We start from the raw sequence: 115,343 nt of genomic DNA, 5'->3' as shown, positions 1-115,343 counted from the left end.
ATACAAAGATTTTGAGAAGAAAAGTCTCCTGAAAGCTGATGATCAGTTTGAGATTATGTCTAATTCTAAACAAATCACAGCCGTGTTGGTTTTACAGGCTGCTGAAAAAGGAAATCTTGACCTTCAGGTTCCCATCAAAAAATATTTACCGGAACTGAAACAATCCTGGGCAGACTCGGTAACTATCCACCACCTTCTGAACCATACCCATGGTATTGTTGATACAGACAAGCCATTGGCTTTCAAACCGGGATCACAATTCAAATATGGAAACTTATCCTACAACCTCTTGGGGAAAATTCTTCAGAATACCACTAAAAAAAGCTTTTCAGAATTGGCCAATATGCTTTTCAGAAAACTGAAAATGGAAAAAACATTTTGCTATGATCCGCAACACAATCAGGCGTTAGTTTCCGGATTTATGAATAAGGAAAACCAATTTCAAAAGGTTGAAAACTCATTTTTAAATAAGGACTTACTAGCTGCAGCAGGAATTGTGTCTACCGTTGAAGATCTTGCAAAATGGGATCAGGCTCTCTATAAAGGCAAGCTACTCTCTCCTGAATACCAGAAGATGATGATGACTGCTTCTACAAAATCTCAACATAATGCCTTCGGGAAAGAAAGTATGGGATTTGGCTACAGCGTTAGAATTATCACGGAAAAAGGACTGAATTATTTCGGAATTACTGGACTTGGAGATGGTTTCACCTGCATGAATGTTTATTTTCCCTCCACTGACACAAGTTTGGTTATTCTTGAAAACCAAATGCCCCATGACAGCCAGTACTGGAGCTATAAGGAAGCTTCAATTAAAAATATAGTTCTGGAAAATATCGTGGGAAAATAATGGTCAGATAAAGAATACTCTTACACAGAAAAATATGGTAAGCCTCATTATTTTATGATGAGGCATTTTTATGTAATGCCTCAACCTTTAGATTCTTTTCGAAATAAAGCTTTTTTTATGACTGCTGTTAGTTTTGAAGGACTTACTTTGGTCAGTATCAAGGATTCACAGCCGTTAAATGCAGCAAAACGCTTCACCTCTTCTATAAAAGGTTCTAGCCATACTTCAGTGCTTATATCGGTGTTTTCAATAAATAAATGGATCAGTTCAAATTTTTTATCTTTCCTGTGAGTTTTACAGTCTACCCTTCCGATAAATTGGTCCCCGAATAAGATAGGCAAACAGAAATAGCCATACTGCCTCTTCTCTTTTGGAGTATAACATTCAAGGCGGAAGTCAAAATTGAAAATCTGCTTAATACGGTCACGATGAATAATGGAATTATCAAACGGAGACAGCAACCTGACATGGGAAGGTGTAGAATTGAATGTTTTTTCAAGCAAATTGTTTTGTATAAAAACCGGAGGCAAACCTTCGACATCTACTTTACTGAGTGTTCCCTCTTCCATCATGGACTGCAAGGCCTTATTTACATTCGCTTTTAGTACATTTCCGGTTCTCAGATGCGTTATTTGTTTTACTGTAGTAAATCCATAGGCCCTGAGATAGGTTTTTATTAAATACTCAGCAAATTCAATGGGAGCAGGTTCTGCTGTACTGATGTTTTTGGGTAATACCCTTTCTGTGAGATCATACATTTTCTGCATACCCCTGCGTCCACAGATCATTAAATCTCCCTGCATAAAAAGTCTCTCAAGGGCTAATTTTGCGGGTTTCCAATTCCACCAGCTACCCGTTTTGCTGCTTTGGGTTTCAAAATCTCTGGCTCTTTTAGGACCTTCTGCACGAATGGTATCTATTACAGCCTGCATTACATTCTTGTCTGCATTATAGTAATGAGAGGCATCCTGTTTAACGTGAAGCATTTGGGGTAAAGCATAACGGAAATCCTGCATAGGCAGATAAGAAGCTGCATGAAACCAATATTCAAATATCTTACGTTCCTCTACCAATTCTTCCAGGTAATCTGTTTGAAAATCCGGAATTCTCGTCCAAAGTGTATGGTGGTGGGCCCGTTCGATAATGGAGAGGGTATCTATCTGTACATATCCAAGATGCTCCACGGCATTAAGTACAGCATTTTTTCCCGTTCCGAACGGAGAATTTTTTGTCAGTCCTTGGCTTTCCAAGGTTAAAAGCTGGAGTTGCTGCAACGTCAGTTTATTTTTCATCTTTCTTTTTCGACTAATTTTTTTCTTCCGGATTTCAGATCAGCCCCAACAAATGTATTGATTTTTCACCGTTAGCAGACAAGCTATTTAAGATGTAAAAATCAACAGAAAAATTATCTCTTTTTTTGCGACTAATTAGTTTTAATTAAAACTAATTTTGAGTATATTTGTTAGGAAAGTCATGAGAAGTTCTTTTTCATACTTATCATAATTATTTATAAAAATTATGCCTGCAAAATCAACCCATATTTCAGAACTGGCCTTAGAACTAGGGCTGGCTATGAGTGAGATGAAAAGTCGGTTACGACAAAAGATTCAGTCCAAGATTAATGAATATGATTCTGATCTTTCTTTTGAGCTGATTGAGATTTTGGGTCTTCTTTCCCGCAATAACGGTATCAACCAGCAGGAAATTGGAACTCAGGTGAGCAAGGACAAGTCCAGCATCACCTACCTCATCAACAATCTTGTAAAGCGGGAATTAGTAGAACGAATTGAAAATGAGAATGACCGAAGAAATAAACAGATTTTTCTTACGTCCAAAGGACAGCAGACCATAGAAGCTATCTACCCATTGGCCCTGGAGCTTTATGAAAAAGCAGCTGGAGATCTTCATAAAGATGAGATCAACAAAGCCCTTATTCTGGTCAGAAAAATGACGGCCAACCTTGAATAATCAGGATCTAAAATAATAAAATATGAGAACAATCCTTGTACCCATTGATTTTACATCAACAACAGAAAATGCAGTAAAACTGGCTGCAGAATGGGCAAAACATTACGAGTATGAGCATATTATTCTGTTAAAAACCGCGGGAGAATCTGAATTTGATTTTCTTCATATAGCGGAAGGACATTCATTCGTTAATGAAGAAAACATCAATAATTTACTCGAAAGAACAGAGACACTGCTGAATCAGCTAAGCAGTATGATTACAAAAAAGGCACCTGATATAAAAGTTTCAAAAGTGCTAAGCGACTGGGCTGTTACAAGAAGTATCAATGAGATTTTAAATAATCAGCCATCCGTGGAGCTGATTATCCTGGGAAGTGATGATTCTACTTCTACTACCACCAGCTATGTTTCAGACAATATTATAAGCATTGCAAGAACAAGCCCTGTCAAAACTTTAATTGTTCCCAATAGCTACAGCTATGCTCCCATTAAAAATATATTTATTCCCTGCGATGTCAAAGGCATTAAAAAATTAGAGAGATTATTTCATCACAAGTCTCTTATTCAAAAGCAGGATGTCCGTTTACAGTTTTTAAATATAAATACCCATGAAGGTGAGGATACCAGTACTGACAAGAAGAAAGAACTGGAAGAGTATATCCGCCTGCATCTTACTGAGATCCCAAGCAGCATTCATTATTCATACGATGAAAACATTATCAATGGAATCCTGAATTTTGCCTCTTCCCATGAAACTGATCTTATCATTGCATTACCGGGCAGGCATAGTTTCCTGTATTATTTGGCAAGCAGAAGTATTTCCGAAGGAATTTACCAGAATACCCATCAGCCTGTTTTGATATTAAAATAATGTTCAGTTTACAGAGCCGGAGCAATACTTCTTTAAGGGATACCTCAACTTTTCTTTTCAATGAGCTTTAGAAAATTAATAGTAAATCTTGGTGTTATCGAGTTTAACAAGGTTTTGCTCCTGCATTTTTTTGACATTCCGAATCACAGTTTCTACCCTTAGGCCTGTTAAAGTGGCTATCTGCTGCCTGGTATAAGGAATCAGAAAAGAATAGGCCTCTTCAAATCCGAAATAATTTTTAAGATGATCAAAAAGCTTCTCAAGCTTGACCATAGGGTCAGAAATAGCTAAAAAGCTCGAGATCATATATCTGAAATGCAGTCTGTCTGCTGTATACCTGCTCAATTCCAACATTAACGTTGGAGTTTCCAGTAAAATGCTTACAATCTTATTTTTGGAAATCTTTATGATCTCACAGTTGGTAACGGCAATGGCATTGACAGCATAATGATGGGTGGTAAATAAATAACTTTCTCCAATACAATGCCCATCAAAAGGCAGTCCATGCACAAACTCTTTTCCATCTTCCAAAAAAGTATTCAGCTTTACCGTACCTGTCTTTATCTGCAAATAATATTTAGCACCTGTTCCTTCCTCAAAAATATAGTCCCCTACATTGTATTTTTCCAGTCGTGCTCCATGAGAAAATAGTAGGTCTTCACATATAACCATCTTATTTTAGATATTTAGATGAATTATTTTGGACAATTCATTCCTTTGTCCAAAAATATAAAATCTATTTTAACTTAACACTATTAAAAATAAAAAGGACAGATGATGCTTGTTAAGCAAAACGGCCATACCATTGATTTAGATATGGAATGTCTTTGCACAAGTAAAAGAGATGACCGTACTACAGAATTGAAAAGCAGCCACAACCCAATGCTATCGAAAGCAGAAAATATTTTAAAAGTCATCAGAAAAGCTCAGAGATATTCCGGAAAAAAAGAAATCATAAGGAATAATAAGAGGTAATCTAAAATGGAGCTAGAAAATATGAAAAGTATTTTGATGCAGAAGTTTGCATGATAAAGAATACAATAGAAAAAGTCATCAATTCAAAACTTTATGAGTAGGATTTGAAACATTGAATATCACTACCTGGACTAATCAATGTCTGACTTTTTCTATTATATTCCTCAGGAAATAAAGTGTAAACAAGTCTCCTTCGTTTAACCGAAATCAGATAATACTAAGTTGTTAAACATAGATGGTTGTACATCTTGTTCTTTTGTTTTTATTATTGTATTCTCTGAAAATAGAAATTATTTTAAAAAATCAGGATCCATATATCTTGGATTGGGATATTTATAAAAACCTTCACCGGTTGCTATTCCCAATTTATTTTTATCAATAAAATTATCTTTAAGCACCTGAACAGCTATGGCTGCTTTTTCATCCCCTGACTCTGCCCGTAATTTAGTTACATTATATAAAGTGGTCAACCCTATAATATCAATTGAAGCAAATGGTCCTTTTACTGCGTTCAGACCGATCATCCATGTCTTATCTATGGTTTCAGGATCGGCTACCCCTCCGGCATATAAGTCTATAGCTGCATTTAAGAATGGCACCTGTAAAGAATTTACTATATAGCCAGGCTGCTCTTTATGAATAGCAATAGGTACCATACGAATAGATTTTGCAAAATCGAGTACGGCATTAAAGATTTTAGGATCGGTACCAGCATGCCCCATTACTTCACCAATATTTTGCTTCCAGATATTGTTGGCAAAGTGAAGCGCAAGAAATCTTTCCGGCTTCTCTACACTCCCGGCCATTTTACTTGGTAATAACGTAGACGAGTTGGTGGTAAAAATAGCATCAGGTTTTGCTACTTTCGACAATTGTGTATAGAAATCTTTTTTGATATCCAACGATTCAGGAATAGATTCCGAGGTAAGGTCAGCATCTTTTACCGCTTCTGCAAGGTCCAACGAATAAGAAATATTAGATATGGCAAAATCTACCTGCTCGTTTGTAGCAGCTATGTCTTTCTTATAGATTTCTCCTAATTCCTTAAACCTTACCTTAGCATTATCTAAATTTTTTTGGGTCACATCATAAACAGTTACTTTATACCCACAGAAAGCAATTTGATAGGCAATCTGAGTTCCTAATACACCTGTTCCAATGACGGTTACATTTTTAATATTCATAATATTTGTTTTATAATTAATAAAGGCAAATAGAAATGACATTGTTAATTAATTACAGAAAAAACAATACTTCAAATTAAAATTTTGAACTATACTTAATTAACAATGTCAACAATACTCTTTTATTTTGGTCTGTTTATCTGTTTTTTATTCCTGATCTAAAATCCATTTTAAACCATTGATACCTGGAATAAATAAATACTCCCCACCCACTAGAGTATTAAAGGTCTTAACACCATGAATACGAACGCGTCCTCCTTCTTCTTTTGGAAGTGTAAATACACCATCTTCGTCTTCTTTTACTACACCAATAACAGGATCCTTCTCGTCGCCATGATTAATAAAGTTTCCGGTATTTCCCCATTCACTTTGTAAAAACTCCATGGTTTGCATCGCCTTGGCAGATATTCCCAGGAAGTAAAGGCCTCTTTCTTTTCCATCATCTTCTAAAAAATCGTCTCCAGGAACTCCCCCATAAGCTACACCACGTCGGATAATACGATGCATATTCAGATCAGACATCACTGCCATCTTGGTATCCCTTGGGTACATCCTGCGCATGTGGCAGGATAAGGGTGTTTTACGACCGTAATCATCATCTTTAAAGTCAAAATTATTAATCTTCGTTCGGTCGGTAGCCAATTCAGGGTCATCGGCTTTTGGGCTTAAAGCTAAAGGCACACCAGATCTCCAGCGACCAAATAATTTTGCAGCCAGAAGCTCTCGTTCTTCAGGCGTTTTTCCATTTTTATGCAAAAACTGATTAAAAAGATGCACATTGCTTCGATATTTGCGTAGCGCAACGAAACTGCCATTTTTTGAAAAAGCCAATGGCTTAATACTCTCATCAATATTTCCGGCTTCACCCGGATAGCCAATAATAAACTCACCTGCTTTTACTGCTCTGCCATAACCTGGCGGGATATCAACCCCTGAACCATCCACTTCAGGTTGAGAAAGTCCATCTCTAAAACCAAAAGCATTTGTTACCTTTTCAGTGGCAGAAAAATCTCCCATAGCAATAATAGTATACCCAGAAATATCCTCAAATTTATCCCGTACACTCTTTAGCTTATTTTTCCACTTTTCTTCGGAATCTGCAATAATATTGACAAGGATGTGAATATTATTATCTTTGTAAGGGTACTGCCAGTTGTCAGGATGATTTTCACCATAGTCAGTCAATTTTTCATGACGCCCAGCCATTCCTGCTTTAAATTCATTGGGAAAACTATCTAACGTCTCTTTGGGTAATCCCAACGCAATAAAACCTTTATAGCTGATAGCAATAGTTGCAGCACCATTGTTTGAATTATGCCAGTTTACAGAGGTCGTCAATTCTGGAAGTAAGTTTTTTATTAATGTTTTTCCTGCCTCTTTATCTTTAATTTCTACTAAAACCACCGTTCCAAAATATGGAATAGGTCTTGATCTTAAAATAATACTTTGTATTTGATCCAATTCCAAGGTTACCTTGGACTCATCAAATCTGCTGCTATTGTGATCCATATATTTTTAAATTAAATAAGCTTCATCCATTATTTTGTCGATTCCCTTTGCTATTTTTTCATGTCTTGTAATATCATTAATAGTTAAATTAGGGTGTGAAACATACCATGAAGAACATGTTACCTGTATGCCTTTGATAAAGTCCATTATCGTTGGATCTTTAATACCCGGCCAGCCTTCTACGCAGTCAAAGATCAAATCCATAACTTCGGGAATTTTGGTGGCAAAATCACTGATATAGCCATTCCAGCTTCCATCAAATGTTGATGCAAATAAAAGCCTTGTTCTATTGTCTATCACTGCAAATCGTAAATCATGTACTGTACCTACACATGATACCGGAGAGCTGCCATCAGCTCCTCCATTCAAATGCTGTGTCACTTTTTCCAAATAATCAGCACCGCCTGGTTTTAATTTGCATACCACAGTCAGCTCGCTGACTTTTCCTGAGGTCAAACCAGCATCCTCGTCATGGAAGTGACTGTGATCTCTTCCATCCATTGGAGGATAGTGTTTTAATGCTTCAACAACTCTAGCTAATTTTTCTTCTAATTCTGTATCTGTAAACATATTCTAAATTTTAAATTGTTTGTTAATAGTAAATAGTAATAAAGTTCCTGAATTTCAGGTGGATCTTTAGCCATGACCAAACGGACAGCCACCTGTTGTACCTTTCCATCCTCCTGTACGTTTTGCTACAGATGCTTCATATACACCACGGCGAGCATGTAATACGGGATCATCTGTAGTTTCAATTCCCTCTGTAAGTTGGGTTGGATCATGGTTCATGATTGGATCTGTAAAAGCTTTTTCATCTGCTCGTTCAGAGATTGTCAACCTTCCAATGACCACCGTTTTTCTATCTGCAGGCCATGGCGCTGAAGGGTCATCTATGGGATCATTTGGTTCAGCCAATTCGAGAACCAAGTCAAACATTATTTTTTCGTGTGCTAATCTTTCTTCAAGCTCAATATAGAGTACATCAATAGATTCTGCGGCCAGTTCTACCGCAGGTCTTCCTAATACACCTGAAACAGGAATCCAGCTACTTCGTGCAGGTACAACTTTATTGTCCTCATTTCTGTACAGAAAAGTATGATGTGCCCAAAACGCAGTATTTGCAAAACTTACAGGTCCTTCCCGCTCTGAAACCAGGTTCAGCGCATATCCAACATTAGCATTTTCGGACGCAAACTTCTTAATACCTTCTAAATTAGGGCCTGTACCTTCCCCGAGTGGCATACCAGCCTCAAGAAGTTTCAGCAGCTGCTCAGGACTATTGGCAAAAAAGAGTTTCATATTGAGCATTACTGTATTCATTGACACGCCATTAGGCAGGTAAAACCGTGTTGCCATACCAAGGGTTGGTCCAAAAAAACTATCGGGATCTGTACCTCCTTTTGAAAAACGGACTGTTACAGGAATTTCATCACCTTGTAAATGGATTGCTTTTGAATATGTTTTTGCAATATCAGTTGCCTTAAAAACACCATGGTAAAAGCGTCCTCCGGCATGAATAGCGCGAAATCCAGGAGCATAACCAAGAACATTTTCCATTGCTTCAATTAGTTCAACAGACTTGTTATATTGATTGTTTTGTTTCATTTTTATAGTGTTTGTAATTAAATATTATGGTGTTATTATATATTTACATATAAGTAGAAAGTATCCAACATATGACTACGTAAAGCCGCCGAATCATTTACATTTCTCATAGGATCAGCAAACCTCTTCTTTCAATATTTCTGTTGCTAAAAAATCACTTAATCATCATCTAACTCTTCTTAAGTTTCAATAATATTTAGCATGATGTCCAAGTGAAGTTCCACATTAGGTTTTCTCTGAAACATTTTACAGAGAAGGATAATTTATATCTGAAAATTCAATCAATGACGTTGCAAACAGATGGATCAACGGAGAAAAAAATGTTGTAACTATTGAAACCTTCGAGACTACTATCAAAACATGGAACTCTTGATGATTTATTGGCAGAATCGATATCTGCTATACCTCCTGTGATACCATTTTTCTTCATATCTTATGTGTTAATTTATAATTAGAGTATAATAATTCGGATTGGGTACTTATATATATTTTTGTTGAGTACCCAATTATTATTTCTAATAATCTCAAAATTAGTGATGAAGCTTTTATAGTAGGTTGCCTTAAATTCTCTTTTAATGGTTTAGAACTCTCTAAAAATAATTTATTACGCAGATTTCATCGTTATTGAGACTCTTCAGGACAAATGCTACATTGAAATCCTGACTTGGTCACAGCGTCAGAGCAGGTCTTACTTTTCGATAGGATAAAAAAGGACCTGAGAGATTGATCAAAAACAAGATTACGATTTCGTAATTCTTTATCTTGAAAAAGCACTTGACTTTATGGGAATGACAGATATTTCAGTTGTGCGGACTGAAGGTTTATCCGTTTCTGTTATTCAGGAAACAGCTCTGCAAAAAGGTATTGATGAAGAACGGAAATAAAAAAATGCGGCTCTCAAGGAGGGCCGCATTTTTTGTTTTATGGGATACGTTTGTACTAGTAAGGATTGAATATTACAGTTTTTCGTAGGTTTGCTCTACCAGAAAAGAGACTGCTTTTTTGATTTTATCACGCCCTTCAGTGGTATTGACGTCTATACCACAAAAAATACTGCCATTCAGGGAAGAATAAAGATTCAAGTAATACAGTCCTGAAACCATAATAGCCATAATAGCACGAAAATCTTGAGAATGTTCTTTGAAATAGGGGTCTCCAATAAGTGTAAACAGATTTTCTCCACTTTCTTCCTGTCTTTCGGTCAGTTTTGCTAATGACTTTCTGGGTTCTGATAAACGCCACAGTAATAATTTTTGAAACTCTTTGTTGCTGAATACATAATCAAATTGTGTGAGTAACAAATGCTCCGTAAGTAACTTTCCTCCGTCTGATAAATCAGGCAATGTCTGTTCGGTTGATACATTACTCCAGTAATCCTGCGAACGTATATATTCATCCATCAGGCCATCCATTCCTCCAAAATAGGTATAGATCATTTTCTTGTCTACTCCCGCTGTAGCAGCAATATCATTGATTTTTAAGGCTGCATATCCTTTTGTTTTCAGAATTTTTCCAACCGCATCCAAAAATTTCTTTTTACTGCGTTCCTTGTTTCGGATACTGCCTGCTGCTGATTTTCTCTCCATGATAAACATTCAATATACAAGTTTATGAAAAATTTTTATCATTTTAGACACTTCGTAGTGTCTTATTGTGTATATTTGTACAAACTAATACCATTTTATATATTAAAAAACACTTAATTGAAGTTGTAAAACGATATTCCAAACTTTCGTGAAGGGTCAGTCAGTATCACCTTTTGCCACAGCAGTCATCCTAAAAGCTGTAGAAAAAGGCAGATAAACACTGAATGATCCTCACGTTACAAGGTTTTCCGGATTTATTCCTTCAGACTAAGTTTGTTTTTACGAAGTAATGCAAATGATGATGGAACACAAATATGATTAAGCAGATTATTTCGAACACCATTTTACCAAGGTAAAAATGTGAACTGTGTACAGCACCATTAGAAAACTAATGATGCTGTTTTGTTTTATAGCATCTTGATAGTGAGATACTATGGAATTAACGACTCTTTTTTCCGGCTCGAAATAAATTAATAATGAATAACTTACGTTTTTTTGAATTAATTTCCTTAATTTTGCACCCCGAAAATAAGGATTCAAAATATGAAAAGAATTGGTGAGCACAGAAAGCTTCTTGGAGTTGACAAAACTGTTACTTTAAAAGAATTAAAGACTATTTACAGGAATACGATGAAAGATTCTCATCCTGATAAGTTTATTAATGATGAAGCTGGAAAACTGGAAGCAGAAGAAAAGAGCAAATCTGTGATTGAGGCTTACCACTTTTTGGTAAGTATTAATCCCGAAACACAGGAAAAATATAAGGAAGAATATACGGAAACGACAACAAAATCAAATATTCAGGATTTCTATCTTGAAAAGCAGATTTTAAAAGTTCAGCATTTAAACGGAAAAATGTATGAATATATTGGTGTTCCAAGAAATACCTATATCAAAATGGTTAATGCCGATTCACCAAGCCGTTTTGCAAGAAGACATATTTATGGGAACTTCATCTACAGAAAGTCCGGTGAGGCTATGGAAGATTAATTTTTCATTTCAAATAAATAAAAAGGCTTTCAGTTGTTCTGAAAGCCTTTTTTATAGTCTAAAAGTGGGTTCAACTGGTTTTAGTTTTTCATAAAGGCAATGGCTTCCACTTCTATCTGCATATCATCCAAAGCCAGTGTAGGAACCGGAATTAATGTACTTGCCGGAAATTCATCGCTTTTCCATGTATTATGCATTTCTTCTGTCCAGATTTTAAGCTTTTCCTGATCATGATTTACAATGAGGATGGTAATTTTAAGAACATCCCTGGTTTGCAGTCCATAATCTGCAAGTACCGTTTCCAGATTTTTCAGAGCAAATCTCACCTGGGTTCTGAAATCTTTTGAAAGATTGTGTTTCAAGCCTTCTCCTCCGCTTTGTCCGGATATAAATACATATTTCCCCTCCCCTTCATGAGTTGTAGAATGAGAAAATGCAAACGGTGTAGGGTCAAAAAGAGTTTTTGGATTTTTGTGAGTAATAGTATTCATAGTATTGGATCTTATTGGTTTAAGATTATTAGTATTTTGTGAAAAGGCCAGAAACCCTATGCAAAGAGCAGATAGATTAAATAGTATACGTTTCATAATATTTTTTGTTTTGAATTATTGAAAACAAATGTATCGATGAAGAGCATCAAAAAACTCTACATATGTTGACGTTTCTTATTTTTATAGGCAGTACATTGTCCGTTTTATATTCGGATGACAAATACTCAATCACACTGCTAAGAAATAAAAACAGTACCATTAGAAATCCAATGGTACTGTTTTATGGTGTCAGGAGCAGTAAGCTTTTCTTCTCCAAACCTGAATCTAAGATCTATCTATAATAGACTATCCTTTTGCTTTTTCATCAGTGAAAAACTGAAAGCCTTCTTTTTTATGAATAAGCTGTAGTGGATATAATTTTGGATTATATTCTCCCTGTAATACTTCATTCAATGCATGTTTTTTAGATTCTCCGAAGGCTACAACCAATATATTTTCAGCTTTATTGATCAACGGTGCAGTCAATGTGATCCTAAACATTTCCTGAGGTTTCAGATAATAAGCAGAAACCCATTTTTCATTTTCATCCAGAACTTCTTCACCTGGAAATAAAGAGGCAGTATGGCCATCATCTCCCATCCCTAAAAGGATAAAATCAAAAATGCCTTCCTTACCAAGAACACTTTTAATCTGTTGCTCATATTCTTTGGCATAATCTTCCGGAAGTATTCCTTCCTGATACATAGGGAAAATATGGTCTTTAGTCACAGGAACCTGATTAAGCAGTTCCTCAAATGTCATACGTGCATTACTTTTCTCATCGTCCAAAGGAACCCATCGCTCATCCACCCAAAAAAAATATAGTTTATTCCATTCAATTTTTCCTGCATATTCCTCTGTTGCCAGCAATTTAAAAATCGCTTTGGGAGAAGAACCTCCGCTTAAAGCTACTGTAAAACGGTTATTTTTACGGATAGCTTCTTTTGAAAGATCAACAAATGTATCTGCCGCCTTTCTGTACAGTTTTTCTAAATCATTAAATACTGTAATATTCATTTTCGTCTGTTTAAATTGATTGTATTATACCCAGCTGTGGCCCTGTCTTTCTACCAATGCAAAACTCTCTTCCGGTCCCCAGCTTCCTGCACTATAGTTTGGAAAAGATGAGTCTTTATTATTTTCCCAGGCTTCCTGAATTGTTTTGACAACATCCCAGGCTTCTTCTACCTGATCGGAACGCATAAATAAAGTTAGATCCCCCAAAAGAGCATCTAATAATAAGGTTTCATAAGCTTCCGGATTATCTTCCTGACATACAAAATTATCAAAGATCATTTCTACCGGCTGTAAAACCAGCGATAGTCCTGGCTTTTTGGTCATAAACTGCAGTCTGATATCCATCATAGGCTGAATATTTATAATAAGTCTGTTGGCCGATAAAAGATGAGGACTTCCCGAAAAAGTAGAATGAGGAAGAGGCTTAAACTGAATGGTAATATAAGAATGTTTCTCTTTCATTTTTTTTCCGGTACGAACATAAAAAGGAACATCTTGCCATCTTTCGTTGTCCAGATAGAATTTTATCGCGGCAAAAGTCTCTGTATTAGAATCCGCGGCAATTCCATCTTCCTGGCGATAGCCTTTTGCTTCCACTCCGTTGATCGTACTTTTTGCATACTGACCTCTGACTGCATAATGGTCTACCTGATCCGGAGAAATTCTACGAATAGATTTCAACACATCTACTTTCCGGTCTCTAATCTCACCTGACTGTATAGAAGCCGGCGGTTCCATAGCAACCATACAAAGAATCTGCAATAAGTGATTCTGAATCATATCCTTCAGCGCTCCGGTCTGTTCGTAGAAAGCACCTCTTGTTTCCACCCCTACTTCTTCAGCTACCGTAATCTGTATTGATTCTATGTATTTATGATTCCATAAAGGTTCAAAAATAGAATTTCCAAATCTGAATGCCAATATATTTTGTACGGTTTCTTTCCCCAGATAATGGTCGATACGGTAAATCTGCTCTTCCTCGAATGTTTGCGACAGAAGGCTGTTGAGCTCAATCGCAGATTGTTTATCATGCCCAAAGGGTTTTTCAATAATAATACGGTCTTTTTTAGCATCAGAAGCTAATGATGTATTTTTGATATGATTGGAAATCGTAGCAATGAAATTAGGACCTATAGATAAGTAAAACAGTCTGTTGGCTCTCATTCCGTAAACGGTATCAAAATCTTTTAATTTCTGGTGAAGATCCTGATATGAGCTTTCCTGATCCAGCTGATGCTGAAAGTAGGTAATATGAGCCTGAAAACCTGCCCAATCTTCGGAAGTGATTTTTTTTCTGGAGAATTTTTCCAGATTTTCTTTGATATAATTTCTAAAATATTCGTCGGTATTATCGGCCCTTCCTAGTGCAATAATATTAAAGCCTTTGGGCATTCTGCCGTCGATATATAAATTATAAAACGCCGGAAAAAGTTTTCTTTTAGCAAGATCTCCTGTAGCACCAAAAATAATGATTGTAGTTGGCTGCAAGATTTTATTTTCATTCATTTTTCCGAATTTTAATTGTTTTCACTATTCCATACCGTATGAAAAACACCTTCTCTGTCAATTCGCTGATAGGTGTGTGCCCCAAAGTAATCACGTTGGGCCTGGATAAGATTTACCGGTAAAGATTCTGTAGTATAGGCATCGAAATATCCTAAAGCCGTTTGAATTCCTAAGCTTGAAATTCCATTTTCGGCAGCATATCCTGCTGTTTTTCTTAATGCTTTAATTTTTGATTTAACCAGAACAGCGATATTCGGGTCAAGTAAAATATTAGAAAGGTTAGGATCTTTGGTATATGCGGCATAGAATTTTTCCAGCAATACCGAACGGATAATACAGCCTCCTCTCCATATTTTCACAACATCCTTCAGCGGAATCTGGAAGCTATACTCTTCGGATGCTTTCACCAGCAAAGCCAAACCTTGTGCATAGCTGATTAATGTGGCCAGAAAAAGAGCATCTCCCACTTCCTGAATGAATAGCTTGATATCTTCCGGACTTGTAATTTCTTTTTCAGAATACAGTTGGGAAGCCAGAATTCGCTCTTCTTTATATGCTGATAAAATTCGGGATGTTACTGCGATATCAATTGTCGGGATAGAAACACCAATTTCCATAGCTTGCTCAGAAGTCCATTTTCCGGTTCCTTTGGCTCCGGCTTTATCTAAAATCTGATCTACAAGAAAACTGTCGGTTAATGAATCTTTCTGCTGAAAAATATCTCTTGTGATTTCGATCAAAAAAGAATTCATTTCTCCGTTATTCCATTCTTTGAAAACTTCGTAGAGCTGATCGTTATTTAATCCTGCTCCTCTTTTGAGAAGATCATATGCTTCGCTGATAAGCTGCATAATGGCATATTCAATTCCATTGTGTACCATTTTCACATAGTTTCCGGCAGAGCCTTTTCCCATATATGCGGTACAGGCTTCATTATCTACTTTTGCGGCAATGGCTTCAAGCATCGGCTGAAGAAGGGTAAATGCTTCCAAATCTCCTCCCGGCATAATGCTGGGACCTGTTCTGGCTCCCTTTTCTCCACCTGAAACTCCCATTCCCATGAAGTGCAGATTTTTTGAAGCTAAATCTTCAACACGTCTATTGGTGTCTTTAAAATATGAATTCCCTGCATCAATAACAATATCTCCCTTGCTTAAAAGGGGTGTAATATTTTCCAAGACTGCATCTACGGGCTTACCTGCAGGAACCATAAGAATAATCTTTCGGGGTGTTTCCAGTGCAGCTACAAAATCTTCCAGAGTTCCTGTACCCTTTACCTTCATTTGTGAAGAAGCCCCTTCTTGTAATTCTTTTATTTTCACTTCATCAAGATCGAATCCTGCGATTGAAAAACCATTATCTGCAATATTATAAAGAAGATTACGACCCATTACTCCAAGGCCAATCATTCCATAATTATATCTCTCCATTGTATTGATATTAGTATATTTTCTGTTTACAGAGAATAAATTTACGTAAATGCCTATCAGGAAAAAAATAAAGAATAGAAAAAATCCGCTGCTTTTTTACTTATCACTCATTTATAAGCTGATAATTTTATAGGATTGTGATGTAACACCTCTAATTATTCTTCTCAGGATACTACTTAAAATCAGCTTATTCTATGCTATTTGCAGTATAAAATATCCACACATCGTGAACAAAAACTCCATTTTTTAATGTTCTCTTTTTTATAGAATTAATAAAATTCAATCATTATAATGGGAACGATCTATTAAATTGGTACTGGTTTTTGGCATAATTAACCTTATATTTACCAAAATTTAAATTAATGAATTATAAGCTTGAGCTTAATACGCAGAAGCCTAACTCTAAAATTGTTTTTAACACGATCATATTTGATTCGTTCAAAGTTAATATTGTAGAAAGATATATTGGATCTATGCAATCCCGTCCAACGTTATGTGAAGCTTTATTTAAAGTGAGAACGTTAGATGATGATCTGATTAAAAGAAGAGATGGTAACGTAAGAATAAAAATTAAAGGTGATCAGTTTGAAGCTTATCAGGAATTGATAGGAAAGCTGAGCTCTTACGAATATAAAAATAAACTGATCAACAGAAAAGATGTTGAACAGGATTATGTACATTTTATTTTGAGCTTAGTGATATCTAATTACCAGCTTAATTAAATTTCGCATCTCTGGCGCGGGCTTCTCGCTCGTGCCGCTCATACACTACCTTATTCTTATACTACTCTACGAGCAGTACTCATTTATATGCTAATCCTGAAATTATACAGAAGGAGGATAGCCTGTGTCTTTATTTCGTATGGTGTTGATCATAGCTCCATATAAATTTCTGCCGAAAAAACAGGTTGCATATCTATCAGGAACACACTAACTTCATCCTTTTGAAAATTATACGGGCTTTCGTTTTTCGAAAGCTTTTCTCACTTACACTATAAAATATAGAATAAGATTAATAAATTAGGGTTATGAAAAAAACGATTAGTTGTATGAATATTGATGAAAATATTCTTCATTCATTTGGTGGTGAAAGTATAAGATATAAAGCAAAAGAGTTTATTTTCAGAGAAGGAGAACATTCATTGTATTATTTCCAGGTGATAAGCGGTAAGGTAAAGCTGAATACATTTAATGATGATGGAAAAGAATTTATCCAGAATATTCTGGGTAAAAATCAAAGTTTTGGAGATCCACTTCTGTTTATAGACAGGCTCTATCCTACCAATGCGGTAAGCTTAGAGGCCGTAGAGATTATTAGAATGCCAAAGTCTAATTTCATAGACATGCTACAAAAACATCCTGATCTTTCTTTAGAAATGAATGCGTGCCTGTCACAAAGATTATATTATAACAGCTTAATGGTTCGGAATATGGCTTCCCAAAATCCTATTCACCGTTTACAGGGCTTAATGGAGTATCTGAAGAGTTACTATGATGGAGACTGCCAACATTGTTTTCCGGTGGAGCTTACCCGCCAGCAGATTGCCGATCTGACCGGTCTGCGGGTGGAAACAGTAATAAGAATCGTAAAAAAAATGGTCAATGAGGAAATTATAAAGCTTGACGGACGTAGAATTCTTTATTAGAATGTACCAAGGTTTATTTTAATTGAATTTCCCTATTATAAAAAACAACACCAAAAAACTATTGGTGTTGTTTTGTATTTTAATTGTATTTGGTGAAATAACAGCACTATTTGCTGATTGAATTATGATAATACCGAATATTCTTTTTTATTTGAAAAAACTTCTACCATTACTTTTGCAATTCTCTTTTTATCATCTTCTGATAAATTAGATCCTGATGGCAGACATAAACTCTTTCCGAACAGATCCTCGGCTACTTTTCCACCATAGTAAGGTGCATCTTCAAATATAGGCTGTAAATGCATTGGTTTCCAGATAGGACGGGACTCTATATTTTCGCTCAGAAATGCCAGACGCAGGTCTTCATAGCTCTTTGATGTCTTTGTTTCGTCAATGGTAATAACAGATAGCCAGTGATTGCTATAAAAATCGGAATTCGGTTCTGAAAACACTTTTACTCCTTCTATATTTTTACAAATTTCGCAATAAAAATCATGCATTTTTCTACGGCTTTCTATCCTGTCATTTAACACTTCCATTTGCCCTCTTCCAACTCCTGCACTAATATTACTCATTCTGTAATTATATCCAATTTCAGAGTGTTGATAATGCGGAGCATTATCTCTGGCCTGTGTGGAAAGAAAGACTGTTTTTTCCTTATCTTCATCAGTATGACATACTAGGGCACCTCCTCCGGAAGTTGTAATAATTTTATTACCATTAAATGAAAGAATACCAAAGCGTCCAAAAGTACCACATGCTTTCCCTTTATATTTGGAGCCTAATGATTCGGCACCGTCTTCAATTAAAGGAATATCGTACTTATTAGCTATTGATAATATTTCATCCATTTTTGCCGGCATTCCATACAGATTAACGACAATAATAGCCTTAGGTTTTTTACCTTTTGCCATTCTATCTTCTATGGCTTCCTGTAAAGCTACGGGACACATGTTCCAGGTATCTTTTTCAGAATCTATAAAAACGGGATTTGCTCCCAGGTAGACAATTGGATTGGCAGAGGCAGAAAATGTCATAGACTGACATATCACTTCATCTCCATGGCTAACATTACATTCTATCAATGCCAAATGTAGGGCAGCTGTTCCTGCAGAAAGTGCAGCTATTTTCACATCTTCACTCAAGAATATTTCCAAATCTTGTTCAAAACCGTCAACATTTGGTCCTAAGGGGGCTACCCAGTTTGAATCAAATGCTTCCTTGACGTATTTTAATTCGTTTCCACCCATATGGGGAGATGATAACCATATTTTTGATTTCATATTTTTACTGTTCTGGATTTTTAAATTTCTACTTTTTATAATTTTACCGGGGTTGCCTACCACTGTAGATCCGGCTGGGACATCGTTAATAATAACAGCGCCGGCTCCAATGGTACACCATTCCCCAATTTTTATTCCTTGTATGACACTAGCACCTGTTCCTATATGGGTTCCTTCCCCTACTATTACATTTCCTGCAAGTGCCGCATTAGGTGAAATGTGAACAAAATCTTCGATAATACAATCGTGATCAACGGAAGCATTGGTGTTGATAATACAGTGTTTTCCTATATCAGTTGCCGCATTTATAGTAACACCGGGCATTACAATAGTTCCTTCCCCTATCTGTAATCTTTTAGAGATTATTGCTTTTGGGTGAAGGAGTGTAGCGTAATTGAACTGTTCATTTTGACTGACTATTTTCTTCCGCAGTTTATTATTGCCTATAGAAATAAATACATCTATATCAAAAGGCGGAATCTCATGAATAACAGGGTAATTTAGTATTTTATGCTTAGACAGATTTTCATCAATGTAAGCTTTTATATTATAACCACATTCTTCAGCGACCTCAGCCACTACTTTGCCATGACCACTTGCTCCATATAAATACATACTATCTACTTTTTAAAATTAATTACTGCCATTAAAGGCTTCTATTGTTGCTTGTCCTACCTGATTTATCCCTTCTTTTTTTAGTACTTTTTTTAAGGTAAGGATAACCACTTTGCAATCTGTTGCAAATGACAAATGATCGATATACCAAATGTCTAATTCAAATTTTTTGGTCCAGGAAATGGCATTTCTCCCATTCACCTGTGCCCATCCTGTAATCCCCGGACGGATATTGTGTCTGCGCTTCTGAGATTCATTATACAAAGACAAATATTGTGGCAACAAAGGTCTTGGACCTATCAATGCCATATCTCCTTTTAATACATTGATCAGCTGTGGAAGCTCATCTAAGGAAGTCTGGCGTATAAAACTTCCCACGGGTGTTAAACGTTCCGAATCAGGCAGATAATTACCTTTTTCATCTTTTTTGTCATTCATTGTCTTAAACTTAATGATGTTGAACATCTTTTCATTCAGACCTGGTCTTGTTTGCACAAAAAAGGGTTTACCCTGATTTGCGAAATACAGTAAGACCATAACAATAATAAAAACAGGAGCCAGCAAAATAAGCCCTATCAATGCAATCAGAAAATCTATAGCCCTTTTTAAAAAAAATTGATACATGATATTATTTTTTTTCAATTAGAGTTTTATATTCATTTAATAGTGCATTCCAAACCACTGATTGTTCGTAGCGGGACTGAATCATGGACCGTGCATTCTTTTTTAAGTGCTGGTAATAATTTTTGTCCGATATCATTTTCTCCATTGCCTCCTTCAGTTGACCATCATTTTTCACAGGAACTATGACTCCATTCTGGTTTTCAATAATAATTTCGTTACATCCATTGATGTTAGAAACAATACTTGGCAATTCCATTGCTCCTGCCTGCATCACTACATTAGGAAACCCCTCACGATAACTTGGAAATGTCAATACATCGGCGATCGCAAAATAAGGACGAACATCCTTCTGAAAACCTACAGATATGATATCCTGATTATTTTCAATTTCTTTTAAAGTATCCGGATGCAGTGGATCGAGCTCCTGCTCCAGTGGACCCACCAATAATAATTTAGAACGGTGTGGTGATTCTGCATTTTTACTTATCTGAGAAAAAGCAGTGATCAGTTCGTTTATTCCCTTGTCTCCTACCAAACGTCCTACAAATACAAATACAAAATCTGTATCCTCTATATTTAATTCCTTTTTTAAAAGCTCTTTCTGCGTATCACTAATTTGTTCGGGCGAAAAGAATGTGGTATCAATTCCGTTCGAAGAACCATTCCCTATTACTTTTAATTTGTCTTGATCTGTATAATTATTTTGTAAGATAAATTCATATAATCCTTTTGAATTGGGATAAACCATTGTTGCAGAGGAATAAGTCAATCTTTCTACAAAGTCCAGTACTTTACGTTTCGTACCTGTTGCTTCCATCAGGGGCAAACCAGCCACAGTATGTAGACGGTGGGGAACTCCCGCCAATTTTGCCGCCAACATTCCTACTATACCGGCTTTAGGTGTATGGGTGTGAACAATGTTTGGTTTTTCCTTTTTTAAAAGTTTATAAGTACTCCATAAAGACTTCATATCCTTAATGGGAGTGATCTGACGGGACATATCAATTGCTATGACTTCAATTCCTTCATCATTTTTCACTTCATCCAGTTCCTTTCCGGACGACGAAACTCCTTTTACGTCAAAATATTCTGACATAAATCGATGTTGTCCCTTCAATAAAACCTTTAAAGAAATCGGTACCGTTGTTATGCGTATCAGTTTAGTTTTCAAATTCAGTCAGTATTTTGTTTATATTATGTTCCCTATTATATTTGGACTCAATCAGTACTCTTCCTTTCTTTCCTTGAGTGATTGTTTTATCTTTATGCTCTATGTATTTTTTAATACCGGAATACCAGTCCTTATCTTTCACCAGTTCCCCATTATACCCAGGAATAACAATATCGGTATTCATCCCTACCGGAGAAGCCAACACGGCAATACTACATCCCATATACTGGATCAGTTTATATGAACATTTACCCAGTTCCCAAGGAGTCTCATGAAGAGGCATAATACCTAAATCAAATTTATTAATCTCCTCTACTTCAGATTCTTCTGTCCATGGAATAAAGTGTATAAAATCTTTTGTTTCTTCCGTTTGTTTTGCTCCAATGATATTGACCCGAAAATTGGGAAACTCTTTTTTCAACTCATAAAACACCGGAAATAGCTCCTCAATATATTTATAAGTAGATGGAGAACCTATCCATCCCAGTGTAAAATATTGATCATCTTTATTATTGATCTTATAATATTTCTTAGCATCAATAACAGTAGGCAGTACTATTATTCTGGGTGCTTTTGCCATTTCTGCTCTCTTTGCCAGGTAAGAATTACCGGCAAATACACATTTACTGTTCTTCATTACCAGATCTATTTTATCAGACAAATGCTTCTTTATAAATCGGTTACCACTCAGGTCGTAATTATGAAATATAGCATCATCATAATCTACAAAATAGTCAACCCCTGCTTTTTTCAATCTTGTTTCAGCCCACGCAGGTAAATAGGGAAACAATTCTTTTTCTATAACAACTATGTCATATTTCTTCACAGACAAAAGAGTGTACAACCGCTTTAGATATCCAAGAAACAGATACAGAAATTTGGTTTTTTCATTCCTGTACAGTGCTCCTAAATATTTATCTCCCAACAGAGAAGAATGATGCACGACGTATTTCTTTTCCTCCAAAGAGGGGAAAAATTGAAAACTTCTCAGTCTGCTGCTCGCTCCCATAGGGGAATATTTAGTAAAAAACAATATTTTTTTCATTGAAAATCTTTATCTCTTTTTACAAAATAAATGAAGGGTAAAACATAAAATATATTAAACTCGAAAGACTCCAGATAAGGGTTTGTAAAAGTTGCTATCAACATAGAAACAATACCCGCCAACATGTAGTGATCGTATGGATTTCTTATTTTTATGGATACATATTTATATACTGAGTATAAAAAAGGAATAGAATAAATTAAAAATCCAAATATGCTCACCCGGTATATAATAGCTACCGGTACATTTTCGTAACGCCAAGGAAATTTTTTACTCCTTATGTAATCTACTCCTACGCCATGACCTGCCCCAAAAATATTATTATTGACTCCTTTTATCAGTGCTATAGTCTGTTCTGACCTGGCCTTATCTCCGCCTTCAAAAATTTTGACATAAAATCCTTCCAGGACATTAAATACATTCACTCCATAATTGTTCAGGATAAAAATCAGCACAACTGTAAGCAGTAAACCGATAATAAAATACTTAACCAGCTTTACGGAAGAATTGGTAATCACATAAAAAAACAGTCCTACAAACACACTCAGTAGCAATGCTGATCTTCCGGATACTATAGCAGCGATTACGACCGTAAGGATGATAACAAAATAAATGGACTTCTTTTTAAATACTTTTTCTAATTGTAAAAAAGCAGGAATGAAAAATATAAGAGATCCGTATACGAAAAGCTTCATTTCAACAATCCCTTTTTTGGTAAATGTCATGTTGGGATCCTCAATAATCAGTTCAAGAATCTTTCTCTTTCCATTCATAAATAACCAAATTGCCAGAAATACAGAAACCGCTCCCAGCACCATATAGATATTGAGGTACTTTACTATGGTTTCTACCTTAAATTTTTCAAAGCAATAATTTAGGATAACGACCCATAAAATAGGGGTGAAAATATATACAATTAAGACCTGGCTAAGTGCTTCCGAAGGATTCAAAGATTGATGAATACCAACTATCAGATAAATAATCGTGACAATGATACTTAAGACTACCGAGAAAATAACTGCTCTTTCAATGGTCTGCACCTTCGTTAGTCCTACCAGAAAAATCAACAGCAACAAAACAAGCTTAACAGGTCTAAACGAATTGGGAAACACGAAAAGCAGGAATGCCGTGACAACCATCAATACGCTTAGAGCATTAAAATGTATTTGTTTTTTATAAATCTGCATTAATTACTTAGATTTCAGTTGTTTAAATTGTATTCTATTGTCTTTCTTATAACTTTGAACACTACTTTCCAGTTTATCATAGCTTTTAGAGTCTACCGACAGATTATTGACAGATAGGTTAATGGTATTGTCATTTGTATCATAATATTTGATAGGCTCCGCAGTATTATTATAAAGACTGATATTATTCAGAACAATATTTCCGCTGATATTTTTCGAATAATTGTTTTTTCTGTTTAACCAGAAAGACATTCCGTATTTTGATTTACTATCCGAAAAATTATTAATCGTTATTGAAATATCCTTATTCAGGGAGTTATCTTTTCTGAGATTAACAAGGTTAAGCAGCAATCCCCAGTTTTCATTGCCTCCTGTAAAAACATTTTCCAAAACAATTCCTTTCAGCTCATCCTTAGAGCTATTGGGCTCTATATCTATTCCACTGGAAGGTCCTTTACCTGAGGAATTCAGAAACTTACTGTTGGAAATTTTAATATTGGTTCCTGATGTTATAGAGAGACCGTTTCTTCTGCTGTTTGATACCAATGAATTTAAAATCACAATTTGATCTGAAATTTTATTATTCAGCTGTCCAATGTAGATCCCATCACCAAAGCAATCATAAATCTTAGCATTCTCTACCCTTATATTTTTAGAACCGCGTATACTGATTCCGAAGCCCCATTCTCCTTTTGTACCCACATGTGTTTTTTTATCTCCCACCAATACGGGATTAAGGATGGTAATATTTTCCTTGCTGTTACAATCCAACAGGCTATATCCGGGTTTTACTGATGTTTTCAGAATCAGTTTAGAATTGGCCTGAAATTTATAGGTACAGTTGCTTTTTAATTTAAGCCCATTATCATTAATCAGTACGGGAAAGTCAGGAAATAAGACGTCTCCGTTGTCATTGATCGCTTTCTGCAGAACCAGTGTGTAATCTACAGTTGCATTTGTCACATATCCTTTAGGCAAAACCGTTGTTAAGTCCAGATATTTAGTCTGTCCAAAAATAAATAAGGTACATGTAAAAATCAGCGATACTATTAAAAGCTTCTTCATTTCATTTTCTTTTTTATTATATTAAATAGATAACCAAATGCACCAAATAATCTTCCAAAATACATTTTGGCAATAAATAAAACCTGTTTATACGCCTTTTGACCGAAATAATCAACCAGAATTAAGGCTACCAACTTATCCAGGTATTTCTTTTCTGAGGCTGTTTTATTTTTATAATCAAACAGATGAAATCTTTTATTCAATGGCATCACATAGTGTGCACTCCTGTTTTCTGCCCCTACAAAGTAGATGGTTGTAATAGTTTTGTTATAGATTAATGCATAATCAGAAAACAGTCTATACCAAAATTCCACATCCTCACCATAGCTAAGATTTTCATCAAACAGACCTGTCTTCAGAACTTTCGTCTTTTTAACTAATAATGTTGATGAGTTAAAACGAGAAACAGGGGAAGACATAAAATCAAAATAATCTTTTATTATTTCAGGCTTTTCCTCTTTAAATTTTGACTCATCAAATTCTTTAATATTTGATTTGTAAAAAGAAGTTCCAACACCTCCTACCGTCTCGTTATCCAGCTGAGAAAGAGAAGCCGATAAAATCTTCAGATGTTCGGGATGCCATATATCATCTCCGTCCAAAAAAGCTAAATATTCATTCTTAGCATTCAATATCCCTGCATTCCTCGCAGATGAAACCCCACCATTAGGTTTGTCTATGATCGCTACTCTGGGATCTGATATGCCTTGCACCACCTTCAAGCTGTTATCTTTTGAGCCATCGTTGATGATAAGCAGTTCAAAATCCTTATAGGTCTGATTCAAAACTGAATACACCGTATCCAGAATACTTTTCTCCTTGTTATATAATGGTATTATTACAGTAATCATGTTAATAAGTTGCCGTAAAATTTAAACGGGCTCTTTGTATTGTTTCTTTAATATTACCCGGTACAAGGATCTGTTTTTTAAATATAATATTCTCAATTTCGGTAACAATCAATTCCGCATCCACATTTCCATCCAATAGCCTATAGTTTTGCGCCTGGCCTACATCATTCAAGAAATCGGTACACTTGCGGTGATATTCCAATAAAAAGAAAGGTGTATTGCTATAGCACGCAAAAATACTTGCATGTAGTCTTGTTGAAATAACTACACTGCACTCAGCGATTCGATCAAAAGTGTCCTGAACTTTTGGCTGATAAGGAACGATCTCATATTTCAGTTTTCCATCTTTATTAAGATTCCCTATCATTTCCAGGGTGAGCTTTTCGTCACCCATTACAGAGTTTCCATTAAAAACGAAAAAGCGGAACATAATATTGTTATGTTTCCTTAATTGTTGAATTAAATTTAATATAAATTCATTTCTATTTAATTCTTTACTAATATCTCCATTAATGTATGATTCGTAATTACAAACACTTATTCCCACAATAGGTAAGTCTTCGGAAATTTCCCTGGTATGCTGGTCGAAATTATAAATCTCAGGAAGAAGTGCCGCTAAATCAAAAGCTCTTACAGGCTGATAAGGTAAATTATAACTCAGCGCCTGCTCATACGATTTATCATCTCTTAATGCCAGAAAATCCAGGGTCTTTAAATATTCTTTAGTATCTTCTTCTGCCCCTTTATTTACAAATGGGCCTAAAGAGATTCCTATAGCACCTGTTTTTCCTTTACATCCCAGGCTTTTTTTCAATTTTGCATAGGTTCTCAGATCTGTTTTTTTCAATGCCGAATGAAAGGTTGATCCTCCAGCTGAAACAAAAACATCACTTAACACAATATCTTTTACTGCTTTGCCGAAGCTTAAGTAATTCTTGTGGGCAAAATAATGCTCCGCCGGCGTTGAAATCTGTGGCAGTTCTCCTGCAAAAAACAACTGTTCTGTAGATTGCCAGTATTTCCTGCTTCCCCACGCTGAAACTTCTACAAAAGCATCATCTCCTGAATTTTTTGCTCCGTAATATCCACTAAATATTGCTTTCATAATTCTTAACCACCATCTTTAAATTCGTTTTCATTTTTTCTCTCAGATAAATCTTATCCTGCTTTTTCAGCATATCGTATTTTTCCAAATCTCTATACTTCAAAATCTTCCCCGGGTTACCTCCTACGATTGCACCCTTCGGAACATCTTTTGTAACGACCGTAGAGGCTCCAATAATGGCTCCTTCTTCTATGGTGATTCCCGGTAAAATTGTAACATCACCACCAATCCACACATTTTCTTTTATAACAACATTCTTTGCAATTGTAACTTCATCATAAGGTAGTAGTGTATCACTATCATAGTTATGATTCCCTGTATAGATCTTTAATCTTGGCCCTATGATGGTACCATCCATTATAGTTACTTTACCATAGGTCGATATCCATGCATCAGGACCGATATACACATTGTTTCCCAAGTGCAGTTTCTCCGGTTTTGTGATGATAATAGGATAAGAAACAACGGCATTCTCCCCTCTTTCCTTTATTCCCTTTACCGTTTTGGCACAGGTTAACCGCCAGTATAATTTTATAATTTTCGCAAACATTCTTTATAAAGTTTAAAAATTGAGAATAAGATGGATACTACTAATAAGACAGAAACAATTACTCTGATCAGTAATAAACTATACAACTGAACATTTATAAATACCAGGCCTAACAGCAATAGCCATAAAAGGATATTCCATTTGCTGTAGAATATGACCGGTGGAGATAATTTTTTGTAGATAAAAAAGGGTACAAAAATGATATAATTAATGATATAAGAAATCATATAGGAAAAAGCAAAGCCCATTGCCCCATATTGTCTCAGGAAATAGAAAATAATAAGGTTTGTAACAGCCCACTGCCCCATACTGAATACACTAAGCCACATTTTATTCTTAATGATAAGGTCTCTTGAAACACCCGCTCTGTTTGTAATAATAAGTGTGGTAATAATAGACATTCCCAAAATCGGGACAATCTGATGGATATCAAATTTTTTACCCAAAATAGCCGAAGCGATCTCTGGAAATAATATAAACGGAATGGAGATTATAATCGAAATAATCCATGATCCGAAATAATTAAAAAATTCTTTTTTAGGGGTCTTTGATTCCGATTTTGATAAAAACATGGGCAGCAAGACATTGCTTATCGCCCCGTTGAACATCTGAATGGCTGTAGAGAAAATAATTACAGCACTATACAGCCCTAATTCTTTATATCCATTGGGCTGGTTAACCAGCAGGGTATTTAAAAACCAAATGGTAGGTGCCACAATAATTGTGCTGAGAGAAGCTGGAATAGCAAATTTGTATATTTTCTTAACACTTTTCTTCCAGTTTTTGAAACTCACTGTGACCTGCTGATTCTTACTCTCATCCCCCAATAGTTTCTGTAATACTGCAGATACCAGAAAGATCCCGATCAGGTTACCCAGTAAAGCTCCCGTAACTCCTCCAAAATACCCTCCAATAACTAAGCCCAGAAACAGGAACAGTCCCTGAAGTATATTAGCCGTGGAATTTTTCTTATAAGCCTGAAAGCCTAATAAGGCTCCCATTTGTGTTCCGTTTAGAGAAATAAAAATCAAAGTAAAACCACCAATCATCAAAGGAACCTGCAAATGCTGGTTGTTCAGAAAATGAGTTGCTATAAATCCAGAGAGCAATACAATGATCAATGCGACAATACTACTCAATGCTACAACCAATGATAAAGATGCCCCCAGCATGGAAGATGCTTCACTTTTATCTTCATCTTTAAGCTCAGAAATATATTTAGTAGCCGTTAAGCCTATTCCTAAGGAAGCAAAAATCAGAAAATTATCTATTGTTGATTTTATCATTCCAAACTCACCATATTCTGAAACGGTTAAAATCCTGGCCAATACAATGGAAGCCAAGGAAAATAATCCCCGTGACATCAGTGATCCGAAGGTCATCCAAAAAGTACCGAAAACCAACTTCTTCAGGAAGTCTGATTTGGATAATTTAGATTTTATGGAAGCTACCAACATATTATTTTTATTTTTCCTAAATTCAACTTCATAGTTTCATTTACAATTGTTCTATTATCAAAACGGTTTTCCTAAAATGCCCAAGGCATTCAATGATGTTATTTTTTTAAATGACAGTGGTAAACCGTCCTTTACAAAAACTGCAGGCTAGCTACAGTTTTGTACTTAGTATTCTATAGTCTTGAATCACATTCCTCCAGGATTCCTTTCACATCAAAGATCACCCCGTCCTCTTTTAAGTAATTTTTCAAATTCAGGCCTTTGAACTGCTCATGTGCTACGGTAAGAATAATTCCATCGTATTTTTCCTGTGGAATTTCGTTTACAATGCTCAAACCATATTCGTGCTCCACTTCAGCAGGGCTAGCCCATGGGTCGTAAGTTGTTACCTGTAAAGCATAATCTTCAAGCCCTTGAATAACATCTACCGCCTTGGTATTACGTACATCCGGACAGTTTTCTTTAAATGTAATTCCCAGGTTTAAAATTCTGGCACCATTAATATTAAGCTTCTTTTTGATCATGGTTTTCACCAACTGAGAAGCTACATACTGACCCATAGAATCATTAAGACGACGTCCTGCCAGTATAATTTCAGGGTGATATCCATTTTCCTGTGCTTTCTGCGCCAGGTAATAAGGATCAACTCCAATGCAGTGACCGCCTACCAATCCCGGTTTGAAAGGTAAAAAGTTCCATTTGGTACCTGCTGCTTCTAATACAGCGTGAGTATCAATCTCTAAAAGGTTGAAAATTTTTGCCAGTTCATTCACAAACGCGATATTAATATCTCTCTGTGAGTTTTCTATGACTTTGGCGGCTTCGGCAATCTTAATGGTAGGAGCCAGATGGGTACCTGCAACGATCACAGATTTATATAAAGAATCTACGACCTTTCCTATTTCCGGTGTTGAACCTGAAGTAACTTTTAATATTTTTTCTACAGTATGCTCTTTATCTCCAGGATTAATACGCTCAGGAGAATATCCTGCAAAGAAATCCTGATTAAACTTCAGTCCTGAAACCTTTTCAAGAACAGGAATACATTCTTCTTCAGTAGCACCTGGATAAACAGTAGATTCATAGATTACAATATCTCCTTTCGACAATACCTTTGCTACAGTTTCTGAAGACTTATATAGCGGTGTAAGGTCAGGACGATTATGTTTATCTACCGGTGTTGGTACCGTCACAATATAGATGTTGGCATCCTGAATATCCTTGATGTCAGCAGAACAGTACAATCCTGTTCCAGCAGTCTGATCAAAAGGGTTTTCTTTTTTTAATATAGCTTTTAATACTTCATTTTCTACTTCTAAAGTACTGTCTACCCCTGTATTTAATTCCTCAATCCTTTTCTGATTGATATCGAAACCTACAACCGGATATTGGGTTGCAAATAAGCGTGCTAAAGGTAAACCTACGTATCCTAATCCGATAACGGCAATTTTATATTGTTTTTCCACAAAGACTCGATTTAAAGTTGTTTATTTTAAATTTTCCCAATACCAGCTAATAGCTTCTTTTAATCCCTTATCTATTGTATGGGTAGGCTGGTATCCTAATAGTTTTTCTGCTTTTTCAACTGATGCTAATGAGTGTGGGATATCTCCTACACGGTTCGGACCATAGTTCACTTCCACTTCAGCAATTTTCTCATCGAATTCACTTAGATATTTTTTAAGGTATCCAATTAAATCATTCAAGGTGGTGCGGTCTCCTACGGCTGTATTATAAACCGTATTCACTGCTTCCGGATTATCTGTAAGCATCGCCCGTTCATTCATCTGAATCACATTATCGATATAAGTAAAATCACGTGAATAATCTCCTGTACCATTAATTGTAGGGGATTCATGGTTGATCAGCTGTTTTACAAATAATGGTATCACTGCGGCATAAGCTCCGTTCGGGTCTTGTCTTCTTCCAAATACATTGAAATACCTTAACCCTATACACTGCATTCCATAAGTTTTTCCAAATACATCAGCATACAATTCATTTACATATTTAGTAATGGCGTATGGTGATAATGGTCTTCCGATTACATCTTCCACTTTGGGTAATGATGCAGAATCACCATATGTGGATGATGAAGCAGCATATACAAAACGTTTCACATTGGCATCACGCGCTGCAACCAGCATATTTAAAAAACCTGAAACATTAACATCGTTACTTGTAATAGGATCTTTAATTGATCTTGGCACAGAACCTAATGCTGCCTGGTGTAATATATAGTCTACATTTTCTACTGCCTTCCGGCAAACTTCCAAATCACGTATATCTCCTTCAATGAGCTTATAGTTTGGGTTTTTAAGAAAAGGCTCAACATTATGACGGTGTCCTGTTGCAAAATTATCCAAGCAGACCACATCATATCCTTTATTTAAAAAATACTCTGTCAAGTTAGAACCAATAAAACCAGCTCCCCCTGTAATTAAAATTTTATACATTTCTATGATTTAAAAATTTTTTTGAACCAACTTTTTTTATCCTTGGTCTGGCTGTAGCCATACCCATAACTATAATTATATCCATATCCTCCTGCACGTTTAGAAACATCATTCACTACAAAAGATACATTAGTCAATTTTGAGTCTCTTACCAGATCATTAGCAAAATCTATCAGGATATTTTTGGATACCGCAGATCTCACTACATAAAGTGTGGCATCGGCTGTATCCGCAATACTAAGGGTATCTGAAACCAACATAAGTGGTGCAGAATCTATAACTATATATGCATACTGAGAAGCCATCTGCTCAATAAGTTTTTGGTATCTTCCATTGGAAAGCAGTTCCTGTGGATTCGGAGGAATAGCTCCTGCGTAAATGACATCACAGAAAGGATTGGTCGTGGACGTATGGATAAGCTCATCTACATTCACTGAATCATCATACAGATACTCTGTAAGACCTTTTCTTTTAGTAGGTTCGCTGTCATAACGCTGGATCTGAGGGTTACGGATATCCGAACCAATCAGAAGACCTCTTCCGTTTTTGTTGGCTAGCGTAAGAGCAAGATTTACAGACACCAGTGTTTTTCCTTCCCCTTTTACCGAAGAGGTTACCATAATTATTTTGGCTGAGTCTTTTACCGGTAAAACAAATTTAAGATTGGAAACAAGTACCCTGAAGGCTTCTGCCAACTCTGTAAAGTCGTTCTTCTGCACCAAGTGGTTTTCGTTATCTTTAAGTGAAGGTATATCAACCAATACCCCTAATCCGGAACGTTCTTTAATGTCATCTCTTGAATAAATCTTATCATCCAAACTAAACAGTAAATAGAAAATGGCAAAAGGAATTAATAATCCCAGAAAAAATGCCCCTAACAGGATAATATTTTTCTTAGGAAAAACTGGAATTTCCTCAGTAAATGCAGGATTCACTATTTTGGCTTTCGGTACATTCACTGATAGGTTGATTGCATTTTCCTCTCTCTTTTGCAGAAGGAATAAAAACAACTGTTCTTTAAGATTCTGCTGACGCTCTATCCCTCTATAAATTTTAGATTGGCCCGGAACCTTTTCTATCGTACTCTTGCTTGTCGCAATCTGATTCTGTAATTGGGAAATCCCCGCCTGTACACTTACTTTCTGCTCACGAATATTATCCCGGATTATATCTTTTAAAGCTGCAATCTCTCTGTTCATTTCTATTACCGCAGGGTTTTCATTGGTTGCCTGTTTAAGGGTTTTATTTCTGCTGATAAGAAGAGAATTATACTGAGCAATCGATTGCTCCAATGAAGGGCTTAATCCTAAATTGGATGGCATAAGCTGACTGTTACCTTTCGAAGCCTCTGCTGTAAGAGAATTCAGAAGATCAAGCTGTGTCTGCTGAAGAAGAAGAGCTTTGGTATTATCACTTGTGTTTTGAAGTGCCAATTCGGCCTGAGCCTGTATATCAACAATATTATTACGGTTTTGGAAATCTTCTTTCTGATTTTCTACTCCCGAAAGATCCTTCGTAATAACCTCAAGTCTTTTGTCAATAAACTCCTGAGTATTCTGAGCCTGCAGGTTTTTATCTCTCTGACCGTCCAGATTATACTGTTTCGTCACTTCATTAAGAATAGCCTCTGACTTTTCAGGAAGAGATCCGATTAGGCTGATTTCCATCAGCATGGCCTTTTCTTCCGGTAGACTTACGCGTACTGTTTTTTCAAGTTTTTTTACTTTTTCAATAGGGTTCCAAAAAATAATTTTATATTCTGACTTAATGGCTACAGAAGAATTTCTTTGAAATATTGCTGTTCCAAAATCCAATTGTACAGGAATATTGAATTTCCCCACAATTTCTTTTTTCTTTTGGTCATGAAGTGTAAACTGGTCTCCCTTTATATCAGTTAAGGTATAAGCGGAGGACACAAACTTCTCTTTAGTATAAGTTAATATTTTTGCTGTTATAGGAGCTTTGGTAAACAGCTGCGAATCTTTAAATTCTCCGGCATTGAAATATTCAACATTGAGATTAAGATTTTCAACTACCTGCACGAGTATCGGTCGTGAATTCACTACTGCAGCCTCACTTTTCAGTTCATCCGCATTTCCCAGACCAATTCCGAGATTATTAAGATCAGACAAAGCTGAGGAAAGGTCATTTTGTTTTTTATCAAATTTGAGAGTCGTTTTCGACTGATATTGAGGTACACTATATCTAAGGTAAATATAAGCACCTATTACAAATAACAAAACAGAGGCAATAAACCACGGCCATTTGTAAAGGTATTTAGAAATAGTCTTTTTAATATTAAATTTTTCTTCTTTTGGCTGAAATTCCATCTGCTGCATATCTATCGTGTTAAAGCAATAATAAGCGTACCTGCCGTTAATAATGCACCAATAATCTGGAAGGTAAGAGCTCTGTTCGGGTTAGTATTGGCCTGAACCTGTTTGTTTTTATCCGGCTGTACATATAATATGTCGTTTTGCTTCATATAGTAGTACGGTGAATTTACAATATCAGATCTGCTAAGATCAACGTTCACGATCTGGTCTACTCCATCATCTCCGGTACGGATAAGCTTCACATTCGTACGATCTCCATAATCGGTCATATCTCCCGCAAGACCCAATGCCTGAAAGACATTAATCTTTTGTGAAACACTTTCTTTCTGTCCGGGATTTTTCACTTCCCCCAAAACGCTTACATTAAAATTTTTCAGAGTAATAGATACCATTGGATCTGTAAGATATCTCTTCAGACGTGATTCCAACTCCTGTTTTAGTTGTATCTGAGTCATTCCTTTAGTATATACATTTCCTAATACCGGAAAAGATATATATCCTTCCTCATTTACTAGATATTCACTAGGCTGTACATATTGATTGATTCCGGTATTTCCTTCACTACCTACTTTATTTATCGTATTAAGGTTGAAGGGCTTTACAGCTGTTTCATCAAGTGCAGCTACAAGAATCAGAAGAACATCTCCTTCCTGGATGTGTAATCCCTGGAATTTTGCTTTGGTAACTTCTTCTTCCATATTATGCCTTGACATGTATACCATATTTTGTTTCGGCTTACATGATAACAAAGTAACCGACAACAGTACCAGATACGTAATAATAGTTCTCTTCATATATTTTTTTAGTCTATTGGTGTTAACGCTCAATTTTATTTAGAATCTATGTTTATACTATAATTGGAGCGTGATACGTATTTCAATACATGATTATTAGTTTCACTTTTTTGTGAAAATTTTTAATGTATTATGTTGTTTTTAGATTAATTCTTCTCGATGCAATTTTCGTTCCGATTAAGATAATTTAGCAAAAATAATTACTTATTTTTTTGTTATTTATATATTTTTTACACTATGTTACTGATAGACTTCATATTCCGGTGTTTTATCTAAAATTTCAAATTCTGAATTGTTACTTATAAATTCCGGCACAATGATCTTCAAAATCTTGACAACCTGTAACCCATCTTTTTTTATCGCCGACCTCATAATCTGTTTACATAAAATTTCTATGTCTTCAAACTCCATCACCGGATCTTTTGATATCATGATTTTCTCATGATGGGTAGGAATAGTAGTAGAGTTATCTGTTAAGAGCTCTTCATATAGTTTTTCACCGGGTCTTAAACCAATAAAATCAATCTTAATATCAACATCCGGAGTGTATCCTGACAATTTGATCATCCTTTTTGCCAGATCCAGAATTTTAATAGGTTTCCCCATATCAAAAACATAAATTTCTCCTCCATTCCCCATTGTTCCTGCTTGAAGCACCAATTCACAAGCCTCAGGAATGGTCATAAAATAGCGAATAATATCCGGATGGGTAATGGTAACCGGGCCTCCCTTTTCAATTTGCTTTCTGAAATGCGGGATGACAGAACCATTAGAACCCAGTACATTTCCAAAACGCGTGGTAATAAATTTGGTTGTATTATCCGAAGAATCTTGCAAAGACTGCACAAAAAGCTCAGCAGCTCTTTTAGAAGCCCCCATTACATTGGTAGGGTTCACAGCCTTATCTGTAGATACCATCACAAAACGATCAACATTATATTGTCTGGATAACAACGCTAAGTTTTTAGTTCCTCCAATATTTACAAAAATAGCTTCGTGCGGATTATCTTCTATCAAAGGAACATGCTTGTATGCTGCAGCGTGATAAACTATTGAAAAACTGTAATCTTCAAATAGCTTTTCCAGTCTGTAAAGGTTGGAAATATCTGCCAGCACAAACTTGAATTTTTGATTGGGAAACCTTTCCAACAATTCAAGCTTCAGTTCATGCAAAGGTGATTCTGCCTGATCCACAACGACAATAAGTGATGAATCCAGCTGAGCAACCTGTCTTACAATTTCACTTCCAATAGACCCGGCTCCACCGGTAACCAAAATACTTTTATTATAATGACGGCTTTTCACCTCTTCACTTTCTATTTTTATCGGTGCACGGTCTAATAAATCTTCAATCTGAAGAGGACGAATTCCCCCAATAATACCTTCCTCTTTCGTGTGATTGACATTTGGGGCCTTTAATATTTTCAATCCTTTATCTAATGCTAAAGCCGTCCAATCTTCCATCTTGGGTCTGGGCATTGTTTCATTGATTAAAATCGCATCAAACTGACTTACCCAATGATCATTCCTAAGAAGGTTCTGCTTATTATAAATCTTGTGTCCAAGTAACATTGCTTTTTTAGAGTCTGGTCTGGCACTAAGAAATCCCGCTAACTGATACGCATGACCCGGATTATGAATAATAGCATTCGCTAATGATACAGATTCACCTTCTACACCTATAACAGCAATTCTTATTTTACATGGATCTTTCTTAGAATCCCTAAACATTCTAAAAAGCTGCTTGGTTACCATTCTGAAAAAGAACATCAGAAAAGTAGAAATAAAGAAAAACAAAAAAAGAACAGGATACAGGTACACTGGTTTACCCAGTATAAGTTCTGATATAAAATTTAATCCAAGCAGAACGATAAGAGTACTACCTGAAGCCCATACAATTTTAAAGAAGTCAAAAAAAGTTGAGTATCTTATAATTCCCGCATATGTTTTGAACAAAAACATAAAGAAAATATTGATCCCAATAATCACAAAAATCTTTTCATTGAAATATTCAATAAAATTAATCTTTACCTGAAGGCTTTTTAAGAACAGATATGAAATTAAAATTGAAAAAGAAAAAATCGAAATATCAATAAAAAAAACCAGCCATCTAGGTAAATACCTTAACTCTTTGATCCTGAAAACATTCCCCATATTAAAAAAATAGAACTAAAAAGCATTAAAACTTTATTTAATTCAACATTTGGTGTCTTTTTTTTTCAAAGCAAATGTAACAAATTATTATTTACATATTCAATACCATAGATCAATTTTTGTTCATAAAAAAATAAAAAAACAACTATATACTTTAAACTGAATCATATATGCTTTTAGTATTTTAAAAAATTAACAAATTTTCGGAAACTCTAAAAAAAATGTTAAAAAAAGTAGACATATCTTGTCTTTAAAATCACGAAAACAACCTAAAACACTAGAAAAACACCACTTCTAAATTTTTATTCTATGAAAACTTTTTTTAAGATTCACACAAGTTTGAAAACTTAATTATTCACAATTCGTAGGAGAAATTATAATTTAATAATGAATAAAATTTGCCATTTATTAAAAACGACCTAATCAATTTACTTATTTAACAATAAAAATTAAACGAAGCTTAAATAAAGCTTAAAAAAAAATTAAAAAAACAAATTTGATATTTTCTCGGGTCTATTTGTATGAATTTTGGCACACAAAAAAAATTTTATACAATCAATTTTGTTCAGGAAATTATAATGTAAGATCTGTTAAACTATTTTTTGCCACTCAATTCTCCGTCCAGAGATATTATTTAAGTTTTTCCAATAATGCTTTTCTTAAAAATCACATCATGCTTTAGTTTTTTCAAACCAATAAATACACTTGTAGTAGAAGGCGATTAAGGTAAGTGTAGTATATAAGTAGTATGGGTTAAAACTTAAATTTATAAAAAAAATAAAGGGTGTGAATATATTTTTATTCTACATTTGATCGTCACCAAAATTGACATTAATACATTAATTTAACAAAAACCATATCACAAACAAATATATTTTATCTTTTTAGCAATCTAAAAAATAACAATTAACTCAAAACACTGAAAATTATGAAATTACACAAGAAAATTTTGCTTGGATCATTTATTTCGATGGCAATGGTATCATGTAATACTACCAACGACAATATAGAGGAAAAAAGCCCGGAAGCACAAACTGCATTAAACGCAGGTACGTCGGCAGATTTTGCAAATACACAAATGTGTAAAGATGTTTATCTTCCCGGAGAAGGTTATATTCCAGGAACCGCCTCAAAGGGAGCGGTTGTTTCCAGTAAAAAATGGCCAAATGGAAGTGTGATCACCGTAAAGCTTACCGGAGGTACTACTAAAGTTCGCAACAAAGTAATGCAATATGCACAACAATGGTCCCAATATGCCAACATCACCTTTCAGTTTGTTACCAGCGGTACCGCACAGATTCGTGTTTCCTTTATCTCTGGTGCAGGATCTTATTCATATATAGGAAAAGACGCACTTAGTATAGCCTCTAATCAGGAAACGATGAACTTTGGTTGGTTTAATGATTCAACAACTGATACGGAGTTCAGCAGAACAACCATTCATGAATTTGGACATGCACTTGGCATGATTCATGAACACCAACATCCTTTGGCTGCTATCCCGTGGGATAAACCTAAGGTATATGCCTATTATGCAGGTGCTCCCAATTATTGGACTCAAGCTCAGGTAGATAATAATCTGTTTGCAAAATATTCAACCACTCAGACACAATATAGTGCTTATGATAAATTGTCAATTATGCACTATAGCATCAGTTCAAATTTGACTACAAACGGATTTAGTGTTGGTAATAACACAGTTTTATCAGCTACAGATAAGCAATTTATTGCAACAGTATATCCAAAAAGCTAAAGATTTGTACACCTCTGATTATACAAGGTATATTTATCTTATACATCATTCAAAATAACAAGAAAAGCACTATTACCTAATAGTGCTTTTCTTTATTATATATAGGATACAGACTATAAACTTTACTGTTATTATTTTTTATGTATTCAACTTTTTTCTCAACACAAAGATTAATTCAATAGCATTAAAATAAGTTTCACTAAAATAAAAATCGCCCTATGAGTAGGGCGATTTGTGACTGCAAAGTGTAATTTCCGAACATTTTGATAGGAGATTTAAACAAACCTACTGAATTTCATGATCCATAAATAGTTTTTAAATCCAACACAATAGCTTTGCTCTTTCAGAGATCACGGTTTATTTTACCGGAGAATACAGCTTTTTCCTTTTCAGAAAATCAATCAGTTCTTTGGGGCGGTCGGTTTGAATACTGTTGATATTATTTTTTACAAACCATTCGTAAGCATCCGGGTTTTCAAGCACTAGATCATCGTGATGTCCTGCACTTTGTTGTGGCCATAGAGAATTCACCCAAACCCTGGCTCCGCTTTTCTGAATCTCTTTAAAATTGATCATGTGACTTTCATCTGAACCTAAAGTCAATTCAAAACCATAGACTTTGTAATGGTTCATGTAGTCATTTATTTTGGCCCAGCCTTCATGATTGGCCAACCGAACAATAGGCATATAATGGATGTCATTTTTAATAGCTCTATATTTTCTATTGAATTCTTCGTAAGTTGCAGTACCTTTAAAAAGAACTTCATCAAAAAGATTTCTTTTCTTTAAAACAGGATAAACAAGATCAAAATAATCAAACGCCTTATCGAGATTGATGAATATTTCCCCTTGTGTTGTATCCAATATTTCGTCAAGAGTAGGAATCCTCATTTGTGTAGGAACGCCCAGTCCATCTTTCAGATAAAATTTTTTAATTTCTTCCAACGTATAATCGGAAGGCTTTCCTTTTCCTGTAGTCGTCCTGTCTATGGTATTATCATGCATCAAAACGAGTACACTATCTTTGGTAAGAGCCAAATCTATTTCCACCATATTAACGCCTTTTTCAATCGCCCTTTTCACAGCCATGACAGAGTTTTCCGGAGCCTCTCTCCAATCTGCCCGGTGGGCAATCACCATTATTTTATCATGAGGAAATTTTGAAAGAGAAATATGATTTTGCCCCAGAACCATTCCTGAGACGAATAACAGTGCATAAATGAATTTCTTAGTTTTCATACTTCAAGTTTTTTGATTTCAAATACCGGATCAGCTCCTCTGGTCTGTCGGTTTGAATAATATTAGCCCCTTTTCTGATTATCCAGCCCCAGTTTTCATCAGGATTATCCATCGCTTTATCATCATCATGCCCCGCACATAATTCCGGCCATAAGGCATTGATCCAGATCATCGCATGAGCATCGCGGATCAGTTTTAATAATTCATCAGCTTTCGGGCTATCATCTTTAATAATCACTTCATACGCTACAGGACTTAACATTTTAGAAAAATCCCGGATATATTCTGTAGGATTAATCACCTCATCTCTTTTATAAATACTGTAATCTTCCGGCCAAACCATAGGCATATAGATGATATGATCCAGTTTTTGTCCAACTTCTTTTTTTAATTCCGAGGCTTTTTTATTTCCCTTCAGAATAATCTGTTCTGTGGTTCCCGTTTTTTCAGTAAGTAGCCTTACCTGTTCGATAAAGTCCCAGCCTTTATCCAGATTCAGCATGATTCTTTTACCTTTAACGAAATTCAATACTTCTTCGAGCGTAGGCACTTTTTCTCTTGTAGGCATCCCTGCGCCGTTTTTAAGAAATAAAGGCTTTATCTCAGCAAGCGAAGCTTCTGAAACTTCTCCTTTCCCAGTCGTTGTACGATCTAATTTTTTATCGTGCATTACAATCAGTTGGCCGTCTTTTGTTTTCTGCAGATCTATTTCTACAATATCAACACCCAATTTCATAGCTCCTTCTATGGCTTTTACTGAATTTTCAGGATAATTCCTCCAGTCTCCTCTATGGGCAACGACCAGGATTTTATTTTCCGGAATTCTCTGTTTGAAATAATTGGTCTGTGAAAGAGCCATTTGGGCGATCAACAACCCCAGCAAAAAGCTTATTTTTTTTATATTTTGTAATGTATAATGATTCATTTTTTATTGTATTTGAAATTAATATCCCGGATTTTGTTTAATGGCCGGATCTGTATTAATCTGACTCTGAGGAACGGGCATCAGAAGATTATAGCTTTTAATTACCGCCGTATTATATCCGGGAGTATTCTGAAAATGAGCGGTCATTATAGAAATAGCTTTTCCGGTCCGAACAAGATCAAACCACCGATGACCTTCTCCTACCAGCTCCTTTCTTCTTTCCAGCGCAATCTCATCCAGCAACTGTTGTTCCCCGGACAAGTTTACAGGGGTTAATCCCGCTCTGGTTTTAATCTTATTTAAATAGAGATTGGAACTGGTGAAATTATTTGTTTTTGCATAACATTCCGCCATTAAAAGAAAGACATCTGCCAGACGAAGTACAACCGTATTACTTCCGCCATCAACGATAGCATCGGATGTTTTAACTAATTTTTTGCTGTATGGCACTCCACTCGGAGTCAGTCCTACAAAAGCATTCCTCCTCAAGTCTCCCGACGAAAAAACAGCATACACTTCTTTTGTTGGCAGATTATGTCCCTTTGCTCCCGATATAAACCCTGAAGGACTGAACATCTGATACGCCTGGCTTCCCTCCGTATTTCCGTTTAAACCTGAAGTAAACTGAACATCAAAAATGATTTCAGCATTGTTTTTATTGGAGGGATCAAATATTTTGGTCACATCCATAAGCAGACTGTATCCCAATGGCTCTATCTTTTGTAAATAAGGCAGAGCTTCCGAATATCTGTTTCTCGTCATCAGCACTTTCCCCAATATCCCAAGTGCCGCTCCTTGGGTTACCCTTCCCTTTTGAGAAGCAGTGGCGGGTAACAGATCAATGGATGCTTTAAGTTCTGTTTCAATAAAATCATAGACGGTTTCTACCGGAGTTCTTCCCTGCCCAAAATATTCATTTACATCTGTCGTTTCTTTGGTAACCAGAGGAACATCGCCGAAAATTCTTACCAAATTGAAATACATTAAGGCTCTAAGAAATTTCATTTCTCCGGTTCTGGTATTTTTCAGGGTCTGATCCATAGCTATCCCTCCTATCCTGTTTAAGACAATATTAGCTTGCTGTATTCCAACATAATGATCTTTCCAGGTACTTCCGAGCAGGGAATTATTAGGCTGAATGGTGAAAAAATCAAACTCTCCGTATGTAAAGCTATCATTGGCAGGAACCTCATCAAACGTATTATCGGATGGTATTTCCCCAATAGCCGGCATAGCCAGTTGATACTGACCGTTGTATTGCAGCGATGCATATACTGCATTCACTCCCTGTTCAAGCTGCGCTTCATCTTTATAAAAATTAGCAGTTACTTTTGTGCTTTCCGGAGATGTATTCAACAGATCTGAAGAGCAGGACTGCAATAAAAACAATCCTAATAACGGTATATATATTCTTTTCATTTTTTTAAATTTATTCATTGAAATAGGGATTAAAATTTCATATTCATCCCAAAAGAATAGACTTTTGCAATCGGATAATATCCGCTGTCATAGCCCTGGGTAAGGATGCTGTCCGAATTGGCATCCAGATTCTGCCCCCGGTAGGATGTAAATGTTAAAAGGTTATTACCTACAAAATACAGCTGTATAGACTTCACTTTCAACTTGGATACCAGCTGGTCCGGAAGATTATAAGCCAGCTTTACTGAGCGCAGCCGCACATAATCTCCGTTTTTAAAGAAAATATTGGATGTTCTCGCTTCCTTTCTGTTATTGGAAAAGTTCATATTCGGCATAGCGTAGATTCCATTGGGATTGGTTACAGGATTATATCTGTTATCAAAATAATACTGTGACGGAACTCCAAATCCTTCTCCGGATTCTGAAATACTCACCATATCTCCGTTATATATTTTCCGGCCTAATTCACTGTATAAAGTAAAATTCAGTTCAAAATTTTCATACCTGAAAGAATTGGTTAATCCTAAGACATATTTGGGAATTCCGGAACCAAAGCTTTTTTTGTCGTTCGTATCAATCTTCCCATCTTTATTCAGATCTTCCATGATGTAATCTCCTACCATAGTTCCGGAAATATGAGGCGAGTTATCAATTTCAGTCTGGGATTTATACACTCCCAAAATATTATAGCCGTACATTTCAGCAATGGACTCACCTACTTTGGTAATGGCAAAATTATTGGCTCCTGCTACAATCTGAGTTTGTCCACCAGCCAGGGCCAATACTTTATTTTTATTCATTGAAAAGCTCAGATTATTTGAATACTCAAAGCTTTCGCCTATATGAAGAGGTTTTAAGGACACCTGTATTTCCAGTCCATTATTTCTCAGCTTTCCAATATTCTGTAACGATGTGCTGTATCCTGACTGCTGCGGAACCGGCACATCCAACAATAATCCATCCCTGTTCAGCACATAATAATCTGCCGACACATTGAGATATTTATTAAAAAGTCCGAAATCAATTCCAACATTTTTAGATTCAGATTTTTCCCATGAAATATTAGGATTGGGGGCTGTGGAAGAACGGTAACCCGGTGCCAGAATTCCACCGAATACATAGTTTTCCTGAGCCATGAGTGAAAGGGCTCCAAAATTTGGGATCTGATTGTTTCCATTGCTTCCGACGCTGAATCTGAATTTCAGAGGATCCAGAATATTGTTTTTAGGAAAGAAATTTTCTTTACTTACCGTCCAACCCAATGAGACAGCATAGAAATCTCCCCATTTTGTATTAACTCCGAAACGCGAAGAACCATCTCTTCTGTAAGATGCCATAAAGCTGTATTTTCCCTGATAGGAATAGTTGAACCTTGAAAAATAAGAAATAAGAGTCCATTTATACTGATCTGCATCTACTTTAAAAGAAGTTCCACCCCCAATATTAGTGATGCTGTTATCAGGAAATCCAGCAGCCAGAGTAGTCACCTTATTAGATTCCTCCTGCTGATAAGACTGCCCTGCAATCACATTGAACGAATGGTCACCTACCTTCTTATCATAGGTCAGCAGGTTTTCGATCAGATAATTTTTCGTAATATATTCTGTCCTGCTTGCTGTGGTTACATCCGGAGCCGCCGTTCTGTAGCTTCCAACCGTTGAAGGATCAAAGAAATTGTATTCATAGCTGGTATAATCTCCACCTGCGGAAACTTTATATTTAAAGTCTTTCAGAAAATTCCATTCTCCGAATATATTCCCGAATGTTTTGAATAATGAATATCTTCTTTTCGTCATTTCTGCTATAGCTACAGGGTTTTCCACCAAAGCACCGTCAGTAGGTGTATTGGCTTTTATCTGTTGTGAAATAAGGAGGTTTCCGTTGGCATCCCGGGGAGCAAAGAAAGGATACATCGTTGTTGCCATCTGAAGAAGGTTGTAGGTACGTCCTCCATTCACCATATCAAAAAGACTTCCCTGAGCAAAAGATGGGGTCATGGAAACACCGAATTTCAGCTGATCCGACATTTGGGTCACGAGATTGATATTCCCGGAATATTTTTCGTAGTCTGTTCCGATCAGTATTCCTTTTTGATTCAGGTAACTTCCGGTAAAGGAGTATTTCGTTTTATCATTTCCGCCCAGCACATTTAATGAGATATTACTCATCGGTGCAGGCTTCAGAACCGTTGAGTACCAATCGGTGTCTGTAAGACCTTTTTCTTTGTTTAAATATGGGGTAAGATAACCGGGGATCAGCTCTCTTAAAGTAGCTCCTTTGGAAACCCTTGTGGCATTGTCATCAGCAGCACTTCTGTTGGCCCCTTTCGAAAGATAGTTGTTATCTCTGGCTTCTTTCATAAAAGTTGCCATGTCATAGGCATTAACAAACTTTTCGTTATCACTTCTGGTTTGAATTCCGTAGTAAGAGTCCAGTGTATATTCCAGCTTTCCTTTTTTTCCTTCTTTCGTTTGAATGAGAACCACACCATTTGCACCCCTGGAACCATAAATGGCCGTAGATGCAGCGTCCTTCAGAATATCAATAGTGGCAATGGAGTTGGGATCAATAGAATTCAGATTCGTACCTTCTGTTAATGGAAATCCATCCACAACGATTAAGGGATTAGCACCCGCCGTCAGAGTCCCGATTCCCCGAATTCTGATATTCGGTGATGCTCCGGGATTGGCATTGGACTGGGTGATCTGAATTCCTGTCGCTTTTCCCGCAATCATATCGCCAAAGTTGCCGGAAGCCACTCCTTTCAGGTCCTTTTCTCCTATAGAAGCAATAGATCCGGAAATATCCTTTTTATTTTGCTTTCCATATCCAATCAATACGACCTCTTCAATCTTTTTTTCCTGGTCAGGAATCGTATCATTTTTTGAAATACGGATTTTATCCGTTTTGTTTTGTGTCACAGGTTTAGCAGAAGTTCTTCTGACCGTAACGACCCTGTTCTGAATGCTGAACTCTACCGGATAGTTTTTCTGTAAATAATCCAGTGTTGTCTGTAAGGAAGTGTAATCGATCTTCCGGTCATCTACCAAAATATCCTCCAGATCGGAAACGGAATAGAATACCTGTGTTTTTGTTGTTTTGCTGAGCTTTTCCAAGACTTTCGTAATGGGCAGTTCTGCAGCAGCACAGGAAGAATGTAAGAAAGGAGGTATTCCGTGGGCATAAGATAATTGTGATGTGCACAAAAATCCCAGCACGGCAATACTAATTGCTGTTTTTTTCATAAATTCGCAAATGTTAATTTTTAAACTTTTACCGGTTTTTAAATTGAATAATCAGCATCGATACGCCAATATCGGTGCTTTTCTATTTTAATATAATCTCTTTGTCATTGATTTTTTCAGGTTTAAGATTGAACGGGAAGCTGATGACAGAAAGTACTTCATTTAAGTTTCCTGTGAATGCTCCGCTTACTTTTTTATTTCTAAACTGAGAAGGATATGATATACTGATATTATAGGTATTCTCCAGCTGATCCACCGCCTCAGAATAGGCTGAATGGTCAAAAGTAAAGTGCTTTTGTTTTTCAGGATGGTAATAGTGATAATCCTTTTTCTGTGCATCATTGATCCAGATTTCTTCAGGCAACAGATAAGTGATAGTGCTTCCGTGCGCTATTTTTACTTTTCCCTCAAATAATTCCACCTTTTTTTGTGCTGATTTCTGATCCAAAAAGAACTGAGTTCCCAAAACCTGAACATCAAACTCACCGGCATTAATTCTGAAAGGTCTCTTCTTATCCTTAGCTACATTGAACCTTCCCCGTCCCATAAAAACCATTTTCCGGTCTTTTTTACCAAAATCTTTATCTAAAACAAGTCTGCTGTAAGGGTTCAGTTCTACTTTACTTCCATCGGGCAGTTCAAATGATTTTCTACTTGCTGATGTTTCATAGACATACTTCCTCTCCGCTCCATTTGCTGAAGTCTGGCTGGCTGTTTTAAAAACGATAAAAAAAGCAAAAAAAGGAACCAGCACAGCAGCGGCCCAATAGAATTTTTTAACAGAGTTTTTCTTTTTAATCTTCGCTTCAATTCCTGTCCAGATCTTACGGTCTGTAAGATCATCCATTGTATCCTGCGTTTCGGAAGCTGATTTCCAGGTTTTTTCAAATTCTTCTTCTACACTCATGGGATATCTATTCTCGTTTGTAAAGGGTATTTACCAATAAATACGCAGGAATAGAAAATCGTAAACCCTATTTTTTAAGATTTAACAAATAGTTCATATTAGAAGGCGAAAAAGATTAGTGAAGATTAATTTTTAAAAAGCTGATCGCTTTATTGATGTGTTTTCCAATGGCGACTTTGGAAATTTTATTTTCTTTGGCTAAATGGGAATAGCTGAGTTTTTCAATTTTGTGCTGAATAAACAGTTCTTTGGTTTTCTCAGGCAGTTTATCCAGCAGAATTTCAATTTTGGATATCTGTTCTTCCATAAAGGCTTCCTCCAAAATCTCATCTTCAGTTTCCGGAATCTCATTTTGATCGGAAGAAATCAATATCATTTTATTTTTACGGTAAAAATTGGCAACTTCCTGTTTACTTGTTTTGAAAATAATAGCTTCTATTGCTGAAGAATCTGTCGTTTTGTGCGTATGTTTCCAGACATGCACAAATATATCCTGCATAATATCTTCTACATCCTCATCTCTCTGGACGTATTTTCTTACGAAGAAATAAACTTTATGTTTATATTCAGAATATATTTTTTTGAATTGCGCCATTGTGCGTCCTATAAAAATAGCACCCCAAAAGTATCCATAATAAATTCATCCTGGATTAATACTATATTAATTTTCAAAAGCTTTATGAAATACCTGCACGTTCAGTACTCCACATTTTTCACTTTTGCTTCTTTAATTTGCTTATGCTTTTGATTTTAATATTATGACCGCAGAAGGTATATTTTTCGAACACCTTGTCGAAGATTTGACCAAACCTTCAGCCAATACCACTAAACGAAATGAATTGAAGGATTTTCGTAAAAAATAGGATGTTTGATCATCTGTTGATTTTTGATGTACATACTAAGAATCCTTAAATGTATATTCATCATACACTGTATTGATCAGCTGATCAGAATTGATATTTCGTGAAAAAATAGGATAATGAAAGCGATCCAGTTTATTTAAAATACGTATAAGCTCCATCTTTTCATGATAATTGAGATTTCCAGCTACGATATGGGTGGCCTGACGAATCTTTTCCATTTGATTTTCCAGGATCAACAATCCTCTTTCAGTAATACGGATTAACTTACTGCGTTTATCCAAATCAGAATCTGTCTGTTCAATAAGCCCCTGACGTAACAGCCTGGCAATAATTAGCATACCCACAGGCTTATCATGAATATTTTTCTTAATAAGCGCCATCTTACTCATCTCACCAAAAGCCTTTAGATTAATCAGATAAATAAAGTCTTCCTGGGTAGAGAATTCCGAATCCGAGATTGCAGATTTTGAGTAGGTTTTCGCATATCGGTTAAGATGAACAAGCAATGTACTTATGGCACTTTCCGGCGTTCTTCCATTTTCCTTCCCTTCCCAATAAGGTTCTTCGGAATGGTCTTGTTGCTTATTATTATCCTTATCAGAAATCCATGCTTTAAAACCTTGAATAGTTCCCGGATACAAATCAGGACAAGCCTGGACTTCGGTTTCAAACTCCTGCAGTAAGTCTATAAAATCTTTAATAAGTGTATAATTCATATCCGTTAAATAGTTTACAAAAATACCTAATTCCTTAAAGAGTTTTGCAATATATGATCAAAACTATATTAAATAGAATTGATTAAGCTGCTCTTCACATAATACACGGATGACTTCAATCCAGCGGTCCTCATCATTCAGACAAGGTATATAGGTGAATTTTTCACCACCCGCTTCCAGAAACTGCTCTTTTCCTTCAACGGAAATTTCTTCCAGAGTTTCCAGGCAGTCTGAAACAAATGCAGGACAAACAATGGCAAGATTTTTAATTCCTTTTTGTGGAATAGTTTCTAATGTATGATCCGTATAAGGCTCTATCCATTTGTCTTTTCCTAATCTGGACTGAAAAGAAACAATAACCTTATCTTTTGATAATTCAAGCTTTCTGATCACCCGATCGGTGGTATTAAAACACTGGTGACGATAACAAAATGAATGACTGGGATTTGTATCTTTATAACAGCAATCATTCATATTACAGGTCTTTGTGGGATCTGTTTTATATATATGCCGTTCGGGAACACCATGGTAAGAAAATAATAAAGCATCAAAATCTTCCGGAAGTTTCTCCCTGATGCTTTCCGCCAAACAGTCTGTATATAAATCCCGGTTATAAAAAGGTTGTACGTAGTTGATTCTTACACCTGGAAATTTTTTCTTTCTGATCTCTTCTGCTTTTTCAATAACAGTTTCAGTGGTACTCATTGCATATTGTGGATAAAGGGGAAACAGTACAATTTCCGTGATTCCTTTTTCAACAAGATTCCTGATACCTGTCTCAATACTTGGTTCAGCATATCTCATTCCTATTTCCACAGGGATGTCTATCCGTTTTTGAAGCTTTTTCCTAATCTTTTCTGTAATAACGATCAATGGTGAACCTTCATCTGTCCACACCGTTTTATAGGCTTCGGCAGATTTTGCAGGTCTTGTTTTCAGGATAATTCCCTGAACAAGAAGTGCACGAAAGATCCAGCGGTAGTCAATTACCTTTTCATCCATTAAAAATTCATCCAGATATTCCTTTACATCTTCTACCGCAGTAGATCTCGGAGAGCCAAGATTGATTAATAAAATTCCTTTTTTAGCCAATGTTATTTATTTATTAGTGAATAGTTATATTACCGATTATTCTGCCAATGCTTCTTTGTAAGCCTTTAATGCTCTTTCTCTGGCTTTTGTATGTTCCACGATGGGTTCTTCCCTATAGTCTTCCGGAAGCCACTTTCTGATATACTGAGTATCTTTATCAAACTTTTTTGTTTGTTCATAGGGATTGAATATCCTGAAATAAGGCGCTGCATCACAACCACAGCCCGCGGCCCACTGCCAGTTTCCATTATTGGCAGCCAGGTCATAGTCCAGCAATTTTCCAGCAAAATACGCCTCTCCCCACCGCCAATCAATAAGCAGATGTTTAGTAAGGAAACTTGCCGTGATCATTCTTACCCTGTTATGCATGAATCCGGTTTCATTGAGCTGCCTCATTCCGGCATCTACAATCGGATATCCAGTTTTACCTTCACACCATGCCTTAAATTCTTTTTCATCATTCCTCCAAACAATATTCTCATATTTCTTTTTAAAACAGTGATGGACAACACTTGGGAAATGATACAGGATCTGCATGAAAAATTCTCTCCAGATCAGTTCGTTAAGCCAGACTTCATTATGTTTAACAGCATATTGTACACATTCCCGGATCGAAATGGTCCCAAAACGAAGTGCAATACCAAGATGGCTAGTACGATCCATTGCAGGAAAATCCCGGTACTCACCGTAAAAGTTTATTATATCCCTGTACAGTTTGGGTTCAGCATAATCAAGATCCGTTTTCTCAAATCCAATATCTTTCAATGAAATGATTTCTGAAGGTCCTTCATAATTTGCAAAACCATCCCTGTTAACCGGAACAATTTCTATATTTTTCAGATTCTCCTTCCACTTCTTTGAGTAGGGAGTGAAAACAGTATATGGAGAAAGGTCATTTTTCAGAATATTATTTTTCTCAAAAATGACTTGATCTTTAAAATTCCGGAATTGGATATGATGTTTTAACAATAAATCAGCTATCTGCCGGTCTCTTTGTATAGCTTCCGGCTCATAATCCCTGTTGCTAAAGACAGTGTCAATATTGAAATCCTGGATTATTTTTTTAAAGACCTCTATGGGAGTACCATAATAAACATAAAGTCCACTGTTATATTTTTTCAGATCTTTATGAATCCCCTGTAAAGCCTGATGGATATAATCTACCCTTTTGTCCCTTCTATCCTCAAGTTGATTCAGTATATCAGTATCAAAAATAAATACCGGAATAACCTTTAATCCTGAATTAAGCACATGGTAAAGCCCTATATTATCTTCCAGTCTGAGATCTCTTCTGAACCAAAAAACATTCACTTTATTCATGGTTTTATCTGTTTAAAAAATATAGATATTTGTTTTCTGTAATTGAAGCACAAATATACTAATAAATAAACTAAAAAGAATATTAATAAACTAAATTATACAATATTAAATTGACTGAATAAGTATGAGTAAAAAAAAGAATGAATATAGAGGGAAGAAAATTATGAATAGAAATGTATAATCAATAGGTCTTATCGAATTCAGATATAAATAAACTAAATATCATCCTAAAACAATAAATGCCCGGAACTTCTAGTCCCGGGCATTATTAAACTAACTTTAATTTGTTTTCTTTCTCCATTCTGCTTTCACATCTTCCGCAGCATCTTTGGTCCTTTCCCAAGCGTCATCGGCTTTATCTTTTATATCTTCCCATGCATCTGAAAAATTCGATTTTACTCTTTCCAGCCAATCTTCCTGAGTTGCTTCCTGATCATTAGCTCGTTTTTCATTGATATAATCTTTGGCTTTGTCTGCTAACTCATTGATCTTCCATTTTGCATCATCAGCTGCATTTTTTAAAGAATTTTTTGTTTGGTCTACTGCATTTTCCGCTTTGTTGTACTCTGAATTATTCATAATATAATATTTTAGTAATTGGTATATAAATAAACAATCTTCATGCCTAAAAAATAATTTTTGTGTTAAAAAAATATTAAAATCATTTTTATCAGAGGTAAATTTATCCAGTGATGGATCTATCCTCCCCTCCTGAAAAAGTAGCTATGTAGAAAATAGCTCCGTCCTGTGTCAAGTTCCTTTGTTGTTAACTCAGCCAATATTAATCTGGAAAGTAATCCATTAATTTGCTGGACTTCCTTTTTTGCGGGTATATCGAGGGGCAGCCTTTGGAGTAGTGGTTTTAGCTCCAATTGAGGGAGACAAGTAAGAAGCAGCAGTAATAGTAATGATGCTTAAAAAATTTAATATGGTTATAAATTTAATCCTATGAAAATCCTATAAATATATAATTTTAAAAAATTATTGGATAAACGTTTAACCAAATTTAATAACCATCATACTATAATGTAACAATTCGTTAACATTAAAACAACTAATCTAACGCAATTAATTGAATAACAATACATTATATTTAAATTAAAAATCCTGCGAATTTACATTATTTTCTTAAACCACCAAAAAAATACTACTATTGTTTTTTTAGTATTTTATGAAATACTTTTGCGTTTTAAACCATTAAATGAAAAGACCTTCTATAAAAGATATTGCTACATTGGCAGGAGTTTCCGTAGCCACAGTATCTTATGTTCTCAACAGAAAGGAAGGACAGCGTATCAGTGAAGAGACGCGGAAAAAAATTTTCGAAATTGCTGAAACGATTAACTATACCCCCAATAAGATAGCAAAAAGCCTTAAAACCAATAAAACGAAGCTTCTGGGACTTATCGTTGCAGATATTTCCAATGAGTTCTATTCACATATGGCGAGGAGCCTGGAAGATAGGGCTTTAAAACTCGGTTACACTCTGATCATTGGTAGTTCTGATGAAAATGCAGAAAAATTTAAAAAACTCACAGAGCTTTTTTCACAGCAACAAGTAGACGGAATGATCGTTGCTCCGGTATCCGGTTCAGAAAAAACACTTGAAAGTCTTATCCATATTAAATACCCCATTGTAACTATTGACAGGTATCTTAAAGGGGTTAGCATTCCCGGGATTACGATTGATAATCAGGAAATAGCAGAGAGTACAACCAACTTACTGATCAGTAAGAGTTTCAATAAAATAATCTATATAGGTTACAAAACTGAGCTTCCGCACCTGCTAGACCGTCAGCACGGTTTTGAAAAGGCAGTAAAATCTTCAGAAAAACCGGTTGAAGAACAATATCTTTTGGTAGGATTAGAAAATATAGCAGAAGAAGTGCATTTACAGCTGGGAAAAATGCTGGGAAAAGCACCAGAAAATACAGCACTGTATTTCTCCAGTAATAAACTTGCAGTAGCCGGTCTTTCCTATATTGTTAAAAATAGTATAAAAGTTCCGGAACAGGTATCTGTAGTAGCATTTGATGAAACTGATGCCTACGACCTTTTCCCAACGGAGATCACCTATATTCAACAGCCTATCAAAGAAATGGCTGAAGAGGCCATTAAGCTGCTGGATGGGCAGATCAGCGATTATGCCACAACTGGAAAAAGGGTTACATTATCAGCAAAACTGGTCTATAAAGCATCCTTAAAATAACCAAATTTACAGTCAATCATTTTTTTTATACACTAACTTAAACGTTTAACCTAATATGAATACAAATAAATTTAACTACGTCGTATGCTTTGGAGAGGTTCTGTGGGATATCTTCCCCTCTGGTTCCAGAGCTGGTGGTGCGCCATTTAATGTAGCCTACAATCTTTTCAAAATGGGAATTGATACCAAAATGCTTAGTAGGGTCGGAAATGATCAATTAGGACATCAGCTTCTCAGCCAAATTGATCAATGGGAAATAACAACAGATTTTATACAGGTAGATCAGGAAAGACCTACGGGAACTGTCCTTGCGAATTTCGATGAGCATGGAGAGGCTCAATATGAAATTGTAAAGGAAGTGGCCTGGGATTATATTGAGGTTCTTCCAAAACATAAAGAATTGATTCAGAATTCTAAGGCATTTGTTTTTGGAAGTTTAATCGCCAGAAACGAAGCTTCCAAAAAAACACTACTGGAACTTTTAGAACATTCAAAATTCAGGATATTTGACGTTAATTTCCGCCCTCCATTCATTGATTTTGACTTTATTAAGAGCCTATTGTACAAAGCTGATCTTGTCAAAATGAATAAAGCAGAACTTAGAACAATTCTGGAATTTCTCGGTGTAGATTATATTGATGAAGATACAAGTATCAGACATCTTCAGAATTATTTTGACCTCAATGAAATCATTCTTACCAAAGGGAGTAAGGGTGCCAGATATTTTGTAGGCAGTACGTCTTATAATTTTCCGGCAGTTCATATTGAGATTGCAGACACGGTAGGAAGTGGAGATTCGTTTCTTGCAGGGTTTCTGTCTAAAAGGATCCAGGGAACATCGCCAGAAGAGATTATGAAGCAAGCAACATCATTAGGTGCTTTTATCACTTCAAAATCTGGAGCATGCCCGGATTACACCTATGAAGAATTTAGAACATTCAGAGAAAATAACTCCTGTAAAACTTCTTAAAACAAATACTATGACTACTCCAAAATTTACAGATAAGAAATATTATATTGTCCTTTCTTTTGTTACCTCACTATTTTTCTTCTGGGCTATTGCGCTTACCATGGGTGATGTGCTTAATAAGCATTTCCAGAATGTTCTTCACATCTCAAAATCAAAATCAGGACTTGTACAGCTTTCTATTTTTGGTGCGTATGCACTCATGGGCATCCCGGCAGGTATTTTCATGAAAAGATTCGGTTATAAATCCGGTGTCATATTAGGACTTTCCCTTTTTGCCCTGGGGGCGTTTTTGTTTATTCCGGCAGCCGATACTTCTTCATTTGATTTTTTCAGATTAGCTCTTTTTGTGCTTGCCATGGGAATGGCAACGCTTGAAACCGTAGCTCATCCTTTTGTAGCTGCTTTGGGCGATGAAAGAACAAGTGATCAGAGAGTAAATTTTGCTCAGTCTTTTAATGGTTTAGGAGCTATCATTGGTCCTCTTTTGGGCGGGTATTTTATTTTTGGGACTCCAGATTCAGGATCAGGTTCTCTGGATTCTGTAAAAAACCTTTATACATGGATTGGTACCGTGATTTTGGTGATCACTATTATTTTCAGTTTCATCAGGGTACCGGAGCTCAAAGATCCTCATGCAGAAGATATCCTGATTTCAGAAAATGAAAATGGTGAAGATGTATCTGTTTCAGATCCTAATGCACCACTCTATAAACAGAGACATTTTATATTTGCTGTCATTGCCCAGTTTTTTAATATTGCTGCACAAGGTGGAACATGGGCTTATTTTATCAATTATGGGGTGGAAAAAATGCACCTTCCTGAAATACAGGCATCCTATTATTTTTCTTTGAGTATGGCCATGATGATGATTGGAAGATTTATAGGGACCTTCCTGATGAAATTCATTGCTCCCAATAAACTGCTGGCTGTCTTTACAGCATGTAATATTATTCTTTGTCTGATTGTTTCCCAGAGTTTCGGCTGGGCCTCATTTATAAGTCTTATTTTACTTAATCTGTTCCTGAGTGTTATGTACCCTACCATTTTCAGTCTCGGTCTTAAAAGATTGGGATCAAAGGTCCAGCAAGCTTCATCATTTCTGGTTATGGCGATGTTTGGAGGAGCTGTTTTCCCTCCGATCATGGGTAGAATTGCAGAAAAAGATATCGCACATGCTTATCTGCTTCCTATTGTATGCTATGTGATCATTTTATTGTTTGCATTAAAATTCTATAAGCCTAAAACCTTTAAGTAATTCCTATGAAAACAAAGATTTTATGGGTCTGGTGCATCGTACTTATATGCATCAGCAGGGAAATTAATGCCCAGATTATCATCACCAACAAGAAATTTTCGTTTGGAACAACCGGAAGAATCGGAGCGGGATATGCTCCGAATGCAGATGGAAAAACAGGAAGGCAATTAAATCTGAATAATCAGGGATCTTTAGGAGGAAGGATGGATCAGGGAGATTATGTTGACTTTTTACCTTCTTTCCATTTTAGTCCTGTGGTCAACGGTGACAGTACAAAAAGTACAAAGATCGACATGCAGGCGAGATTAAGCTTTTATTCCGGAGGAACTTTTCTTGGAAATGTAGATTCAAAATCTAATCAGGGGATGATTATAGCCCTACCGGAAGCATTTGTAGAGGCAAGGAACATTATGGGAACCGATTGGGATATATGGGCAGGATCAAGATGGCTGAGATATGACGACATCCACATTGCAGATTATTTTTATTTTGATGACCACTCAGCAACCGGCTGGGGAATAAGACACAAGAACACCCGGTTTTCTATGTTTTTTCCTGCAGCTATTGATACCGCAGCCAGTAATTCCACTCCATATTCTTATACCAATGTTATCAGTGGATCCAAAAACCTGATCTACAGACAGAGAGAGGTATTTGTTCTGGAACAGACATTTCCTTTTAAAAATTCAGGGCATAAGCTGAAGCTACTTGCAGAATTCCATCATGTAGAAAAATCAGGAGAAAATTCCATAGAGCAATATCCATCTGATCGAGGCTGGGTTTTCGGAGCTAAATTAAATACCAATTTCACTACAGCAATTCCTGGTTCATTCAATCAGTTTTCCGTGAGGTACGGAACCGGAATTGCCAATGGCGGAGACAACGGAAATACGCAGACCTGGAGGACCTACGGAGCACCTGATGATCTAACCAAAACATATAAAGGAGCTTATTCTCTTACAATCGTTGAGCATTTCCTTTGGAATATTTCAAATCGATGGTCGCTTAATCCCTACGCCGTTTTCACCAAAAGTAAAGGGGGATCAACCAGTAAGGATAAGGCTCCAGACTATTATAACCGTGAAATTTTCAATAAAAAAACAGAATTTAATACGGGAATAAGAGCTACATACTATATTAACAACTGGCTCCATATCCTTTCTGAATTCCATTATGCTTCCAGAAAAAACGGAACGCAGGATGCCGTATCGATGATGAAGCTGGTTCTGGCCCCTACCATTGTTCCTACCGCAGAAAGAAGTGTCTGGGCAAGACCCCATATCCGTTTTATTGCAGAAGTATCCAGATATAATGATCAGGCTATGAATAGTCTTTATTCTCCATTTTTACAGCAGTCAGGAGCAAAAAGATTCGGGACTTATTTCGGAATACGAACAGAATGGTGGATTTTTTAAAAGTAAATAAAGAAAATATGATGAATATAAAATTAGGGGCCTCCCTACTCTCCTGGATCACTCCGTTATGGAATGCAGAATCAGGAAAATATGCTATAGAAAGAACCGCAAAGACCGGGTTTGATCTCATCGAAATACTGCTGCCAGGTTCAATGGATTTTGATGCTGCCACGGTAAAAAAACAGCTCAAAGAAAATCATCTGGAAGCCGTATGCTCATTAAACCTTCCAAAAGATGCTCATATTGCGTTTTATCCCGAAACCGCAGAAAAACTCATCAAAAAAGCAATCGATAAAGTTGATGAACTGGAAACTCACCTTTTGGCCGGGGTGTTACATAGCGGAATAGGAGTATTTACGGGAAAGCCACTCACAAAAAACGAAAAAGAAATCATCACCGAAGTATGGTGCAATGTAGCAGACTATGCCCAAACCAGAAATATAGATATCGCCATAGAACCTATTAACCGCTATGAATCCTATGTTTGCAATACGGCAGAGAATGTCCTGGACCTTATTAACGGGACAGGAAAAGATAATCTCTTTCTTCACCTTGATACTTTCCATATGAATATTGAGGAAAACAATTTTTATGATCCGATTATCAATTCCGGAAAAAGGCTGAAACACATCCATGTTACGGAATCTCACCGCGGTATGTTGGGAGAAGGAAATGTAAATTGGGAAGCGTTTTTCTCTGCGTTGAAAGAAATCAATTTTGAAGGGAATCTGGTTCTTGAAAATTTCAGTTCCTCGGTTCCGGGAATGCAGGAAAAGGTTTCACTATGGCAGCAATCCCCTTACAATGCACAGGAACTTGCCGAAGGAAGCCTTGCCTTTTTAAAGAAACATATGGAAAAATAAGCATGAATTCACTTACGCATTTTCGGCTATTATCTCAATAGCCGTTTTGTATTGGAAAATCAGTAAACAGCTCATTACAAGTAAAAAATACCTCTCTGCTCAAAGTCTCCTGACTTTGAGCTGCGGAAGTACAATTTTAGGTAAAAAACAAACTTTAGATTTTGTCAAAAAATGTAATACTGTAAACCTGTATAAATTTTATTTATTTTTCTCAAGCCATTCAATAATTTTGAGAGCAACACCATTTGATGATTGAAAATTTTGTCCGGTAATAATTCGGCCATCCTGTTCAACATGAGATACATTTCCTTTTGAAAATTTAAAAGTTCCTCCTCTTTGTTCTATTGTCTTCTGAATTAAGAATGGAAAATGCTTAAAATATTCGCCATCTTGTTTTTCAAAAGAATCAGGATAACCACTTATTGTCTTTCCCTGAACTAAGAATTTACCATTTTTAGTTCTTAAGTTGACAATACCCGCTGTTCCGTGGCATACCGAAGAGATAATACCCTTGTTATCTTCATATACCTGCATCGCAATACGTTGAATCTCTGAATTTTCAGGAACATCATACATAGCACTTCCACCGCCAATATAATGGACTGCTTTGTAGTTTTTATAATCAATTTGTTTAGGGTTCAACGTATATTTTATGGCGTACATAAAGTCTTGATTATATAAATATTGTTTTTGCAAACTATCGGAGGTATTGATATAAGCTAAAGGAATATCACCGCCTTTCGGACTTACAAAATCAACAGTATATCCTGAATTGACAAAAGTATCATAAGCGTTTACGATTTCGGCAAAACTATTTCCCGTTGAAATTGCAGATTTTCCATAATAATGAGCATTGGAAACAATGAATAGTATTTTTTTACCGGTTTTATTGCTGGCTTTACTGCTTGCTGATTTGCTGATTATTTTCCATTTACCGTCAATTTTCTTTAACAAGAACATATCCATAAATTCCTGTTTTTTTTCAGGAATAAGAATCTCGGCTTTTGCAACAGCAATATCATTAAAGTATTCTATAGAGATAATTTTCCCTATACGCCCGTTAAATTCTCCTTTTTTTCCTTTTTGAAACCAGTTAACATATTCTGAAACGGGAACAATCCATAAAGGTTTTTCTTTGTGACTTAGAAAAAGATTGGCTTCAGCATAAAAAGCCTCACTAATACGGTCTGGCTCATTATAAGATGTACCATTAATATAGTTTTGAATACAATTCTCAATGAGAGATTGTTCCGATTGTGCAAAGCACCCATTTGATAGGAGTACCAATAAAATTGCGAAAAAGATTTTTTCCATAAACTTTGGATTTTAATGATTTAAAAAACGTTCCGCAAAAATATATTGCTTCCCTTTTAAATCATTCCAAGTTTATCATCATGAAGTACGAATGTATATTTTAGGAGTAAAAATTATGTTTTTTGGTAATTGGAAGGCGTCATTCCAGTGATTTTTTTAAACGAACTATAAAATGTACTGCTTGAATTAAATCCGGATTCAAAACCCACAGCATCTATTTTCAACTGAGTACTTTCTTTTAAAAGCCGTTTTGCTTCCTCAATTCGATATTCATTGATGAATTGAGCAAAACTTTTATTCAAATTATCATTAATAAATTGTGATAGTAATTGAGGGCGAATATTTAATTCTTTGGCTAAAATGGATAAGGTGAGATCAGGATTAGTATAAATTTTTCTGGTTTCAAAAAGTATATTAATTTTTTCTTGGATTTCCTTTACCAGCTTTTCATCTATTTTGTTGATGTATTTTTCTTTACTAATCACAGAAATTGACGTTTTGTTTTTTGCATAATAAATCAGAAGGAAAGAAATGTAAAAGCTGAAGGAAAAAGTCAAAGCCCCGGAAATATAGGAAGTATATCTGGATAAAGAATAGGAAAGCCAAATGGCAAAAACACCACAAACAATTGATAATATCCAAGTTTCCTGATAGCTAATTTGGTTACGATCGGTTACTAATTTTCTAAAAATTGATCTAGCCTCATAAATGGATAATACAATAAAAATCAACCATTGAATATTTATAGAATAATAAATTATCCGTCTCCATATCTCAGGATTTTCCTTGTATGGAAAGATAAAACCAAAAACGCTTATCGTTATAAGTATAAAAATGAGACTATATTTTGCAAAAGAATAATTAAGATTTTGCAGTACTGATTTAACAAAAAAATACAACAGAGGACCAATTAAAAAACAAGCTGACAAGCCTATTTGTAAATACGTTTTTGACAACTGGGGATTAAAATTATAAAATACAGATTTTCCGATCCTTGTACTTAAAGCTAACAACAAAAGCCCTAAAAATAAATCGGATATCGCTTTATTTTTCTTAAAGAATAGAAAATAGAACCCCAAAATAACACTATTAAAAACACCTATAGCGCTTAAAAAAAATAATATTTGATTGTCAATATTCATTAGTTGAAAATATGTTTTCTTTTGGAGTTATTAGCAGGTATCGTTTTTTGAAATTCATAATGTGGTTAGATTTTCACCACAAAACTTCTTTATGAAACTGATATTCCAAATTTAGCAAAAACTTTTCTCCATTGTTACTTTTCGATTGAATAATGGCTGATTTCCGTTTACAGAAATACATATTGTCTACTCAAGATCAATCAATTTTGTAGAGAATTCTTCAAAAAACACCATTAGCCTGCCTTCCATGAAATCAGGGTTGATTTTTCTTGCTTATAATTAGTAAAAAACAGAATAACTCTAAAGCCTCAAAGTCTGGAGATTTAGCATAGCGGAAACGTATTCTTTTATATAATCTATTTAAAGAGTAAAGCCCCTTAGTCGGGGCTTTAAATAGTATTTCATTGACTTCTGCACTTTGTGAGAGCCTGCTTAATATTTCTTTCCAATCTTTTCAGATAGTAAAAGAATCTCCTTATTTATTATATCAGCATTTTCTTTTTTTGTAATGATACTACCATGGCTTGCATTCATAATAATTTGTTTACCATTAGAAGAAAGTTCTTTGATTTCTTTCTGCATATCAAACCATAATTTAGTCTGTTTTTCAGGATCAATTCCCTCTTTTCTGTATCTATCTTTTTGAGATTCTTTATACTGTTCTGTAGCGGTAAATACAAGAACAGGTAATGAATCTAATTTCATTGCCGTACCTGCACGTTTCAGTACATCATTAGTAAGCTTATTCTCTCTTAAAAACATATTATAAACATCACCAGAATTATAGATTAGTAATTGTGAGCGCCCATACACTTCTTTAGGTAAACCATCACCCTGATACGGAGGTTTACTGATTACTTTGTTATAAATACCCAAAATACCTAAATCCGCTAATATAGATCCAATTTTTAATAATTTTGCCTGCCCTTTGGGTACCAGTTCTTTTTGTGCTAATCGATTCCACTGTTCAGGATGGCTTGAGTCTATGAAAACGATTCCTTCAACTTCGTTTGGATAAAGATCCCTGAAAATCCTGCTATAAGGTCCTCCCATAGAATGACCAACCAAAATATAAGGCGGTTTTTCGCCAATTTTTTCTAATAATTCATGAAGCTGATGGGCATAAAACTCAGGTGCTCTACCATCACTATTACTCGATTCACTAAACCATTTTCCATCTCTATCATAGCGTATAACTCTCGTTTTATCTTTTAACCCTTCCGCAATCCAATGAAGCATATCTGTATTGCCATGTGCGCCAGCTTCCATAATAATTGTTGGTAAAGATTTCTTTTCACCCTCTACTCTTACATGAATATTGGTTCCGTTTACATTAACTAATTTACCTGGTGGAACTGGTTTTGGACTAAATAATTTATAACACAGCCCCAAGAACAATAATAATACTAGAATTCCTATTATAAGTTTACCAAAAAACTTAAATATTTTTAAAATTAATTTCATAGTTATTTTTTAATTTCATATTGACAACGGCGGAAATGCCGAAACAGAATCTTTTAACGAAAACCAATCTTCTATCATTGTTTAAATGATCGTCCATTGTTTTTTTAGAGTGAACGTTATAATACTACTGTTAAATGTTTTGTAGACATTTTAGATGGAATCTTTGGTATAGACATAATTATTAGTTTTCCCGCAAATATAACAAAAAGCCCCCTGAAAAAGAAGGCTTGTGTATTATTCTGGTACTGCTATTTTTGCTGGATCTGGCATTTCTTTCTTGATTTCCTCTTGCATCTTACCCACGTCTTTTATTCTCACTTTCTCCATGGTTGTTTTCTGAATGAATAATGATTGATTTCCGTTTACAGACATAACATTATTTTCTTTCAATTAAACAGTTTTCGCGAACAATTATTCAAAAAAATATTATTATCGGAGGATTAGGGATAATATATAAAAAAAGCCCCTAAAAAAGGAGCTTTTGTGACTTCGGAGGGGTTCGAACCCCCAACCCTCGGAGCCGAAATCCGATATTCTATCCAGTTGAACTACGAAGCCATATTCATAAATAATGAATGATAAGTAATGAGTAATTCCAGGATTACTTATCATTCACTGTTCAATTACTGATGATTAGAAAGTAATCTTCACCCCTCCCAGAATCTGTGCACCCAGGACTTTATATCCTTTGTACGTCTGGTATTTTGAGCTTAGAAGATTATTTCCAAGTGCGAAAATACTAAAATTTTTGTGAATTTTATACTCTGCGGAAAGATTTAAATCAGCATACCCTCCAACTTTATCATTGGTATTCTCTGTAGACTGAAAAACCATGTTCGGATTAGCTACACCTTCGATCACATAAGAGTTTGTAGTTCTGTCACTTGCAAAGATTCCTTTGAAGCCTAACAATAATTTCTTGTCAAGCATTGTATATTTAGCTCCGATGCTTGCATTAAACAAAGGAACGTTATAAATGTCATTATAATTCTTCAGATTATACTTTGTAAACCTTAATTCTCCATCCAATACCAGGTTTGCCAATGGGAAATACTGTACACTTCCTTTGATATCGCTTACATTTCCATCGTCATATACCGTAGAGAATGTATTGGCAAAATTATAAGATGAACGGTTCAGCGTAAAATCATTATCAAAAAGTCCATTCGCTTTAAAGAACATAATATCTTTCATTTTTCCATACCCTGCTGAGAAGTCGTATTTCAACGTTTCATCGATGTCCCCTCTCAATCCTACATAAAAATGATATTGCGTCTCTGTTGGCTTTAAATACTGGTCAGAAACCAGGAATGGGTTGGCCTGTAACAGATCAGCATACGTATTCAACTTCAGTCCTCCATCTACCCCACCGTAGAATTTAAATTCTTTAGCTGCAGCAAACTGGAATTCTGCCTGTGGAAACCAATACGTTTTATTGGTTTTCAAGCGCTCCGCCATCAGATCATTTGAATTTTTAGCATTCAGGAAAGAGAATGAAGAACCTAACATTAAATAAGAATCCCCTTTTCTGAACGTTACTTTAGGAGTCAGATTAGTATTGAAAAAATTAGCTGAATTTTTGTCGCGGATGGCAAAATCTGTTTTTACCGCATCTATTCCTACTCCTAAATCTGCATTCAGATTAATTCCGGATTTCCCCAGCTCAACAGCATGTTTAGAGAAATTGGCCAAAATGGAAACCTGATTTTCCTGAGCATCAAAATGATCTTTCAGAAATGATGATTTTACCCTTACGTCATTTAAAATTTCATTGGAGTAGAAATCATAGTATCCATTTACCTTAAACTGATTAACCTTTTGCTTCAGATCAACATCAGCAGAAGGTTGCAGGGCATAAATCCCATAATAATTATAGTTATTCAACCCATATTCAGCGTTGATATTGAATTTTCCTTTATCTCCGTAAGAATTAAGGAAAGCCGCAAAGTTGGCTGATGTCTGCTTTGAATTCCAGTCATAATCTTTTTTAAGACCATTTGTAGAAAGTACATGCAGATCTCCACCTACTTCAATTTTGTTCTCAAGAGTCTTGGAAATATTTCCATCCGCCAGTATTTTACCATAATTACCCATTCCGAACTGGAAATAATTATTCTGGGCTGTTCCATCAAATTTCGGAGCTACATCTTCCCCCTGAATCGTTGAAGTTTTAAAATCTGAAACCGCAGGAACATCCGTGATGGTATATTTCACAGGATTCTGGGACTTCTCTTCCGGTGGATAATTTTTAATGGTTTCCACAGAAGTCTTCTTCTTTTCGATCTTCTTCACTTCCGGCTCTCTTTTTTTATTAAGAACCAGTTTTTCCTCCTTGATTTGGGAAAACGCAAACTGCGAAGCCCCTAAAAATAATATGGATAATAATTGAATTTTTCTGTTCATATTTTCTTTATTTGAAAAATATAATGGGATCTATTTACTGGAAGCAATATAATTTCCCAACAAAGCTTTCCCTGACTGTTTTGAAAAAGTTCTGCCTAGTCTGAATATATTAAACAGCCAAAGGCTCTGATAAACTTCTAAATTATATTGATAATTCTTCGTTATACTGTTCTCGGCTACATCATAACTATAAGTAATATTGTATGGGAAACCTGAGGGTAGTAATCCTACTATAATCATACTTCCAATCATAGCGTTTCCACATGAAGGAGTACGGGTCAGCATCGGATGCAGGGTTATTTTAGCTGCATGGGTACTGTCTTCCACAATTTCATAAATACCAGCATGTTTTAAAATATCAAACTCTCTTTTAAGATCTTTATTCACTACAAAAGCTTTTTGCTTCGGAAAATCAGCTTTAGCTTTTCTGTATTCTTTAGGATAAGCGCTGTATGCAGGAATGCAACTCCAAAGGGAAGCAGAAATTAAAAAAGAATATGCTGTTATTTTAAACATCTTTAATTCTTATTTTTTAATCTGTTTTTTTACTTCTTTTGCTTCTGAAACAATTTCCGGGAAATCTTTATAATTGGCAATGATCTGATCACAGGTATAGCTTGCCTGATAATTATCTTTCAGACCGATATAGTTTTTCGCCATCAATACCAATGCTTTTGCTCCCCAGTATTCTTCTGATGAATAGTTGTTGGCAAGCTTAAAGACTGCCTCATTGGAAGATTTGAATGCTTTACCTTTATTCTGATAATAAGCTTTTGCATACAGTGCTTCCGCAGCTACGGAAGTATTGGATGATTTCTCAAGAGCAGTATAGGCAGACTGAGCATCTTTATCTTTTCCTGAATTCATCAGGCTTCTCGCCTTAATTACTTTAGCTGTTTCAATGACAGCGGCCGAGTTTTTAGAATTGGCAATAACAGCATTTGCTAGTTTTTCAGCTTCAGAGAAGTTCTTTTCATCAGCATAAAGCTTCATCAGCTCAACATTTGCATAGTTTTTAATGCTGATATCTGAAGAATTCTTAATCCCTTCAAGATATTTTTTAGCCTCAGCAGTATTCCCTTGTGCCAGGGAGATCTGCGCTAAACGGGTTTGAGCATCATCCTGATAGTCGTTCTGAACTCCGGCAACTTCCTGAAGAACAAGCAGTGCTTTTGTTGAATTATTTGTTTGGTAATAGCTTTCCCCAAGCTCGTATTTCGCTTGATAAAGCCCCTCACCTGTTGGATTCTGTGTTAGATATTTCTCGTAATAAGAAATGGCATTTTTATAGTCTTTCTTAGAGAAATACTGTTTTCCTGTAGATAAGTTGATCTCATCAATTTCAGAAGCATCCACATTGACTCCAATCGTCCTGGCAAAGTTTTCATATCCAGAAACATCTCCGTTCTTCGTGAAAATAGGTTTTGCTGCCTGAACGATCTTTTGGGCATATGCTGTATTTTTATACTGCTCACCCAGAGACTTCAGTTCAGAAAGAGCTTTGTCATTCTGATTCTGATCGATATAATTCTGTGCCCTGTAAATAGAAGCATTCGCAATCAGATCTTTGTCTGAAGAGGTTTTAATCACCTTTCCAAAATAATCATTGGAATTCGCAAAGTCATCCTGAGCGGCATAAGCCGTTCCTATTTCGTATTGTGCATCATCGTAATATTCAGAATTTGGATATTTCGATAATAGCGTTTTTAAATTATTGATTTTCGCCTGTGTATCTCCCTTAAATCCTAAAGCCATTGCTTTCTGATATACAGTATAATCCGTAGCATCTTCATTTTTATCATAAATGGCGATAGCTTCGTTCAGGTCATTATTCGCGTAATGAATATCTGCCAGACGAAGTTCTGCATCATTTTTAAACTCAGGTTTAGGATTCGTCAGATACTGTTTGAAATAAGTTGCTGCCTGATCAAATTTCTTAGATTTAAAATAAGCATATCCTAAATCATAAGGCAGCTGTTGTTTTTCAGGAAAGCTCTCGGTAAGGAGCTTTTCATAACGGGCTATAGCAGACGGGTAATTTCCTTTCTGGTAATATACCTGAGCCAGCCAATATAAAGCTCTGCTGTTAAATTCTTTATTGATATTAAATCCAAGGCTTCTCAGAAAATACTTTTCAGCCTCGTCATAATTCCCTTTATTGAACTCTTCTGTTCCCAACAAATAAGAAACCTCCTGGTCTACTTTATTGATTTCCGGGGTTGAGCTTTGTAATCTGTCAATAGCATTCAGGGTTTCTTTATAGTTACCCGAATACAGATAGGATTTTACCAATAACGATCTCATCTCTGAGGCATTGGCAGCGTTCTGATTCTCGTTGATATAACTTTGGATTACTCCTGAAGGACTTTCAAACGGGTTCCCGATGTCATAACTTAATTTAGCATACTGTTCATGAGCCAGCTTTTTCACTTTTGCATCATAATCCATCTGATAAGAAGAACGGAATGCCGAAAGTGCTTCCTGCTTTTTATCTACTGCCAGATAAGCATTTCCTAACTGGTAATAAGCATTCTGTGCCAGTGCTGAATTACTGTTAACAAGCTGATTGTAATAAGAAACTGCCTCATCATATTTTTTAAGCTGAGCAGCTACGAATCCCATTTCATACAAATCATTTTCAGATGGATTCTGCTGTACATTCAGATAGTCTTTTAAGTGAGGATAGGCAGACGTGTAATCATTTTTCATGAAATAACTTTCCCCAATGATCTTATGAACCTCTGCTTTATAGGAATCTGAAATATTTTCATTCAGTAAGGCATTCCCTTCAGAAATTGCCTGGTCATAATTCTTATCATTATAATACAGCTGTACATAATAAGGACGTACCAGTTTTGAGAATTTATCCTGATCTTTTATAGAATCAAAATATTGGAAAGCTTTATCATTTTGCCTGTTGCTGTAATACAAATGCCCCAGCATATATGCAATATCCCCTTTTTGAGACTGATCAGCCGACTTATAAGCTTCTTCCAATGCATCGGTAGCCCCTTTAGAATCTCCGGTCATGAATTTGGCATAGCCCAGTTTTAGAATATACTGAGTATTTTCCTCTTTTGAAAGCTGGTACTGGTTTACTTTTTTCAACGTTTCCAATGCTTTGTCAAAATCTTTTTTTGCCAGATAATAATCCGCTAAAGGAAGATTAGCCTGGGCAAAATACGCAGAATTAGGATATTCTTTAATAAAAGCTGTTAAACCTTCTTCAGCATGATTTTTCTGGAGAATTACCCCAATCACGTTGTCAAAAAACTGAGCCGCTTCCTTCTTTGAACGGGACAAATTCTGATTGTAGAAATATTGTCTTGCATATTCATATTGGGAAGCGTTGTATATTTTGGTCTGATAAAGGTTTTCTGCCAGATTAAATCTATAATTTTCTTTCTGTGTAAAATATTGGGACTGTTGGGCATCGGCAATTCCGAAATAGATCACAGCAGCCGCTAAAAGTATTTTTTTTGATTTCATTCTTCTTGATATAAGAAAATTAGTCTAAATAAGTTAACGAAAATATTAAAAACTTATTGTTTAAGCAAGTTTTAACACCGTTAATGGATGTTAATTCTTATTTCATAACCATGAAAATTTTCTCACTATACAATGATAAAATTTACTACTTTCGTCTAATAAAATGTAAACAATTTTAATTAACCGTTATCAAAAACGTATTTAAATTGGATACTTTTTCAACAACAGCTAAAAACATACCATAAACACACCATTCCATGAAATTTAAGATTCTTTTAGCATTAATTTTTGTAAACCTCCTGCAGGCACAAAAATTTTACTTTCCAAAGACAGCTGTAACTGACTCTGTTATAATGGAAAAACAGATCCCTAACCTTGCTCTGCAAGTGATTCCTCACCTTCAGTCAGCAAAGTACAAACCGGAAAACACCGTTGACCTTATGGACAATCTTTTCCGTTTACAGATGGTGGCTCAGGATTATAAAAATTCACTGGTTTCTCTTTCTGAAAACCGTAATCTGTTCGCTGATAACAATATGGGAGGGTACAGATATATTGGATTTGAAATGTACAGCCTTTCGAAAATAGCACAAAAAGAAAGCAACACTTCATTTTCCAATGCACTTCAGAAAGTGTTTAATCAAAAATATGAAAGTCTTCCGGAAAAATTGATTCCCAGACTTAGGCTAGCTCTTGACGGTGATGTAAAAGAATCCAGAAAGCAGCTGAAAAAAATACTTGACAAACAAAAAGACAAAGACAGTATTGATTACAGAACAGCTCTTGCTCTATGTAAAAGCTATTTAAGTTATAAAACCTATTCCGGTATAAAACCTCAGGTGATGCAGCTTCTGACTTCAAAAGACAAGGAAAGATTCATTATTGAAACCAAAGATCTTACCATAAAAAACGGAGCTACCTTAACGATCACTATTGTTCGGAAAAAAGGGAATACGTCCCCACTTCCTGTTATTCTTACCAGCAATATTTATGCAGGTTCATTTGATGAATTCTTCGGAAAAAGAGCCGCTGTTTATAATTATGTAGGAGCTGTTGTTAATACCCGGGGTAAGAGAAACAGTAACAATGTAAATAATCCTTTTGAGCATGAATCAGAAGATATTTATGAAGTAATCGACTGGGTAAGCAAACAGCCTTGGTGTGATGGAAAAGTGGGAATGATCGGTGGAAGCTACCTAGGTTTCGGTCAGTGGGCAGCCGTAAAAAAACTGCATCCGGCATTAAAGACAATTGTTCCTCAGGTAGCCGTAGGAATCGGGATCGATTATCCTGCTCAGAATAACATCTTCATGAGCTATATGCTTCAGTGGATACAGTATGTGACCAATAACAAACTTACGGACGAGGCTGATTTCGCCAATGCAGTAAAATGGGATTCTATCTATACAAAATGGTACAAAAGCGGAAAAGCATTCAGGTCTTTGGACACGATAAGCGGTAAACCGAGCAAAATATTTCAACGATGGCTGGATCATCCGGGATATGATCAGTACTGGCAGAAAATGGTTCCTTACAAAGAGGATTTTTCTAAAATCAATATTCCTATTCTCACGACAACAGGATATTATGACGATGATCAGATTGGTGCGCTGTATTATTTTAAACAGCATCATCTGTACAATAAAAATGCAGATCATTATCTGGTGATAGGCCCTTATAATCATGGAGGAGCCCAAAGTTTCGGGTTTACTTATGTGAATGGAAACCCTATTGATCCGGTAGCCAGAATAAGCATTGATGATCTCGCTTTCTCATGGTTTGACTATATTCTTAAAGGCGGTAAAAAACCTGAAATTTTAAAAGACAGAATCAATTTTCAGGTAATGAACACCAATACCTGGAAACATGTAGCTGATCTTGACAAAATGCATACTTCTACCCTAAAATTTTACCTTCAGGACAAGAAAAACACATCGTCTGTATTCAACAAACCTCAATCTAAAAGTTTTACCACTCAAATCGTTGATCTTAAAAACAGGGATCAGAAAGACATTTATTACAAAGTCAGCAAAAAAGACAGCATAAAAATGACCAATTCTGTTGCTTTTGAAAGTGAAGTATTGGATAAGGATATGATCATCAGCGGAAATCTTTCAGGATTCTTCAATGTTTCCATCAACAAAAAAGACTTTGATACGGATACTTATCTGTACCAGATTCAGCCGGACGGGAAGTCTTCGTTACTATCCACTCATATTGTGAGAGCCAGCTATGCAAAGAATAATGAAAAGCGACAGCTTCTTGAACCGAATAAAACGGAACAAATCCCGATTAATAATTCCTACTTTATGAGTAAAAAGATAGAAAAAGGAAGCAAATTACTTTTATTGGTCGGTATTAATAAAAATCCTAACTGGCAGATCAATTATGGATCAGGAAAAGATGTAAGTGATGAAACGATAAAGGATTCCGGGGAACCTTTGGAAATAAAATGGTATAATGACAGCTATGTGGAAATACCTGTTTATAAAGACTAACAGCTTTTGATTGAGCATTTTTACCTAAATGTTCTTAACAACTGTTAACATCAAAATAAAAAATCATTACATTTGCTTTTTTTCAAATCAAATATAGTTATTGAATGAGTCAACTTTTTAGAAGAAAAATCTATTCAGATACGGATACTTCAACGGGACTTTTAAGGGTCTTAGGTGTATGGGACATTGTATTTTTTGGGATAGCAGCCATTATTGGAGCCGGAAGTTTCAGCAGTTTAGGAGAAGCCGTTTTCAGAGGCGGTCCCGGTGTTATTCTTCTATATTTGATTTGTGGGTTTGCCTGCGGGTTTACCGCTTTATGCTATGCTGAATTTGCCAGCAGAATACCTACGGCAGGCTCTGCTTACACGTATGCCTATGCCAGTTTTGGAGAATTAATTGCCTGGATTATCGGATGGGCACTGATTATGGAGTATTCCTTTGGAAACATTTATGTTGCTTTCTCCTGGTCGGATTATTTCACCAGCTTTTTAGGCCGTCTCGGAATGCATATTCCTGATTATCTTACCTGCAGTTATACAGAGGCCAGCAAAGCCTTTAAAAACGGCTCAGAAAATAAAGAGTTACTGAATGCATGGAAAACAGCTCCATTACTTGGAAGTTTAAAATTTATCGTAGATGTTCCTGCACTGGTGATTAACGGTTTGATCACCTGGCTGTGTTATGTAGGAGTAAAAGAAAGTAAAAACTTCAATAACTCCCTTGTTATCTTAAAACTGGGTGTAATTATATTGGTAATTCTGGTTGGTTTTTCCTATATCAATACAGATAACTGGACTCCCATAAGTCCGGTAACAGGAAGCCCTTCCTTCATGCCTAATGGTTTTGCAGGAGTCATGAGCGCCGTATCGGGAGTATTCTTTGCCTATATCGGGTTTGATGCTTTAAGTGTTCTTTCGGAGGAAACTAAAGATCCGCAAAAAACCTTACCAAAAGGAATGATCATCTCGCTTGTTTTATGTACGGTAATTTATATTGCCCTTACATTAGTATTAACAGGTATGGTAGACTATAAAAAGTTTGACGGTGTTGGTGATCCGCTATCGTTTATCTTCGAAAAAACCAATGCTAATGTCGCATGGATGGAACTTGTTGTTTCTTTTGTTGCTATCGTTGCTATTACAACCGTATTATTGGTTTTCCAGATGGGACAGCCAAGAATCTGGTATGCGATGAGCCGTGACGGATTAATGCCTCAAAGATTTCAAAAGGTACACCCTAAATATAAAACACCTTCTTATGCAACTGTTGTTACCGGAATTGTCGTAGGGATTCCTATTTTATTTACAGATAAAACATTTATCCTGGACTTTACCAGCATCGGTACTATCTTCGCCTTCGTATTAGTTTGTGCAGGGGTTCTTATGCTTCCCGCTAAGGAAAAAATAAAGGGTAGATTCCATCTCCCTTATATTAATGGTAAAATCATCTTCCCTGTTGTTTTCATAGGTGGTCTGATTGCATTCTACTACTGGCAGCCAGAATTTTTCCAAACTTTAATGGACTGGAAAGATCCTAAAGAAGGGGAATTCAGAGCTTCTATTTTCTTCTTTATTCTGATTAATATAGCGTTATGTATTTTGACTTTTGTAAAGAATCTCTCGCTCATTCCATTAGTGGGCCTAAGTTCTTGCCTCTACCTTCTTACCGGTATGAGCCATGAAAACTGGTTCTGGTTCGGAATGTGGTTCCTTGTAGGAATGGTTATTTACTTCTGCTACGGCTACAAGAACAGTAAACTTGGAAAAGAGTTAAGGAAAAAATAATGAATAATTAATATATATATATAAAGGCGAACGAGCAACACTGCACGTTCGCCTTTTTTGTTATTTAACTTTTTGCCTTTCACTACCTTAGTTTCAATATCTTTTAAAAATCGGCAGCATTATTGCTATCATTTTAACAGAACCATCAAACTAATCTGCCATGTCTGAGAGAATAAAAACATACAGAGAATTTTATCAGTTTTACCTTACCGAGCATAGTAAAACAGGGACGCGGATCTTCCACTTCATAGGAACCCTACTCGTCTTTGCAGTGATTGCATATGTGATCAATTCGGGAAAAGAAAGATTTCTATGGTATATTCCGATTTTCGGATATGGTTTTGCGTGGTTCAGCCATGCAGTGATCGAAAGAAATAAACCTGCAACTTTTAAGTATCCTTTATGGTCTTTGATCTCAGATTTCAGACTATTCTTTGAATTGCTGATTGGAAAACAAAAATTTATAACTCCTGTTCAGCCGAAAGAATCTCAACACCCGGAAGGCTCACTTTAAACTCAGGTTTTCTTTAGAAACACTATAACATTATATAGACTGCCTTACCATTACAAGGGAGCATATTCATTGATTCTTTACCAATTAATATTTGGATCTATATTGGATTGAACGGAATCGGAAATCCGTACGTAAAATCTAAGGCTTACTATCAGTATTGTTTCTCAAGAATATCATAATGAATGGTATTGATGATTTTCTCAGTTGCAGGATTTCCTTTCACTTTGATCTGTTCAGGTATATAGCTTGAAAAAGTCATTGTTTTATCTTTATTCAAAGTGACAGTTACTTCTTCCAGGATATTTTTATCATCCACATAAAACTGAATTCTGTTTTCTACAATTCTCCAAAATGAAAGCCTGGGTTCGGAGGGCATACAATCTCCTACGCTTCCTTCCGTATAATTGTAAACAGCAAAGCCATCTTCCCTTATTGCATAATTCCTCATGAGACGACAGTTATCAAAGTCTTTCACTGTTTTCTCTTTATTTTCATAAAATCCGGCTTCTTTTAACTTCCAGAATCCAATCACATTTTCTTTTGCTAATTTTTGGGCGTTTACAGATAAATAGGCTGCCATAAGAAAAGCAACCGGCAATAGTTTATCAATCATTGAAAGAATAGGTTTGTGTTATCTCAACGAAGATACAATAATTGAAATAAAAGAATCCTGAAAATGGTTTCTTGGGGCAGCAAAGCTGCCCCAAGAAATTTACATCTCTATTTAAATCTTTTCTTAAAACTGAATTTAAGACTGTTCATTAATCCGGGTTCTATGATATCAATCCCCAGTCCGAAATTACTGTCCGCAACCGTATGGTGATCCGTTCTAAACTGTTCAAAGTCTTTTTGTGGAATTTCAATATTCACTAAAGGATTGGATTCAATATAGACACTTGCTCCATTTTTAGTCACTTTCTTACGGCTGCTATATTCGAAATAAGGGTTTTTTATCGTACTTTCCTGAACGGTATATTTTTCTCCGGTATCGATTTTCTGATCCGTATACAAATTGACTTCATATTTTTCACTGTCAAAACTATGCCAGAAAGGGAGATCTTTATGCATAAAATCCCGTGCACTGGCCTTTATTACATTTCGGTCAAAATACATCAGAAAACGGTTATTCTGTGGGTCAACATAATAAGGATTTTCTACTGTCGCAGTATATTGAATTTTCATTTCATTCAATTTTTTATCATCACTTACCACATCAATTTCCGCATCTTTGAATACATTTCTGATATCTGTTCCGTTTCTGTCATTGGAATAATTGAAACCATAAAAAAGGAAGCTGTTCCAGCTGTCTATAATCTCTCTTTTATGGGTACTTTTAAAATACCTCCTCATGGCATTTGCCCGATTCCCTTTATAGGTAGTAACCAGGTTAAGCTTTCCAATATTGCCTTTTACATTGAAATCTACCTTTTCATCCACACAGTAATAGGGGAATTTATGCGATTTCCTGACTTGCAATTCCTGGTCTTTCTTTGTCTCCAGATAATGTATAAAATACATAAACCCTCTGTTTTCAATCAGTCCAAACTCATCACGTGTAGTAGCATCTACAAAATATTCTTCCCCTTTGTACTTGATTTTCACGACTGCATGATTGAAACTTAATAAGGAAGGCAGGTAGTATTTAATATAATAATCCGTATTAAAATTCACCAATACTACGGATGCTTCCACTCCAATAAATTCAAGAATTACTTTTAATAAAAGTGATTTCGCTTTGCAGTCCCCTTGCTTATTTTCATAGGTTACTGATGGTTCCTGGGGTTTATGACCATTCATTTCATCTGCATCGAAAATATAGTAAATATGATTCTGAACATATTCTATGGCCAACTGAATTTTTTCGCCCTGATCTGCAATAGCCTCCAGCTTTTCAATAAGATTGGGAGCAAAGTCTTGTAAAGAAGCTTTATTAGAAACTTCCTCATAAAGGGGAGCAATATAATTGGAAAGATCTTTCCAGCTGCTTTCCGTTGCAAAATCTACATAAGGAAAAATTTCACGTCCTGAATCTACAGTGTTGATATAATTGGGTTCCTCAATCACAAAGCATTGTCCCTGTTTCAAGAATTTGATTTCCGGCTCCAGCACTTCCCCTTTTTCATTCCGGAAGAAAGTTTTCTTATACGCTATAGTCTGCTCACGGGCATTGATAAAGGTAAATTTAAAATGACCGTAAGCCCAGTAATTATCGGGACTCACCCACACATATTTTGAAAATTCCTTTCTCAGGAAATCACGGTCTGTAAATTCTTTAATCCGTGAATCTTCCAGAACCAATACATCATATAGCCTCAGATCTTTGATCGTAATATTGATCTTTTTATTGCTGCTCAGTACTCCTCCACTGCTCTGGTTTTCACTATCCAATACTTTAATCCTGGTATCAGGAATTTTGTCTATCAAAACACCATCTCTTAAAACACTGATTCTATGAATCTGATAGACTTCATTTTCTTCTACCACAACATCAGAAACTGAGGCTCGTTCTAAATTTCCGGGCTCATTCAGTGTATACGCCATACAGACATATTCACTGTTTTCGTTATTGCTTGTATAATATTTTTTATCTAAAAAATAGCAGTAATCTTTACCCTCTTCAATTTGTTTCCTGGAAAATTCAGAGTCCTTGATTCTGTCTATGATTTCCTGGTCTCCAATATTTCCTGCCCACACTTCAGGTTTTTGAATCTTATAATTTTCAACTTGCATTTGATTATCCATATTTCTATTTAATAATTCTGTTTTTGGGTGTAATTATTATGAAGTTCAAATTAAATGATTAAAAAAACAAAAAACAATAGAAGAACTGCGACAATTCAGGCTGGAATTTCGGCATGGTAATTGCGAGTAAGGTTTTAAAATCAAGTTTTATGAAAAGTATAGCAACAATTCTAAAAGGGGCAGTTCCCGCGTTAGCATTATTCGCAATGACACAATGTACAACCACCGCAGGTGCATCCGCAGCTGATGAAAAAACATTCATCGTAGGACCACAAACAGCAGATTGTACAGGAGTGGCTCCTATGAAATGTCTGCAGGTAAAAGAAAAAACTTCTGAAAGCTGGACAAATTTCTACAGCAATATTGAAGGATTTACGTATGAACCGGGGTATGAATATGTATTAAAAGTAAAAACTGAAAAAATTGCCAATCCACCAGCTGACGGATCTTCCGTAAAATACACATTGGTGAAACAAGTTTCTAAAACGAAAAAAGAAGCAGTGGCAGCTAACGAAAAAACACTTATAATAGGAGCACAGACTGTAGACTGTTCAGCAGGTGCAGGACGTATGAAATGTTTACAGGTAAAAGAAAATGCTTCTGAAAGCTGGACAAACTTCTACAGCAATATTGAAGGATTCACTTACGAACCTGGATATGAATATGTTTTACAGGTAAAAACTGAAAAAATAGATAACCCACCGGCAGATGCGTCTTCTATAAAGTACACATTGATCAAGCAGGTTTCTAAAACGAAGAAATAATAATAAAAAACTCCCGAATTTTTCGGGAGTTTTTTATTATTAAGCAGCTTGAAAGCTTCTATAACATAATTACTTTGCGGTTATCTATTTGATTATCTTTTCAAAAAAAGAAATCAATACTTAGCTTCTGTTTTTTAATATCCTGATTCTTTTTGAGGAGGCTCCGGATACTTACCTTTGCTGGCTTCCCCTACAGTATTGGCTGTTGTCATAGCCACCACCAGATCATTCAGCATGCTGCTTGCTGCAGTAGGTGAATTGGGAAGAAGTACCAGATTACTTCGGGTGCTTGCCCCTACAGAATGTAACGTATCATAATGTTGGGTTACCACAATCAGAGCAGATGCCTCATGTGAATTAATCTCTACATTGTTCAGCATTCTTACAGATTCTTCAAGACCTTTTGCAATTTCTCTTCTTTGATCTGCAATCCCCTGCCCTTGTAGCTTTTTAGATTCAGCTTCAGCTTTTGCTACAGCTACAATTCGTATTCTCTGTGCTTCTGACTCATATTCGGCAGCAGTTTTCTCTCTTTCTGCGGCATTAATCCTGTTCATGGCATGTTTCACCTGTTCATCAGGATCTATATCCGTTACCAAAGCTTTGATAATATCATATCCATAACTGTTCATAGCTTCCTGAAGCTCACCTTTTACAGCTACTGCAATGTCGTCTTTTCTTACAAAGACATCATCCAGTTTCATTTTGGGTACCTCAGCACGTACCACGTCAAAAACAAAAGAAGTAATTTGGTTTTCAGGATTTTCCAAGCGATAATAGGCGTCTCCCACCTGATTTCTGATAACCTGGTACTGGACAGAGATTTTCATTTTGATAAATACATTGTCCAGCGTTTTTGTGTCAATCATAACATCCAGCTGCTGAATTCTAAGATTAAGTCTTTTAGCAATCTGATCAATGATAGGAAGCTTAAGGTGAAGCCCTGAATGTTTTACTCCCTGGAATTTCCCAAAACGTTCAATAATTGCAGCGGTTTCCTGTTTAACAACAAAAAATGATGCAAATAAAATAATAAGCCCGAAGAAAATAACGGGTGCAAGATAAATACCCATAGTTTAAGTTTTTATAATAAGTAGTAATAATTGATGTTTTGTTAAAAAAAATCACTAAAATTTATTTTTGATTTTTCAGACTGAGTTTACTTTCAGGTCAGCCCATATCAGAAAACGTTGTGCTTGTTTTTTCAACAACTGTAAACATTTCCTATAAATATACTACTTATTTTCAAACTAAACGGTCATTCCGATGTCGATTCCTTTAATCTTTCTATAGAGATCCGTAGCGTAATTATCTGTCATTCCTGAAACGAAATCAATAATTCCAAGAACTTTCTGATAATCTGTTCCGGTTTCGTATACAAACTGCCTTGGAAGTAGCTTCAATGCTTTCTTATCATATGATTTTCTTTCGTCCTCAGATTTCAGGATAGAAGGAATAAAATGGTCCAGCAATTCATACATTACATTATATCCTGCATTTTCAATTTCTACCACGGCTTTATGATTGTAGATCTTTTCTATAGAGAAGGATTCTATATCCTGTAAAGCTTTATTTTCAGATTTGTAAATATCCAGCAGTCCGTTATCCAGTCCGCCCTTAAGGATTGTTTCAAAATTCTGTTTATAGATTTCAAGTGATTTATTGATCAATGCATTGATTGCTTTTGCTCTCAGGTAAGAGATTTTTTCATTTTCATTAGAAATGGTAACCAGCTTATCTTTCACTTTGTTGATATCATTACTTTCAGACTTCACCAGTTCAAAAAACAGGTTCTCACACTCGGCGGTTGATACAATTCCCAGCCTGTGAGCATCTTCCATGTCAATAATATTATAGCAGATGTCATCAGCAGCCTCTACCAGCCATACAAATGGGTGTCTTTTGAAAATATAAGGCTCCTCACTTTCAGGAATCAGATGAGTTCCTTTCGCAATCTCCAGGAATATATCTTTTTCATTCTGGAAAAATCCGAATTTCTTTCTGTGGATGACCCCTTTTTTCTTAGCAACCGCTTCACATGGGTATTTGGCGATACTTGCCAGTGTGGAAAAAGTAAGCTGAATACCTCCGGCATCTTTTCCCTGCTGCTGCTGGGCCAATACCCTTATAGCATTTGCATTTCCTTCAAAATTAACCAGATCTGCCCATTCCTTTTCATTAAATTTTGATTTCAGATCTTTCTCATTCCTTTCAAAATAACTTGCAATAGCATCTTCACCGGAGTGACCAAAAGCAGGGTTTCCTACATCATGACACAAACATCCGGCAGCAATTACATTTCCTAAATTATAGAGATAAAAATTCTTCGAATCTTCACTAAGTTCATTTTTAAAATCTTCAGCAATAAATTCACCAATAATACTTCCTAAGCTTCGTCCTACCGACGACACTTCTAAGGAGTGCGTAAGCCTGTTATGTACAAAAACACTTCCGGGAAGAGGGAAAACCTGGGTTTTATTCTGCAGCCTTCTGAAGGCAGAAGAAAAGATAATTCTATCAAAATCCCTTTGAAAATCAGTCCTTGAAGCTTTGGTATGCGGATTATTTCCTGTACGTTGATTGGTGAAAATCTGGTTTAAATTCATCATTTTTCAAAATTACTTCAAATTTTAGTTTTACGGAATACTATTTAGATTTTTATTAAAGCTGCTTTTTATATAAATTTGAAAGTCACAGCAACTTTATATATTCTCAAATGATCAGCATTTTCCATTTTATCAAAGATTTTCCTTTCCCTGATTTAAACGAGAATAATCTCCCATGGGAAATTATTAACAGCCTGGAAGATGTATTGGACAAAAAGTTTGAAAACTTACATGATGATTATATAATAACTGACTCCTGTGCTATCCATAAAACAGCTGTTGTGGAACAAAATGTAATATTTAAAGGAAGAGTCATTGTTGAAGCTGATGCGTTTATTGGAGCTAATGCCTACGTAAGAGGTCCCGTTTATATTGGGAAGCAGGTGAAGATAGGTCCCGGAAGTGAAGTGAAACAAAGTATTATCTGTAGTGAAACCGCTGTTGCCCATTTTAATTATATAGGGAACAGTATTATTGGAAGCAGGGTAAATTTTGAGGCAGGCTCCATTTGTGCCAATCATTACAATGAAAGAAAAGACAAAGAAATCTCCGTTCTTTTTAATGCTGAAGTTATTAAAACCGGTACTCATAAATTCGGTTCTTTAGTAGGTGATGATTCTAAAATTGGGGCTAATGCAGTCTTATCACCGGGAACCATACTCTCCGCCAACAGTATTGTAAAAAGACTGGAACTTGTGGAACAGATACAATAAACAGGTTCACTCCTCCAAAAAAATCCCATTAGAAAAATCTATAACAAGCACTGTTTTTTCCATTGAAAGAAACAGCCTAAAACGTTTTACATTTGAGAAGACTAAAAGAAACCAGGTTTTAACCACTAATAACCTAAAAATTCAATACAAAAATTTTAAAAATGGAAAATAACACATGGCTTCAGAAATGGGATGAAAGATATACAAATGAGGAATTTGTATACGGAACGGATCCTAATCTTTACTTACAAACACAATTGAAACAGCTGAAGCCCGGTTCTATCCTCTTCCCTGCCGACGGTGAGGGAAGGAATTCGGTGTACGCCGCACTTCAGGGATGGGAATCATCAGCATTTGACATCAGTACTGAAGGGCAAAAGAAAGCACTACACCTCGCAGAACAGCACCGGATTAGTATTGATTATCAGGTAGGTGAACTGTCAACTTTAGGCTACCAGGAGGAGCAGTTCGACACTATTGCTCTTATCTATGCTCATTTTCCTGCTGAAATAAAATCATCGATCCATAGAATGCTTGACGTATATCTCCGCAAAGGAGGCTTCATTATTTTCGAAGCTTTCAGTAAGAATCATCTGGACTATATCGCAAGAAACCCCAATGTAGGAGGTCCGAAGGATATAGAATCTTTATTCTCTATTGATGAAATCAAAGCTGATTTTCCGGGCTATGATATTGTGGAGCTGGCAGAAACCGAAATAGAACTTAAAGAAGGTTTATTTCATAACGGAACCGGCTCTGTGATCAGATTTATGGGAAGGAAACAATAATTATAGCTACAGGTCAGAATATCCAAACGACATTCTGACCTGTCCCAGTCTTGTATAAGACGATTACGGATCAACAAACGGAACAGGATTTGGACTTTCCATAAAAAAGAAAGTTATGCCTGAAGGTCCATCTATAATTCTAATGAAAGAAAACCTGCTGCAGTTTGTTGGTCAAAAAGTAACAGAAGCTTCAGGTAATGCAAAATTTGACAAAGAACCATTTGTGGGTCAGTCCCTTCTCGAAATCCGCACTTTTGGAAAACAGACCTATCTGGTTTTTGAGAAAGCAGCTATTCGCATCCACTTGCTGATGTTTGGTTCTTACAGTATTGACGAGCAGACAAAACCGGACAAAAGCTTACGTTTAGCTTTATTGTTTTCAACGGGTGGAATGTACTTTTACACCTGTTCTGTAAAATCTGTTGAGATGGAGCATCTTTATTCAATCGACTGGGAAGCCGATGTACTGAGTGACCGCTGGAATTCTGCAAAAACAAAAAAGAAGCTGAAGTCCAACCCTGAGATGATGGTTTGCGATGCTCTGATGGATCAGAATATATTTTCGGGAGTGGGCAATATTATTAAGAATGAAGTGCTTTTCAGAATAGGAGTTCAGCCCGAAAGTTTACTTGGAAATCTTCCCGACAAAAAGTTAAAAGAACTTATTGCAGAAGCCAGGAATTACAGCTTCGATTTTCTGGAATGGAAAAGAGAATTTACACTGAAGAAACACTGGCTAGTCCATACAAAAACAGTATGCCCCATATGTGGGTTAAAATTGATCAGGAAACAAACTGGCTTAGGCAAAAGACGAAGTTTCTATTGCGAAAAAGACCAAAAACTGTATGATTAACCATTAATCAGAATTTAAAAATCCACCGGCATATTTTGTAAAAAATTCACTTCTGTATACTTCCCCTATCGGAATTTCAGAAACATCAATGTATATATTATGATTATCAAAGGAGTCAATATAATCTATATTAACAACATATGATTTACTGACCCTTATAAAAGTTTCTCCGGAGATCTTCTGATGGATGGTTTTCAGATTCATGGCTGTAATAAGTTTCTTTTGCCTGGTGTGAATAACCACATAATCCTTCAGTCCTTCTATAAATTTAATCTCTGAAAAGCTTATTTTGTAAAAGCGTCGGTCTGCCTTTATAAATAAAAAGTCTGCGGTATTAGATTCCACTGTATTTTTAACCGTTTCTTTAGACAGAAGCTCGGTATACAATACTGCTTTATCAATGGCTTTTTTCAGTCTTTCGGGATCAATAGGTTTCAACAGGTAATCTACGGCCTCCAGTTCATAGCTTTTCAATGCGTATTGGGCGTAAGCAGTAGTAAAAATAATCAAAGATCTTTGAGGCAGCATCTCAGCAAACTCCAGCCCCGTTACCATAGGCATCTCAATATCCAGAAAAATAAGGTCTATATCATTGTTTTTAAGAAAATCCAATGCAGAAAGGGCGTTGGAAAACTCACCAAGGATATCGATCTTTGATGTTTCGCTGATCAGAGACCTCATTTCTGCCCTTGCCAGAGGTTCGTCATCCACTATGATACAATTCATGATATAGGAATTTTTAAATGTACGGTATACTCCCGATCTTCGGGTTCTATTTTCAAATTAAAAGTAGTATTGTAAAGAAGTTCCAGCCTTCGGGTAATATTGGCAAGTCCCAGTCCACTGTTCTTTTTATTCTGAACAGAATAGTTTAGATTTCGGGTGTTGATACATCTAAAATAAAGTTCTTTGTTTTCAACACCAATATATATTTTAATGTAAGATTCTTTGCCGGTAATATCTATGCTGTGTTTTACTGCATTTTCTACAAAAGTTGTGAATAGATTGGGAGGAATAAAACTTGTACCTATTACCCTTTTATCCCCCTCAGTCTGAATATCGAATGAAAAATTTTCACGCCTTATTTTTTCAAGATTTAAAAAATTGGACAGAAAATCAATTTCAGAGGTCAGTAAGGTTTTTTCCTCACCGCTTTCGTAAAGCTGATATCTTAAAAATTCCGAAAACTTTACAATCACTACCGAGGCTTTCTCAGGGTCTGTCCTGATCAGTGCTTTTACATTATTCAGCATATTGAATAAAAAATGAGGATTGATCTGATTTCTGAGCTCATTAAGTTCCATATTTAATGTCAGATTGTTCAGTTCATTGATCCTTTTATTATCATTGATCCATTTCTGCAGAAGCTTTACGGTAGTTGTAGTAAGAATAATAGGAATACTCATCAGGATTCCCTCATAAATTCCTCCCTTCTCCCCATTTCTGTGAAAATTTCTGACTTTGAAATCTGCAAGAAATGAATTGAAACTATAGCCAATAATATTCAGTCCGATGATTCCCATAAGAACCAGTAGAATCAAGTAGCTGATGTATTTTGTTTTAAAGAAAAACCGGGGTACCAGAACATAGATATTGATATACACCATTGAAATCAAGATGACATACACAAAAAGCAAAGCATAATATTGATATATTCCTGAGTATGAATGCCAGAAACTGGAACTGTACAGAAGTAAGAAAAAGAAGATGAGAAACAACAGATGCCTGCGAAATTTGTATCGACTTTCTATCAGAAAATCCATGACAAAGCTTTCTTTAAATTTTAACGAGCTGTATTTCATAGCAACCTGACCATTTTTAATGGTAACAAAAATAGGTAATACCACAATGTATCCTTGCAATATTATACAAAACCTTCATTTTATTATACCAATTACCGCTTCGGATTTCGTATAAAATACCAGCCGTTTTGTATAAAAACAAATTTACGAAATCCCTTTCTTCATTTCTTTGTCCTGTTTAATTTACTATGTATGGAACTTACCACTTTTCATGAACTCACTCAGGAAATAACATCAGAATGTTTTTTTATGACCCCATCCCAGCAGGAAGAAAAAGTAATACAGCTTATCGATCTTCATCATTTTATAGAATGTTCCCCTATGAAACTGGAGGTTGTCAGCTATCTTCGTCACCCTATCAATATTGTAAAGCAAGATGACCTTACTATAGGCATCTTATTTTATGATATGAAGCGTTCATCACTGCCAGACTGTAACGATTCTGAAGCGTTTAGAAGAAGACATAACCTGTCAGCGCTCTGGTTTGTATTTGTAGAAGAAGAGTTCTGCCTTGAAACGGCCGCCCATACTGATCTCATCATCGAAAACAGCCTGGATATTTTCTATGAAAAGATTTTCTTATTCAATTTCTTTCAATCTATTATTCATCCTTTAAAATAAAACCATGAAAACATTGAGAAGAGCATTGTTGCCACTCGCCCTGCTGCCATTTAACAATAGTATTTACGCTCAAAAAAAAGACAGTATTCCGTTGAAAGTACGTGCATTTTTTGCCGATAAAATTCCCCAGACCCGTGACCTTAATATTGAATTTACCCAAACCACACCTTACTCATTTTCTTCCAAGCTTCAGGGATCAGACCTCCCGGAGAATAAGGTGAAAAACTTTCAGCAGGTAAGAGCTGAAGCCAATATTTATTTTGTTAAAAAGAAAAAATGGCTATTAAGTACGGCACTTAATTATCGCTACACTTCAATGAATACAGAAGAATCTGTTATCTTGGGAACAGACAGACAAAATCATTATCATTATCACTCTGAGGCAATCAATTTCAACTATTTTTCCAAGCTGTTTAATAAAGTGGCAATATATACAGCCACAGCTTCTGTGGATGGAAGTGATCAGCATTTTGAAAGAGTCAGAGGAATGCTGACGGCCTCAGTTGTTTTAAAGGCCACTTCCAAAACAAAGATGCTGATAGGCCTTGCAGGTATCATTGATCCCAGTTCTCAGATCCCTATACTTCCGATATTCACTTATGAAAACAAATTCAACAACGGCTGGGTACTGGATATTCTTCTTCCCAAAAAAGTATTGGTCCGAAAGAACATCCTTGCCAATGGAAGACTTTCTTTGGGAACGGAAATGGATAATACTTCCTTTTATATGTATAAGAACAGCAAAACTTATGAGTTTCGCCAGCTGGAGATCAATTCAGGGGTTATTTACGAACACAACCTCGGCCATAATTTAATAGGGACATTTAAAACCGGAATCAGAGCCGTTCCACAAGCGAGAGCTTTTGATAAAGAGGAATCTTTTAAAGATTACATTTTTGAAGCCAGCTATAAACCGTCCTTCTATTTCAATGTCGGAGTATCTTATAATCCTTTTGGAAAACCCAGAGTAAAATAACCTCCGGTTTCCGGCAAATCCGGAAGAGCTTCAGGATATAAAACTCAATGTGTTCCCATTTTTGAAAATACATTGATAATAATAACTCCCAGTACAATAAGCACAATCCCAATAATAGCAGGAAGATCCGGTACCTGTTTAAAGGCAATGACTCCAATCATGGTGATAAACACAATCCCTACTCCCGACCAGATAGCATAGGTAATTCCTACAGGAATCTCACGAAGGGTAAGGCTCAGGCAGTAAAAAGCAGAAGCATACCCTATTACCGTGACAACGGAAGGCCATAGTTTGGAAAATTCTTCTGATTTTTTCAGAAAAGTAGTGGCTATGATCTCAAATACAATTGCTAATGCAAGAAAAATATAACTTCGTCCCATCATTGTTCTTTATACAAATGTAATAAAAACTGATAGGTATTCTTTCAACTTCTTTCGCAAGAGAAAGGCGTACTACATAAAGATTAGCCAAGCCTCCAATCAAATATGTTGCTCCTATGAAAGGATGCAAGCAATTATTTCTGCCAGGATAATTCCGCTGAAAGGCTTCAAAAAACCCGACACAAGGTTCGATACCTTTTGATAAGCAGCTAGAATGAAGCATTTTACTGCACAGAAAAGCAAGGTTGATTTTACAATAATTCTACGGATAAAGATTTATGATGTCATATTATTTCTCTCCATATTGACATAAAAACATAGTCTAAGGTGTCATAAAACCTGACAGCTGACAAAAAATCACTACACAAAAATCAACGGTAAAAATAATTTTTCTTAACACATAAATCTTTTTTACGCTCAAATTTCACATTCAAAAAGAGAGCAAACAGACGATATTATGCATTGCATTATTTATTATTTGTTTTATCAAGTCCAATATAGAAAGCTTTAAACGCTTAACACTTTCACATAATTTTACAGAGAGAACAATAAATGTATTAATAAATTCTCAATAACGCATTAATTTTTTGTAAACAAAAATTAACCAATAGATGAACAAAAACCTCCGTAATACACTGATATACATCATAATGTTTTACTTTGGCACGTGATTTGAAAACTGTAATATTGCAATTGAAAGATTGATAAAAAAAAGTCAAATAATTAAAAATAATACAAAATGGTAACTTATATCGGTATCGCAACATGTTTAGTAGTGTTCACATCATATTTTATGACAGTAAGAAGAGAAAGAAACTAATTCTAAAAACACAGTAAGCCTATAGAATATCTATACTAATTATATTGTTTTATGTTTTTAGTCTGAAAATCAGGCCTCGCTCTTTTACTCAACAGGGTAAAAGGGCCAAAAAACATAACAAAAAGATCTTAGTTTCATAACACATTTTAATATCCAAAAGAAAAGCTGAACGTATGTTTGGCTTTTCTTTGTTTTAGAGGATACCTGAACTTTACCAGATTCATACATCTTGCAGACCCCGGTTGCTTTTATCCGAAACATTCCGATACTGCTGGCCTATCTATTTATTCTTTTTCAGGATGAAACTTCATTCAATAAAGTTTTATCTTTGTACTCCTTAAGCATTAACTATTTGAATTGCCATCATGAATCTGTACAACCTTATTATTCAGGACAAAGAACAAGTAAATCTCAATGATGTATTCCTCAATGAAACCAATAAAGGCTTATTGATACAGCTTATCAAGGAAAACACCTATGTGAAAGAGTTACAGGAGTATGGCCTTCCTGTGAATAATAAGATCCTGCTCCAGGGAAGTTCAGGATGCGGGAAAACAATGACGGCAAAAGCAATAGCCAATGCTTTAGGTAAAAACATTATTATTTTAAACCTGAGTAATATCGTTTCGTCACGTATCGGGGAAACTTCCCAAAATATTAAAATGATATTTGATAAAGCCGCAAGAGAAAGGTCTGTCCTTTTTCTTGATGAACTGGATCAGATCGGAAAAGCAAGAGGTAGTGATGACAAAGATGTAGGCGAGATGAGAAGACTTGTAAACACCCTCATCCAACTGATTGACTATTATCCTGAAAATGCACTGCTTCTTTGCGCAACGAACCATCCTGAAATAATAGATACTGCCATATTGCGGCGTTTTCAGCTGAAGATCAATTATGAAATGCCTTCTGCAGAATTTCTGGATACTTTCTATGATCAGTTGCTGGCTTCATTTCCTGAAGATCTGAATCATATTGAGCGAAAATACGGAATTTCTTTTGCTGAAGCCAAAGACCATGCCCTCACCGCTGTAAAATCTGCATTAATCAAAAAACTGGAAGCCAAAGAAACCCTTCAGTCATGAAAGAAGATATTCTCCACAACCTCAGCATCATCAATAAAAGGATAAAAGATGTCTGTGAAAAATCAGGAAGAAATCCCGATGAAGTAAAGCTTTTACTGGCTACAAAAACGGTTTCCCCGGAACACATCAAAGTAGCTTTGGAAAACGGACACCGCTTAATTGGAGAAAACAAAGTACAGGAACTGAAGGAGAAATATGAAGATTTGAAAGCTACCCCACACGAGAATCATTTTATCGGGCATCTTCAGACCAATAAAATCAAAGATATTCTGAGATATGATGTTTCATGCATTCAGTCTCTTGACCGTTTGGAACTGGCAGAAAAACTTCATCAAAAGCTTTCAGCAGAAAATAAAACCATTGAGGTACTGATCCAGGTGAACACCTCCCATGAGGAAAGTAAATTTGGTATTCCTCCCGATAAAGCCATTGAACTGGTTACCAAAGTTTCTGAATTTTCCACTTTAAAAATCAAAGGTTTAATGACCATAGGTCTGTTCAGTGCCGAGACAGAAAAAATAAGAACGTGTTTTAAAATACTCAAAAACCTGCAACTGGAAATCATAAGGGAAAACATTCCCCATGTGGAAATGAAGGAACTATCTATGGGCATGAGCGGAGATTTGGAAACAGCCATTGAAGAAGGTGCCACAATTGTGCGTGTAGGAACGGCTGTTTTTGGAGCCAGAATCTATCCGGACAGCTATTATTGGAATGAAGGAAAAACAAATAATAAAGCTTAAAATTATATGTTCCCATTTACTTATACTTTTGAAGGAGAAATTATTAACGATAAAACATCTGAGAATGTAATTTATACAGCTCGTGAAATATTGAGAGAGAAAAAAATTAAAAATATTCTTTACGGGCCAGGATTTGTTTCTTTCAATGAAGGTTTTTTGAAAGAAAGATCCAATTGGGACTATTTATCTTTCATTGATGATGGAAAATTCACGTATAATGAAAAAAGCAAAGTATTGACTTATAAAGTTAAACTATGGAAATTTAACTTATTTGCTCTTGCATTTCTTATTATTACGCTAATTTATTTTGAAGGTTTATTTGGAAAACTGCTTCCTCTTTTTGGACTTATCGCCAATCATTTGTTTTGTTATTTTGGAAGTCAAGGATTGATAAAAGAAATCACGCATGAGATTAACTATTTGTCTTAATTGTATGCGCTAAATCATTTCTCGCCAACCAATCAATATGTGCAAAAAAGCTTTAAAACAAAAGGTTTTTAAAGTCTACAAATTCGGTATACTTTTTGATTCATAAAACATTAATAACCAAACAAATGCATTTATGATTAAAAAATTACTCTCGGGCTGTCTGCTGATGACAGTATTATTCTTTTTTTCATGTGAAAAGGAAAACACACAGATGAAAAGTGAAATCTCAATTGAAACTATTTCAATCATAACCTGCCTTACTATGGGTGTTGCTATATTAGTTGCATACAGCTATAGAAGAAGATAATTACATAACAGACTACAATACCTTAAGGGCACCTCTCAAAACAGACAGGTGCTTTATTGTTGTCATAGCAGTAATGATATCTTGAGCCGGAATCCAGAGTATGGCAGCATTTCTATTTGAAAAAAAGCAGCATTAAAATTCAACTTAATAAGGAATATTTTAACGAAATTATTATGGTTATTTTCTTACATATAAATATAAAAAAAACCATTATACAATTAAAATAAATCAATTTTCAAACAGCACAAATCCGGTACAATTATTGATTCCAAAACACTAATAATCAAAGAAATACACTTATGAATGAAAAGACCTTATTGGGATATCTGTTAATCACAGTATCTCTTCTTTTTTCGTGTTCCCCAGAACATACATCAGAAAATAAAAGCGGAATTTCAATGGAAACCATTTCAATCATCACCTTCGTTTTGGTAGGAATTGCAATTTTAGCGGCGTATCCCTACAAGAAAAAATAACGGGGTATGTAATATCATAAAAAAAGACACCTCCTTATCATGTAAGGAGGTGCATTTTTTTACCGGATATCAGTTTTATTTCTTGATCACTTTAAATGTGCTCACACCTTCTGCTTTTGAAGTTATATTCAAAATATAGGTTCCGGCGGCCAAATCAGAAATATCAATTCTACTTACATTTTGAGATGTCCTTATTTTTTGTCCCAAAGCATTATATACCTCTACTTTTTCAGGAACTGACTGACCATTCAGATAAATAATTCCCGTAGTGGGATTAGGATAAATATGTACCGTAGCTTTTACCTGTTCTTTTGTTCCTAAAAACTGATCAACAATCTTCGTAGAAACAGTATTGGTATGTACTGCCGGATTATAATCAAAATAAATATCCGCCACATTATTCACAATATCATTCATCTGGACATTGGCTTTAGGCTTAATTTTATATGCTATGAATCCGTGAGAATTGGGTTCATCACTGCTTCCCGGAAGGTAGATCGCATTAAAATTAAACGTTACATCATTTCCATTGGCAACTTTCACTTCGCTGGGATGGCTGTAAGATTCTAAACTCAATGTAGACCAATCCAGTTTACTGTCTAAGACATTATGAATCCTTACTTTTTCAGCAAAATGATTTCCTGTGTTCTGGAAACGGATGATGTAATGCAGGTATTCGTCTGCATCCTGTAAAAGAATCTGAGAACCTTCCAATACCGTGATATCATTCGGATCATAAGAACCTACAATAGTATGGTTTAAAGCAAACTCGTTATCTGAAGGGGTGGCATCACCGGTAACATTTGCGATTCCATTGATGCTAAGTTGTCCGCCAATACTGTTTACCGGCATTGGGAGGACATTGAATTTTAAATCGATGGTTTTAGTCTGCAGGGGAGCAAAATCCTGATAATTGAAACGTATATTCCCATTGGTTTGGGATACAACCGGGGAAGAAGCCTGCAGGAAATTCATCTTTGCCCCGTTGTACGTAAATGAAATTTCCCCACTTAGTTTTTGAGTTCCTTTATTGCGGACAACCATTCTGTATTTGGTATCAAAGCCCGGTCTTGCAGTCAGAACCGGATAGATACTTACGTCAAGGTCTTTATATACCTGGTTAGGTGCAATACAGAAATCTGCGGTATCAGTTACACCTGCAGAAGCAAAATTAAAAGTATGATTCTGAGGATTCACCGTATAATTGGGAAGAGAAGCATCTATAAAAGTAGTATGCTGCCCCTGTGCTGATAATATGGAATAGTTTCCGCTTGCATCTGTAAACGTAGAGAATTTACCGGCTGAATTTTGTGTAGAAACCATCATCATAGATGCAGAGGTATCATTGGCATCACACCCGTTATTATCAATGTCTAACTTTATTTTTCCTTTTGTTTTGTTTTGAAATGATTCTGTGGTTCCAAACCAGGAGATCATATCTTCTTTATAATTATCAATGTAAGTGGACCCAGAAATGAGTTCTGGAATTCCATCTCCATTTAAATCGGCACTTAATAAAGATACGACACTTCCTGTATTATTGGTAATCAATTGAGGAGTCGCATCAAAAACTCCGTTTCCGTTGTTCTTATACCATCTTAATTTGGGTTGGGTTTGGGAATTGGTGACAATATCTTTGCGCCCGTCTCCATCAATATCCATAGCTACAATAGCATAAGGAGACACTGCGGTCCCGGTACTAATCACTTTTTCAGGTCCGAACGATCCTTGTGCGTTTATATTTTCAAACCATCCTATTTTATTTCCGTTAGCATTCACAAAGGAAATATCACGGTCTCCGTCTCCATCCAGATCAGCAAAATAAAGTTTTGTAAAACCATTGGAAGAACTTGCTACCACGTGTTCTGCTGTAAAATTACCTAAACCGTCTATATTTTCGTACCATTTAATTTTCCCATCATTAGTAATAATAATATCCTGATCACCGTCTCCATCCACATCTTCATTCTGTAGTATCCCAACGGAGCCTATGGCAGGATTTAAAAATTCCTGAGGGGCTGAAAAATTTCCGTTTCCTGTATTAAATGCAACTTTCAGCTTAGTAGAAGAGGCCATGAAAGCAATATCTTTTTTGCCATCTCCATTGAAATCACCTATTGTATTCCTATAGGTGGGTTCCATTCCCAGATTGACAATCGGATGCTCAATCGCAAAGTTTCCTGCTCCATCGTTTTCAAGCCAGGCATACCTATAAGTAATGGAAGGATCTGCCTCTCCCATAAATACAACATCATTATCCCCATCATGATCCATGTCTGCCAATGTTACCTGCGACTGTAACCTAATATCATTTCTGATAATCTTCTGTACACCGGAAAAATCCCCTAATCCGTTTGTATTTTTATACCATGCAATTTTATTCTTTCGGGAAAGACTGATAATATCAGCGTCACCATCTCCATCAATATCTCCTGCAGATACAGTATTAAGTGAGTTTACATCCGTTGTAAGAACTTTTTCAGGGGTAAAACTTCCTGTACCATTAATCCCTTCATACCAAGCTACTTTATCATCTCCAAAGGACACTGAGATCAGGTCCATTTTTGAATCATTATTGAAATCTGCAGCGTCAAACTGCGTTATCAATTTAGCATTCTGGGAAACAATCTGCTCAGGACCAAAAGTACCATTTCCAAGGTTTTTCTTCCAGGAAAGTTTTTGATCCCAATAGACACAAAATACCAGATCCTCTTTAAGATCTCCATCGAGGTCAAGCATTTTCACACCATATCGCTTAACATTCTGTATAGCATAAGGACCAGCAGGAATATCTGATATCAACTGTGATGTTGAGAAAGTTCCCGCACCATTTGTATTTTTGTACCATTTAAACTGCTTAATGTTTCCGTTTTCAAACAAGTGAATAATGTCCAAATCTCCATCACTATCTATATCTCCAACTTCAAAATACTCTCCTAATGCAAAATCATCAATAGTCTGCTTCACGGTGAAATTGCCACTTCCGTCATTTTTATACCATCGTAAAATTCTTGATTCATTAATTCTAACCAAAAGATCCGGTTTATTATCATTGTCCAGATCTCTGAGAATAACAGAATCTGGTTTTTGAAGAGAGGAGAAAATATGCGATCCGGGGGTAAAAGTACCATTCCCATTGTTCTTCAGCCAGGTACCGGAAATGGGTTGGTGAAGATAAATATCCTGATCTCCGTCACCGTCTATATCGGCAATCCTGAAAAGCGGAATATTCTGATCAGATAAAGCTATAGGCTGGGTAAAAGTGGCGGCTCCTCCACTGCTGGTACCTTTCATAAGGAAAAGTCCCTTTTTTGTACTAAATATAATATCTGTTTTTCCATCTCCATCAAAGTCTGCACTGTTGTAATCTTTAATGTCATCAACTGGAGATTTGTAAATTAATTCAGGATGTTCAAAACCAGTACCTGTATTTTTGATCCAATATAAATCTCTATAATAATTTCTTACCAGTACATCTTTTTTATTATCATTATTAAGATCTCTCGGTATCAGATCTTGTGCATCGGAAATTCCGAAACTTCCGTCTATGATAATATTCTGAGGTAAGCCTGTTTGTGAAAATCCCATGATGCATGACAGGGAGAAAGCAAAAACGATAGATTTCTTCATCGAATAGTTATTTGATTATTAGTTTAATTGTCCGCAAAAATATAAAAATACAAGCAGAAATAAACATTTCATTATTAAACATCATGTTAAAATCAAACAAATAGTAAAATAATAACAATGAGAAAAGATATTGTGTATTTTTTCCTATCAATAACTTACGCTCTGCATTCTATGACATGAAGCTAAGGGTTTTACGTACTGATTATGGTTTCACGCTCTGCAAAGTCTCCTTACTTTGCGGAATTATAAAAATAAAAATCCCTCTCATTTCTGAAAGGGATTTATTATATCTGGAAAAAATTTAGGATTACATATAAGCTTCAATAGGCTCACAAGTACATACTAAATTTCTATCTCCGTACGCTTCATCTACTCTTGATACAGAAGCGAAGAATTTGTGGTCTCTTACCCACTCTAATGGATAAGCTGCCTTTTCTCTGCTGTATGGTTTATCCCAAGAATCTGAGATCACCAACTGCTCTGTATGCGGAGCATTTTTCAATACGTTGTTTGCTGCATCAGCTTCTCCGTTTGCAATTTCATCAATTTCTTTTTTGATAGAGATCAACGCTTCTGCAAAACGGTCAATTTCAGACTTGCTTTCAGATTCTGTAGGCTCAATCATCAATGTTCCTGCAACAGGGAAAGAAACGGTAGGAGCATGGAAACCATAATCCATCAATCTCTTCGCTACATCAGCCACTTCAATTCCTAAAGATTTGAACTGACGGAAATCTACGATACACTCATGAGCCACTCTTCCGTGTTCGTTTGAATATAAAATAGGGAAATGCGCTGCCAAAATCTCTTTAAGGTAGTTGGCATTCATGATAGCATGTCCTGTAGCTTTTTTAAGACCGTCTGTTCCTAACATTTTAATATAAGCATAAGAAATGTTAAGGATCAATCCTGAACCGTAAGGTGCTGCAGAAATACCGTCAATAGCTTCTTTAGCTCCAATTCTGATATTAGCATTAGAAGGAAGGAAAGGAACCAGGTGTTTAGCAACACAGATAGGACCTACTCCAGGACCTCCACCTCCGTGAGGAATTGCAAAAGTTTTGTGAAGATTCAGGTGACAAACATCTGCTCCAATGTTTCCCGGACTTGTAAATCCTACCTGAGCGTTCATGTTGGCACCATCCATATATACCTGTCCTCCGTGTTCGTGGATTAAGTTGGTGATTTCTTTAATGTTGGCATCAAAGAATCCGTATGTAGAAGGATAAGTGATCATTACAGCTGATAAATTCGCTGAATGCTGTTCTGTTTTAGCTTTAAGATCTTCGAAGTCAATTTCCCCGTTTTCAAGGTTTTTAACCACTACAATCTTCATTCCTGCCATTGCTGCAGAAGCCGGGTTTGTTCCGTGTGCAGACTGTGGTATCAATACTACATTTCTGTGCGTATCTCCTCTTGAAATATGATATTCTCTGATTACCATTAATCCTGCATATTCTCCCTGAGCTCCTGAGTTAGGCTGCAATGAAGTTCCTGCAAAACCGGTAATTTCAGCAAGATCTTTTTCAAGCTCTGCAATCATTTTCTGGTAACCTCCAGCCTGATCTACCGGTACAAATGGGTGTACACTTCCCCAATCTGCCCATGATAATGGTAACATCTGCGTTGCTGCGTTCAGCTTCATCGTACAAGATCCTAAAGAGATCATTGAGTGCGTCAATGATAAATCTTTTCTCTCAAGACGCTTGATGTAACGCATCAATTCTGTTTCCGTATGGTATTTGTTGAATACTTGTTCCGTAAGAATTTCGTCTTTTCTTAAATTCTCTTCAGGAATACTATATCCTTCTTTGATTTCTAATTTGAAAGTCTGCTTATCTTTAAACTGAGCAAAAGAAGCCATCAGATAGTTTAATTTCTCTAATGTAGTACTTTCGTTGATAGCAATGCTTACAACATCTTCTGTGAAGTAATTAAGGTTGATTCTGTGATCCTGCATCATTCTCATCAATCTTCCTTTCTCATCTTCAGTCATGATGATTTTTACGGTATCGAAGATTGGCTCTTCTACAGTCTGATATCCTAATGCTTTAAGACCGTTTTTCAAAGCGTTTGCTTTGAAGTGAATTTGGTCAGCGATATAATTTAATCCTTTAGGACCGTGATATACGGCATACATTCCTGCCATTACAGCCAATAGAACCTGAGCAGTACAGATGTTGGAAGTTGCTCTTTCTCTCTTGATGTGCTGTTCTCTGGTTTGTAGCGCCATTCTCAATGCACGTTTTCCGTACATATCCTGAGAAACCCCGATAATTCTTCCCGGGATATCTCTTTTATAATCTTCTCTACAAGCAAAGAATGCTGCGTGAGGACCTCCATACCCCAATGGAATACCGAATCTCTGTGAAGTTCCTACTGCACAGTCTGCACCCATTTCAGCCGGAGACTTCAGTTTAACCAAAGCCATAGGATCACAAGCAACAGCAACCTGAAGATCAAGTTTTTTATAGTTTACGATATCTTCAGTGTAATCTAAAACAACCCCGTTTTTACCCGGATACTGCAATAGAACCCCATAATAAGTACCGTCAAACTGATGCGTTTTATGATCACCGATTACCACTTCAATTTCCAGTCCTTCAGCTTTTGTTTTCAGTACAGAAACTGTTTGAGGAAGAACAAGGTCAGAAATAAAGAACTTATTGGCTCCTGCTTTTTTCTGATCTTTAGTTCTGTTGTTGAAGAACATATGCATTGCTTCCGCAGCTGCAGTAGACTCATCCAATAGAGATGCATTCGCTAATCCAAAACCTGTAAGATCACATACTACAGTCTGGAAATTAAGAAGAGCTTCCAGTCTTCCCTGTGCAATCTCTGCCTGATACGGTGTATATGCCGTATACCAGCTTGGATTTTCAAAGATATTTCTCTGAATTGCTGATGGTAAAAGTGTATTGTGGTATCCGAATCCAATGTAACTTGTAAAATCAGTGTTTTTAGATGCCAATTCTTTCGAGTGGTTCAGCATTTCGTATTCCGAAAGCGGTGCCGAGATCTCAAGATCTTTCTCTAAACGGATAGAAGAAGGAATGGTCTGAGAAATTAACTCTTCAATACTAGAAACGCCAAGTTTTTCCAACATCGCCTGTTTATCGGCTTCATTAAGGGAAATGTGACGGCTCACAAACTGTTCTGTATTCATTTTTATTTATTAGATTTTGTTTGTAAAAAAGATGGCTAAAATTACAATTTTTTGAACGATTGTACAACAGCATTCAACGGATGGTCATTCACAGAAATACTTGACTGTTATAAGAGAATTTACTTTTAATAAGATCAAGACGGGTTTGGAGAATTATAAGCAAAGATTACAACTATTCTATACATAATACTCAAAAATACAGAGAATTTAACATCAATAAAACACTGATTGATCAATTGAAATATAATGAATTCGCAGATTATTTTTGCCATCATGAATTATGTATAATTTATGCTGAAAAAATAAAACCAATAGGGAAATGTGGAAAATAAACTGAGCAATTGATTTAATTTATCGGGCTGGTTTATCGCTCTAAAAGGGATCCTCCACTGCTATACATCAGGTTTTTAGAAAATTATGAAATTTTATTAATTATATTTATTCTAAATTAATATATTTGCAACATGAATATGATTACTCCATTTAAAGTACCGCCTTTAGCACCTGTCTATGCTTTTCAGAATGAAGAGATGTTCTGTGAAAAGAAATCTTGCTGTAAAAAATTCAAAAAAGGTAAAAGATGTAAAAAATGTCCCGGAAGAAAGAAAATGGCATAGATTAGCTAAAGTTCTTCACTAATATATATACAGCAATTGCCAATATCATTATTCCCAAAAGCAACATTACAATTTTAGGCTGACCAGCCTTATTTATCCTTGTTCTTGGTTGGGGTTTAAACATTTCTTCTACTGTGTTTTTGAATTTTTCCGAATCATTTTCAAAAACTTCTGTAATCGTAATTCCCTGAACAACGGTTTTATGTAAAAGAGAATTGGTAGCGTGAAGTAAAAGCTGGAATTTTCCATCCTTAAATTCCGTAATCTTAAATATTCTTTCTCCATACGGCTTTTCCAGTCCAAAAGGCAATACTTTCACTACATCAGCATTCGTCGTTTGCCAGCTGATGATAATCTCCTCTCCTTTTTTAGCATGAATTTTATTGGCAGAAAAAGTTTTGATCGCAGGGGGAACATTATACCTGAAACTTCTTTGATGGCTTTCTAAATTCTGATCGTAAGAATGTCTTCTTGCAGGATCACTCAACGTTTCATACGCTTCCTGAATCTCACGGAAACGGTCAGCAAAAAAATCATCATTATCATTTTTATCCGGATGATACTTTAAAGACAGCTTCCGGTAGGCCTTTTTAATATCCTCTTCAGAAGCTTCCTGCGATATACCGAGAAAATAGTAGTAATCTTTCATTGAGCAATACAAAAATAAGAATTTATTTTTCCATGGATAAGATCTTATAGTAAAAAGTGTATGATCTTTGATAGAATATATCCATTACTCCTCTCTCCTAAAGACTTAAACTTGAAAAATATAACACGAATTTATCCCCTTGCAGGTTGAGTTGGTCTTATTGATTAAATGATACAGAATCATTCTTATATATGATCTACATCATTTCCCTGAGGAAAATTAAACATCATACCATCATAATTATAAAAACTAATGACAAATCCACTCTTGAGTGGGAATAATCCAGTCATCAAGAGCCTTAAACAGAAAACCATGATTCAGGCCCGTCTTAAGTTCAATTTCCTTAAAGTCTTTTATATCCGACCGGCTGAATCGTTGCTCTTCTGAAAGGGCAACATGACCCTCATCAGATTGTTCAGTGATCGATAATATTTTTCCGTAAAGTCTAAAATTTTCGTCTTTCTCCAGAGAATCATCTTTAAAAGTTGAACCTATTAATACAAATTTTAAACCTGGATTTTTCTCATAAGAAGATATATACTGTGCAATATAACCGCCCTGGGAAGTTCCAACAACTGTAATATTATTAACAGAGACTCCTTTTTTAATCAAACTGTCAATTTGCGTCTTTACCTTTAAGGCATACAGAGCAGGATTGGTATCGGATTTCCGTTTTTCAGAAATAACAACTCTATTTTCTCCTTTAAGCTTCTTAAGAATGGACTCATATTCCGCAATACCGTACTTCGGATGTTTTTCTTTTAAAGAATGATCTTCTAAAAATTTATTATGCAGAAAGAAAATATACTGTTTTTGCCGACATTTCTGGCCCGACACAAACATTGAGGAAAATAATACTAAGGCAATAAAGATATGTTGATATTTCATCATAATTCCTGAAGATAATGCTTAAACAAATATAGCACTTAAATGACTAATCATACGTTGGGTTCCGGCGAGGCTTCAGACCATTATATACAAAAATTCCGGCGCGGGAAGCTCTGCTTCCCGCGCCGGAATTAAACAATTTCAATTTAGTCTTTCACGTATTATGCTTCAAAGGTATTATCCTTTCTGCAGCATCTTGAACTGAATTCTTTTTTAAACTTTCCTTTCAGCTCCTGATAATCCTCCTCATTCATTTCCCTGATTTTATCGGCTAATCCGAAAGGGGATTTTTCTTTGATTCCGTATTCATCAAAGACCCCTCTGATAAATCTTTTTCTTTGTGCCGCTTTTTTAGCTATGAGTGCTACTCCTACAACGGCTAGTGCTCCAAGAGCTCCTTTTAATGCTGAATTTTTCATCTTTCTAAATTTTAAATTTTACTACTTCTTATTTTTTATATAGACGAATGAATTTTAATTTTACTTTACTACTTCTTTAAAATTTTTAAATTATTCGTTGTTTCTGTTGAAGAATCCTCCTGAGCATTTATTTCTCCAAACTTCCTTGAATTTTTCTCTTTCTTCAGGGGATAATCCTTCCATTTTTTCTCTCATTTTTCTTTCCTTGAAATCTTTCATCCCCTTACCAAAATGGAAACCTCCAAAAAGAATCTTACTTAAAACAAGTATTCCCATGGCCTGCCAGAATGTAATGGACTTTACCCCTAAAATTTCGGGAAGCAGACAGTTCCAAAGCATCATTACAATCCATGTAACGGCTAAGAGGATTAATGGTGGACATAACAATAAAAAAATCCAGCCCTTTTTGTGTTTATGATTCATAATTTCTTTTTCTAACTTTTTAAATCTTCGTATAATTTTCTCAATCTGTTTCTCAGATGCTTCACAGCATAGTTTTTTCTACTGATGATGGTTTTGATATTTTCTCCCTGTTCATCGGCGATCTCCTGGAGGGTTTTGTCGTTCAGTTCATTTTCTACGTAGACCAGCCTTTGTTTTTCGGGAAGTTCATCAAGTGCTTCAAACAGCTTTTTCCAGATTTCATCCTGAAACATCTTCACTTCAGGACCTGCGCTTTCATCCATCAATAAGATATCTTTGATGGAAAAGCTTCCGTCTTCATCCTCATAGACGAAATCTTCAAGATTTTCTGTTTTCTTTTTCCGGTAACGGTCTGTTATTTTATTCGCCGTCACTCTGTACAACCAGCCTCCAACATTCACAATCTCAGAAAGATTGGTAAGGCTACTGAACTGATACCACACTTCCTGCAGAATATCTTCTGCATCTTCCGTGTTTTTCACTTTAGGACGAATATAAGACATCAGTTTCCCTCCGTAGCTTGAAACGGTTTGTGAGATGATACTTTCTTTCTCCTTCTGTGGCATTGTTATTTTTTCGACAACCTCCATACTGACAAGACGGCTATCCTTTTGGTTTTACTTTAATAAATTTAAAATATTTTTCTCAAAATCCAATTTTTCTTTTATCCATCGGATTTTTATCTCAGAATTTTTTTTCCTACAACCCACTCATTACTAATCACTAATCACTCATTACTCATATTCCGGGGAGCTTCTTCCTGCTATCCGTTCATACTCCTCGCGCCCGGGCTTTCTTAAAAGAGCCATTCCATGCTGTGGGGTAACCACTGCTATCAGGGCTAGGGTATTTGTGGGTATATTCATTATGGGCAACATAATGTATCCATAACCCTTTGCTTTTATTATCGTTATTTTACCCCTTATCATTCAATGCTAGTCATTCTCAGAAATCTATATTTATTTTTTAATAACACTATCTAGATTCCTGCGGAATGACAAAGACAACGCCAGTCAAAAAAACTATCGAACATTACATTTTATCGCAGATAAAATCCTTGCGTCTTAAAAACACCCAGCCTGTAAAATCTTCTTGCGCCTTTGCGTTTTTTCCAACTCTCCACACCTAACCTACTCTTAGAAACAGAACACCTTACACCTCCATATCCATCGATCCTATTTCTTAATAACACAGTTTAGATTCCTGCGGAATAACAAAGACAACGCCACTCAAAAACCTATGGAACATTACATTTTATCGCAGATAAAATCTTTGCGTCTTAAAAATACCAGCCTGTAAAATCTTCTTGCGCCTTTGCGTTTTTTCCAACTCTCCACACCTATAACCTACTCTTAGAAACAGAACTTACACCAGATGGTAAACAGCAAAACGGAGAGCTAAGTGCTCTCCGTTATTTTATAAAATGCTATCCTTCTTATTTACTTTTATTAAAGTTTTCTGCAAAAAATCCTAACATAGACTTATAAAGCTCTATTCTGTTAGGTTCTTTTCCAAATCCGTGTCCTTCATCGTATTTTACCATATAAGGAACTTCGAATCCTTTAGCGCGCATCGCTTTAACAATCTGGTCGGATTCATTGATATTCACTCTTGGGTCATTGGCCCCCTGAACTACAAATAATGGCTTTTTGATTTTATCAATCTGGTAAACCGGTGAAACTTCCTTGGCAATTTTAGCTTCCTCAGGATTATCCAGATCATACCAGATCTGTTTTACCATTTCTTTATAAGGTTTCCAGTATTCAGGGAAAGAAGCAAAGAAGGTAAAGATATTGGATACCCCCACATAATCCACTCCGCAAGCATACAGATCCGGAGTTTTAATCAAGCCCATCAAAGTAGCATAGCCTCCATGACTTCCTCCATAGATGGCCACTTTATCTTTATCTACCCATCCCTGGCTAATGGCATATTTCACCCCGTCTTCCACGTCATCCATGGCCTTTCTTCCAATCTGTTTATACCCAGCCTTCTGGAATCCCTTTCCATAGCCTCCGGAAATTCTGAAATTCACCTGAAGAGTTGCATATCCTCTGCTGGCAAACAATTGCGTTTCAGGGTTGAAACCCCAATCATCTCTGATTCCCTGCGGACCACCGTGAGGGTTTACTACCAAAGGAACTTTCTTACCCTCTAAAGCCGCTTTAGGCAATGTAATATACCCATGAATTGTCAATCCATCTCTGCTTTTGAATTCAATAGGTCTCATTTCTGCCATATCCTCTTCTTTAAGTTGTGGCATAAGGTTATAAAGAAGTTTTAATTCTTTGGTTTTCGTATCATACTCATAGTAAGTTCCGTAGAGCTTATCACTCGCGACAATAACCAGGAGTTTTTCATTATTATCATCTGAAGAAACAATTCCGAACTCTTTATCTTTAAACTGAGCTTTTAATTTGTCATCTATTTCTTTGTAAAATTTACTTACAGGAACAGTTTCTCCTTTTACCCCGTTATAACTGATATAGTCCAGTTCATAATTTCTGTTTTTACCGGCAACACTTATGGAGTTTACATCATATACAGGATGAGAATACACCTCTTTGATTACCGCATTTTTCTTTAAATCATATAAAACGATTTTTGATTTGTCACTGTCTAAATTGGTCACCACATACGCTTCATCCTTATTTTTAGAATTATCATTAAACCTGATAATATTGAAGGTATCTGACCAGTCCGTTGATTTCAGAAGATTGAATTTCCCGGTTTGTAAATCTTTATAATACGTTTTGGTAGTAAGACCGTTTTCAAGAACCGTATATCCTCTTAAATTTCCGTCTTTATCAAAAATATAGTCATCAATAGGGCTATTGACATCCTTATTTTCATACAGCTGGGTTATTTCGCCGGTAACAAAATTGATTTTATAGGGTTCAAAGATCTGTTTGTTATTTTTATTCATGGTCACCACTACAAAATCAGTATCTTTTATAGGTCTGATTGTGCCCAGTGTTATTCCTTCAAACGGTGTTAAATCTTTAAGATTCCCTCCGTCAGTATCGGCAGCATACAGGTGGATATTTTCATTTCCTCCTTTATCCTGGGTATAAAAAAGACGGCTTTTATTAAGCCAGCCATAGTTTTTGATCAGGTCATCTTTTTCTACAATTGCTTTAGTGATTTTTCCTGTACCCAGTTCTTTGACGTACACATGATTTTTCATGTCCTTATCTTTCTCCTTGTAGGAAAGGTATTTTCCATCAGGAGAAATTTTAAATGCCGAAGCTTTGGGTCTTGCAAAATAATCTTCAACTTTATATTTGAAAGTTCCTTTATCATAAGAAACAAGTTTCTCCAAACTAGCTTTTGAAGACGGTAATGTAGGATCACCAGGTAATTTGGCTGTTGTACTTTGTGCGTGGATCATAATAGCAGAGATTACAATATTGGCGGTGGTTAAAATTTTGGAATTTAGATTCATAACTTATGTATTAAAGTTAAAATTATGTTTTGTATTTAAACTTTTAAATCAACAAAAGAATAAACACTTCTTTACAATTAGACATACAACAGCCTCAAAACGTTACATCATTTAACACCAGTTGAGGAAATATTTTTCATCAATAAAAAAGACAGCCCAAAAAGACTGTCATTTTATTTAGTGTAAATAAATTCCAAAATACCATGTCCAGCCTATTAAAATCAGCTGCATCGGAATTCTCTGAACATAAAGATACCGCATTCCGGGGCCGGTATAATCTGCTTTAAAAATATTAATCTTTCTCCTTGAAGAGTTGATATTGGCTATAAATACCAATACATAAAAAACAATCAGTAAGATCGCAGTAATTTCCCTTATCGCCGGAATCATCAGGCCTATTCCTGCTGCAATTTCCAACACTCCGGTAAAATATACCCAAAACATTCGTCCGGGAATAAATTCCGGGATCATCATCGCCATTCCTTTCTGAAATTTAAAATGGGATAATCCCGTAAAAATGATGAAAACCGCCATTCCGAGGTTTCCTGAAAATAAAAAATCAGGCTTCCCCTGGAATACCATTGTTCCCAGTAACGCCAGAATGAATGTGCCAAAAAGGACTGTTAGTAGTTTCATACTTTTCTTTTAGGTTACAGACTGCAGGTAATAGATTGCAGAGATTAGGAAAATTACAATTTTTTAATGATCTGTAGCCTAAATCTACCAGTCTATACATAGCAAATATGTACTATGCTTTTTATACGGAACCTAGATTTACTCCTTCTGCCAGACTTTTAACGGTCATCAGGCCTTTTGTAAAGCCTGTATTCATATGGTCTTCCCAATCTTTTTCCACCTGCACTTCTGCATGAAGCTTTGTTTTTCCACCAAAATCGATGAGGAAATATTTTTCAAAACAGCCGTTCCACTCCATAACTTCCTTACTCTGGGTATCCTCATTGCCATCTTTATCCACCATTCCCAGGTGTTTAAAAACAATCTGCGTAGGCTCTTCCAGGCTATCTATGGTAGAAACCATACCTTCTCCTTTATCATTAAGAAAATATGTTTTCCCACCAACTTTCCAGTCGGATTTCATAATAGATCCCGGACCAAAATATTTGGTCCATTCACTATAGGTATCAGGACTCCAAAGGATGTCCCAAACTTTTTGCAAGGGAGCATCTATTATTGTTTCATACGATAAGGTTTCCATATTGTAATTTTTTTTGTGGTTCGTTTGTTTATACAGTTTTTACATCATAGGGGTCACAGTTTCTGTTTAAAGCTGATTTTCGGAAAGATGTTTCACGATATTTAATGCCTTTGGAAATTTTTCTTCAAAAAAATCTTTAAATTCTTCCGGAGTCTGAATTTTTACCGTCACTAACGTTCCGTCTTCCACTTCCTCAAGGAAATAAGACTCTGTTGCATCCCCCCAGTTCTGAGCAACTTCAATTCCTTCATATATTTCTCCCAGGTGCAGAAATTTTATTTCCTGATTAGGTACAATTTTTTCTACCCTGCTGTACATTCCATTATGTTTGGGGTCATAGAATTTTATAATATTATTTTCTTCCAGTGTCCCTTCATAAAAGGAGCCCTCTGTAAAGGCTGTTGTCCACTGCCTGTAGGTAATATCTCCCCAAAGGACACTCCATACTTTTTCCGGTTCTGCATTAATCTCGATTTCGTATGATAATTTTTCCATAGTATTTATTATTTATTGTCATTAGGTTGCAGACGGCAGATCTCTTCTCAATAGCTGACTGCAACTTTTAGTATTTAATTCCTAGCCTCCCACGAAATCACCTCCGTTAATGTGGATCACCTCTCCGGTGATATAACTCGCATCTTTAGAAGCTAAAAATACATAAGCAGGTGCTACTTCCGAAGGCTGTCCTGCCCTCTTCAAAGGAGTATCTTTTCCGAATGTGGAGAGATCACTAAAGGCTTCCTTCACCAAAGGTGTCCATATGGGACCGGGAGCAATCCCATTGACCAGGATTCCTTTTTCAGCAAGATTACCGGCCAATGAGCGGATAAAAGCCAGTACAGCTCCTTTTGTAGCGGCATAATCTATCAAATGATCACTTCCTCTATAGGCGGTAACAGAAGTTGTACAGATGATCCGGCCTCCCTTTCTGATCAGCGGAAGGAAATTCCTCGTCAGGGAGATCATTGAAAGGATATTAGTCGTAAATGTTTCCCGGATCTGCTCATCCGTAATCTTTTCCAGACTGTTTTTTGAGGTATGAATTCCAGCATTATTAACCAGAATATCCACATTTTTCCATTCGCATTTGATCTTCTCTGTACATTTTGTTCTGAAAGCTTTTTGGGTTAAATCTCCTTTCAGCAGGATACATTGCTGTCCCTCTTCTTCCACCAGTCTTTGGGTTTCTTTTGCATCGTCATCACTTTCTTTGTAGATCACAGCAACAGCTGCTCCCTCTCTGGCAAAGTGAACGGCTACAGCCTGCCCTATTCCACTGTCTCCTCCTGAGATTACCGCTTTTTTTTCAAATAATTTCCGGCTTCCCAGGTAATCGTTTCGGATGATTTCCGGAAACAGTCCTTCTTGAGGGACTTTTGATTTAGATTTTGACTTGTTCTGTGTTTTCATAAGCAAATCTTTCCTAAATGACATCAAATGGCAAGCCGAAAAACTTTTAGGAATGATACGCGTCCTCCAGATCCTGTATTATAATTTTCTGCATTTTCATCATCGCCTGTACTACTTTATAAGCTTTTTCCTGATCTGAATCATTCATTAGCTGAATTAATCTTTTAGGAACAATCTGCCAGCTCAGACCATATTTATCCTTCAGCCAGCCACACATACTTTCTCTGCCCCCGTTTGAAGTCAAAGCATTCCAGTAACGATCTGTCTGTTCCTGGTCATCAGTCATCACCACCATGGAAATTCCTTCATTAAAGTCAAACTGATGATCATAAGAATTATCCATACAATACAGACTGTAATGATCAATACTAAACTGGGCATGCTGAACATTTTCGGCAGGTTCCGTTATACTATGTCCTTCTCCCCCGTCTCCGTATTTCAGTATATTTCCGATATTCGAATTTGGGAAAGTCTGTGTATAAAGCTCCATCGCTTCTTTAGCTTTGCCGTTGTTCTCATGGATAAACATCAGGGTAGGAACTATTTTCTGATCGCCTCCCTTTTCTCCTAAAAATATTTGCCAGGTCACTCCAAACTTATCCTGAACCCATCCATATTTTTTACTCCATGAATAAGATCCCAGCTCCATTAATGCCATTCCCCCTTCCAGTAACTGATCCCAGTATTTCTGGACTTCATCTTCTGTGTCACAAATCACCATGAAAGAAACTGAAGGGTTCTTTTTGAATTGCGGACCACCGTTCAGCAGCATTATTCTCTGCCCAAAAAGGTCAACATTCATGACAACTGGTGTGTCTGCCGTAATCTCCCCATCAAAAACTTTGCAATAAAATTCTGCGGACTGTTTTGCATCTCCGTCATACCAGAGACACGGGAAAATATCTTTATTCATTAGTTTAGATTTTAAAATAGATTAATATAGTTTTTGATTACTTTTTTCTGATTTAAGTACTTTTACTTTGCTACCGAACAGAGTTTGGAAAATCCTATTTTCCACTCAGAATCGCAAGGGAAACATATGGCAAAGGAAATCTTATGTCTTTGCATTCACAAGGATCATCTTGTTTTTTGCAATGACACAGTAAAATTTCTGTAGTTTACACTTTATAGTTCCTTGAAAAACATCTGATTCTCTTTCATATGATTCTTTAATTTTTCCATGGTATTCTTCCCAAAACCATGCATCTGCATAATTTCTTTTTCAGAATAATCCGACAGCTTTTCCAGGGAGTCTATTTTTTCCTTTTCCAAAGCTCTTCTTGCAGGTATGGCAATCACTCCATGAAGAAAATGTTCTTTAGGATCATAGTTAAAAGTATAAATAGAGTTTAAACTCTTTGACATGATAACTAAATTGATCATGGCGGTAAAAAGTGTTTTTAATGATTCTCAACATATTTGTGGAAATTATTGAGGATAGCATACCAGCCTTCTCTTTGCATTTCCACAGAGTTTTGCTTTTCAGGATCGAAAATCTCAGTAACCTTTGTCGTATTTTCATCTACTTGATCAAAGATCACTTCTACTTTTCTTCCGTCCGCAATATGATATTGTATTTTTTCGTTAGGGATAACCTCATCATATACACCTTCAAAATCAAACCCAAAGCTTTTATCCTTGGCCTCCATTCTGTTTTTAAACTTCCCTCCTACTTTCAGGTCATTTTCAGAACTTGGGCACTGCCAGCTTTCATGGGCAAAATTCCATTTTGTAATATGTTTAGGCTCATTGAAATAATTCCAGACCTTTTCTACCGGAGCTAAAATTGTAATGTCTATTGTAATTGGATCCATAGTTCTATTTTTAAGTGATTGGGTAAAGGGCGCTCCAAAAAAATGAGTGCCCTTTTATTTATAATGAGTTAAATATAAGATTATTTTGTGTATTCGTCATTATAGTTCACCATCCAATGAACGCCATATTTATCCTGGAAACTTCCAAAATAATCTCCCCAAAACTGATCTTCAAGCGGCATTTCTATATTTCCTCCCTCTGAAAGTCCTTTAAAAAGTCTTTCAGCTTCGTCTTTCGATTCCGGAAAAATAGAAACATAATTATTATTTCCTACTGTCAGAGTCTGTCCGAATCCCGGAACGATATCCGAAGCCATTAAAAGATCATTTCCAATAGGTAGCGCTACATGCATTACTCTGTTTTTTTCCTCGTCTGAAAGATTTTCAGTACCCGGAGCGTTCCCCATCTTGTGGATTTCACCCAGAAACTCTCCTCCAAAGACAGATTTGTAAAAATTGAACGCTTCTTCTGCGGTTCCATCAAAATTTAAGTACGGATTTAATTTTGCCATGATTTTTAATTTTAAGTTATTAAGATTATTGGTAAACACAAATAGTACAAAAGGTTCATAAATAACACGGCAACGATATCAAACATTGGTGTTACTTTTAAAACAACCGGTACTAGCCGTATTTTATTTATTTAAAAAATTTTCTATTTCTTTTACAGTAAAGTTTATTAGATCTACATCCATACTTCCATCGAAATCGGCCATCATATAAGTACCATGGGTAGCGGGAAGTATCATTAATTGTGAATTTTTCACCAGCCTCCACATAGCAACTGTATGTTCGGGCTTCATGACATCTTTATCACCACTGATAAACAGTACGGGTGAGTGGATAGAAGTCAATACCTCATCATCCCAATCTTCAAAAGTCTGCATCCTCTTACAGTCTTTGTCAAAGAGATTTTCAAGCTTTGAGAAATCAGGGTTCAGGTTTAAAAAATTAATTTTAAAGGGCTCCGGCATGGTATCAAACGTTGCCTCCTGCATCCCTTCAAAAAAGCCGTCAATCATTCCTGATCTCTTATAAAATGCTGAAGCAACCACCATTTTTTCTACAACATCCGGATAAAGATGAGCAATCTGCATCACGGTATTTCCACCATTGCTGAATCCCCAAAATGAAGCTTTTTTAATATTGAGTTCCCCTAAAAGAGCAGCAACATCCCGGGCATCCTGCTCAAATGTTTCAGGAATATCCCGATGCTCACTTCTCCCGTGATTCTGAAGATCAATGCCAATCAGCTGAAATTTATTTTCCAGCCTTGCAATAACTTCTTTAAAATCAAACAGAATAGAGGAACCTCCTCCATGGATCAGTACCAAAGGTTTTCCTGCACCATAAATTTCATAATACAGCTGAATTCCATTGACTCTTTTATAGCCTTTTTCTACCGGATTCATGGGTTAATATTTTATATTTTCGTCCACATCATATTTCATTCCAGGGTAGTCTAAAATTTTACGCATCAACCCGATCTGCCCGCACAGGTAATCTTCACGGCCAATACACATTCCTACAAAATTGAGTTTGTTTTCTGTGATAAAAGGAATGTTCATCCCTATTTCAAAAATCTCATCAAGCTCTTCATCTGTTACTTCCCCTAATCTCTGATACACTTTTGAAGAAATATCATGGAAATTTTTCTTCAGGTCAGTTAAAGTTGGGTATGTATTACTTTCATCCAATGCCTTTCCCTGAAAAAAGAGATCATTATTAGGATCCTGATCCTGCAGTCCCAGTACCCAACCCAATCCATACCTCATATTCACAAAGTTTCCTGCCATCCATACAATATGATTGGTTTTATTTTCAATTCTTTTCAACGCATCTTCTTCCGAAATACCGTCCAAAACGTTCATAAAGCTTTGGGTATGCATTCTGTAAGCCGGAATAATGAGTTCCATTTTTTTTGATTTTGGTGTGTCCATCTTTTTATTTTTTATGGATTTTATTTTTAAACCTTACTTTATCGCTCCCGGTTTTCCCAGAATCCTGCGAAGGTAGCCCAGCTGTCCGCTGTGGTAAATTTCATGAAGGCAAAGCATTGAAATATCTGTACTGCTTCCAGGAGTAAATCTTTCAAGAGCATTAAGCTTTGCGTCCAATATATCCTGAGACTGGTTCAGATAAGATTTTAGTTCTTCAAAATTTACAAACTCAGCCTTCCGCTCCAACGGTATTTCTCCTCTGTTGTAGCAGGAGAACTTCTCTCCATCCCAAACAGATTCTTCACCCAGGATATTCAGAAAAGCATTTCTTATATAAATTAAATGTCCGAGAATCCAATTCATAGAATTAGCCTCACCATTTGGAAAAACCATTGATTCATTGTGCGTAATACCCTCGATATTCAAAGAGATCACCTGATAATTACTGGTCACCTGGTTTTTTACAAATTCTATTTCGTTTGATATAGTTTCCATAATGCTAAAATATTATGATTGGTCTGCGGGCAATTGTGAGAGATCTCCATACATCACTTCCCACTGATGGCCATCAATATCTGCAAAAGCACTTTGATACATCCATCCGTGATCCTGAGGTTCACTATATTTTGAACCTCCGTTTTCGAGAGCTGTTTTTACCATATGATCTACTTCATCACGACTGTTTACACCTATTGCAAGAAGCACCTGTGTAGTATCTCCTTTGGCAAAAGGTCTGTCCGTAAATGTTTGAAAAAATTCTTCTTTCAGAAACATGGTGTAAATATGATCTTCTCTCATGACTACACATATTGCCTGATCATTCGAAAACTGTTCATTTATAGAAAAGCCAAGCTTCGTCCAGAACTCTCTGGTTTTTTGCACGTCTTTTACAGGTAAATTGACGTAAATATCATTGATTCGCATTTTGTAATTTTTAGTGTTAAACTTGTAACCAAATGACCAAGGTTTAATAAAAACTAACCTGGCATAAGGCAATATTTAATGTTATTTGAAAGTAAAGCATCTGTTAAGGTAGAATAAGAAACGCTTTTTGGCAGTGATCCTCGTTAGGTGCTCTACTATTGAGTCGGCATTTGAGAGATATCGGCATAGGTTATATTCCAGCCATGTCCGTCAAGATCCCAAAAAGAATTTTGGTACATCCATCCGTAATCCTGAGGTTCTTCATGTTGTGAGCATCCATTTTGCAAGGCAGTATTGACCACCTGATCAACCTCTTCACGGCTGTTGAGCCCCACTGCTACAAGAACCTGGCTTGTATTCTCTTTGGCAACAGGTTTATTGGTAAAAGTCTGGAAGTAGTCCTCTTTCAGAAACATAACATAGATATTGTCATCTTTCATTGCAACACACACCGCCTTATCATCTGAAAACTGTTCATTAATTTCAAAACCAAGTGTAGTCCAGAATTCTTTTGTTTTCTGTATGTCTTTTACCGGAAGGTTGACATAAATTTGATTGACTTTCATTTTTGTAATTTTTAGTGTTAAACTTTTAACCAAAATTACCAAGGTATGATGAAAATCAACTTGCCATAAGGCAAGATTTAATTTTTCTTGGGATGGGAAACCAATTCTTTACGAATACGGCTTAAAGAAGTATCGGTAACCCCCAGATAGGAAGCAATCTGCTTTAAGGGAGCAAACTGGATAACCTTCGATTTTTGTTCCAGCAAATTCAGATATCTTTTGGTAGCGGAAAGGGTAAACATTTCTACAGACCGCTGTTTATAGTCAAAAAGTTCTTTAGACATCCAGGATCTTCCCCATTCCCTGAGATTGGGAATTTTATGGAATAAGTCCTGAAAAGTATCGTAATCAAGCCTCCAACATTCACAATCTGTAATACAAATGATGTTTTCCTGAGAAGGTATTCTCTGAAACAATGATAAAACCTCAATAATAACCTCATTCTCTACAAAGAAATGCGTAGTCACTTCATTCCCGTTGAAATCATTGACAAATGAACGTGCTAGGCCACTGTCTAAAATATAATATTCATTAGCGGTTTTTCCTTCTTCAAGAATAAAGTCTCCTTTTTGAAATGATGTTTTCTCATGGGCCTGAAATATTTCTTCAAGCTCTTCATGAAGAAAAAAAGGAAAATCATAGCATGTTTCTAAGGCTTTATTGGTCATCAGGTCAATTTTTTTTGAGTTTTAAAAATAAAATTTTTAATCCAGTTAAAGATATAAATATTAAACAAATAAGAAAATCATTCATAAAAATCAATATATCACATTGAAATTAAAGACAATCGACAACAACTAATAATTAAACAAATGTTCTAATTTTTATAAAACGTCTTATCAAATTAAACCACCCCGTCAAATCAAAGATTTGGCACCACTCCAGAGGAGGGGAATGCTTATACCTTTAGGGGGCTGAGTTAAATATCTGGGAAAGGGAGAGATGGTTTTCTTTTGCTTAAAATAAAGACAGCTGAATCGGTTTGTTCGGTTTTGGAGCATCACCAAAAACAGTTTTCCCTCCAAAACGCCAGGAGTTTTGTCTTTCTTCTTCAATAACCTGCTGAATATCAAAATCGGGAGTAAAGTCTTTTTCCGCTGATGTTACAATCTGGTGGAGTTTATGTAAAGAATTTAATTTGTCTGAGTTTCCAAGCTTTGACTTCTCTATTCCTTTTTTAAGAATATTGATACTTTCGTCATAGGTTTTCGTAGGTACAGGAAAAGGATGTCCATCTTTACCTCCGTGGGCAAAAGAAAACCTTGCAGGATCAGAAAATCTTGCCGGTGCCCCATGAATCACTTCACTCACTAATGCCAGTGACTGCATCGTTCTCGGACCGACACCTTCCAGCATCAGCAGATCTTCAAAATTTTGTGGCTGCTGCTCACGGGTTATGTACAAAAGAGCGCCCAGCCGTCTCAAATCAACATCAGAAGCCTGTACATCATGATGGGCAGGAAGAATCAGTCTTGAAAAGTCTTTCATCACATCTACAGAGTCGGTATGGGAAATATCCAGAATTCCTTTTCTGTTTTGCGAAGCTTCGGAAGCGGTAAGGTTAAGGATTTTCCCTCTTGAAATACCATTAATTCCGGTATGGGGTTCTTCTACAAATGATTTGACATTTTCCGAGTGCCAATGGTAGCGTCTTGCCGTTCCGTCAGACTCGTGCATTCCCTGCTGAATCACACTCCAGTTTCCGTTATCCGAGAGCACAAAATTATGCAGATACAGCTGATATCCATCCTGTATGGCGGTATTGTCAACCTTTGCTGAAAGTTTACTGGCTCTTACCAGCTCTGTTCCATTCAAACCGGTCTTATCAGCAATACGAATCAGCTCAGAGGGAGTTTCTCTTGACAGTTTCCCTTTACCTCCACAGATATAAATTCCCAGGGATTGAGAGTTGGGGTTAATAGAGCGTTTCAAAGCTCCCATAACGGAAGTGGTAATTCCTGAAGAATGCCAGTCCATTCCCATCACCGCTCCAAAACTTTGAAACCAGAACGGGTCTGCCAAACGGCGGAGAACTTCATCTTTACCATAATCCATCAGGATCACCTCAATAATGGAAAGCCCGAGAACAGACATCCGTTCGTATAACCATGGCGGTACTTTGCCATAGTGAAGAGGTAGATCTGCTGTTCCTGAACGTTTCATTTTTGATTAAAAAACAAAGTTAGTTTTAATATTCTAAATGGGGCATGATTTGAATCAACATTAAATAAAGCATAAAAGATTGTCCATTCATATTTTTTTATGATTTTTGTATCGTTTCAATACCAACCCACTATTATGAAAAAACTTTTACTATTTCTATGTATAGCCTTGCTATCTGCCTGCCAAAGTAAAAAAGAAGAATCAACCAATGCAGAAGGTCTTAAAAAAATGAGAGAGGAATGGCTCAAAAACAGATTGGACTTTTTTCAGGCTGCTAAACCCCAATATTTTTCAGCTAAGACAATTAACGGGCAGCCATTCAACTCAAAGGATTATCAGGGGAAAAACCTTCTGATCTTCATTTACAGTAAAACATTTCTTAAAAAAGACCCTAATGCAAGTTATAATATGGTGGATGATTTTAATGGAATCTATACCCACTACAAAGATAATGTAGGCGTTATAGGAATTTTGGAAGGACTTGTAGAAACAGATAAGGAACTTCAGCAGATCTTCCATGATGCCAGTTTTACATTTGAACAAATAGATAATACGCAATCTCCCAGCAAACAGGAACAGCTGAAATATAATATCTACTGTACTCCGGCTAAAATACTGATTGATTCCAACGGAAAAGTGATCCATTCCAGCTGTGGTGGAGCTACAGATGAAGAGCTTATACGAAAGTTAGACAGTATTAAAGGGGCTCAAAAATAAGCGCTATCAATCATTTGAATACAACGGTAAAGCACCATGCTTTTTTTCATCAAATTCCTCATTGAAAATAATTTTATTCCCAAAGGGGTCATTGACGGTAAAAGAAATGGCATTGTAGAAGGTCTTCTCAAGGCCCGGACGATTGTATTTGTAATTTTTAGCAAGCAGCTCTTTGTGATATTCAGGGACTCCTTCTCCCCAGATAAAAACACTGCTTCCGGGAGTTCCATCCCCATGGTGTTCACTCAAATGAAGAATAATATTGTCTTTTTTCACCTCCATATAAACGGGTGTATTTTCTTCAAAATGATGTTCCCATACGATTTCAAAGCCCATCCAACCGATGTAAAATTCCAGGGTTTTCTGATAATCAAAAATTCTGAGAATAGGAATAACCTGTTTTGCATTCATGATATCAATTAATTAAATATTTATGTGGATTTTGGAAATTATTTTTAAGTTTTGGCTAAAGCCAAATGATGGTTTATTTTTTATGAAAGCGGACTAAAGTCCACTCCTATTGAATGATATGCTTTATTTTATTGGTGAGAAAGAATATTAATCAGTTTTCCAAACGGGTCTTTTACAAAGAATCTCCGGACTCCCCAATCTTCATTGGTCAATTCATACGGTATTTCAAATCCTGCCAGGCGCATCTTCGTATAAATGAGGTCTACATCCTCCACTTCTATGGAAAGATCAGGAACTTCGGTATTATTTCCACCTTGTTCCGCAAAACTGATCTGAACTTTTGCTTCTTCTTCATTTCCAAAAGTTTTGATCCAGCCATGATCCATCAAAACATCAAGCTCTAAAATATCCTGATAAAAATGACTGGCTTTTGATATCTCATCTGTTTTTATATTGACCACGATTCTTTTGACCATACTGTATCATTTAAAAAAGCCCTGTGAAATTACATAAAATTTCGCAGGGCTTTACAAGATTTTTATAGGTATTTGTCTTTAGAGTGAAGAAGCAGCTTCCAAAATCAATTCGGTAACTTCCTTAGGATGTGAAGCTAATGAGGCATGTCCTGCATCTAACGTAATTATTTTCTTTGGCTGAAGTCTTTCTGCCATTTCCTTCTCTGTTTCTGCCGGAATCATATGATCTTTTGAGGAGATCTGATACCAGCTAGGTTTTGTTTTCCATGCCGGTTCTCCGGCAACATCTCCGAAACACTGTCCATGAATAGGTTTTTGTGACAATGCCATTACCAAAGCCTTTTCGTCATCAAGATCCTGGCAAAAAGCAGATTGAAACTCGTCATACTTAATCCACAGGAAACCTTTACTGTCTGGGTAAATACTTGCTCCGCCCGGAGATTCCCTTCTTCCTAAAAGAGATCCTAAACTGTCTCCTGCATCCGGAGCAAAAGCAGCGATATAAACCAGCCCGGCGACTTTATCATGGTTTCCGGCACCTGAAATCACAGCACCTCCATAAGAATGCCCTACCAAAAGCACTTTCCCTTCCTGGGCATCTATAAGGTCTTTTGTCTTATTGATATCATCCTGTAACGAAGTTAAAGGATTTTGAACACTTCTCACTTTGTATCCTGCTTTTACCAAAGAAGGAATAACATACTGCCAGTGTGAGCCATCTCCCCAGGCTCCGTGTACCAAAATAATGGTTAGATCTTTCTGTTCCATAATGATTATTTAAAATTTGATGATTGTAAAGCTACGTGCTAAAATCTCAAAGGACGTTAACTTAAGTTAATTAACAATCCTACTTCTTATCCGGCTAAGAGACTGCTCTGTTACTCCCAGATAACTGGCAATATGTTTCTGGGCTATTTTCTGAAACAGAAGGGGTTCTTTTTTCAAAAGATTTAAATATCTGTTTTCGGGAGAATAGCATAACAAATCATCAATTCTTTTTTTGGCATCCAAATAAATTTTTTCACTCATTACACGTCCAAATTGCTGCCAGTATGCCTCTTTTTCATATAAAGATTTAAGATCCTCTTTTCTTAAAAGCAAAATTTCGCAGTCTTCCAATGCCTGAATATTCATATTGGAAACGGTATCACAAAGAATACTTTCATAATCTGTAAAAAACTCATTTTCAAAATAAAATCCGAAATTGATCTCCCGCCCCTGATCATTGATATAAAAGCACCTTATCGTTCCTTTTTTGATAAAGCCTAAGTATTTACATTTTTCACCCTGTTTCAGAAAAAAATCAGATTTTAAAAGCTGTGTATGTTTAAGCAGGGCATAAAATTCTTCGAAATGCTCCCGATCTACCTGAAACAGTTCTCCATATTTTTTGTAATGATCCAACATAATCTGTTTGTGTTTTTATATCTAAAAAAGCCCTGCAAAAAATTATTTTCACAAGGCTGTTACAAGTATTTTATTCCTGTTGTTTATTTTATTGGTTTAATGCTGTAAGTGCTGCATTATAATTAGGCTCATCAGCAATTTCTGAAACCTGCTCCGTATATACCACTTTGTTGTTTTCGTCTGCAACGATTACTGCACGGCTTAAAAGTCCTTTCAAAGGAGAATCAGTAATGGTTACTTCATAATCATCACCAAAGCTGCTTCTGAAATCTGAAAGGGTTTCCACGTTATTTAATCCTTCAGCAGCACAGAATCTTCCTAAGGCAAAAGGAAGGTCTTTTGAAATATTAATCACTACTGTATTATCTAATTTTGAAGCTTCTTCGTTGAATTTTCTGCTGGAAGCGGCACAAGTTGGCGTGTCAATACTTGGGAAAATATTGAAGACTTTCTTCTTTCCTTCAAAGGTTTCAAGTGTTTTTACATTTAACCCGGAGTCTACCAAAGCGAAATCTTTGATTGTGGTTCCTACTGACGGTAATGTTCCTATTGTGTGTACTTCGTTTCCTTTTAAAGTAATGGTTGACATAATTTTATTTTTAAAGTTTTTCAAATTTAATCAAAATAGATTTTTTTTCAATTTAATAAAGGTTAAATTAATCTTAAAGTGAAAAAACTCAGTATAGGAGTAAGCCCCAAAATTAAATTTTAACTAAATTTGTAGAACTATAATTTCAAATAACAAATAACAGTATAATGTCAGAAAAATCAAAAATCTATTACACACTTACTGATGAAGCTCCAATGCTGGCTACACATTCATTTTTACCAATCGTAAAAGCTTTCACAAAATCAGCAAACATCGAGATCGCAGTTCCGGATATTTCTTTGGCAGGAAGAATTTTAGCTAATTTTCCTGAATTCTTAAAAGATGATCAGAAAATCGGTGATGCTTTAGCAGAATTAGGCCAACTGGCTACTCAACCTGACGCTAATATTATCAAACTTCCTAATATTTCGGCTTCTGTTCCTCAGTTGGATGCAGCAATTGCTGAATTACAGGCGAAAGGTTTCGCAGTTCCTAATTATCCTGCAGAACCTAAAAATGATGATGAAAAAGCAATCAAAGCTAAATATGCAAAAGTTTTAGGAAGTGCAGTAAATCCGGTATTAAGAGAAGGAAATTCTGACAGACGTGCTCCAAAAGCTGTTAAAAACTATGCAAAAGCCAACCCTCACAGAATGGGTGACTGGGCTTCTGACAGCAAAACTGATGTAGCTCATATGAACAATGGTGATTTCTATGGGACAGAAAATTCTACAACCTTAGAAAATGCTACACAATATAAAATCGTATTCAAAGGAAATGACGGGGCTGAAACTTTGTTGAAAGATTTCGCAGGCCTTCAGGCAGGAGAAGTTATCGATTCTTCTGTAATGAACCTCAATGCTTTGAAAGTATTTGTACAGGAGGCTATTGAAGAAGCTAAAAATAAAAATGTACTTCTTTCCGCTCACCTTAAAGCTACGATGATGAAAATCTCTGATCCGATTATCTTTGGAGCTATTGTAGAGACTTTCTTCAAAGATGTATTTGCTAAATATGCTGAGACATTCAAATCTTTAGATGTCAACCCTAACAACGGTCTTGCTGATCTTTTTGAAAAAATTAAAGGAAATGCTCAGGAAGCTGACATCAAAGCTGATATCGAGAAAGCGCTTGCTGAAGGACCTAGAGTGGCCATGGTAAATTCTGACAAAGGGATTACCAACTTCCACGTACCTTCTGACATCAT

Annotated in this window: 106 protein-coding genes, 1 tRNA gene and 1 pseudogene (2 of these 108 cut by a window edge); 28 read left to right on the top strand and 80 right to left on the bottom strand. The window is 36.0% G+C overall.

Going from position 1 to position 115,343, the window contains the following annotated elements:
• On the top strand, positions 1-850 hold the 3' portion of the coding sequence (locus JML65_RS03270; protein WP_202269893.1) for a serine hydrolase domain-containing protein. Its footprint begins 188 nt before the window's first position; only the last 850 of its 1,038 coding nucleotides appear in the window; its start codon lies beyond the left edge, outside the window; its stop codon occupies positions 848-850.
• A gap of 80 nt (positions 851-930) precedes the next feature.
• Here the strand turns inward: JML65_RS03270 and JML65_RS03265 are convergent, their stop codons facing one another.
• Complete coding sequence (locus tag JML65_RS03265) at positions 931-2,142, bottom strand: winged helix-turn-helix domain-containing protein (RefSeq protein WP_202269892.1); 1,212 nt, start codon at positions 2,140-2,142, stop codon at positions 931-933.
• 226 nt (positions 2,143-2,368) lie between these two features.
• Between JML65_RS03265 and JML65_RS03260 the strand changes: the two genes are divergently transcribed.
• Entirely contained in the window at positions 2,369-2,818 is a 450-nt protein-coding gene (locus JML65_RS03260; RefSeq protein WP_047486314.1) for a MarR family winged helix-turn-helix transcriptional regulator, read from the top strand.
• A gap of 22 nt (positions 2,819-2,840) precedes the next feature.
• A complete protein-coding gene (locus tag JML65_RS03255; RefSeq protein ID WP_202269891.1) occupies positions 2,841-3,689 on the top strand; it encodes a universal stress protein in 849 nt (282 codons plus the stop codon).
• A gap of 75 nt (positions 3,690-3,764) precedes the next feature.
• Here the strand turns inward: JML65_RS03255 and JML65_RS03250 are convergent, their stop codons facing one another.
• Positions 3,765-4,361 (bottom strand): Crp/Fnr family transcriptional regulator, encoded by a 597-nt coding sequence (locus tag JML65_RS03250; RefSeq protein WP_202269890.1) that lies wholly within the window; start codon positions 4,359-4,361, stop codon positions 3,765-3,767.
• A 102-nt stretch (positions 4,362-4,463) separates the two neighbouring features.
• Between JML65_RS03250 and JML65_RS03245 the strand changes: the two genes are divergently transcribed.
• Complete coding sequence (locus JML65_RS03245; RefSeq protein WP_202269889.1) at positions 4,464-4,664, top strand: hypothetical protein; 201 nt, start codon at positions 4,464-4,466, stop codon at positions 4,662-4,664.
• 290 nt (positions 4,665-4,954) lie between these two features.
• On the opposite strand, the gene JML65_RS03240 is transcribed toward JML65_RS03245, so the two are convergent.
• The 5 genes from JML65_RS03240 to JML65_RS03215 form a co-directional block, all read right to left on the bottom strand.
• Positions 4,955-5,848 carry a 3-hydroxyacyl-CoA dehydrogenase gene (locus JML65_RS03240; protein WP_202269888.1) on the bottom strand — a complete coding sequence of 298 codons (894 nt, stop codon included), beginning with the start codon at positions 5,846-5,848 and terminating at the stop codon, positions 4,955-4,957.
• Positions 5,849-5,995: 147 nt separating this feature from the next.
• Positions 5,996-7,357: a Dyp-type peroxidase gene (locus tag JML65_RS03235; protein ID WP_202269887.1), complete on the bottom strand. Its 1,362-nt coding sequence runs from the start codon at positions 7,355-7,357 to the stop codon at positions 5,996-5,998.
• 6 nt (positions 7,358-7,363) lie between these two features.
• Complete coding sequence (locus tag JML65_RS03230; RefSeq protein ID WP_202269886.1) at positions 7,364-7,927, bottom strand: hypothetical protein; 564 nt, start codon at positions 7,925-7,927, stop codon at positions 7,364-7,366.
• A 66-nt stretch (positions 7,928-7,993) separates the two neighbouring features.
• Positions 7,994-8,962: a catalase gene (locus JML65_RS03225; protein ID WP_202269885.1), complete on the bottom strand. Its 969-nt coding sequence runs from the start codon at positions 8,960-8,962 to the stop codon at positions 7,994-7,996.
• A 956-nt stretch (positions 8,963-9,918) separates the two neighbouring features.
• Positions 9,919-10,548, bottom strand: coding sequence for a TetR/AcrR family transcriptional regulator (locus JML65_RS03215; RefSeq protein WP_202269884.1), 630 nt, complete (start codon positions 10,546-10,548; stop codon positions 9,919-9,921).
• A 543-nt stretch (positions 10,549-11,091) separates the two neighbouring features.
• Here JML65_RS03215 and JML65_RS03210 point away from each other — a divergent pair.
• Positions 11,092-11,538, top strand: coding sequence for a KTSC domain-containing protein (locus JML65_RS03210; RefSeq protein ID WP_202269883.1), 447 nt, complete (start codon positions 11,092-11,094; stop codon positions 11,536-11,538).
• Positions 11,539-11,618: 80 nt separating this feature from the next.
• Here JML65_RS03210 and JML65_RS03205 read toward each other — a convergent pair whose 3' ends face one another.
• From JML65_RS03205 to gndA, 4 genes are all read right to left on the bottom strand, one after another.
• On the bottom strand, positions 11,619-12,125 hold the full coding sequence (locus JML65_RS03205) for a RidA family protein (RefSeq protein ID WP_237390772.1): 507 nt from the start codon (positions 12,123-12,125) through the stop codon (positions 11,619-11,621).
• Between the two features lie 249 nt (positions 12,126-12,374).
• Positions 12,375-13,085, bottom strand: coding sequence for a 6-phosphogluconolactonase (gene pgl / locus JML65_RS03200; protein ID WP_115920097.1), 711 nt, complete (start codon positions 13,083-13,085; stop codon positions 12,375-12,377).
• A gap of 24 nt (positions 13,086-13,109) precedes the next feature.
• Positions 13,110-14,591, bottom strand: a complete 1,482-nt coding sequence (zwf, locus tag JML65_RS03195; RefSeq protein ID WP_202269882.1) for a glucose-6-phosphate dehydrogenase — start codon at positions 14,589-14,591, stop codon at positions 13,110-13,112.
• Between the two features lie 11 nt (positions 14,592-14,602).
• Entirely contained in the window at positions 14,603-16,021 is a 1,419-nt protein-coding gene (gene gndA / locus JML65_RS03190; RefSeq protein ID WP_202269881.1) for an NADP-dependent phosphogluconate dehydrogenase, read from the bottom strand.
• 362 nt (positions 16,022-16,383) lie between these two features.
• Here gndA and JML65_RS03185 point away from each other — a divergent pair, with 362 nt between their 5' ends.
• On the top strand, positions 16,384-16,743 hold the full coding sequence (locus JML65_RS03185; protein ID WP_047485886.1) for a hypothetical protein: 360 nt from the start codon (positions 16,384-16,386) through the stop codon (positions 16,741-16,743).
• Positions 16,744-17,048: 305 nt separating this feature from the next.
• Positions 17,049-17,666 (top strand): Crp/Fnr family transcriptional regulator, encoded by a 618-nt coding sequence (locus JML65_RS03180; RefSeq protein ID WP_228450367.1) that lies wholly within the window; start codon positions 17,049-17,051, stop codon positions 17,664-17,666.
• Between the two features lie 122 nt (positions 17,667-17,788).
• On the opposite strand, the gene JML65_RS03175 is transcribed toward JML65_RS03180, so the two are convergent.
• The 16 genes and pseudogenes from JML65_RS03175 to JML65_RS03100 form a co-directional block, all read right to left on the bottom strand.
• On the bottom strand, positions 17,789-18,949 hold the full coding sequence (locus JML65_RS03175) for an aminotransferase class I/II-fold pyridoxal phosphate-dependent enzyme (RefSeq protein ID WP_202270003.1): 1,161 nt from the start codon (positions 18,947-18,949) through the stop codon (positions 17,789-17,791).
• A 54-nt stretch (positions 18,950-19,003) separates the two neighbouring features.
• Positions 19,004-19,564, bottom strand: a pseudogene (locus JML65_RS03170) (acetyltransferase); the annotation flags it as partial.
• 18 nt (positions 19,565-19,582) lie between these two features.
• Entirely contained in the window at positions 19,583-20,188 is a 606-nt protein-coding gene (locus JML65_RS03165) for a sugar transferase (RefSeq protein ID WP_047486321.1), read from the bottom strand.
• 4 nt (positions 20,189-20,192) lie between these two features.
• Positions 20,193-21,284 carry a glycosyltransferase family 4 protein gene (locus tag JML65_RS03160; RefSeq protein ID WP_202269880.1) on the bottom strand — a complete coding sequence of 364 codons (1,092 nt, stop codon included), beginning with the start codon at positions 21,282-21,284 and terminating at the stop codon, positions 20,193-20,195.
• Between the two features lie 64 nt (positions 21,285-21,348).
• Positions 21,349-22,404, bottom strand: coding sequence for a glycosyltransferase family 4 protein (locus JML65_RS03155; RefSeq protein ID WP_202269879.1), 1,056 nt, complete (start codon positions 22,402-22,404; stop codon positions 21,349-21,351).
• Positions 22,401-23,591 (bottom strand): hypothetical protein, encoded by a 1,191-nt coding sequence (locus JML65_RS03150; RefSeq protein ID WP_202269878.1) that lies wholly within the window; start codon positions 23,589-23,591, stop codon positions 22,401-22,403. The genes JML65_RS03155 and JML65_RS03150 overlap by 4 nt, the downstream gene beginning before the upstream one ends.
• Before the next feature lie 3 nt (positions 23,592-23,594).
• A complete protein-coding gene (locus tag JML65_RS03145; protein WP_047485895.1) occupies positions 23,595-24,656 on the bottom strand; it encodes a right-handed parallel beta-helix repeat-containing protein in 1,062 nt (353 codons plus the stop codon).
• Positions 24,653-25,507 (bottom strand): glycosyltransferase family 2 protein, encoded by an 855-nt coding sequence (locus tag JML65_RS03140; RefSeq protein WP_202269877.1) that lies wholly within the window; start codon positions 25,505-25,507, stop codon positions 24,653-24,655. The genes JML65_RS03145 and JML65_RS03140 overlap by 4 nt, the downstream gene beginning before the upstream one ends.
• 1 nt (position 25,508) lies before the next feature.
• Positions 25,509-26,612, bottom strand: coding sequence for a polysaccharide pyruvyl transferase family protein (locus JML65_RS03135; protein ID WP_202269876.1), 1,104 nt, complete (start codon positions 26,610-26,612; stop codon positions 25,509-25,511).
• Complete coding sequence (locus JML65_RS03130) at positions 26,596-27,162, bottom strand: acyltransferase (RefSeq protein ID WP_047485900.1); 567 nt, start codon at positions 27,160-27,162, stop codon at positions 26,596-26,598. Before JML65_RS03130 ends, JML65_RS03135 begins: the two co-directional genes overlap by 17 nt.
• Entirely contained in the window at positions 27,144-28,619 is a 1,476-nt protein-coding gene (locus tag JML65_RS03125; protein ID WP_202269875.1) for an oligosaccharide flippase family protein, read from the bottom strand. The genes JML65_RS03130 and JML65_RS03125 overlap by 19 nt, the downstream gene beginning before the upstream one ends.
• Positions 28,620-28,792: 173 nt before the next feature.
• Complete coding sequence (locus JML65_RS03120; protein ID WP_084087623.1) at positions 28,793-30,085, bottom strand: nucleotide sugar dehydrogenase; 1,293 nt, start codon at positions 30,083-30,085, stop codon at positions 28,793-28,795.
• 21 nt (positions 30,086-30,106) lie between these two features.
• Entirely contained in the window at positions 30,107-31,075 is a 969-nt protein-coding gene (locus JML65_RS03115; protein ID WP_202269874.1) for an SDR family oxidoreductase, read from the bottom strand.
• Positions 31,076-31,077: 2 nt separating this feature from the next.
• Positions 31,078-33,414 carry a GumC family protein gene (locus JML65_RS03110; protein ID WP_202269873.1) on the bottom strand — a complete coding sequence of 779 codons (2,337 nt, stop codon included), beginning with the start codon at positions 33,412-33,414 and terminating at the stop codon, positions 31,078-31,080.
• A gap of 2 nt (positions 33,415-33,416) precedes the next feature.
• A complete protein-coding gene (locus JML65_RS03105; protein ID WP_047485952.1) occupies positions 33,417-34,205 on the bottom strand; it encodes a polysaccharide biosynthesis/export family protein in 789 nt (262 codons plus the stop codon).
• Between the two features lie 240 nt (positions 34,206-34,445).
• Complete coding sequence (locus JML65_RS03100) at positions 34,446-36,359, bottom strand: nucleoside-diphosphate sugar epimerase/dehydratase (RefSeq protein WP_202269872.1); 1,914 nt, start codon at positions 36,357-36,359, stop codon at positions 34,446-34,448.
• 928 nt (positions 36,360-37,287) lie between these two features.
• On the opposite strand from JML65_RS03100, the gene JML65_RS03095 reads away from it, so the two are divergent.
• A complete protein-coding gene (locus tag JML65_RS03095) occupies positions 37,288-38,112 on the top strand; it encodes a M12 family metallopeptidase (RefSeq protein WP_202269871.1) in 825 nt (274 codons plus the stop codon).
• 357 nt (positions 38,113-38,469) lie between these two features.
• On the opposite strand, the gene JML65_RS03090 is transcribed toward JML65_RS03095, so the two are convergent.
• The 10 genes from JML65_RS03090 to JML65_RS03045 form a co-directional block, all read right to left on the bottom strand.
• Positions 38,470-39,351 (bottom strand): glycerophosphodiester phosphodiesterase family protein, encoded by an 882-nt coding sequence (locus JML65_RS03090; RefSeq protein WP_202269870.1) that lies wholly within the window; start codon positions 39,349-39,351, stop codon positions 38,470-38,472.
• A complete protein-coding gene (locus JML65_RS03085; RefSeq protein ID WP_202269869.1) occupies positions 39,341-40,276 on the bottom strand; it encodes a glycerophosphodiester phosphodiesterase family protein in 936 nt (311 codons plus the stop codon). Before JML65_RS03085 ends, JML65_RS03090 begins: the two co-directional genes overlap by 11 nt.
• Positions 40,277-40,294: 18 nt before the next feature.
• Positions 40,295-41,695 (bottom strand): RagB/SusD family nutrient uptake outer membrane protein, encoded by a 1,401-nt coding sequence (locus tag JML65_RS03080; RefSeq protein ID WP_237390771.1) that lies wholly within the window; start codon positions 41,693-41,695, stop codon positions 40,295-40,297.
• A gap of 29 nt (positions 41,696-41,724) precedes the next feature.
• Positions 41,725-44,940, bottom strand: a complete 3,216-nt coding sequence (locus tag JML65_RS03075) for a SusC/RagA family TonB-linked outer membrane protein (protein ID WP_202269867.1) — start codon at positions 44,938-44,940, stop codon at positions 41,725-41,727.
• An 82-nt stretch (positions 44,941-45,022) separates the two neighbouring features.
• The gene (locus tag JML65_RS03070; RefSeq protein WP_202269866.1) at positions 45,023-45,847 is read right to left on the bottom strand and encodes a FecR family protein; all 825 of its coding nucleotides are present in this window, start codon (positions 45,845-45,847) and stop codon (positions 45,023-45,025) included.
• A gap of 115 nt (positions 45,848-45,962) precedes the next feature.
• On the bottom strand, positions 45,963-46,442 hold the full coding sequence (locus tag JML65_RS03065) for an RNA polymerase sigma factor (protein ID WP_202269865.1): 480 nt from the start codon (positions 46,440-46,442) through the stop codon (positions 45,963-45,965).
• Positions 46,443-46,745: 303 nt separating this feature from the next.
• A complete protein-coding gene (locus JML65_RS03060; protein ID WP_084087641.1) occupies positions 46,746-47,426 on the bottom strand; it encodes a MarR family winged helix-turn-helix transcriptional regulator in 681 nt (226 codons plus the stop codon).
• Positions 47,427-47,489: 63 nt separating this feature from the next.
• Complete coding sequence (gene hemH / locus JML65_RS03055) at positions 47,490-48,518, bottom strand: ferrochelatase (protein WP_202269864.1); 1,029 nt, start codon at positions 48,516-48,518, stop codon at positions 47,490-47,492.
• Between the two features lie 36 nt (positions 48,519-48,554).
• Positions 48,555-49,838, bottom strand: coding sequence for a cryptochrome/photolyase family protein (locus tag JML65_RS03050; protein ID WP_202269863.1), 1,284 nt, complete (start codon positions 49,836-49,838; stop codon positions 48,555-48,557).
• A gap of 279 nt (positions 49,839-50,117) precedes the next feature.
• Positions 50,118-50,417, bottom strand: a complete 300-nt coding sequence (locus JML65_RS03045) for a hypothetical protein (RefSeq protein WP_202269862.1) — start codon at positions 50,415-50,417, stop codon at positions 50,118-50,120.
• 622 nt (positions 50,418-51,039) lie between these two features.
• Here JML65_RS03045 and JML65_RS03040 point away from each other — a divergent pair.
• Genes JML65_RS03040 through JML65_RS03020 form a run of 5 tightly spaced genes read left to right on the top strand, consistent with a single transcriptional unit; the run spans position 51,040 to position 56,550 of the window.
• Positions 51,040-52,047 (top strand): LacI family DNA-binding transcriptional regulator, encoded by a 1,008-nt coding sequence (locus tag JML65_RS03040; protein ID WP_202269861.1) that lies wholly within the window; start codon positions 51,040-51,042, stop codon positions 52,045-52,047.
• Positions 52,048-52,102: 55 nt separating this feature from the next.
• A complete protein-coding gene (locus tag JML65_RS03035) occupies positions 52,103-53,017 on the top strand; it encodes a carbohydrate kinase family protein (protein WP_047485984.1) in 915 nt (304 codons plus the stop codon).
• On the top strand, positions 52,968-54,272 hold the full coding sequence (locus tag JML65_RS03030; protein ID WP_237390770.1) for a sugar MFS transporter: 1,305 nt from the start codon (positions 52,968-52,970) through the stop codon (positions 54,270-54,272). The genes JML65_RS03035 and JML65_RS03030 overlap by 50 nt, the downstream gene beginning before the upstream one ends.
• Before the next feature lie 5 nt (positions 54,273-54,277).
• Entirely contained in the window at positions 54,278-55,687 is a 1,410-nt protein-coding gene (locus JML65_RS03025; RefSeq protein WP_202269860.1) for a carbohydrate porin, read from the top strand.
• Between the two features lie 17 nt (positions 55,688-55,704).
• Entirely contained in the window at positions 55,705-56,550 is an 846-nt protein-coding gene (locus JML65_RS03020; protein ID WP_237390769.1) for a sugar phosphate isomerase/epimerase family protein, read from the top strand.
• A 198-nt stretch (positions 56,551-56,748) separates the two neighbouring features.
• Here the strand turns inward: JML65_RS03020 and JML65_RS03015 are convergent, their stop codons facing one another.
• From JML65_RS03015 to JML65_RS02980, 8 genes are all read right to left on the bottom strand, one after another.
• Positions 56,749-57,864, bottom strand: a complete 1,116-nt coding sequence (locus tag JML65_RS03015) for a nuclear transport factor 2 family protein (RefSeq protein WP_202269859.1) — start codon at positions 57,862-57,864, stop codon at positions 56,749-56,751.
• 113 nt (positions 57,865-57,977) lie between these two features.
• A complete protein-coding gene (locus JML65_RS03010) occupies positions 57,978-59,006 on the bottom strand; it encodes a helix-turn-helix domain-containing protein (RefSeq protein ID WP_202269858.1) in 1,029 nt (342 codons plus the stop codon).
• A 432-nt stretch (positions 59,007-59,438) separates the two neighbouring features.
• Positions 59,439-60,470, bottom strand: coding sequence for an alpha/beta fold hydrolase (locus JML65_RS03005; protein WP_202269857.1), 1,032 nt, complete (start codon positions 60,468-60,470; stop codon positions 59,439-59,441).
• Positions 60,471-60,704: 234 nt separating this feature from the next.
• Positions 60,705-60,860 carry a hypothetical protein gene (locus tag JML65_RS03000; protein WP_202269856.1) on the bottom strand — a complete coding sequence of 52 codons (156 nt, stop codon included), beginning with the start codon at positions 60,858-60,860 and terminating at the stop codon, positions 60,705-60,707.
• A gap of 94 nt (positions 60,861-60,954) precedes the next feature.
• Positions 60,955-61,028 (bottom strand) — tRNA-Arg (locus JML65_RS02995).
• A gap of 75 nt (positions 61,029-61,103) precedes the next feature.
• A complete protein-coding gene (locus JML65_RS02990; RefSeq protein WP_202269855.1) occupies positions 61,104-62,873 on the bottom strand; it encodes a TonB-dependent receptor in 1,770 nt (589 codons plus the stop codon).
• Between the two features lie 30 nt (positions 62,874-62,903).
• On the bottom strand, positions 62,904-63,389 hold the full coding sequence (locus tag JML65_RS02985; RefSeq protein ID WP_202269854.1) for a hypothetical protein: 486 nt from the start codon (positions 63,387-63,389) through the stop codon (positions 62,904-62,906).
• A 9-nt stretch (positions 63,390-63,398) separates the two neighbouring features.
• Positions 63,399-66,362: a tetratricopeptide repeat protein gene (locus JML65_RS02980; protein WP_202269853.1), complete on the bottom strand. Its 2,964-nt coding sequence runs from the start codon at positions 66,360-66,362 to the stop codon at positions 63,399-63,401.
• 257 nt (positions 66,363-66,619) lie between these two features.
• Here JML65_RS02980 and JML65_RS02975 point away from each other — a divergent pair, with 257 nt between their 5' ends.
• From JML65_RS02975 to JML65_RS02965, 3 genes are all read left to right on the top strand, one after another.
• Positions 66,620-68,860 carry a CocE/NonD family hydrolase gene (locus tag JML65_RS02975; protein WP_202269852.1) on the top strand — a complete coding sequence of 747 codons (2,241 nt, stop codon included), beginning with the start codon at positions 66,620-66,622 and terminating at the stop codon, positions 68,858-68,860.
• Positions 68,861-68,964: 104 nt separating this feature from the next.
• Entirely contained in the window at positions 68,965-70,647 is a 1,683-nt protein-coding gene (locus tag JML65_RS02970; protein WP_047486002.1) for an APC family permease, read from the top strand.
• A 160-nt stretch (positions 70,648-70,807) separates the two neighbouring features.
• Positions 70,808-71,161 (top strand): DUF962 domain-containing protein, encoded by a 354-nt coding sequence (locus JML65_RS02965; protein WP_047486004.1) that lies wholly within the window; start codon positions 70,808-70,810, stop codon positions 71,159-71,161.
• A gap of 151 nt (positions 71,162-71,312) precedes the next feature.
• Here JML65_RS02965 and JML65_RS02960 read toward each other — a convergent pair whose 3' ends face one another.
• Together JML65_RS02960 and JML65_RS02955 are read right to left on the bottom strand one after the other, a co-directional pair.
• Entirely contained in the window at positions 71,313-71,774 is a 462-nt protein-coding gene (locus JML65_RS02960) for a lipocalin family protein (protein WP_202269851.1), read from the bottom strand.
• 107 nt (positions 71,775-71,881) lie between these two features.
• Positions 71,882-73,903 carry a DUF3857 domain-containing protein gene (locus JML65_RS02955; protein WP_202269850.1) on the bottom strand — a complete coding sequence of 674 codons (2,022 nt, stop codon included), beginning with the start codon at positions 73,901-73,903 and terminating at the stop codon, positions 71,882-71,884.
• 149 nt (positions 73,904-74,052) lie between these two features.
• Here JML65_RS02955 and JML65_RS23805 point away from each other — a divergent pair, with 149 nt between their 5' ends.
• Positions 74,053-74,667 (top strand): DUF4377 domain-containing protein, encoded by a 615-nt coding sequence (locus JML65_RS23805; protein WP_228406273.1) that lies wholly within the window; start codon positions 74,053-74,055, stop codon positions 74,665-74,667.
• 134 nt (positions 74,668-74,801) lie between these two features.
• Here JML65_RS23805 and JML65_RS02940 read toward each other — a convergent pair whose 3' ends face one another.
• Together JML65_RS02940 and JML65_RS02935 are read right to left on the bottom strand one after the other, a co-directional pair.
• A complete protein-coding gene (locus JML65_RS02940) occupies positions 74,802-75,740 on the bottom strand; it encodes an SPFH domain-containing protein (RefSeq protein ID WP_047486006.1) in 939 nt (312 codons plus the stop codon).
• 177 nt (positions 75,741-75,917) lie between these two features.
• Complete coding sequence (locus tag JML65_RS02935; RefSeq protein WP_084087667.1) at positions 75,918-77,273, bottom strand: deoxyguanosinetriphosphate triphosphohydrolase; 1,356 nt, start codon at positions 77,271-77,273, stop codon at positions 75,918-75,920.
• Positions 77,274-77,383: 110 nt separating this feature from the next.
• On the opposite strand from JML65_RS02935, the gene JML65_RS02930 reads away from it, so the two are divergent.
• The 3 genes from JML65_RS02930 (at position 77,384) to JML65_RS02920 (ending at position 79,627) form a co-directional block, all read left to right on the top strand.
• Positions 77,384-77,986 (top strand): DapH/DapD/GlmU-related protein, encoded by a 603-nt coding sequence (locus JML65_RS02930; protein ID WP_202269849.1) that lies wholly within the window; start codon positions 77,384-77,386, stop codon positions 77,984-77,986.
• A gap of 161 nt (positions 77,987-78,147) precedes the next feature.
• The gene (locus JML65_RS02925) at positions 78,148-78,774 is read left to right on the top strand and encodes a class I SAM-dependent methyltransferase (protein WP_202269848.1); all 627 of its coding nucleotides are present in this window, start codon (positions 78,148-78,150) and stop codon (positions 78,772-78,774) included.
• Positions 78,775-78,889: 115 nt separating this feature from the next.
• Positions 78,890-79,627: a DNA-formamidopyrimidine glycosylase family protein gene (locus tag JML65_RS02920; protein ID WP_202269847.1), complete on the top strand. Its 738-nt coding sequence runs from the start codon at positions 78,890-78,892 to the stop codon at positions 79,625-79,627.
• Positions 79,628-79,630: 3 nt separating this feature from the next.
• Here JML65_RS02920 and JML65_RS02915 read toward each other — a convergent pair whose 3' ends face one another.
• Positions 79,631-80,353: a LytR/AlgR family response regulator transcription factor gene (locus JML65_RS02915; protein WP_202269846.1), complete on the bottom strand. Its 723-nt coding sequence runs from the start codon at positions 80,351-80,353 to the stop codon at positions 79,631-79,633.
• A complete protein-coding gene (locus JML65_RS02910) occupies positions 80,350-81,429 on the bottom strand; it encodes a sensor histidine kinase (protein WP_047486340.1) in 1,080 nt (359 codons plus the stop codon). Before JML65_RS02910 ends, JML65_RS02915 begins: the two co-directional genes overlap by 4 nt.
• A gap of 192 nt (positions 81,430-81,621) precedes the next feature.
• Between JML65_RS02910 and JML65_RS02905 the strand changes: the two genes are divergently transcribed.
• A complete protein-coding gene (locus JML65_RS02905; RefSeq protein ID WP_202269845.1) occupies positions 81,622-82,050 on the top strand; it encodes a hypothetical protein in 429 nt (142 codons plus the stop codon).
• Between the two features lie 4 nt (positions 82,051-82,054).
• Positions 82,055-83,026 carry a DUF6268 family outer membrane beta-barrel protein gene (locus tag JML65_RS02900; RefSeq protein ID WP_202269844.1) on the top strand — a complete coding sequence of 324 codons (972 nt, stop codon included), beginning with the start codon at positions 82,055-82,057 and terminating at the stop codon, positions 83,024-83,026.
• Between the two features lie 44 nt (positions 83,027-83,070).
• On the opposite strand, the gene JML65_RS02895 is transcribed toward JML65_RS02900, so the two are convergent.
• The gene (locus tag JML65_RS02895; protein ID WP_047486022.1) at positions 83,071-83,406 is read right to left on the bottom strand and encodes a DMT family transporter; all 336 of its coding nucleotides are present in this window, start codon (positions 83,404-83,406) and stop codon (positions 83,071-83,073) included.
• Between the two features lie 1,185 nt (positions 83,407-84,591).
• On the opposite strand from JML65_RS02895, the gene JML65_RS02890 reads away from it, so the two are divergent.
• From JML65_RS02890 to JML65_RS02875, 4 genes are all read left to right on the top strand, one after another.
• On the top strand, positions 84,592-85,311 hold the full coding sequence (locus JML65_RS02890) for an AAA family ATPase (protein ID WP_202269843.1): 720 nt from the start codon (positions 84,592-84,594) through the stop codon (positions 85,309-85,311).
• Positions 85,308-86,054, top strand: a complete 747-nt coding sequence (locus tag JML65_RS02885; protein WP_202269842.1) for a YggS family pyridoxal phosphate-dependent enzyme — start codon at positions 85,308-85,310, stop codon at positions 86,052-86,054. Before JML65_RS02890 ends, JML65_RS02885 begins: the two co-directional genes overlap by 4 nt.
• A gap of 6 nt (positions 86,055-86,060) precedes the next feature.
• Positions 86,061-86,483 carry a hypothetical protein gene (locus JML65_RS02880; protein ID WP_202269841.1) on the top strand — a complete coding sequence of 141 codons (423 nt, stop codon included), beginning with the start codon at positions 86,061-86,063 and terminating at the stop codon, positions 86,481-86,483.
• A 606-nt stretch (positions 86,484-87,089) separates the two neighbouring features.
• Positions 87,090-87,266, top strand: coding sequence for a hypothetical protein (locus JML65_RS02875; RefSeq protein WP_170245781.1), 177 nt, complete (start codon positions 87,090-87,092; stop codon positions 87,264-87,266).
• 75 nt (positions 87,267-87,341) lie between these two features.
• Here the strand turns inward: JML65_RS02875 and JML65_RS02870 are convergent, their stop codons facing one another.
• The 23 genes from JML65_RS02870 to JML65_RS02760 form a co-directional block, all read right to left on the bottom strand.
• Positions 87,342-90,896: a T9SS type A sorting domain-containing protein gene (locus JML65_RS02870; RefSeq protein WP_202269840.1), complete on the bottom strand. Its 3,555-nt coding sequence runs from the start codon at positions 90,894-90,896 to the stop codon at positions 87,342-87,344.
• 307 nt (positions 90,897-91,203) lie between these two features.
• Entirely contained in the window at positions 91,204-94,062 is a 2,859-nt protein-coding gene (gene gcvP / locus JML65_RS02865; protein WP_047486031.1) for an aminomethyl-transferring glycine dehydrogenase, read from the bottom strand.
• A gap of 618 nt (positions 94,063-94,680) precedes the next feature.
• Positions 94,681-95,328, bottom strand: a complete 648-nt coding sequence (locus JML65_RS02860) for a J domain-containing protein (protein ID WP_115919503.1) — start codon at positions 95,326-95,328, stop codon at positions 94,681-94,683.
• Positions 95,329-95,577: 249 nt separating this feature from the next.
• Positions 95,578-96,219, bottom strand: a complete 642-nt coding sequence (locus JML65_RS02855) for an alpha/beta hydrolase (RefSeq protein WP_202269839.1) — start codon at positions 96,217-96,219, stop codon at positions 95,578-95,580.
• Between the two features lie 158 nt (positions 96,220-96,377).
• Entirely contained in the window at positions 96,378-96,635 is a 258-nt protein-coding gene (locus JML65_RS02850) for a hypothetical protein (RefSeq protein ID WP_115919507.1), read from the bottom strand.
• 90 nt (positions 96,636-96,725) lie between these two features.
• The gene (locus tag JML65_RS02845; protein WP_047486038.1) at positions 96,726-97,058 is read right to left on the bottom strand and encodes a hypothetical protein; all 333 of its coding nucleotides are present in this window, start codon (positions 97,056-97,058) and stop codon (positions 96,726-96,728) included.
• Positions 97,059-97,069: 11 nt separating this feature from the next.
• Positions 97,070-97,624 (bottom strand): RNA polymerase sigma factor, encoded by a 555-nt coding sequence (locus JML65_RS02840; RefSeq protein WP_228406274.1) that lies wholly within the window; start codon positions 97,622-97,624, stop codon positions 97,070-97,072.
• A gap of 869 nt (positions 97,625-98,493) precedes the next feature.
• Positions 98,494-100,503, bottom strand: a complete 2,010-nt coding sequence (locus JML65_RS02835) for an alpha/beta hydrolase family protein (RefSeq protein ID WP_202269838.1) — start codon at positions 100,501-100,503, stop codon at positions 98,494-98,496.
• Positions 100,504-100,680: 177 nt separating this feature from the next.
• Complete coding sequence (locus JML65_RS02830; RefSeq protein ID WP_047486046.1) at positions 100,681-101,139, bottom strand: membrane protein; 459 nt, start codon at positions 101,137-101,139, stop codon at positions 100,681-100,683.
• A 121-nt stretch (positions 101,140-101,260) separates the two neighbouring features.
• The gene (locus JML65_RS02825) at positions 101,261-101,719 is read right to left on the bottom strand and encodes an SRPBCC family protein (RefSeq protein WP_047486048.1); all 459 of its coding nucleotides are present in this window, start codon (positions 101,717-101,719) and stop codon (positions 101,261-101,263) included.
• A gap of 66 nt (positions 101,720-101,785) precedes the next feature.
• Positions 101,786-102,214, bottom strand: a complete 429-nt coding sequence (locus tag JML65_RS02820) for an SRPBCC domain-containing protein (RefSeq protein ID WP_047486050.1) — start codon at positions 102,212-102,214, stop codon at positions 101,786-101,788.
• 81 nt (positions 102,215-102,295) lie between these two features.
• Positions 102,296-103,129: an SDR family oxidoreductase gene (locus JML65_RS02815; protein WP_202269837.1), complete on the bottom strand. Its 834-nt coding sequence runs from the start codon at positions 103,127-103,129 to the stop codon at positions 102,296-102,298.
• Between the two features lie 46 nt (positions 103,130-103,175).
• Positions 103,176-104,042, bottom strand: coding sequence for a VOC family protein (locus JML65_RS02810; RefSeq protein WP_202269836.1), 867 nt, complete (start codon positions 104,040-104,042; stop codon positions 103,176-103,178).
• 212 nt (positions 104,043-104,254) lie between these two features.
• Complete coding sequence (locus tag JML65_RS02805) at positions 104,255-104,494, bottom strand: DNA-directed RNA polymerase subunit alpha C-terminal domain-containing protein (RefSeq protein ID WP_237390768.1); 240 nt, start codon at positions 104,492-104,494, stop codon at positions 104,255-104,257.
• A gap of 35 nt (positions 104,495-104,529) precedes the next feature.
• A complete protein-coding gene (locus JML65_RS02800; RefSeq protein WP_084087696.1) occupies positions 104,530-104,943 on the bottom strand; it encodes an SRPBCC family protein in 414 nt (137 codons plus the stop codon).
• 80 nt (positions 104,944-105,023) lie between these two features.
• Positions 105,024-105,455 carry a VOC family protein gene (locus tag JML65_RS02795; RefSeq protein ID WP_047486347.1) on the bottom strand — a complete coding sequence of 144 codons (432 nt, stop codon included), beginning with the start codon at positions 105,453-105,455 and terminating at the stop codon, positions 105,024-105,026.
• A 123-nt stretch (positions 105,456-105,578) separates the two neighbouring features.
• Complete coding sequence (locus JML65_RS02790; protein ID WP_047486057.1) at positions 105,579-106,355, bottom strand: alpha/beta fold hydrolase; 777 nt, start codon at positions 106,353-106,355, stop codon at positions 105,579-105,581.
• 3 nt (positions 106,356-106,358) lie between these two features.
• Entirely contained in the window at positions 106,359-106,883 is a 525-nt protein-coding gene (locus JML65_RS02785) for a hypothetical protein (protein ID WP_047486058.1), read from the bottom strand.
• A 33-nt stretch (positions 106,884-106,916) separates the two neighbouring features.
• A complete protein-coding gene (locus JML65_RS02780) occupies positions 106,917-107,378 on the bottom strand; it encodes a DinB family protein (RefSeq protein WP_047486060.1) in 462 nt (153 codons plus the stop codon).
• 12 nt (positions 107,379-107,390) lie between these two features.
• Positions 107,391-107,807 carry a VOC family protein gene (locus JML65_RS02775; protein WP_084087703.1) on the bottom strand — a complete coding sequence of 139 codons (417 nt, stop codon included), beginning with the start codon at positions 107,805-107,807 and terminating at the stop codon, positions 107,391-107,393.
• Positions 107,808-107,962: 155 nt separating this feature from the next.
• Positions 107,963-108,373: a VOC family protein gene (locus JML65_RS02770; protein ID WP_047486064.1), complete on the bottom strand. Its 411-nt coding sequence runs from the start codon at positions 108,371-108,373 to the stop codon at positions 107,963-107,965.
• 77 nt (positions 108,374-108,450) lie between these two features.
• Positions 108,451-109,041, bottom strand: a complete 591-nt coding sequence (locus JML65_RS02765; protein WP_047486066.1) for a Crp/Fnr family transcriptional regulator — start codon at positions 109,039-109,041, stop codon at positions 108,451-108,453.
• 289 nt (positions 109,042-109,330) lie between these two features.
• Positions 109,331-110,536 carry a DUF763 domain-containing protein gene (locus tag JML65_RS02760; protein ID WP_047486068.1) on the bottom strand — a complete coding sequence of 402 codons (1,206 nt, stop codon included), beginning with the start codon at positions 110,534-110,536 and terminating at the stop codon, positions 109,331-109,333.
• A gap of 135 nt (positions 110,537-110,671) precedes the next feature.
• On the opposite strand from JML65_RS02760, the gene JML65_RS02755 reads away from it, so the two are divergent.
• The gene (locus tag JML65_RS02755) at positions 110,672-111,253 is read left to right on the top strand and encodes a peroxiredoxin family protein (protein WP_202269835.1); all 582 of its coding nucleotides are present in this window, start codon (positions 110,672-110,674) and stop codon (positions 111,251-111,253) included.
• A 6-nt stretch (positions 111,254-111,259) separates the two neighbouring features.
• On the opposite strand, the gene JML65_RS02750 is transcribed toward JML65_RS02755, so the two are convergent.
• The 5 genes from JML65_RS02750 to tpx all read right to left on the bottom strand — a co-directional run bounded on the left by JML65_RS02750 (position 111,260) and on the right by tpx (position 114,136).
• Positions 111,260-111,664 carry a glyoxalase superfamily protein gene (locus JML65_RS02750; RefSeq protein WP_202269834.1) on the bottom strand — a complete coding sequence of 135 codons (405 nt, stop codon included), beginning with the start codon at positions 111,662-111,664 and terminating at the stop codon, positions 111,260-111,262.
• Between the two features lie 128 nt (positions 111,665-111,792).
• Positions 111,793-112,140: a VOC family protein gene (locus JML65_RS02745; RefSeq protein WP_047486074.1), complete on the bottom strand. Its 348-nt coding sequence runs from the start codon at positions 112,138-112,140 to the stop codon at positions 111,793-111,795.
• Between the two features lie 78 nt (positions 112,141-112,218).
• On the bottom strand, positions 112,219-112,908 hold the full coding sequence (locus JML65_RS02740; protein WP_047486075.1) for an alpha/beta hydrolase: 690 nt from the start codon (positions 112,906-112,908) through the stop codon (positions 112,219-112,221).
• A 66-nt stretch (positions 112,909-112,974) separates the two neighbouring features.
• A complete protein-coding gene (locus JML65_RS02735) occupies positions 112,975-113,547 on the bottom strand; it encodes a Crp/Fnr family transcriptional regulator (protein ID WP_052188521.1) in 573 nt (190 codons plus the stop codon).
• A gap of 88 nt (positions 113,548-113,635) precedes the next feature.
• Positions 113,636-114,136 carry a thiol peroxidase gene (tpx, locus tag JML65_RS02730; protein ID WP_047486077.1) on the bottom strand — a complete coding sequence of 167 codons (501 nt, stop codon included), beginning with the start codon at positions 114,134-114,136 and terminating at the stop codon, positions 113,636-113,638.
• A gap of 167 nt (positions 114,137-114,303) precedes the next feature.
• Here tpx and JML65_RS02725 point away from each other — a divergent pair, with 167 nt between their 5' ends.
• On the top strand, positions 114,304-115,343 hold the 5' end (the start) of the coding sequence (locus JML65_RS02725; protein WP_047486078.1) for an NADP-dependent isocitrate dehydrogenase. It continues 1,180 nt past the right edge of the window; only the first 1,040 of its 2,220 coding nucleotides appear in the window; it begins with the start codon at positions 114,304-114,306; the stop codon falls past the right edge of the window.

The sequence above is a fragment of the Chryseobacterium sp. KMC2 genome, from assembly GCF_016756935.1.
In the GTDB taxonomy this organism is placed as follows: domain Bacteria; phylum Bacteroidota; class Bacteroidia; order Flavobacteriales; family Weeksellaceae; genus Chryseobacterium; species Chryseobacterium rhizosphaerae.
The sequence above is the reverse complement of the archived record's forward strand: the minus strand, read 5'-3'. Positions and strand labels throughout refer to the sequence as shown.

Excerpts from the sequence above, each read along its gene's own strand:
- JML65_RS03265 (WP_202269892.1), bottom strand. The coding sequence starts at position 2,142 with ATGAAAAATAAACTGACGTTGCAGCAACTCCAGCTTTTAACCTTGGAA.
- JML65_RS03260 (WP_047486314.1), top strand. The coding sequence starts at position 2,369 with ATGCCTGCAAAATCAACCCATATTTCAGAACTGGCCTTAGAACTAGGG.
- JML65_RS03255 (WP_202269891.1), top strand. The coding sequence starts at position 2,841 with ATGAGAACAATCCTTGTACCCATTGATTTTACATCAACAACAGAAAAT.
- JML65_RS03250 (WP_202269890.1), bottom strand. The coding sequence starts at position 4,361 with ATGGTTATATGTGAAGACCTACTATTTTCTCATGGAGCACGACTGGAA.
- JML65_RS03245 (WP_202269889.1), top strand. The coding sequence starts at position 4,464 with ATGATGCTTGTTAAGCAAAACGGCCATACCATTGATTTAGATATGGAA.
- JML65_RS03240 (WP_202269888.1), bottom strand. The coding sequence starts at position 5,848 with ATGAATATTAAAAATGTAACCGTCATTGGAACAGGTGTATTAGGAACT.
- JML65_RS03235 (WP_202269887.1), bottom strand. The coding sequence starts at position 7,357 with ATGGATCACAATAGCAGCAGATTTGATGAGTCCAAGGTAACCTTGGAA.
- JML65_RS03230 (WP_202269886.1), bottom strand. The coding sequence starts at position 7,927 with ATGTTTACAGATACAGAATTAGAAGAAAAATTAGCTAGAGTTGTTGAA.
- JML65_RS03225 (WP_202269885.1), bottom strand. The coding sequence starts at position 8,962 with ATGAAACAAAACAATCAATATAACAAGTCTGTTGAACTAATTGAAGCA.
- JML65_RS03215 (WP_202269884.1), bottom strand. The coding sequence starts at position 10,548 with ATGGAGAGAAAATCAGCAGCAGGCAGTATCCGAAACAAGGAACGCAGT.
- JML65_RS03210 (WP_202269883.1), top strand. The coding sequence starts at position 11,092 with ATGAAAAGAATTGGTGAGCACAGAAAGCTTCTTGGAGTTGACAAAACT.
- JML65_RS03205 (WP_237390772.1), bottom strand. The coding sequence starts at position 12,125 with ATGAAACGTATACTATTTAATCTATCTGCTCTTTGCATAGGGTTTCTG.
- pgl (WP_115920097.1), bottom strand. The coding sequence starts at position 13,085 with ATGAATATTACAGTATTTAATGATTTAGAAAAACTGTACAGAAAGGCG.
- zwf (WP_202269882.1), bottom strand. The coding sequence starts at position 14,591 with ATGAATGAAAATAAAATCTTGCAGCCAACTACAATCATTATTTTTGGT.
- gndA (WP_202269881.1), bottom strand. The coding sequence starts at position 16,021 with ATGGAGAGATATAATTATGGAATGATTGGCCTTGGAGTAATGGGTCGT.
- JML65_RS03185 (WP_047485886.1), top strand. The coding sequence starts at position 16,384 with ATGAATTATAAGCTTGAGCTTAATACGCAGAAGCCTAACTCTAAAATT.
- JML65_RS03180 (WP_228450367.1), top strand. The coding sequence starts at position 17,049 with ATGAAAAAAACGATTAGTTGTATGAATATTGATGAAAATATTCTTCAT.
- JML65_RS03175 (WP_202270003.1), bottom strand. The coding sequence starts at position 18,949 with ATGAAATCAAAAATATGGTTATCATCTCCCCATATGGGTGGAAACGAA.
- JML65_RS03165 (WP_047486321.1), bottom strand. The coding sequence starts at position 20,188 with ATGTATCAATTTTTTTTAAAAAGGGCTATAGATTTTCTGATTGCATTG.
- JML65_RS03160 (WP_202269880.1), bottom strand. The coding sequence starts at position 21,284 with ATGTCAGAATATTTTGACGTAAAAGGAGTTTCGTCGTCCGGAAAGGAA.
- JML65_RS03155 (WP_202269879.1), bottom strand. The coding sequence starts at position 22,404 with ATGAAAAAAATATTGTTTTTTACTAAATATTCCCCTATGGGAGCGAGC.
- JML65_RS03150 (WP_202269878.1), bottom strand. The coding sequence starts at position 23,591 with ATGCAGATTTATAAAAAACAAATACATTTTAATGCTCTAAGCGTATTG.
- JML65_RS03145 (WP_047485895.1), bottom strand. The coding sequence starts at position 24,656 with ATGAAGAAGCTTTTAATAGTATCGCTGATTTTTACATGTACCTTATTT.
- JML65_RS03140 (WP_202269877.1), bottom strand. The coding sequence starts at position 25,507 with ATGATTACTGTAATAATACCATTATATAACAAGGAGAAAAGTATTCTG.
- JML65_RS03135 (WP_202269876.1), bottom strand. The coding sequence starts at position 26,612 with ATGAAAGCAATATTTAGTGGATATTACGGAGCAAAAAATTCAGGAGAT.
- JML65_RS03130 (WP_047485900.1), bottom strand. The coding sequence starts at position 27,162 with ATGTTTGCGAAAATTATAAAATTATACTGGCGGTTAACCTGTGCCAAA.
- JML65_RS03125 (WP_202269875.1), bottom strand. The coding sequence starts at position 28,619 with ATGTTGGTAGCTTCCATAAAATCTAAATTATCCAAATCAGACTTCCTG.
- JML65_RS03115 (WP_202269874.1), bottom strand. The coding sequence starts at position 31,075 with ATGTATAAAATTTTAATTACAGGGGGAGCTGGTTTTATTGGTTCTAAC.
- JML65_RS03110 (WP_202269873.1), bottom strand. The coding sequence starts at position 33,414 with ATGCAGCAGATGGAATTTCAGCCAAAAGAAGAAAAATTTAATATTAAA.
- JML65_RS03105 (WP_047485952.1), bottom strand. The coding sequence starts at position 34,205 with ATGAAGAGAACTATTATTACGTATCTGGTACTGTTGTCGGTTACTTTG.
- JML65_RS03100 (WP_202269872.1), bottom strand. The coding sequence starts at position 36,359 with ATGGGGAATGTTTTCAGGATCAAAGAGTTAAGGTATTTACCTAGATGG.
- JML65_RS03095 (WP_202269871.1), top strand. The coding sequence starts at position 37,288 with ATGAAATTACACAAGAAAATTTTGCTTGGATCATTTATTTCGATGGCA.
- JML65_RS03090 (WP_202269870.1), bottom strand. The coding sequence starts at position 39,351 with ATGAAAACTAAGAAATTCATTTATGCACTGTTATTCGTCTCAGGAATG.
- JML65_RS03085 (WP_202269869.1), bottom strand. The coding sequence starts at position 40,276 with ATGAATCATTATACATTACAAAATATAAAAAAAATAAGCTTTTTGCTG.
- JML65_RS03080 (WP_237390771.1), bottom strand. The coding sequence starts at position 41,695 with ATGAAAAGAATATATATACCGTTATTAGGATTGTTTTTATTGCAGTCC.
- JML65_RS03075 (WP_202269867.1), bottom strand. The coding sequence starts at position 44,940 with ATGAAAAAAACAGCAATTAGTATTGCCGTGCTGGGATTTTTGTGCACA.
- JML65_RS03070 (WP_202269866.1), bottom strand. The coding sequence starts at position 45,847 with ATGAGTGTAGAAGAAGAATTTGAAAAAACCTGGAAATCAGCTTCCGAA.
- JML65_RS03065 (WP_202269865.1), bottom strand. The coding sequence starts at position 46,442 with ATGGCGCAATTCAAAAAAATATATTCTGAATATAAACATAAAGTTTAT.
- JML65_RS03060 (WP_084087641.1), bottom strand. The coding sequence starts at position 47,426 with ATGAATTATACACTTATTAAAGATTTTATAGACTTACTGCAGGAGTTT.
- JML65_RS03050 (WP_202269863.1), bottom strand. The coding sequence starts at position 49,838 with ATGAATAAAGTGAATGTTTTTTGGTTCAGAAGAGATCTCAGACTGGAA.
- JML65_RS03045 (WP_202269862.1), bottom strand. The coding sequence starts at position 50,417 with ATGAATAATTCAGAGTACAACAAAGCGGAAAATGCAGTAGACCAAACA.
- JML65_RS03040 (WP_202269861.1), top strand. The coding sequence starts at position 51,040 with ATGAAAAGACCTTCTATAAAAGATATTGCTACATTGGCAGGAGTTTCC.
- JML65_RS03035 (WP_047485984.1), top strand. The coding sequence starts at position 52,103 with ATGAATACAAATAAATTTAACTACGTCGTATGCTTTGGAGAGGTTCTG.
- JML65_RS03030 (WP_237390770.1), top strand. The coding sequence starts at position 52,968 with ATGAAGAATTTAGAACATTCAGAGAAAATAACTCCTGTAAAACTTCTT.
- JML65_RS03025 (WP_202269860.1), top strand. The coding sequence starts at position 54,278 with ATGAAAACAAAGATTTTATGGGTCTGGTGCATCGTACTTATATGCATC.
- JML65_RS03020 (WP_237390769.1), top strand. The coding sequence starts at position 55,705 with ATGATGAATATAAAATTAGGGGCCTCCCTACTCTCCTGGATCACTCCG.
- JML65_RS03015 (WP_202269859.1), bottom strand. The coding sequence starts at position 57,864 with ATGGAAAAAATCTTTTTCGCAATTTTATTGGTACTCCTATCAAATGGG.
- JML65_RS03010 (WP_202269858.1), bottom strand. The coding sequence starts at position 59,006 with ATGAATATTGACAATCAAATATTATTTTTTTTAAGCGCTATAGGTGTT.
- JML65_RS03005 (WP_202269857.1), bottom strand. The coding sequence starts at position 60,470 with ATGAAATTAATTTTAAAAATATTTAAGTTTTTTGGTAAACTTATAATA.
- JML65_RS02990 (WP_202269855.1), bottom strand. The coding sequence starts at position 62,873 with ATGAACAGAAAAATTCAATTATTATCCATATTATTTTTAGGGGCTTCG.
- JML65_RS02985 (WP_202269854.1), bottom strand. The coding sequence starts at position 63,389 with ATGTTTAAAATAACAGCATATTCTTTTTTAATTTCTGCTTCCCTTTGG.
- JML65_RS02980 (WP_202269853.1), bottom strand. The coding sequence starts at position 66,362 with ATGAAATCAAAAAAAATACTTTTAGCGGCTGCTGTGATCTATTTCGGA.
- JML65_RS02975 (WP_202269852.1), top strand. The coding sequence starts at position 66,620 with ATGAAATTTAAGATTCTTTTAGCATTAATTTTTGTAAACCTCCTGCAG.
- JML65_RS02970 (WP_047486002.1), top strand. The coding sequence starts at position 68,965 with ATGAGTCAACTTTTTAGAAGAAAAATCTATTCAGATACGGATACTTCA.
- JML65_RS02965 (WP_047486004.1), top strand. The coding sequence starts at position 70,808 with ATGTCTGAGAGAATAAAAACATACAGAGAATTTTATCAGTTTTACCTT.
- JML65_RS02960 (WP_202269851.1), bottom strand. The coding sequence starts at position 71,774 with ATGATTGATAAACTATTGCCGGTTGCTTTTCTTATGGCAGCCTATTTA.
- JML65_RS02955 (WP_202269850.1), bottom strand. The coding sequence starts at position 73,903 with ATGGATAATCAAATGCAAGTTGAAAATTATAAGATTCAAAAACCTGAA.
- JML65_RS23805 (WP_228406273.1), top strand. The coding sequence starts at position 74,053 with ATGAAAAGTATAGCAACAATTCTAAAAGGGGCAGTTCCCGCGTTAGCA.
- JML65_RS02940 (WP_047486006.1), bottom strand. The coding sequence starts at position 75,740 with ATGGGTATTTATCTTGCACCCGTTATTTTCTTCGGGCTTATTATTTTA.
- JML65_RS02935 (WP_084087667.1), bottom strand. The coding sequence starts at position 77,273 with ATGAATTTAAACCAGATTTTCACCAATCAACGTACAGGAAATAATCCG.
- JML65_RS02930 (WP_202269849.1), top strand. The coding sequence starts at position 77,384 with ATGATCAGCATTTTCCATTTTATCAAAGATTTTCCTTTCCCTGATTTA.
- JML65_RS02925 (WP_202269848.1), top strand. The coding sequence starts at position 78,148 with ATGGAAAATAACACATGGCTTCAGAAATGGGATGAAAGATATACAAAT.
- JML65_RS02920 (WP_202269847.1), top strand. The coding sequence starts at position 78,890 with ATGCCTGAAGGTCCATCTATAATTCTAATGAAAGAAAACCTGCTGCAG.
- JML65_RS02915 (WP_202269846.1), bottom strand. The coding sequence starts at position 80,353 with ATGAATTGTATCATAGTGGATGACGAACCTCTGGCAAGGGCAGAAATG.
- JML65_RS02910 (WP_047486340.1), bottom strand. The coding sequence starts at position 81,429 with ATGAAATACAGCTCGTTAAAATTTAAAGAAAGCTTTGTCATGGATTTT.
- JML65_RS02905 (WP_202269845.1), top strand. The coding sequence starts at position 81,622 with ATGGAACTTACCACTTTTCATGAACTCACTCAGGAAATAACATCAGAA.
- JML65_RS02900 (WP_202269844.1), top strand. The coding sequence starts at position 82,055 with ATGAAAACATTGAGAAGAGCATTGTTGCCACTCGCCCTGCTGCCATTT.
- JML65_RS02895 (WP_047486022.1), bottom strand. The coding sequence starts at position 83,406 with ATGGGACGAAGTTATATTTTTCTTGCATTAGCAATTGTATTTGAGATC.
- JML65_RS02890 (WP_202269843.1), top strand. The coding sequence starts at position 84,592 with ATGAATCTGTACAACCTTATTATTCAGGACAAAGAACAAGTAAATCTC.
- JML65_RS02885 (WP_202269842.1), top strand. The coding sequence starts at position 85,308 with ATGAAAGAAGATATTCTCCACAACCTCAGCATCATCAATAAAAGGATA.
- JML65_RS02880 (WP_202269841.1), top strand. The coding sequence starts at position 86,061 with ATGTTCCCATTTACTTATACTTTTGAAGGAGAAATTATTAACGATAAA.
- JML65_RS02875 (WP_170245781.1), top strand. The coding sequence starts at position 87,090 with ATGAATGAAAAGACCTTATTGGGATATCTGTTAATCACAGTATCTCTT.
- JML65_RS02870 (WP_202269840.1), bottom strand. The coding sequence starts at position 90,896 with ATGAAGAAATCTATCGTTTTTGCTTTCTCCCTGTCATGCATCATGGGA.
- gcvP (WP_047486031.1), bottom strand. The coding sequence starts at position 94,062 with ATGAATACAGAACAGTTTGTGAGCCGTCACATTTCCCTTAATGAAGCC.
- JML65_RS02860 (WP_115919503.1), bottom strand. The coding sequence starts at position 95,328 with ATGAAAGATTACTACTATTTTCTCGGTATATCGCAGGAAGCTTCTGAA.
- JML65_RS02855 (WP_202269839.1), bottom strand. The coding sequence starts at position 96,219 with ATGATGAAATATCAACATATCTTTATTGCCTTAGTATTATTTTCCTCA.
- JML65_RS02850 (WP_115919507.1), bottom strand. The coding sequence starts at position 96,635 with ATGAAAAATTCAGCATTAAAAGGAGCTCTTGGAGCACTAGCCGTTGTA.
- JML65_RS02845 (WP_047486038.1), bottom strand. The coding sequence starts at position 97,058 with ATGAATCATAAACACAAAAAGGGCTGGATTTTTTTATTGTTATGTCCA.
- JML65_RS02840 (WP_228406274.1), bottom strand. The coding sequence starts at position 97,624 with ATGCCACAGAAGGAGAAAGAAAGTATCATCTCACAAACCGTTTCAAGC.
- JML65_RS02835 (WP_202269838.1), bottom strand. The coding sequence starts at position 100,503 with ATGAATCTAAATTCCAAAATTTTAACCACCGCCAATATTGTAATCTCT.
- JML65_RS02830 (WP_047486046.1), bottom strand. The coding sequence starts at position 101,139 with ATGAAACTACTAACAGTCCTTTTTGGCACATTCATTCTGGCGTTACTG.
- JML65_RS02825 (WP_047486048.1), bottom strand. The coding sequence starts at position 101,719 with ATGGAAACCTTATCGTATGAAACAATAATAGATGCTCCCTTGCAAAAA.
- JML65_RS02820 (WP_047486050.1), bottom strand. The coding sequence starts at position 102,214 with ATGGAAAAATTATCATACGAAATCGAGATTAATGCAGAACCGGAAAAA.
- JML65_RS02815 (WP_202269837.1), bottom strand. The coding sequence starts at position 103,129 with ATGAAAACACAGAACAAGTCAAAATCTAAATCAAAAGTCCCTCAAGAA.
- JML65_RS02810 (WP_202269836.1), bottom strand. The coding sequence starts at position 104,042 with ATGAATAAAGATATTTTCCCGTGTCTCTGGTATGACGGAGATGCAAAA.
- JML65_RS02805 (WP_237390768.1), bottom strand. The coding sequence starts at position 104,494 with ATGTCAAAGAGTTTAAACTCTATTTATACTTTTAACTATGATCCTAAA.
- JML65_RS02800 (WP_084087696.1), bottom strand. The coding sequence starts at position 104,943 with ATGGATCCAATTACAATAGACATTACAATTTTAGCTCCGGTAGAAAAG.
- JML65_RS02795 (WP_047486347.1), bottom strand. The coding sequence starts at position 105,455 with ATGGCAAAATTAAATCCGTACTTAAATTTTGATGGAACCGCAGAAGAA.
- JML65_RS02790 (WP_047486057.1), bottom strand. The coding sequence starts at position 106,355 with ATGAATCCGGTAGAAAAAGGCTATAAAAGAGTCAATGGAATTCAGCTG.
- JML65_RS02785 (WP_047486058.1), bottom strand. The coding sequence starts at position 106,883 with ATGGACACACCAAAATCAAAAAAAATGGAACTCATTATTCCGGCTTAC.
- JML65_RS02780 (WP_047486060.1), bottom strand. The coding sequence starts at position 107,378 with ATGGAAACTATATCAAACGAAATAGAATTTGTAAAAAACCAGGTGACC.
- JML65_RS02775 (WP_084087703.1), bottom strand. The coding sequence starts at position 107,807 with ATGCGAATCAATGATATTTACGTCAATTTACCTGTAAAAGACGTGCAA.
- JML65_RS02770 (WP_047486064.1), bottom strand. The coding sequence starts at position 108,373 with ATGAAAGTCAATCAAATTTATGTCAACCTTCCGGTAAAAGACATACAG.
- JML65_RS02765 (WP_047486066.1), bottom strand. The coding sequence starts at position 109,041 with ATGACCAATAAAGCCTTAGAAACATGCTATGATTTTCCTTTTTTTCTT.
- JML65_RS02760 (WP_047486068.1), bottom strand. The coding sequence starts at position 110,536 with ATGAAACGTTCAGGAACAGCAGATCTACCTCTTCACTATGGCAAAGTA.
- JML65_RS02755 (WP_202269835.1), top strand. The coding sequence starts at position 110,672 with ATGAAAAAACTTTTACTATTTCTATGTATAGCCTTGCTATCTGCCTGC.
- JML65_RS02750 (WP_202269834.1), bottom strand. The coding sequence starts at position 111,664 with ATGAATGCAAAACAGGTTATTCCTATTCTCAGAATTTTTGATTATCAG.
- JML65_RS02745 (WP_047486074.1), bottom strand. The coding sequence starts at position 112,140 with ATGGTCAAAAGAATCGTGGTCAATATAAAAACAGATGAGATATCAAAA.
- JML65_RS02740 (WP_047486075.1), bottom strand. The coding sequence starts at position 112,908 with ATGGAACAGAAAGATCTAACCATTATTTTGGTACACGGAGCCTGGGGA.
- JML65_RS02735 (WP_052188521.1), bottom strand. The coding sequence starts at position 113,547 with ATGTTGGATCATTACAAAAAATATGGAGAACTGTTTCAGGTAGATCGG.
- tpx (WP_047486077.1), bottom strand. The coding sequence starts at position 114,136 with ATGTCAACCATTACTTTAAAAGGAAACGAAGTACACACAATAGGAACA.